Consider the following 115,343-nt stretch of genomic DNA (forward strand, 5'->3'; position numbering starts at 1 on the left):
AGAAATGGAGGGTTAGAGTGTATAAACATAAAGGCATATTAAGGCATAACAATCAGGATAGATATGCTATTGAAGACGGATATTACTTTACAAGTGGTGATCCAATAGAGATTTTTTATGATGGAGAATGGCTAAAAGGAAGAATAGAGTACAGTCATGTGCTAGGGGATTATTACTTTTGTATAGAAGACGAAGGAATATATATTCACAATTTAGAAGGCATAAAAGCAAGAAGTTGGTAGTTGCATAACTTAAGATAAAATAGGGCTTTCAAAGCCTTATAAAAATTTTTCAACAGACTAAAAACACAAACACTTACTAGTATATTCTATGCTGAATATAAAAAAGTAGAACTGGAGGAAATAAAAATGGCAAGCAAAAAAACTAAAATGAGATTTGAAACAATTAGAGAAAGAGACATCCAGTTAAAGGCTTTTAGACCTGGAAGCTACACTATAGATAATAAGAACCCTTTAATAGTTTGGTTAAATTTTTAGGAGGAATGAAACATGGAAAATACAGTACACTTTGAAATCATGAAGATAGTTGATGATGTGCAGGCAGATGAAGCGTTAGAACAGATAAGAGATATAAGAGCAGAAGCCAACAGACTCGAGATGGTAGCAAATGCAAGGATAGAGAATATCACTCAGCAGCTAAAACTTAAGCTCAATGCCTTAGGAAACCAAGAACAGATATTAATAGACCAACTAAGAGCTTACAGTTTAGGAGTGGAATTTAAGGAAACTAAGACACAGAAGAAGTATAAGTTAGTTTCTGGTGAGTTAGTTATAAAGAAACCTACTGTAAAGATAGATGTTGCCGATAGAGATAAACTTATCAAATATGCAGAGAATAGTGCTCAAGACTACATAAAGACTAAAAAAGATGTAGATTGGGCGGGACTTAAAAAGGTTCTGGACCTAAATAGAGATAAGGTTATCAATAAAAAAACTGGTGAAGTGCTAGGAGAGTTAGAAGGTTTGACAGTTAAAGAAGTAGGGGAGATTTTTGAAATCAAATTCTAGGGGGTAAATGATATGTTCCAGGTGCTATTTGAAGGATATGAGGAGCCTGTTAAGGCTCATGGTGGGATAGCTTACCTTACTCAAGATTTTAAGTTTGGAGCAATAAGAACTACTAGAGAACAAGCTAATAAAGATATAGAAAAAGCAGAAAAAACAGGTTGCATTTTTAAGAAAGCGACAGTTATGAAAGTTTTATTTTAGGAGGAAGAACAATGGAAAATCAAATAAGTAATTCACTAACAATAATAGAGGGGATGGAGTTACAGCAAGTACAAAGTACAATGCAAAAGATTAGCCAATTTCAAGGAGTTATTCAAAAAACTTTACATCAAAATCACGATTTTGGGGTGGTTCCTGGCACCAATAAACCTACACTATTAAAACCAGGTGCTGAAAAAATATTGATGCTTATGGGTTTAAGAAGTGAATTTGATGTAGTAGATAGCACAAGAGACTTTGAAAAAGGATTCTTCCAATATCAAGTGAGATGTAAGCTTTATAAAGACACAGTTCTTATAACAGAAGGTTTAGGAGCTTGCAATACTAAGGAAAAAAAGTACATTAAACAAGATCCTTTCACAATGGATAACACAATATTAAAAATGGCAAAGAAAAGAGCATTAGTTGATGCAACATTACTAGTAGCAAGCCTGTCTGATGTATTTACTCAAGACATTGAAGATATGGACCTTAACGGAGAAAAACCTTCACAAACTCCTAAAGTAGCATTTGATAGTACAGCAACTATAAGCGGAGCTCAGGCTAAAAGATTATATGCAGTAAGTGGAGCAAATGCAGATTTGTGCAAGCAGGTTATTGAAAAGCATGGATATAAAAAGAGTGAAGAAATAAAGAAAGTAGACTATGAGAAAATCTGTGATGAAATAGCTAAGGAAAGAGTAAAAGCAATGGCTGAGGTTAGTGGAGTAACATATCAAGACACACCATTTGAAGAAGTGTAGTCATGAAAGAAGAGTTATTACAAGAAGAAAAGGACTTAATGATGGGGTTCTTTGGTGAGATAGTTCCTAGAAAGGATTTAGATGAATACTTAGATTGGCTTGATGAGCAAAGGCAATTGGAAGAAGAAACATTGAGCAGTGTAACACAACCATGTTAGGAGGTGGCAGTATGGATAAAGCCTTTAAAACACTAGTAGAAAGCGTAAATACTCAGTTGATGGTATTGCTCAGAAGTGGATACAAAATACATGATGCAGAAAACTTAGAGCTCTTTATATCTGGAATTAGGTATGACAGCGAAGATGACATGATAAAGTTTGACCTTCTCGAAGAAAAGTAAAATGCATCCTTTGCCGAGGATGCACACGTAAAAAAACATCTTGGATAAGAGCCCGACAGCTCTTGTCCTCTAGTATAACATGAATAAAAGCAAAGCTTCAATATTAGTATATGGACAAAGCTAAATTTTTATACATGGGGGATGGTAAGAAATGAGAAGAATTGACTTGGAAATGGTTAATTGGATAGATGAACAAGGACATAGGAAAGTGGCTTTTACAGGTAAGAATTTTAACAAAGAAGAGGAGACAGAAGATATGGATTATAAGAAGATGTGGTATCAATTAAAGAAAGAGATGCTAAAACCAATGAATAGGCATGTGACTGCAGAGCACCTAGTAAGAACTATGGATTCTATCGAGATCAATGAAGCTGAGAGAGAGTACGAAATTAAGCGTAAAGTGAATCCTAACTTTAGAATTGTAATGCCTGACAACACACCAGTTGAGGTAAGACAAAAAATTGAAAAGATAGCGAGGAATATGTTTAAGGATATTTAAGCTGTTCTAGATACAAAGGGAGATGAAGCAGAAGTTATGGCACAACTAACATGGATTAAATTAAATATAGATATGTTTGATAATAGGAAAATTAAGCAAGTACGAAAGCTTCCAGGTGGAAATGATATAGTTTTATTTTGGGTAATGTTACTTACCTTAACAGGTAAATGTAATGCTCAAGGATACATTATACTCACTGAAAGTTTACCATATACGCCAGAGATGCTTGCAACCGAATTTGACATGGAACTTAATACAGTGAAAATGGCACTAGAAATATTTCAAAAGTTTAACATGTTAGAGACACATAATGGAACTATTAAAATATCTGGATGGGAAGATCATCAAAACCTAGAAGGAATGGATAAGGTAAAAGAGCAAAATAGACTAAGAAAACAAAAACAGAGATCTAAAATTAAAGAATTGCAAGCACCTGCGCAGGATGAATTTTGCGGAACTAGAGATACAAGTCACGTGACGTCACAAGAAAGTCACAGTATGTCACGTGACAGTCACGCTACAGAAGAAGAAGAAGATAAAGAAGAAGAAATAGAAGAAGATAATTATCTTCTTTATATAGAGGATGTTATAGATTACTACTGTTCTAAAGCCGGAATGATGTCAGTTAACTTTAAATCTAATGAATTTGAGAGTGTAAGAGAATTGTTAAGCAAAAGTATACCTGTTGATGTAATAAAGGCAGGTATAGATTCAGCCTTTAAAAACTATAAGCCGAGATTTAAGGGTGAAAAAATAAGTTCATTCAACTACTGCAAACCAGTAATATTGACTTTATGGACCAACATAAATGCTAAAAAGAAAGGAGCTACGAAGGGTGGAAACAATAAACCAAGTGCTGAAGACGAACTTAGAGAGCAGGGAATCGGATTGTAGAATTTGTGAAAAGTGTGGTGATCCAATAGAGAGAGTCACTTTTCTTCCAGGATTTAATAGATACATTAAGGGTCATGTAATGTGTTCATGCAAGAAAGAAGACATTAAAGCAAAAGAGATAGAAGAAGAAAATAAAGAAAAACAATTAAGGCTAAAGCAGATTATTAAAAATTCTCTTATGGATAACAAATTCAAACAATGTAGATTTGAAAACTGGGACCATAAAAGAGGTTCTGGAAAGATATTCAACATTGGAACTAAGTATGCAGCTAATTTCCCAAAAATGAAAAAAGAAGGAATAGGACTTTTAATATATGGAGATCCGGGGAATGGAAAAACGTATGTAAGCAGCTGTATAGCAAATGAGCTCCTAGATAACTTAATTCCAGTAATATGTATGAGCATAAATGGGCTCTTAGACAGAGTTAAGCAGACATTTAATACTTGGGGTAAGGAAGGAGAGGAAACAATCCTCAGAAGCCTTTCTAATGCAGATTTACTAATCATAGATGACTTAGGAACTGAACAAGATACTGATTGGACTAAAACAAAGATATATAACATTCTAGATAGTAGATACAGAAACGGATTACCACTCATAGTTACAACTAATTTTCCACTGGAGGAGCTTAAAGAAAAGTACCATGAAAGAACTTATGACAGGTTGATTGAGATGTGTACACCAGTAAGGAATGACGGAAAAAGCATAAGAGTTGATAAGGCTAAAGAAAAAACCAGGTTACTGAGTGAATTATTAAGGGGGGAATAAACATGGTAGAAGGAATAACGATAGCTGAAATAAATAGTCTGCAGCAAGAGAATGAAGGGCTTAAAAAAGAAGTAATATTCTTTATGAAACAGGCAAGAGCTGCTGAACTTAGAGTAAAAGAAGCGTGTGAGAACTTTTCGGAATTAAAACAAGTAACATTTGAGAGTGACATCTATCTAGAAAAAATTGCAGAAAGGATAAAAAAGTACATTCCGGTAGATGATATCGAAGCTAATGAGTTTATTCTATATCTGTTAGAAGAGATGAAGTTGTAATTTGAATATACGGAATTTGAATAATTTATGAACTAACTAATAATGTTTGTTATACGAACGATGACCTTTGAAAATTGAATAATACGGTGTCAAGTGGTATAATTAGCCATTCATGTTATATGTAATATTATTCCTAAAATGTTATAATGGATATATAAATCAATAATGGGGGAATTGAAATGAGAAATAAATTTATAATGGCGGCTGTTTTTAGTATTTTTTTATTAATAGCACCTAATGTAAAAGCGGCAAACTTTACGGACTATCAAACAGTAGACACTAATAAAACATGGACAATTAAGTTTACCGATGATGTTGGACTTGATGATGGGAAGATACAAGGTATAACTGTTACCGACAGCAAAGGTGCTGCTATATCAGTAGATGTTAAATTAGCACAAGATAGTAAAACAGTTACCGTAACGGCTCCAACAGGTGGATATGCACCAGGAGAAAGTTACATATTGAATATTGATACTAAAGCACATTCAAATAAAGGCAAGGCATTAAAGAATGAATATAAGGTTCACTTTAATATTAAAAGTAGTGATGTAGTAGTAACATTCAAGGATAACATTTTAGATCAAGCAGTAAGAAATGTAATAAATAAGCCAACAGGAGATATTTATAAAAGTGATGTTGAAAAGATAACTGCTTTGGATTTCTGTCCTGATCCAATGTATGATGGATTATATCATGAAGTACATGATCTTAGTGGAATAGAAAACCTAACTAATTTGAAGATCCTTAATTTAGCAGAGACTTCAGTAAGTGATATAACTGTATTAAAAAACTTGGCTAATCTGCAAACTCTTAATTTAAGATGGACTTCAGTAAGTGATATAAGTCCATTGCAAAACTTAATTAAATTACAATCTCTTTCGCTAAAAGGAACTCAAGTAACTGATGTAGGTATATTACAAAATCTGATTAATTTACAACAAATTTGTTTGAGTGATAATAAGATAACTGATATAACTGCATTGAAGAACTTAACTAAGTTACAATCTCTTTCTCTAGATGGAACTCAGATAACTGATATAAATCCATTGCGGAACTTAACTAATTTACAAAGCCTTTATTTGCATAATACTAAAATAAGTGATATAAATGCCTTGAAAAATTTAACTAATTTACAGATACTTTATTTAGAGAATAGTAAAATAAGTGATATAAGTCCATTGAGGAACTTAACTAATCTACAAACGCTTTATTCTTATGGTAATCAAATAAGTGATATAAGTGCTTTGAAAGGATTGGTTGGTTTACGAGATGTTGCGTTAAGTTCTAATCAAATAAGTGATATAAGTCCATTACAGAATTTAAATAATTTAAAAACGATTGATTTAAGTTCTAATCAAATAAGTGATATAAGTACCTTAAAAGGATTAACTAATTTACAACAGCTAGTTTTATATAATAATCCAATAAGTGATGATGATAAAAAGTTATTAAAAAATGCTTTACCAAATTGTAATATTTATTATGAATATTGATGATAAAATTAGTATCATGCTTATAATATTACAATATTGATATAGTTTTGTCTTGAGTTGAAATTCATATAAAAATTGGAATTATGGTGCTAACAGGGGCATAATTATCATAGTGGGAGGGGATAAAAAAGTGAAGAGAATAAAATTATTGGTTATGTTATGTGTTTTAGGAACAAGTTTATTAGCTACTACTAATGTTTTTGCTAAAGCTAGTGCTATAGCAATAAACGGAAAGGATGGTAAATTATACGAATATAATTATACTAGTTTAAAAGCATCAGCTGTAAATTACTTATTAAATGGAGAAAGTGACTCAGGAAGTGAATTATATGTTGACTTCTTAAGAAGAAAAACGGATAAAAACGGTATAAAAGCTTTTTATGATGATGTAAGATATGCTTATGTAGACTTTGATGTAGTGTCTAAAGCGGCAGTCAACGCAGCACTGACAAATCAAAGCTTTAATTTTAATAATTTTTTAGAGGATTCATCTACTCCAACCATAGCCTTAACAGATGTTAATCCTGGTGGTGATAACATAATAGCTAAAAAACCTAACATATATTTGTATCCGGAGAAAACGGAAGAGTTATCAGTAAAGGTTACTCCTATAGGCAATATAACAAAATCAATTCCTGAATATAATCAAGGCTGGAAAGTAACAGTTGACCCAAGCGGAAAGATTGACAATACTTATGATTTTTTATTTTATGAAGCTTCACTTAATTATCAATTTACTTTAGATAAGGGCTGGATTGTAGATAAAGATAACTTTAATGAAGAGATGAATAACATATTGACTTCCATAGGTTTAAATTCAAAAGAGAAAGGGGATTTTATTGAATACTGGTCAAAAGAGTTGAACTGGAAAACCAGTAGATATGTAGCCTATTACCTAGATCCTAAAGAAATAAATGAAGCAATTAAGCTTAATATATCTAAAGAACCGGATTCATTTTTAAGAGCTTTCTTTTACTTTGTACCTCTTAACGATAATGAGAATTTAGAAATTAAAAAACCCGAAATAAAAGAGTTTAAACGTAATAGATTTACTGTTGTAGAATGGGGCGGCATTTATAAATAAACTATATATTATAATTTAATCTATTGTGCTATTTAAAATTTAAATCTAATTTAGAACTTTTTTAACCTTCTATAGAATATATTTTCAATGTTATACATCTTTGATATTTAATGTTATAACTAAAAAACGAACAGTTTACTAAAACACCGTATTATTCATTTGAATTTTGCGGTGTTTTTAGTTCGTAATTCAAAAATATGGTCAAGTATTAAAGATAAATAAAATAGAGAGCTGCAAGTCTGGACAACCACAAGCTCTCTAAAACATCTCATTGAGACACTTGTATTATAGCATAGTTGTCTTGGTGTGGCAAACAAAACAAAAGGAGGAAATTTATGTATAGTACAAGTAGCAAAGATGAAGTAGTTATAAAGTTAGTAGGAAAGTTATCTTTAGAGTTTTCATACCTAGATCAGATTAAAGCAAGAACTGTAATAGAAGAAGTATTGTACAAATATGAAATAACGCCAACTGAGACATCTTTAGTAGCAAGTGATATAGAAGAGAAACTACAGATATACCTTGCAACTAAAAGACTTGACGGATTAAGTGAGAGGACGTTAAAAAACTATAACTATCAGTTATTGATATTTGCAAATCATTTAAGGAAGCCACTATCAGCGATAACTACAATGGATTTAAGGATGTACTTGGCTGCTAGATGTAAGAATATGAAAGCGACAAGCATAAATGGACAAATATCTATTCTAAAAAGCTTTTTCAGTTGGCTTTCTGATGAAGAGTATATACCCAAAAATCCAGCGAGTAAATTAAAACAAACAAAGGAACCAAAGAGGCTAAGACATGCCTTAAATGATGAAGAACTCGAATTATTAAGACAAGCTTGTAAAACTGATAGAGAGAAGGCTTTAATTGAATTTTTAATCAGTACTGGCTGTAGACTTAGTGAAGTAGTGAATATAAATATAGATAGCATTGATTGGCATGAAATGAGTTTAAATGTTATTGGAAAAGGCAATAAAGAGAGAAAAGTTTACTTTAATGTTAAAGCGAAAATTCTCTTACAAAAATATTTAAAGGCACGAAAAGGCGAGAACTCAGCATTATTTACTGCTAGTAAGTTTCCTTATAATCGTATGGGCGGAAGATCCATAGAACGTGAAATTAATAAGATTGCAGAAAAGGCTAAATTTGATAAATCTATATATCCACACTTGTTCCGTCACAGTTTTGCTACTAGTAGAATCAATAATGGTATGCCATTACATGTCATACAGCATTTAATGGGACATGAAAGCCCTCAAACTACTTTAGTTTACAGCGAACTGAGTGAAGAAAATGTAAGGCACGAGTATAGAAGAATATCTTAAGAACAAGTAAATTTGAGAATTAAAGATTGGGGATATGGAAAATGATAAAGGAAACTTTAAAAATACTTCAAGAGTCTGAAAATCAAAGAGTAAGAACAATAGCGGCATTAGCTATAAATGCAGATATAAGTTTTTTAGAAGCAGAGAAAAGGCTTAATGCTATGTTTGATGAGTGTAGACATCCAACTGGCTTACAAACACAGTATGAATCAGCTATGATGGCAGAGTTAAATAAAGTTTTTTATGGTGAGGTGTAAATATGAAAAGGTCTGAATTTATGGATGAAGTAGTAAAAAGGTATTTTTCGGATAGACGCATAACAGTTCCAGAAGCAATAATTAGAACTGGTGAAGCACTAGGAGTAAATGAAAAACAAATTACTGAGTGGTTTGGGAGTGATGTATATGAATCGTTGGACTCAGGCAGAAGAAAAGTTTCTTAGGCTAAATTGGTCAAATATGAGTGCGCGTGAAATAGCTGAGGCTTTAAGTGAAAAGTTTAAAACTAAAAGAACAAAAAGTTCTATTGATGCTAAAGCACATAAATTGAACTTACTCAGGAAAGATGGTTATTGCAGAACTAATAAGGGAAATCTTGAGGTTGAACTTGAGATTCAGGGAAGAATAAAGACATTAGAACTGCTTAGAATTAAATGTTCAATTGGGAATTGTATTAATGTAAAAATTAAAGTTAAAACAAGTGCACCAAATGTACCTGACAAAATTATAAATGGAAAAATAATACAAAAAAATAATAACTTCATAACAGTAAGACTTAATGAATATATAGAGTGCTTTAAATACACAGATTTTTATACTGGGAGGGCGGTGATTATATGATAATTAACTATCTTGATATAGAAGTAAGGTATGCAAGAATAGGTAGAATAAAGCAGTCTATGAAGCTTGGAGAGTGGGCTAAAGTAGAATTTGAAAAAAGAAAGGGGAATAAGTAAATGAAGATTAGAAAATTATTGGACAAGCAGAAGAAACTAGATACTGAAATACTAGAAAGAGCAGGCATAAAGGAATACCCACTACAAAATATTAAACTTGCTTTGTTAGTGGAGCTTGGAGAATTGGCTAATGAGTGGCAAGGTTTTAAGCACTGGAAGAAAAATAAGACTATAAAAAGAGAAAAGTTACTTGAAGAATGGTCAGATTGTTTTCACTTTGCTTTAAGCCTAGAAAATGAATTGAAACAAACTTCAGAGTGGTTATTAGATAACATAGATGAGGTAATAAATACCCTTGATAAACTAGGATTAAGCATGGAGGTAGGAGAAGTATTTGAAGCTGCTTACGCATACGTTGTAACTGAAGAAAACATCTTACTAGGGATTATGGGACTCGGAAGATGTTTAAATATTAGCTTAGATGAAATGGAGCAAGCCTATTTAGATAAAAATAAAGTCAACCATAAACGTCAAACAGAGGGTTATTAAATTTAAGCGAGAGTAGGTCAAATTTAAAATATAAGCATAACAGCAATGAATTGCCTTAAAATTACCTAGTCTTAAAACTTGAATACGAGCGGTTATAAATAATGTGTATTAATGTATTAATTCAATAGTATAGGAGAAAAAATGGATAGGCTAATTTTTGAAAGGAGAAAAACTAGTAGAAATTGGACATATCAACAATTAAAAATAAATATTGGAGGTAGTGAAATGGAATATATAAAGGACGTCATCATCAATGAAGCAATAGTGCATGTGTTAGATAGTGGAGCTGACGAACCTATCTTAAATGAATATAAATTAGATTTAAATGAGGAAACTTATGGTTTTTTATTAAAGCATATAAAAAAGTCTCTAAAGAGCGAGGATTTACAGTATGCAACCTTTAGAGAAGGAGAGAACAAAGTTAAAGATATTTCGCAGAAGTACCTAAATGGTAAGGAAGATATTATTGCAGTATCTAAGGAACTTTCAGAGAATTTTTTTAACCTTATGAAAATAAGTCAAAACATATCATCATGTGATCTAATAATAGTTTCTATATCAACAGAATATGGTCCTATGCTTGGAATTTTAAAGATGGATTATATAAAGAACTATGTCCACAGAATAGATTTTATTAATAACAAAATAGGAGTAAATATAGTTCCAGAGCTTCAAGGACTACCAAAGACAGGGAAAGTAGAGAAATGTGCTTTTATAAAGCTTATAAGGGAAAATCAAGGCTCTAATCTCATGGTAATAGATAAAAGAGGAAAGAGAAACAGCGAGGAATATGGTAGTGAATACTTTATCGATAAATACTTAAACTGTGAAATATTAAAAAATGAAAGGGATATGACTAAAATCTTTATTAATGCTTCAGAGGAATTTATAAGACGTAACTTTAATGAAGATGCAGGTGCGGCAGAGAAATTAAGAACTGATCTAAAGAGAAGATTGAAAAATGAAGAAAGCATAGATATTCAAAATCTTAGTAAGGATCTATTTGTATATGATGCTGAGATGAAAGAGAGTTTTGAGCAACACATACTAAAGCATTTAGATTCTAATGTCTCTGAGGTGTCAGTAGACAAGGAGTATGTGGAGAAAAGATTTAATAGAATAAAGCTAAAAATTGATAAAGATATTGAACTGACTATAAATGAAGATGCCTACAATGACAGAGGTAGATTTGAAATACAAAGGGTTGGAGATGGAAGTATAAATATAATCATAAAAAATGTAGTGAACTATATAGAAAAGTAAACTGAGGGTATTAGCTTAATAAAAGATAGGACAAGTAGTTCAAGCTTGGCTACTTGTCTAGAAATGGGAGTAAATGAAGAAAGCTGTATATGAAGGAGTTACAAAAGATGTATGGGTATCATGATATTTATTTAAAGGGTGATGAAAATTATGCCAAATAGAGCAGATAGGAGAAGAAGAGAAAGGGAAGTTAAGAAAACTCAGAAGGTTACAACGGTAGATAATACGAGAAGTTTATTCAGTAAATTAAATAATCAAGATTTTATGCTTATAGAAAATGTTATAGAGAATAGAGTTTCAAGCATTATTGCAGACAGCTCTTATATTATGGATATGATTTACTCAGCTAAATTAAGTGATTTAGGATTTAGTTGGGAAGAGACAGAAAAATTCAACAATGAAGCAATCCAGATGTTTCAAGAAGATAGGAAACGTCTGAAGAAAATTGCAGAAGAATGGGGAAAGGATTGTGATGAAAAAATGGCAAAGATGGCTGAAAAAGTAGAAGGTAGAGTAAAAGAACTTATAAATACAGGGGTAGCAAGAAAAGATGTTATAGAGACAATATTGTTTGAGTTTCCAAAGCTAACTAAGAGCATGGCAACTAATGCATATTCAAGGGTTAAAGCAGGCTTAAAGGTAGAGGAAAAACAGGAATATGCAAAAGAAGATCAAGAGGTAAATAAAGCAGCAGAACAAATAATGGAGATTATAGGGGGAGAGGATACTATGAAAAAAGAAGAGGTTAAAAAACTTGGAGAAAAAGAGGATAAACAAGAAAAGGAAAATAATTCTCAGTGCATAGAGGCAAAAATAATGGGAGAAACAATTAGAGAGGTTCAAGCAGATGAGAGTATCAAAGCCACTATAGAAAAGGATAATCTTGAAGTGTTATCTATAAACTTAAAAGGAAAAAATGGCATTTATAGAGCATGTTCTCAAGGGATTGAGTTAACAAATATGGGCAGTATAATAAGCTTCCAAAATGAGCAAGAAGTTGATGAATGGGCAAGAGAAGTTAAACGAGTGTTTAGAATGATTAAATAAAGCAAATTAGTTTAAATAGACTATAGTTTGAGAGCAGGGGTAAAACTCTGTTCTCAAATAAAAATTAAGTGAAAGAGAGATTCGAAATGAGTAGACAAACTGTAAAATTAACATTAGTAGAAATGTATGCAATAAAACATGGATTACAGAAGGCACTGCCAGATAAAAGGTTACAATTAGAACTTGCGATTATAAAGAATAATGCAGAAGAAATAGAAAGATTACAAAAAGATATAGTGCACGAGGCGGCTCTTATACAAAGGTTTGAACATGAGATAAGAGACTTTAGGGAAGGAAAAAGAATAATATAAAGTAGGAGGATAAAGTCATGGAACAGCCTAAGAAAATTTCACTAAAGGACTTCTTAGCTGGGACTGAATGCAGATTCGAGTGTATACACAAACCTATATATTACAGATGCTTATTTAAAATCAATGGTAAGAAACACAGAGCAAGAATATGCTTTGAAAATGGAGAGATACTTATTCGCGGACAAGTAGTCAGGAGGTGTAACATATGCTAGAAACAATATTTACGGTTGCACTTATAGCACTTGTTATAGTAGCTCCAGTTGTAGCATTAGCAATATCAAATCCAACAAAAGAGTACGAGAGGGATGAATAAAAGTGAAATTAATCATGTTAGCTGTAATTGTAGCGATAGTTATCGTAACTACTTTAGCATTATGTAGGTCAGCTGGAAAGGCAGATAGAGAGTTAGAACATCCGGATAGAATAAAACTCTTGAAGTAACTAAGCTGCTTAGAAAAGTAAAAAGCTATGGCAAAGGAGGAAGGGTAGTGGCGTATAGTAAGTACTATTATAAAAAAACTGAAGAGATGTTAAAAGAATATAAAACTTTAGAGAGTGAAATAAAAAATATTGAATTAGACATTGAAGAATTGGACAAAGATTATAAAGGTTGCGGATCTATAACATATGAAGAAAGGTCAGGTCCAACAAATGCATTTAACAGTTCCGTTGAGAATGAAATATTAAGTAGAAGAAAAAAATTAGATAACTTAATGGATTTGAAACGAAGTAAAGAAATAAGAGTGGAAAGAATGAATAATGCCTTAGAAGTACTTAATGATAAGGAATTTAAAATAATTGATTTAAAGTTTTTTTCTGAAAAGAAGAAGAGTTGGACAAACGTCTGTAGGAAAATTGATATGTGTGAGGCATGGTGTAGGAAGTTAAAGGATAGAGCAATTGAAAAAATGATACCAGTATTATTTGTATCTGAGTTGAGTAGCGAAAAAATACTGGAAAAATAGCGTTATAAAATATAGAATTGTAGCATTTATTAGAAGTATACTTAAATCATAGAAAAAATGGTTGATACACAGCAGGGATTACAACTGTGTGGCAACAGTAGAGCATTTAGAGAAATCTAGGTGCTCATTTTATTTGCAAAGGAAGTGAGATAGTGAATCAAATTTATAAGAAAGAAAATTTTATAACAATTCCAGTAGGTAAAGGATACATAGTAATAAACATAGATAAACCTTTCAAAAAAGGTCATACATATGTCAAATCAATTGAAATAGGAAGATTACTTGTAGATTTAGCTATCAAGAAAGAACTTCCGAAAAATCCTTACTATGTAGACAATTTAATAAGAATAACTGAGAACAAAGAATATATAGGTAAGCTGAAAGAATATAAAGATGATGCTTATATGGATCATACAGAATTTAAGAAAATGATGGAAGATGCTCCAGTATATCGAAGACATCATGGAGTAATAAAAAGGGCACGATAGTATAAACAGGCTATTAGGCAGGTGATATGATATGGGAAAGAAAAGGCCTGCAAATCCTATAAAGGATAGGGAAAGAGTTTTAGATATTCAGGATTATCTAAAAGAAAAGAATGAGAGAAACTATATACTATTTATCTTAGGGATTACTACTGGATACAGAGCTGGTGATTTAGTAATACAAAGAGTAAGAGATGTAAAAAAAGCTCTTGATGATGGATATTTTGAGATTCTTGAAGGTAAGAAAATAAATAGTCCTAATGTAAGAGAAGAAAATAGAAAGCCTAGACTAGTAAAGATACCATCAAACCTCGAAAAAATATTAAAAATATACATTAAGGGTAAAAAAGATTATGAGTATTTATTTATATCTAGAAAAGGGAAGAATAAGCACATTACAGTTAGTCATGTAAGTAGAATACTTAAAGCAGCTGGTGAAGCATTTGGACTTAAAAATATAACTGCTCATAGTATGAGAAAAACCTACGCTTATTCTATTTACGTTAAAAAGAAGTTTGACATTCTTTTAGTAAAAGAAATGCTCGGACATAGTAGCATAGAGGAGACTAAATGTTACTTAGGATTAGACAGAGAATTGTATGATGAAGTTAGTGAGGAACTCAATGATTTGATAAGAATCTGATGAGGTCTTTTTTATTTTTTTAATATTGAATGCTTAAAAATTGGGTATATGAACATTCAAGGCAAAAAAGAAAATTCTTACTAATATAAGTCATATAAAAAATGAATGTGTGATTCCCTAAGAAAATGAAACATTCAAAAAAAGAGCAAAAAAAGTACTTAAAGCTTTGAATATCAACGACTGTAAGGTAAGCAACACTCTATAAGTGGTAAGTAATAACTCTTACATTACATGAATTTGGAGTTGTTTGCCCAAAAAACAACTCAACGCAGATTCTAAAATAATTGAAATATCTAGAGTGAATTACTATTGTTCATGTTTTAAAATAAACATGAATATTAGGAGGGCAAAATGAGCAAAGAGAGAAGTCCTAATAGAGATAAAGCGTTTGAGATCTATAAAGAAAATAATGGTCAGATTACATCCAGAGAAATAGCAGAGCTGCTTAATGAAAACTGGCATACAGTAAATGACTGGAGAGTTAAAGATAAGTGGAAAAAGAAGTTAAATAAAATTGGTGCTCCATATGGCAATCAAAATGCAGTTGGGAACAAAGGTGGTGCTCCTAAAGGTAATGTAAATAGTTTTAAGTATGGTAAATATACTAGCAGAATTCCTTTTGCAGTTAAAAATATAATGGAAGAACTAGATATAGAGGATCCATTAGAAAAGCTATGGAGAAGCATATGTCTACAAGAAGCTAGAATTATTTATATGCAAGATATTATGCATGTTGAAAACAAGCAGGATATTACGAAAGAACTAAAGAAGACATCAAGTGGAGAGAAGATGGAATCTGAAGAATATGAAATTCAGTTTGCATGGGATAAAGAAGCCAATCTTATAAATACTCAATCTAAAGGGCTTAATACTTTAGCTAAACTAATTAAACAATATGATGAAATGCTTCACGCTAATTGGGATACAGTTACTGAAGAGCAAAAGTTAAGAGTTGAAAGATTAAAAGTACAGATAAATAATCCTGAGTTGCAGCACAGAAAAGAAGCTAATAAAGAGAAGCAGCAATTAGAAAGAGAAAGATTCGAACATCAAAAGAATATGGATGCATCAAAGAATTGGTAGGTGAGTAGTAATGGCTAAGTATGCAATACTACAAACATTCTATGCTTCAAGTAAGTGGAGAAATTTTAGATTAAACTTAATATTAGAAAGAAGTAAAGAGCATGGCGGAGTTATATGTGAGAAGTGTAAGAAGTTGATAATTAATCAAACAGATGTACATGCACATCATAAGACAGAGCTAACGCCTGAGAATGTTACTGATTATAATATAAGTCTTAATCCAGAACTAATAGAACTTATATGTCATAGTTGCCATGATAAGAAACACTATAGGTTTGGATATAAGCCACCAAAGAAAGTATATATGGTTTATGGTTCACCAATGGCAGGGAAGAAAACATTTATCAAAGAGAACATGGAACGTGGCGATATAGTAGTTGATATGGATAGATTATATGAGGCAGTAAGCATGTTGCCTTCTTATGACAAGCCAGACAACTTACTTACTAATGTAATAAACATAAGAACCTTATTGCTTGATAACATTAAGACTAGGTATGGTAAGTGGTACAATGCTTGGGTAATAGGTGGCTATGCAGATAAGTTCAAGAGGGAGAGGCTAGCTGATGAACTTGGAGCTGAACTTGTTTATATAGAAGCAACTAAGGAAGAGTGCTATACTAGGCTTAATGTAGATGAAGAAAGAAAGTATAGAATAGTTGAGTGGCAGAAGTATATTGATGAATGGTTTGATAAGTACTCATAGTCCCCCCACCTTTGGAAAAATACGTTTGCCGTCAAGACCGTATACCGTACACAAAAACGACACACGATAAAAATTTTGAAAATCAGTTGAAAGTTTTTGAAAAAAGCTGAAACAAAATGAGGTATAAAGAGAAGGTGCAAGAATGACTAAAAAAGAAGCCTATGAAAAAGAGTTGAATAAGTTAAATGAAATATTCAAAGATGTAGATGAATCTAACCGGAAGCTGGTCGAGGGATTAATCCAAGATGCAGCTTTTTTATATGCAGAAAATTATGAGTTAAAGAATATCTTAGAGGAAACAGGAATGATTAAAATTCATCCTAGCAACCCAAGCTTACAAAAACCTTTACCAATTGCAAAAGAATATAGGCAAAACTTAAATAGTTATTCAGTAGTTATAAAGACGCTTAGTGGAATATTGCAAAAGAAAATTGATGATGATGGAGATGACATGGAGGAATTTGAATAAAGGAGGTTATTGCTTTTATGAAGATTGATGTAGAAATAGGGTTTGGTCCGAGAGATTGCAAAGTTAGTATAGATGGAAAAGATGTTTCAAATAGATTAAAAGAAATATCAATTAATAAAGCCGGTGGTTGTATTCCAGAGGTAATAATGAAGTTTATTCCAGATGAATGCAGTATAAACATAGATACTCATTTTGTAATTAAAGATAAAGGATTGGAAGAATATTCTTTAGAAGAACTTTCAAAAGAAATTGTAAAAAAGCTAGCAAAGAATGATGTTTCATGTTTAACCTAATAGATTGCACATATAATGGTCAATATTCCTGGCTATTAGAGTATATAAATAAGTGTAAAAATAAAGAAATAATTATTGGCCAAGAGTTAATGCAGCAACTTGATATTTTGATAACTCATTTTGACAATCCAGATGTAACTATAGATTTTGAGGATGGACATAAAAGAATTAAGTTTATTGAAACTAAATGCAAACATTCAGAAGCGCCATTTGCTGGTAAGCCTTTTCTATTGTTGTTGTATCAGAAAGCATTTATTGAAGCAATATATTCATTCAAAATTTATGATGAAGAGATAGGCAGAACAGTAAGACTATATCAAGATATATTGTTTTTAGTAGGTAGAAAAAATGGCAAGACTCCTCTTGTATCAGCAATATGTTTAGCTGAATGGTTTTGTGGTCCTATGGGATTAAAAATACTTTGTTCATCTAATGATTATGAATCAGCAGACTTGATGTTCCAAGCAATAAATTCAATGCGTGAGGATAGTCCATCACTTGAAAAATTAACAAGAAAAAATATTAAAGGTATGTTCTTTGGTAATCCAAAAAAGGTTAAGAAGAAAGGAAAGTTTTCATATCAAAATAAAGGTACTATAAAGAAGATATCTGCAAAAACAGGAGCAAAAGAAGGTCGTAACATTGGAGTAGGTGCAGTAGATGAAGTTCATGAATTAAAAGACAACAGTTCTATAATGCCTATTAGACAAGCATTAAGCACACAAGAAGAACCTTTATACTTTGAGTTAACGACTGAAGGAGTTGTTAATGACGGCTACTTAGATGGTAGGCTAAAAGAGGCTAGGCAAGTACTAGATGGTGAACTTGAAAGACCTCGATGGCTGATATGGTTATATACTCAAGATAATGAGCAGGAAGTATGGCAAGATGAAAACAGCCATTATAAATCCAATCCGTCTTTAGGTGCTGTTAAAAAACGTAGTTTTCTAAGGCAAATGATAGAAGAAGCCAAGACAAGTAAACCAACAAAAGTATTTGTGTTATCTAAGGATTTTAATATTAAACAAAACAATTCAGCAGCTTGGTTGATGGCTGATGATATTAAAAATGAAGAAACATTTAATTTAGAAGAGTTTAGAAACTGTTTTGCCATAGGAGCTTCAGACTTAAGCAAAACTGGTGACTTAACAAGTGCAAGAATAATGCTTATGAAACCTGGAGACGATCATAAATATTTTTATCAGCAGTATTTTATTCCAGAAACTAAGTTAGAAAGTTTATCCAAAGAAGATTTACCAAAGTTTAAAGAATGGATAGGAAAAGGTTACATTACAGTATGCCCAGGAGGGGAAAATGATTTTAGATTAGTTACTGCATGGTTTTATAAATTATATAAAGATTACAACATAAGAGTGTTTAACACCGGATATGATAAATGGTCAGCCATATATTGGGTTAAGGAAATGGAGAGTTATGGTTTTGATTGTACTAGAATAAATCAAGACTTTGGAACTATGAGTGAGCCTATGAGATTAGTTGAAGCTGATTTAAAAAAGAATCTTATAATTTATAATGATAACCCTGTAGATAAGTGGTGCTTAGAAAATACAGCGTTTGTAATAAACAGTAAACAAGATATAATGCCAGTGAAAGTTCAGGGGCAGGATGATAAGAAAATCGATGGAGCTGTAACAATGCTAATTGCTTATAGAATCTATATAGATAATAGACCGACATTCTTAGATTTAGTTAAAAGAGCAGCTTAAGGCGGTGATGTATTGTTGAGAAAAGTGATAAAATATTTAAAGTTTATTGGGAAGATATTATTAAAATGTACTGAGGATATTCTCTTTACTATAGGAATTATTTTATTAGCTATAGGAGTATTTAAAATATTTATCCCAGCAGGATATATTGTATTAGGCATATGCTTTATTGCATTTGCTTTTTTTATTGCCAAGAAAGGAGGATAGCAGATGTTATTACAGAGCTTATTTAACAATAATCAATCAAATAAAAACCTACAGTATGCAAAGATGCTTGATGGAAGTTATCCAGCCTTTAGCCAATTTGGGAAAAATATTTACGTATCTGATATAGTTCAAAATTGCATAGATGTTATAGCTACTGAATGCAGTAAACTGCAACCTAAACATATTTTTACTAATTCAGCAGGGTTACAGCAAATACCTAAAAGCAGTATAAATAGATTATTTAAATTTGCACCCAATGAACTAATGACAACCTCAGAGTTTATCGAAAAGTGCATATGGCTACTATTTATGAATTACAATGTCTTTATTTATCCAACTTATGATACTTATTTAGATTCCAATAGTAATGAGCAAATTTATTATACTGGATTTTATCCTCTAAATCCTATACAAGTTGATTTTCTGCAAGACCCTACTGGAAAGATCTATGTTAAATTTTATTTTAGTAGTGGAAATAATTATACATTGCCTTATTCTGATGTAATTCATATTAGAAAAAAGTTTTCAGTAAATGACATAATGGGTGGTGGATCTAATGGACAACCGGACAATGCAGCATTGTTAAAAGTCCTAGAAATAAACGATACAGCATTGCAAGGAATAGGGAAAGCAGTTAAAACAAGTTTAAACATTAGAGGAATTTTAAAAATAAATACTATGCTAGATGATGATGGACAGAAGAAAGAAAGAAAAAGGTTTGAAGATGCAGTGGCTAGTGGAGAAACAGGAATATTACCTATGGATATAAAAGGAGACTATATACCATTAAATATAGATCCTAAATTAATAGATAAAGATACAATGGAATTTTTAGATAACAAGGTTTTACGTTGGTATCATGTATCAATGGCTATATTAAGTGGAAAATATACCGATGAAGAATATCAAGCTTTCTATGAGCAAGCATTAGAGCCTATTTTAATAAGATTAGGCCAAGCATTCTCTAAGTGTATGTTTAGTCAGAGAGAATTAGATGTTGGTAATGAAATTGTATTTTACCAGAAAGATATGATGTATTTAAGCACTAAATCTAAATTAGATTTATTAAACATAGCAGGTGCTCAGGGATTGCTAACAGATGACCAAAAGTTAGCAGTTTTGGGATATCCACCTCTTAGTGATGGTACAGGTAGCAGAAGGACAATAAGCTTAAATTATGTTGATACAAATATTGCTACACAATATCAGCTTATGACTAGCAATAAAAATAATACGAATGGAGGTAATGACAATGGCTAAAAATAAAAATTTGCCAAGTAAAACTGAACGTGTGAAGCGTAATTTTGCCATGGCAGATTTAAGGACAATAGATCAAACACAGGATAACAATCAAACTATAATAAGTGGGCATGCAGCAGTATTCAATCAAATGACCAATATAGGCAACTGGTTTTATGAAGTTATAGAACCTGGTGCGTTTAGTGAAACTGACTTTAGAGACGTAGTCCTAAGCGTAAATCATGATTTAGATAAAATACCACTTGCGAGAAGTAGGAACAATAATGCAAATTCAACATTGCAATTAGCAGTAGATGCTATAGGCTTAGCTGTTAGAGCTGATTTAGATATTGAAAATAATACTGATGCCAAAAGCTTATACAGTTCCATAAATCGTGGAGATATGGACGGTATGAGTTTTATTTTTTATGTAGCTGAAGAAAGATGGGAAGGTCTGGACACAGATATGCCAACTAGGTATATAGAAAAAGTAAAAAAAGTAGTGGAAGTTTCCGTAGTAAGCTTTCCAGCTTATGACGGTACTGATATAGCTTTATCAAGAGATAAGGAGACACTGGAGAGTGCGAAACTTGTATTGGAGAATGCAAGATCTCAAGGACTGGAGAGTTCAAAAGATGAAGAAAAAAGAAAATTAGACTTAGAAAGATTAAGAACTCAAACATTATTAAAATTTTAGGAGGAAAAATAATGAAAGATAAATTATTAAAAATATTAAAGGTAAAAAATGAAAGAAAGGCAACTTTAGCAACAAAAGCTAATACTACAGAAGATATTGCAGAATTGAGAGGTATTAATGCTGAGTTAGAAGGGTTAAATGCCGAAATAACTGAATTACAAGGAATGATAGCAGAAATAGAAGCAGAGGAAGCAAGAAATAATAATCCACAACAGGGACCAGCTGCAATGCCACCACAACAAACTCCTCAGTCACCACAGCAACAAAGAGGAGTAATGCCTACTGGACAGTTCAATCCATTAGGTACATACTCTAACAATCCAACACCACAACAAAGAACACAAGAACCTGAAGACAGATATGCAACATTAGAATATAGAAATGCATTTATGAAATTCTGTACAACAGGAGCTATTACACCAGAACTTAGAGCAGATACTACAACTACAACAGGGGACATTGCTGCAGTTATACCTTCTACTATCTTAAATGAGGTTATTAAAAAAGTTACTTCTTATGGTCAAATATTTAGTAGAGTAAGAAAGCTAAATGTAAAAGGCGGTTTAACTATTCCAATTCTATCATTAAAACCAACAGCTACATGGATAGGATCAACTCCAAGTGATAGACAAAAATCTAAAGCTGATACAAATATCTCATTCTCTTACTATGGTCTTGAATGCAAAGTTTCTACATCATTACTATCTGATACTGTTATGCTAACAGGGTTTGAAACAGTAATAACAGACCTTATAGTAGAAGCCATGACAAAAGCTCTAGACTTAGCAATATTAAACGGTACTGGAACAGGACAGCCTTTAGGAATAACTAAAGATACAAGAGTTCCATCAAGTCAAATAGTAACCCTTTCAAATTCAGATTTTTCAAGCTGGGAATCTTGGAAGAAAAAAGTATTTGCAAAAATGCCTTTATCATACAAGGGTGGCGCAAACTTTTTCATGGCTAGTGGAACTTTTGAAGGTTATATCGATGGAATGACTGATGCAAATGGCCAGCCAATAGGTAGAGTTAACTATGGTATAACTAGTGGTCCTCAAGAATCATTTGGGGGGAAACCGGTTGTGCAGGTTGAAGATGATATAATATCCCCTTATGATGATGCTGCGGCAGGCGATGTAGTTGCAGTATATTGTAATTTAAGCAACTATGGATTTAACTCAAACATGCAAATGTTAATGTACAGATATTTTGATAATGATAAAAATGAGTATGTTGACAAGGCTATATTGATTGCGGATGGTAAAATAATCGACCCTAATGGTGTAGTTATCATAAAAAAGGGTGCATAAACTACCTAAATTAATACTAAAAGGTACTCTTAATTGAGTATCTTTTACCTTGAAAGGAGAAAGAAATGAACGCATTAAATTATAATATAGGTCAGAAAATCAGAACTGATGTAAAAGGAATGGTTGCAGATTTAGGATTTATAGCTCATTTGCAAATAAGCGGAGCAAATGCAGTAGCAGCAAGTAATAATTCTATATTAGTTGCAACGGCCTTAACAACTGCAACGCAAGTAATTACCAGCGGAATAACTAACCCAGGAACACCAAGAAATATAAGAATAATTGGCAATGCTGCTATGACTGGTAGTGTTACAATAAAAGGCACTAACTATAATAACGAGAGCATAACTGAAACTTTAACTTTAAACGGAACTACTGCAGTCGATGGAGCAAAGGCATTTACTACAGTTACCGAGATTGACTTGCCAGTCCAGACAGCATCAGGAAATACAGTAAGTGTTGGGTTTGCTGAAAAGCTAGGAATACCATATAAATTAGCACATAATACTGTAAGAGATTGTTATTTAAACAATGCAAAAGAAGCTACAGCAGCAACAGTAACTACCAGTGCGACTGCTTTAGAAAACAATACTATAGATCTTGCAAGCGCATTAAATGGAATCGTAGTAGATATTTACATACTAGTATAGAGGTGATAATTTGACAAATACAGAGATATTAGAAAAAGTTAAGGTAGGACTAAATGCGGATGACAATAATGATAATGACGATAATTTATTAATTAAGACTATAGGAGTAAAGCAATATATGATAAATAGTGGAGTATCAGAGGATCAAATAGAAACTGAGTTAGGTATAGCAACACTTACTATAGGCGTAAATGATGTATGGGATATAACAAGTGGTGGTTTAAAGTTTTCTGCATTATTTAATAATTTTGTAGCACAGTTAGCAATAAAAAGCCTACCGACCACTTAGAGGTAAGAATATGAGGAATAGATTAGATAAAAAAATTGATATTTGGGGTAATAGTCAAATTATAAATGAGTTAGAAGAAATTGATAATGCACCAGGATTAATAAGAAGTATTTGGGCCCAAATAATACCTCAGACCGGAAAATTGCAGACACAGCAAGCCAATACAATACTAACTGATGTTACACATAAAATTCAGGTAAGATATGCTGCCGGAAAAAATATAACTGAAGACATGTGGTTCATGTATCGAGGACGTAGATTTGATATCAAGTACATTCTTAACCCTTATTTTAGCAATGAAACTTTAGAGATATTTTGTGCAGAGGTGATTGAGTAATGGCTGATGGATTTGACTTATCAGAATTAATGGAATATACAAAGACATTGGAAAACACCTCTAATAATATGAAACAAGGTACTTTTGCTAAGAAGTTTCTAGCTCAAGAGGGTAATAAACTTAACAAGTTAAATAAGAGCTCTTATAAATCTAAGGGTATAGGTGAAGTTACTGGAAATCTCTTAAAAGGATTCAAGAGAGGTAAAATTTATAAGTTTGAAGGTGCGTGGAGTGTAAGAGCCTTAAATTCGTCTCCACATGCACATTTGCTAGATAAAGGCTGGATTCATAAAGCTAGTAATGGGAATGAGAAATTCATTCCGGGATTTAATTTTATGAATGAAGCAAAACAAGCTTTTGAAAGTGGATATTATAGTGATGCTGAAGAATTTTTAGAAGAGATTATAGAAAAAGGCCTATAGGCGGTGATAAAAATAATTAGATTAAAAGATATTAATAAGGCTGTAGTAACCCAAACAACACAAGAATTGGCTAACACTGTTTTTAAAGATATTGAGTTTAGCTCAACAGATATAACTGAAAATATAAAAAGACCATCTTTTTATATAAACTTTGAAAATAATAAAACAGGCTTAATGAACGGTTTTAATAAAGAAAGAACTGTAGAATTTAAGCTTTTTTATTTTGCTAAAACTAGAGAAAATAACAAGTTGGAATTAATGGATATTCAGGAACAATTAGAAAATATATTTTTAAAATACCTGAAAGTAAATAATGATTTTTACATTCCAATAACAAATATAGAGTTTGACGTAGAAAAAAAAGACGGCTATTTAATAGCTACTATTGAATTATACACATTAGAGTTACTAGAAGAAGATACCACTGGTTCGAGTGGAGAAATGTTAGAAGAATTAGAATTGAAAATTAATTATTAGGAGGTAAGATTATGTCAATTAAGCAACCAAGTATAGATATAGTTTTTAAACAAAAAGCTTATACTTTTGTGGAAAGAAGTACTAGAGGCAATGTTATTATTATGCTTAAAGATGATACAGACAAAACCTTTTCTACTAAAGAGTATAAATTAATTACAGATGTAGAAACAGATAGTACTAAATATACAGCAGATAATTTACAATACATAAAGGATACAATGTTAGGCGGTGCCAGTAAAGTATCTGTAGTTAGGGTAGATGCAACAAAAACTGTAACAGATGCTTTAAATATTGCAGCTACTTTAGGAACGGGGTGGGTTTCTACAGTAGGGCAAAAAACAGACTATGATACAATTTCAACTTGGACTAAACAGATAAGAACGAATAAGAAAACTTTTAAATCTACTGTATGCGATACTACAACAGCACCAAACTGTGAAGGTGTGGTTGACTTATATAAAACTAAGGTTACATTTAAAGATGATAGGGGAGAGCAGGATTCCGAAAAAATAATACCAACTATGCTTGGACTTTTAGCAGGTGCTAATGTAACTAAAGGTACTACATATTTGGAAGTACCTAACTTAAAAAGTGTTGTAGAACCATCTAATGTAGATGCTGAAATTGCTAAAGGGAAAATGGTCCTTATAAATGATGAAGGTGTAGTTAAGATTGCTTTAGGTATAAATTCGTTAACTACATTTGATACTGAAAAGACAGAAGATCTTGCTTATATTGAGATAGTAGAAGCGCAAGATTTAATGTTTGATGATATAAGGTCAACTTTTAAAAATAACTTTATAAGCAAGTATAAAAACAAATATGATAATCAAGTTATTTTTATTAGTGCTGTAAATTCTTATCTAAAAGACCTATCTAAATTAGATATTTTAGATGATGAATATGAAAACAAATCGGATGTAGATATTGAAGCGCAAAGGCAGGCTTGGATTAGTGTAGGACAAACAGATGCTGCAACTTGGACAGATGTAAAAGTTAAAAATATGGCATTTAAAAGACAAATGTCATTAGCTGGTCAAGTTAAGATTTTATTCAGTTTAACAGATCTAAAATTCAATATAAATATGATGTAGGAGGTGTTGATATATGGCAGATGCAAATAAAGGTAATAAGGTATTAAGTGCAAATGAGTGCAGCATATGGGTTAATAATGAATTGTGGAGCGATATAGCAAAGGCTACAGCTAAGGTTAAGGCTAACTTTGAAAAAGTAAACTTTGTAGGAGATCCAAAAACATACCAACGATATCAAGGATACGAGGGAGAAGGTTCACTTACACTAAATAAAACCAATTCAAAAGCTTCAGAATTAGTTTTTGAAGGATTTAAAACAGGGAATTTTCCAGATATAAAAATTATAGCTAAACAAGGTCGTGTAGATGGAAAAGCTGAAAGGTGGGAAGTTACAGGAGTTATTTTTAACGAGTTAACTTTATTCGATATGGAAAGCAGCAAATTAATCCAACAAGAATTACCGTTTACATTCGTGGAAGCAGTTCTTGGCGATAAAATAACAGATTAGGAGGATTATATATGAGTAAGATTACGTTTCAAGATTTCTTAAATAAAGTAAAGCAGAAACAAGAAAGCAAAATAAAAGTAATAGATTTAGAGATTAAAAGTTTAGGATGTTCTCTAACATTCACAAGGCCCTCTGATGATGAATTACTAGATTACACTAATGATATAACTAATAGTGTTACTACAAGCAAAACAGGTGAAATAATAAGCCAGGATATGAAGAAAATGTACAAAGCCAGTAAGTCTTTAGTATATAGTTGTTGTAGCTATTTAAAAGAAAAAGACCTTCAAGAAGAATTAAAATTGTCAGAGCCTTGGGATGTGGTAGATAAAATATTTGAACAAATGGAAGTTATAGAACTTGCCACAGATATTTATAATACTTTTCAAAATGGAGATATTAGAAATGATATAAAAAACTAGTAAGAGGTAGTAATGATGAAGGTGGAGAGCTTTATTGGATTAGTTATTATATCAATAGAACTTCACTTCCTCTTGATTACTACCTCAATCTGTCAGCTACAGAAAAACAATTCTACATAGAAAGTATGATGTTTGAGCAAGAATTAAAAATCAAATATGACAAAATAAAAATTCAAGCTATATTAGGAAATGAAAAGAGGTGTTCATAATATGGCTTCAAAGGTTATTGCAACTATACTCTCATTAAAAGATCAGATGTCCAAGCCGATCGCTAAAGTATCTGGTAATGTTCAAAATATGAGTAAAGAAATGCAAAAAGCTTCAAGACAAGTAGCTACATTTGCGAATAATGCTAAAAAACAATTAGAAAGTATTGGTGATAAAGCTATAAAGGCGGGTGTAGCTGCTGGCGCAGTCGGGATAAGTGCTGGTACAGCTGCTTTAGTTAAACAAACAGATGCTTATACTGGGATACAAGCAAGGTTAAAACTTATAAACGATGGTCAGCAAACAGTGGAACAATTTAATAATAAAATATTTGAAAGTGCTAACAAAGCAAGAGTTAAATATAATGATATGGCAGACGTAGTAGGTAAATTAGGAATAGTTGCGGGCAGTGCTTTTAAAGGTAACGATGAGATTTTAAAGTTTACGGAGTTATTAACCAAAAACTTTAAAATAAGTGGAGCTAGTGCAGAGGAACAAAAATCAGCTATGTATCAACTTACACAGGCAATGGGTGCTGGAAAATTACAAGGTGATGAATTTAGAAGTATTATGGAAAATGCTCCACTTTTAGCACAGGCGATAGCAAAAGAAATGAATGTCCCTATAGGTAAGTTGAAAGATATGGGTTCACAAGGTTTGATAACTTCTGATATTATCAAGAGTGCTATGTTTCATTCAGCGGACGAAATTAATCGAAAGTTTAATGATATGCCTTTGACATTTGACGAAACTGTTACCAAAATTAAAAACAATCTAGAAACAAAATTACAACCTACTTTTCAAAATCTTTCTAAATGGCTAAATAGCAATGAAATTCAAAATAAAATAAACTCTATAATGGACAATATCATAATAAATATACCGAAAATTATAAAAATTGCAAATGATGTGATTGACATAATTACTAAAATAATTAAATTCACTGTAGAACACAAAAAAGCCATAGAAAATATATTAATTGTATTTGGTGGATTTTATGTCGCTATAAAAATAATGTCAATTTTAGAGGGGGTTATTTTTGCGGTAACAGTAGCGATAGGATTATTTAGTGGGGCCTTAGCTCTAACACCTATCGGATGGGCAGTTATAGCAATAGGTGAGTTAATTGCAATAGGAGCTTTGTTATGGAATAATTGGGATTGGTTAAGTAATAAAGCATTTGAATTAAAAACAGCTTTTTATCAAGCATGGACTGGAATAGTAGACAATATTAAAACTTCGGTAAATAGTATTATAGATGAAATAAATAGAGTTATTACTAAGATGAACGGTTTAACAGGGTTAAAGATACCAACTATAGATAAATTTGAAACAAGCACAGAGAGAGAGCAAAGAATTTTAAATGATAGATTCAAAGGTTTTGGTGAAATTCCAGGAGGTAGAAAAGCAACCGGAACAACATTTGCACCAGGGGGAAGAACGCTTGTGGGCGAGTATGGTCCTGAAGTAATCGATTTGCCAACTGGGTCTAAGGTTTATACAGCAAACCAAACAAAAGAAATGTTAAATGGCGGTACTACTATTATTTTAAATAACTATTTTAATGGTAATGTAGGCACGGAAGAATTTTTCGATCAATGTGGAACACATATTTATAACAAAATTAGTTTAGCTATGCAGAGGTAACTTTAACCTCTGCATTTTTTATGGAGGTGATCATTATAGCTGATATATTTATATCGGATAAGGAGAGAACTAAAGTATTTCAATTACCAATTCTGCCAGAAAATTTCCCCGAATTTTCTAAAACAGCAAAAAACGAAGAATTTGAAACTTATGCAGATGGAACTTACAATGTTTTAGGGAATGTTGGTTTAGTTGCTTTTTCTTTAGAATCCTGGTTGCCTAGCATGGAAAAAAACTACTCTTTTGCTAAAAGCAAAATTAATCCTTACGATTTGATAAATTTGTTGCACAATGCTATGAATGAAAAGAAAATACTTAGATACATAGCAAATAGAAATCCGAATTTAAAATTACCGGTCGAAATAGTTAATATATTAGTTAGTGTAGAGAGTTTGAGCTGGTACGAAGATAGATTTGGAGATGTGAAGTACAAAGTAGATTTTAAAGAGTATAGGGAGCTGACTTAATATGTGGCGTTTGTATGCATTATATAAAGATAAATGGATAGACATAATTCCTAAATGCAATGATATACATTGGAGTTATGATAAAGACACTTTTGTATCTGATTTGAATTTTAACAGCACATATGACTTAACTGAAAACACACATATTTCCCTTTACAAAAATAATCGTCCTGTATGGCGTGGACTTATTGTTAAAAAGACTAATAATGCTAATACTTCAAGTTACAACTGCTTGGATTATGGAATGTATTATACTAAAAATAAAATGAGCGTAATACAGTTTAATAGCATAAATACTCATTTAGCAATAAACCAACTATGCGAATATTGGGGGTTAAAACATGATGTAGTAGCCTTTGTGACTAAGATAAGCAAGATATATAAGAATAAAACACTTATAGAAATAATAGATGATTTATTAGATTTTGCAGCACTAGAACTAGGTGTTGAATTTATAAGAGAAATGAGAGGATTATATTTATATGTAAATGCTTTAAAAGATATACCAGTTTTAAAGTGCAACTACAAACTATCAAAGGATTTTTCTATTACTAGAAGTATGGAAAATATGAAAAATAGAGTATTTGTAATGAGAAATAAAGAAGATGATTACAGGATACTAGAAACTTTAGAAAATGCAAATAGCGTAAAGACCTACGGATCATTTACAGATGTTCTAGAGGTAGAAGGCAAGGATGAGAGTCAAGCAAGAAATATGGGCCAAATACTGCTAAATAAAAACTCAGGCACCGAAAGAGAAGCAACTCTTACATTATTAGGGTTAGAAGATGCAGAATTAATAAGATGCAACAGAAAAATACCAGTAAGCATAAAGAAATACGGATTTGACGGAATTTACAAAATAAAATCTTGCAATCATACACTTAGCAATAATAATCATAAAATTAATATTACTATAAACTTTTAGAAGGTGAAAATATGGATTATAGCATTGCTTTTGCACAAGCTTTTAAAGATAGAGATAATATAGAAAGAATAGGCGCTGTAATTGGTCAAGTTATAAGCGAAAATCCTATCAAAGTTTCTCTTTTAGATGGAACTGTTATTTTAGATTCTAGTCATTTATTTGTTTGTAAAAACTCTACTGATTATGATTTGCAAGTAACAACTAATAATGGTATAGGTATAGCTAAACATGAAGGAGTTAAAATAGGTGACAAAGTAATGCTTATGGCTACAGAATCAGGGCAAAGATTTTTTTTAATAGATAAGGTGGTGTAGTATGGATACAATACCTTTATTACCAGATATAGAAGAACAATTTAATACAGAAACCCAAACTTCTACACTAGAGATAGGTAGGAGTTTTTTATTTGATTTTGATAAAAATGAATTTGTATTTAAAGATGGAAAAATGGTTGAAATAACAGGATTGCAAGCTTTAGAGCAATGGATAAAATTATGTCTTAATACTTTTGCTAAAAAATATAAAGTGTATAAAGATACAGAGTTTGGGTGTAAGATAGAAGATTTACTTGGAAGTAGACTTAATGCTTATAACTATGCAGAGTTGCAAAGAGAAATAAGAGAAGCTTTAATAAAAAATACCAACATAAACGATGTAAGGAATATAGTAATAACTCAGGACAAAAGAACTTTTACAGTGGATATGGATATTGAATTGCTAAACAAAGAATTACTTAGAGAAAGTGTGGTGATATAGAGTGTTTGAGGATAAGACGATAGACAATATAAATAAAGAAATGCTTGATAATGTTGACGATACTTATGAGAAAAGTACAGGTTATCCTACAGCAGACATTATAAAGTCTTTTGCTATAGAGTCCAGTAATTTGTGGGGAGGACTACAAGATTTATTTAACAAGCTAGATGTGGATTTATTAACTGATGATGATCTAACTAGGTATGTAAAACAGAGAAAAGGAATTATAAGAAAAGAAGCTACAAAATCAAAAGGTGTAGTTACTGTTACAGGAAACGGTAATGTGAAAATAGGAGACTTGTTTAGCACTTCAAATAATGTGCAGTTTCAAGCTATAGAAAATGTGGCGGTATCTAATAGTGCTAATGTAAATATAGAAGCTTTAGAAGTCGGAATGGTTGGTATGGTAGGAGCAAATAGTATAACTCAGTTTCCAGTAACTTTGCAAGGCATTACAACGGTAAATAATCTTAGTGCTACGACTGATGGATTTGATGCTGAGAGTGACGATAGTTTACGGCAGAGATATTACGAAGTATTACAGATTCCAGCAACAAGCGGGAATAAATATCACTACTTACAATGGGCTAAAGAAGTTACTGGGGTAGGAGATGCTAAAGTGATTTCTTTATGGAATGGCGCAAATACTGTAAAGGTAATAATTATAGATAGTAATAAGCAACCAGCAAGCACAGATTTAGTTGCAAATGTACAAAACTATATAGATCCTGGAATAACTGGAACTGGCACTGGAATTGCTCCAATTGGTGCATATTGTACAGTGGTTAGTGCTACAGTACTAAATATAAATATATCTGTAGATGCACAGGAACTACCGAATTTCACAATATCAGAGATTACAAGTAATATACAACAAAGTGTAACTCAATACTTAAAAGATATAGCATTTCAGCAGGATTTTGTATCTTATGCAAAAATATCTAGTGTAATTTTAAGTACAACAGGAGTTAAGGACTTTACAAATTTAACTATAAATGGTGGTACTTCAAATATTACAATACCTACTAACTCGGTTGCAGTACTGGGGGTTGTTACAGTTGTATAAGGAGGATTTAATTAATAATTTACATAAAGATTATAGACAAGATGAATGGATTCAAGAATTATGTAAATCAGCAGGGTTTAGTTTAGATGATTTAGAAAATGAACTAATAGAATTGGAAAAAAATTATTGGTTTGATAGCATAGATTTAGAATTTTTGCCTTTGTATGAAAGAGTATTAAACATTAAAACTAACCCTACTGATTCTATAGAGGATAGGAGAGCAGCTATTGAAGCAAAATGGAAGTCAGATGGTAAAAGTGATATTAAATTAATACAAGCAGTATGTAACAGTTGGAAAAACGGTGTAATAGAAGTTAGCTTTATAAGTGGTAAGATAACTATAAAGTTTACTGGAATAGGTGGGGTTCCAACGGGAATAGATGCCTTAAAAAGTGCTGTAGATGATGTTAAACCAGCACATTTACCAATAGAGTATATATTTCTATATCTATATTGGAATATGCTTGAAAATTGGAACTTAACTTGGAATAACTTAGAAACACAGAATTTAACCTGGGATGGCTTAGAATCCAAAGTAAACTAGAAAGGTTGTGAGGAAGTGTCAAGTACAAATAAAACACCTAATTATGGTTTAAACCAATGGGTAGGAACTGATCTAGTAAAAAGAGATGATTTTAATTCAGATAACACAATTATAGACACAAAATTGAAAGAAAATGCTACAGCAATAAACACTTTGAATACAACAGTTACGTCGCATTCGGCTGAACAAGCGATACAACAATTTTTAAATGTAAGGGGGTGTAGATATAATGGCTAAAACATATTCAGACCAAGTTTATTCGGGAACTCTAACTACTACTGAAACTACTGTAGCTACAATAACAGCTAGTACAACTTTTGTTATGAAAGGTTTTTGGATAAGTAATGCTAATGCTGCAGACCAAAATGTTACAATGAAAATAGATGATAAACGTTTGATTCCTACTAAAGCTATACCTACTAAAGACACTCTTATTAGAAGTGATTTAAATATAGCTATTACTACTGGAAAAACAATCAAACTTACTGGTGCAGTTGCTTCTGATATGGACTATTATATTTGGGGTGTAAATGAGGTGACAAGTTAATGCAGGGATTATTAAGCAATGAATTACTAAGCAATTCTAGTTTATTTGGAAGTGGACGTAAAGATATTGATTTTATAAAAAGTGGGTTTAACGGGTTGCCTTCTAAACTTATAGCAACAAGAGCATCTACTTCAATTTCAGAAATCGGATTACAGTATGGCAGTAATTACGTAAAAACAGATGGGTCTAGCCTAACAATTTATGATAAAAATTGTAATATATTAAAAACCATTTCGGGTATAGGATTATATAACCCTGTAGGAGTAATAGATGGCGACTATGCGTATTTAGGTGCTAACCACCCTAATTCCTCTTATGCGTTTATAAAGAAAATAAATTTGATAACTGGAATTATTGAAAAATCATTCCCTGTAAACCCATGTTATAACCGTAAAATAATAATCCATAATAATAAAATATATTCTTGTCAAATGCCCTCCTCGGGTGCTTCATATGTATATGTTTATAATATAAATGATGGAAGTCTTATAACACAGTATTACTCTAGTAGTTCAGGTTTTCCTGTTATGGATATAGATAATTTGAACAATGTACTTTATATAAGTGCGGATAATGGAGTAGTAACAGCCTATAATCTTATAACAGGTGCAGGATTATACACAAATAACTATACGAATACATTAAACAAACTTGATTTAGTTTTGTTTAATAATAAAGAGAACTTTTTAATTTTCGCTTCAAGCGGTGTCTATGGATTTAAAAAAGATTGCACTAAAATATTTGAATTAGTTCAAAGCTATAACGCAGCATTACCTATACAAGATTATATATTTATGTTTAATGGCAATACTGGTTGGGTTATAAAAGCAAATGGCAACACACAATCCACTTCGGTTTCTGCGATGGTTACAAATGCATCAGTAGGATTGAATAATATTTTATCTATAGGGGCTATGAATAATGGAAACGTTGGAGTGTTTAATATTATATTTATAAATACAGGAGGGATGGTTTAACGATGATTTTTACAAGAGTGAATAATAATAACGAGGTAAATTTTATACATTATCAGCCATTTGATAGCGTTAATGGGTTAAATAAGACAAAAGAGCAACTAGAGCAGGAAGGGTTGCTTGTTGACAGTATACCAGAGCAAATTGAACAAGTAGGTAAAATGGCTATTTTAAAAGTGAAATCAGATACCCAAGAGCTTTATTATGAATATAAAGATAGGGAACTAACAACAGAAGAATTATTAAGTAAAAAAATTGTATTAATGCAAAAAGCTTTAGATGATTTAGCAATGGGGGTGTAATTTATGGCTGATTATTTAGCACAGAGAATAATAGATGGCCGATTTACTTATATAGAGGTTATTACTAAAAAACCTACTTTAAAAGCAGGCATAGATGCTTATTTAACAGCAGAAAACAGACAGGATTTAATTATAAGTTAAGCCGCGTAGGAAAACTAACATAAATAATTAAAAATGTTTATATTTTCTTCAAATTACCTTATAATTTTAATAGGGGGTAAGATAAAATGAAGAAAATTGAAATTAATTGGAAAATCGTAACAATTATTATATTAGTAGTAATCGCACCAATCATGGTAAATTTTTTAATGATAATTCCATCTCCCAAGAAATTAGCAGTAGGAGATGCTAGTGCTTGGATAGGATTTTTCGGAAATTACTCAGGAGGTTTGCTTGGAGGACTTGTTGCTTTTGGTGTCGCTAAATATCAAATAGAAAAACAAGAAAAAGTTGCTAAAAAAGAGAAGTATAACCTACAATCAAAAGAAAAAAACATTAGGAGATATAATCAATTACCTGCACTGATTAAAGTCAAATTTTTATTGGAACAAATAAAATCAAATTTAACTACAGCTACAGCATTGGCTAAAAAAGGTAATATAGTTTTAGACGAAATTAATAATATTAGTATGAAAATTGAAGAAATGCCATTACAATTACAGTCTATAAATAAAGAATATATATTAGCTATAGAGTCTATTATATCAATTGACTTACAAATAAAACTTATTAAACTTACAAATTTTTATGTAGGATTTGATGAAATAGTTGCAAGTGATATTTCATCAAATCAGCTTCAATTAAATAAGATAAATAATAAATTGAAGTATTTAGGAACAAGAAAGAATCCTAGTGAAAAAGAATTATTTGAAATTGAGGATTTGAAGATAGAAAGTATAAAGTTAGGTTCAAGAATAATGTTTATCTCTGAAAATAAGAAAATATTATGGGGAGAATTGTTAAAAGAAAATTACTTGGTAATGACAGATTCAATTTTAAAAGAAGTAAATGTTGAAATTGATGAAATTAAGAAATTAAATATTTAAGTATAATAAGTATAATAAGAGGATGTAGTAAAAAGTTATATTTAAAAGATATAACTTTTTAGGCGTATTTGAAATATATTGAGATGAAGTTAAATGATTAATTAACTTAAATTTAAAGAAAAATTAAATATTACCCCTTAATATTTAGTATAGCATTACGTATATATTTATATAGGTAATCATGAGTTAGGAGGGGGAAAATTGGATAGACACTACAAAGAAGAATTAGAGTTAAGGTCAAGTGAATATCTAGAGCTTATTAAGAAGATAGAAAGTGCATCAGTAGAAACAGGTATAACATTAGAGGATGGAATAAAATTTTTATATTGTTTGTGTACAGATAAAAACAATTAGTGATAGAAAATATATTTTTAAGAGTTTGGTTAGTCCAAGCTCTTTTACTTTGTCTTAGGAGGTGCAACCTAGCTTATGACGAAAAGCATAATAGCATAGAAGAAATATTATGCGTACTAATTTGTGTAAAATAGGCAATAATAAATAGTTAGAAGTGGATAAAAGAAGATTAGGGAAGCTTTTATATACTTATAATAAGTTGATATGATAAACCAAATAAGATAAAATTTGTAATTTTGACAAGTAATGATATTTGGAATAAAATTATAGTAAATTTAATATTTTAATTGAGATTTAGGAGTGTGTTTATATGAAGTGTACAGTTAAGTTATTTAAGTTTAGTGCATTTGGAAATTTTAGTCACATTGAAAGTACACCAGAAAACGTATATGAATTAATGGAACTTTTTAGAGATGATAAGCTCATACCATCAACCTTTGATGAGATTGGGGGGGTAATTAACTTACAAAATGTTCAACAAGTAATGAATGTTCAACAATTTCCTGGCCAAATTGTTACAAGACCGGTATTAAATTCATTCGATAAAAAGAAATCTGTTGTTTTGGCTTCAGAAAGGCTTGATTTTGTTGTGAATAATGAAACACAATACAGCAGTCTCACATTTAAAACACCATCACAAGGTAAATGCGTACAGGAATTTGCTAAAAAAATATTCAGCAAATATTCAGTAAATAGTAATAGATTAGCACTAAATGTAGAGATACTTGTGGATGATTTGACAGAAGATGAATTTAGTATTTTCTTTAATAAATTATCTAACACAATACCTTTTTATAAAGATTTATCCTTTAGAGAATGGAATCAAAGAATCTCAGCTCGAAAAGCTGTGGTTTTAAATTCTCAAGAAGAAGAATTGAATGTGATAATAAATTTAAGGCAAAATTTGATTCCATTAGACAGTGACTTAAAACAATTAAAAAAGGTTATAGCTATTAATTTTGATATTAATACTATTCAAGAAAAATTTTCAAACAGATTTAAGGATAATAGTATAGAACCTTTTATAAAAGAATCTTCTTGTTTGTACGAGGAAATGTTGAAACAAATAGAGGGTGTTATATATGATAACTAATAATACTGATACAAAGGAGTTTGGTTTTTTAAATTTTCATAATGATAGTAATAATGAATTTTCTACTTATACTAAGTCGATTATAATAGAAAACTTAAGAAAAAAAGTTATTGAGTTCCAAAAAACTAATGCGACATCAGAATTAAATACAGAGAATGAGTCGTTTTTAGACGAAACAGATTCAAATGTTACAATCTCTAGAAGTAGTAATTTTGAAACTTTTTACTCTAATTTTATTAATGTAATTTTAACTACTTCAAGACGTGATATTTTTGAGGCAGGCGTAATATCAGATACATCAGTTGAAATACAATCTTTTTTTAATGAAAGTCCAGAATTTACAAAGAAAAGTGTACAAAAAATATTTCATGACATGTATGATAACTCACATATTTTAATTGGCATATTAGATGGCATATCTACTATTGATTATGATTTAGCTAAGGAAGAATTACCAATTGTGGCTACAGCAGCGCTTAGTCATGAAGATGAGGAAGTTGTAGAATATGGAATACGTTGTTTTGAGAATTGGAGAAATGTTAGCTCTCTGAAAATATTAAAGAAACTAAAGTGTAGAGAAAAATGGATGGACATTTATGTTAAGAAGATTGTAGAAGAACTAGAAAGGGAGTTGAAGTAAGCATTGTCAATGGTTGTTAGAAAGGTTTCACTAAATAAGTGGTCTTTTAATGGTGGAATAGAAGACCTTGAATACATCAAATATCCTTCTAACTCAATAACAAATGATATAAGAATTAGCAAGGATTGTTTATCTATTTGGAAAATAGATTCTATCGATAGTATTGATGAAGTAGCATTGGCATTAGCGTGTACATTGCAGAAACCAGATACTTTAGCTATGTTTTATGTTGATTATGAAGAATTGACCTCATTAGGTTTTCAATTTGATGATAGCCTAGGAGAGACTCCTATTCAAGATGTAAATAACTTACACCATAATATCATTAATTTAAAAACAGTTGAGGATACTTGTAAGTTAGCGAAACATTTTTATCTAGCAAATATTAATGAGAATTATGTTGTTCGCACAAAGAAAGAAATAAAAACATTAATTGAAAAAGCAATTAAAGAAGGCCGATTAGACCCTAATAATTTGAATAAAGATTTAAAGCAACATTTTATTAAGGGACAAGCTTAAAGCGAATTTAATAATATTAAATCTAAAGTAAAACGATAGGTGTTCATCTATCTAAAAATTAAGACAACCTAACTATAAAAATAGAATATAATTATAAATAAGGGTTTGGATAATTAAGTCCAAGCTCTTTCTATTTTATAAAAATGGGGGTGCAGTATGCATGATAAGGACATATTCAATACTATCATTGCCTTAGGAGGTTCTATCTTAACTTATTTATTTGGGTATTGGGATGAGCCTTTAAGAATACTACTAATACTTATGGTTTTGGATTACTTAACAGGATTCATATCAGGAGTGATTCAGAATAAATTAAACAGCCATATAGGCTTCAACGGGATACTTAGAAAATCAACTATCCTGTTGGTGCTTATAGTGGCTGTTTTGCTTGATAGGCTTATTAGTAATGGAACCTGGGTATTTCGTACTGTAGTATGTTACTTCTACATAGGTAATGAAGGTATTTCTATATTAGAAAACTGCGGTAAGTGTGGTGTGCCACTTCCAGCAAAGTTGCTCAATACTTTAGAACAATTAAAGAAGAAAGATGAGGAATGTATATGAAAGGTATAGATGTATCTAATAACAATGGAGCTATTGACTTTAATAAAGTGAAAGACAGTGGAGTAGAGGTAGTTTACATAAAAGCTACGGAAGGAATAGTTTTCACTGATTCTTATTTGAAAACTAACTATAATAAAGCAAAGGCAGCAGGACTTAAAGTAGGTTTTTACCACTTTTTAAGAAAGAACAATCCTGTATCCGAAGCTAAATATTTTCTACAAGCTACATCAGGATTGGAAGCAGATTGCATTTACATTTGCGATGTTGAGGGCAGTAATTGGGAAGTATCGGAGGCTAGTAATACAGTAAGACAATTTGCAGATTATCTATTAAGTCAAAGTAAAGAAGTAGGCATATATACAGGAGATTATTTCTATAGAGATAGTCTGAATAGTACTGTCAAGGAGTTACCTCTATGGGTTGCTAATTACGGTGGTACTCCTATGGCTAAAAACTATATAGGATTGCAATACAGTCAAACTGGAAGAGTACCTGGAATATATACAAATGTAGATCTTAATACATTTACAGAAGGAATTCTAATTAAAAGGGAGGAAAAGGAATTGAAAAATATAGTGGGTTTCAATAATCAAGTAGATAAAAGAGCTGCGGAGTATTTATCGGATTTTTTAAACTGTCCAACAGTAGATTTAACTGCCACAGCAAATGCGATTGATTTTAGTAAAGTAGAGAATATTTATTTTGTAGGTGGAGGAAATTTTCCATCACTGAATAACTCAAAGATTATTAAGGGCAATGACAGATATGATACTGTAATAGAAGTAATGAAAAATATAGGTAAATTAAAATAAGGAGTTGGTTGTATGAAAGAATTCCTACAAATAAAAAAGATTATAGCTCTATTACTTACTATAGTATTTTGCTATCTGGCCATAGTAAATAAAGTGACATCAGAGCAGTATTTAACGGTTTTTAGTTTAGTAATAGCATTTTATTATGGTCAATCTACAGCCCGTTCTGTAATGGCTGAAAAAAATCATAACTAATAATTTGTGATACAATATAAGTAGGGATAGATAAGGAAGTCGCGAGCCTTATTAGCAAGGCATTCTCCCAAGTGCCTTTCCCTTTTATAATTTAAATATTGGGAGAAAGTTAACCTAGGGAGGGGTATTCATTATGCTTTTAAACCAGCAAGTAAAAATAAGATGGAATGGTACAAATAGAAAATGGTATGAAAGCAAAGGATATAAGTTCACAAGTAAAGATAATGAATTTTTCATAGATGTTAAAGATTTACCAACAACTTCAAGTTGCAAAGTAAAAATTAAGTGCGATTGCTGTGGTGAAGGAAAAGAAATTAAATATAGAAGTTATATAGAATATTCAGAATGTGACTATTACCTATGTTATAAATGTAAGGCGGATAGAAGAAATAATATAACTACAAAAATTTGTGTTAAATGTAATAAAGAAAAGCCACTAACTGAATTTCATAAAAAGAAAAATGCTATATGTGGTGTAACTAATATCTGCAAAGAGTGCAGAATTGAAGAGGGTAAAAATAGATATTGTAATAACAAAGAACATATATTAAAAAACTTTCGCATCTACTATAAAAATAATAAAGAGATATATTATTCTGCAAGACAAAAAAGATTAGCAAAATTGAAGAAATTAGAGAATAACCTTTCAACAATCCAATGGAATAAATGTAAAGATTATTTTAGAGACAATGAATCTAATTTACACTGCGCTTATTGTGGTAAAATTATAAAAAAAGCTACGCAAGATCATTTTATACCACTAAGCAAAGGTGGAGAATACACGATAAATAACATCATACCTTGTTGCATATATTGTAATTCAAGTAAAAGTGATAAAGATTTCTTTGAATGGTATATAAAACAAGACTTTTATTCCGTGGAAAGAGAAAATAAAATATTAAAATATTTAGGTTATGAGGATAAAAGGTAACAATTAAAATTTAGTGTTTAATTGGACAATCTACTGCAAGACAGGCTGTAAAGGAAAGTGCAGCTACTACTCCAGAAGTACCAAAGGTTATTGATCCTGTCAATATAACAAATGATATGAAGTAATATTCGACCTAGTTTAGAAAGATAAAATGCTTTATTGGTATTTATACTATTTGACATTTATTTAACATAATGGTAAAATTTACATTGTTAATACAATAAATGTAAAGTGAGGGAGTAGGATGATTAAAAAAAGATTAATTTCAATACTAACTGTTAGTACGATTCTTTTCACAAGTTCTTTATCCTTGGGAGTTCCAGTTAAAGCAGCAACATTAAGTGAGACAACCTATACTGCGACTAATTCGACATTATTACTTAATGCAAATTTGAGTAATTCATATTATTCAGATGGAACTATAAAGAATACCCATGTAACTTGGGATGAACTACCAGGCGCTACAAAATATGAACTTTCAGTTAGTGTGCCAATTAGTGATACAGCTTCTCAGACGCGTAATTACGGTTATGATTTTACAAAGGAGGGAATAGTATATGTTCAAACTCCTAAGGCGAATGGTAGTTGTTTCGTTAAGATAACTGCATATGATTTAAATAGCAATATTATTAGAAGTGAGATGTATCAATATAGAAATAGTGGAACTACTTTAACTTTTGAAGATGCTTGGGTAATAAGTTAAAGTTTAAGTAAAACAAAAATAACTTTCACCCTAGTTTAAAAGACTAGGGTGTTTCTTTTTTTGAAAGAAATTTATTAATAAAATAAGAATATTACTTTTAACGGAATTTTATTATAGTAAGAAAGCCTGTATCTAATTGATGCAGGCTTTTGATATGTTACAAAATTTAAGAAGAATGCGAACTTAATACTATCCAAGATACTTAATTGCTTCTGTTAATATAAATTGTTTTATAAAGTATTCCTTTTACAAACTCTGTTTTTTTGTCACAATAAGTGTCAATGTCAAAGCGATACTCCTGTGCAAGTTTAATTTTCAATGATTTATATTCTTCCATTTCAGACGGATTTGCTCTCAAATAATCTCTAAAAGCTATATGCTCCAAGTACCCCTTCCCATCTTTTGGACAAACATACAAATGGTACTTCATAAATCCATCTTCAAAGGTTCTCTGAAAAGCTTCACGCCCTAATATCCCCAAGTTGCCTTGATATTCATATCCCTCTTTTCCTAAACGTTCTATTATTTTAGGAAGAACATCATAGCTTTCAATAACAACATCTAAATCAATTATAGGCTTTGAAGCTAAGCCCTCAATTGATGTACTACCAACATGTTCAATTTTAAGAATCAAATCGCCTATATACTCATTTATCATTTCCTTTATTTTTTCAAACTCTATTTTCCATTGTGGATTGTATGGAACAATTTCGATTATTTTTGTCTTTTCTGCCATTTTACCCTCCTATTTTACTTATATGGTTCATAATAATTTACAATTTCGTCACTTCATAAGAAATTTTTAAAGTATCATTTAGCAATCTCTCTTAATTTCTCATAATTTCTTTTCGCAATTTCTACCGGACAAATTTCAAACTCTTTATCAGTACGCATTAAACATTTCTCATAGATACATTCTTTACAGTTTTTCATCATTCCACCTACTTAATTCTAATATAATTACTATATAGATTGTACCATTAACTTAGATACATAAAAATAATAGGCATCAAAATTAATTAGTACCTATCACTAAAAACTCCCTTACTTAGTCTCGTCTACAATATGCAAAAAAGCCAGCAACAATGCTAGCTTTTGATGAAAATAATTCCCCACGAATGGGAAGGGTATAAATTATATAAAGAAAGTATCTTATAGGATACTATAGATTATAACCACATAAGTAAAATATAATCACACTAATATATAGATAGTATAATAACTCTAAAAATGCATAAACTACATATCCCTTACTTTTAACTGAATTTTATTATAGCAAAAATCCTGTATCTAATTGATGCAGGATTTCACTATACTATTTAATATTCTCTGATGACAGTACTCTTTCTATTATAACTACATAATATGCTTTTAACATTTTTCTTGGTTCCACAGGGACTTTATTAGATTGATCAAACCTTGGATCACTTAAATTTGTAGTAAGAGTTCCCTCAACGCAAGGGCGATATTCCCATTCAAGTCCTCCCATCCCATTTAGGAATTCCCATCTACTAACAAAAGCATGTGAATAATCATCATTAACATATTTACAACGTGGCATATATTTATGCATCTTTTCTCCTTTATAGATTATAAATATCCCGTCTAATTTTTTTTCTAGATATTTTATTCTTTTATCTAACTTTTCTTCACTATTGCTTTTGTATATTTTATAAGTATCTTCATAAGTTGTTTTCCATCTTCCAAAGTTGTCATAGCCTTCTATCCATATTATTTTTTTATTTGTTTCAACATTTTTGATAGCAAAAGCCGTGCTATTACATAATAACATTAGAACTAGGAACACAATGGAGCTTCGTAATAATCTTTTTTTCATAACACTATACCCTCCCATAGTCTTAGTCTTGATAATCCTAGTTTAATCAGTTTGTTAAATTATATTAGTGGATACATTTTGTTAATATTCCAAGTAATCACGCAAGTTATTGATCCTGAAGTGTATACTCTTAATTGTTATATTAATGATTAGTTTAAGAAGCAATCTAGATAAGTTGAAAGATCTGAAGTATATGAATAAAAAATAATAGGCACTAAAATTAGTTAGCGCCTATCATTAAAAACTCTCTTCCTTATTCTCTTCTACTATATGCTTTATAAAAAATCCAGCCAAGACTGATATGTATACAAATAACATTATAATTGCACTTCCAAACCCGTAACACATTACTTTTATTATATCTAATTCCAATACAATCACCTCTTTTAAATTAAGTTCATACATTCTGCAGCAGTAGTAATAAGTCCAGCAGCATTTTCATCTATTGCATTAGCGGCTTCCAAACCCTTAATTAAATTCTTTATCACAGTTTTATTTTCATTTGTAATTTTTAAAGTAACTGGTATTTCAAAAGTTTCTTCCAAATATATCACCTCATTTTAATTCTTGCCACACAAATAATTTCCTATACTTGTAACAAAAGGGCAATAATACTATAATGTAACTGTAGAAAAATACATACACAAGGGGGATAAAGATGAGTAGAAAATTATCAAATGCTGTAGTGATGTTTGTATTAAGTATTATTTTGCTTTTTACAACACAGGTTAATGCAGCAGAAACTAAAAGATTGTGGGGGAGTAATAGATATCAAACTTGTTCTGCGGTTGTAAGCGAAGGTTGGACAACCTCGGAATATGCAGTATTAGTTAATGGAGAAAACTTCCCGGATGCCCTAAGCGCATCAGTTTTAGCTAAAAAATATAACGCACCTATCCTACTTACAGGAAGTTCTAGTTTAGATGAGAATACAAGTGATCAACTTACTAGACTAGGGGTTAAGAAAGTATTTATAGTTGGTGGGACTGGAGTTATTACTCCTATAGTTCAAAACAGCTTAGACAAGATGGGAATAGCCGTAGAAAGATTTTATGGTGATACTAGATATTCAACTTCCGTAGCTGTAGCAAATCAAATAGGAACAGAAAACGGAATAATCATTACAACAGGAAGTGATTACACAGATGCACTTTCAGTAGCTCCAATAGCAGCTAAACTGCAAATGCCTATTATACTAATGCCTAAAGATTCTGTACCAGATTCAGTGAGTAGTTTTATATCAGGGAAAAATATTTCTAGAACTTATATACTTGGAGATTCTGACTTAATTAGTGATGCTGTTGCTTCACAGCTCCCTAATAGAGAGAGAATACCAGGAAAAGATAAGTATGAAAGAAACATAAATATAATAAATGCTTTTGCTGATAAATTTGATTTCAGTAATGCATATTTAGCATATTCAGAAGGATTTGCAGATGCTCTTAGTGGATCAGCTATTGCGGCACTAAAAGGAAATCCAATAATATTAGTAGGTAATACTACAGCAGCAAATACTAAGGGTTTTATATTGGAAAAGAAACTAAATAAGATTAATGTCCTTGGCGGTACTGCTGGAATTACAGACTCGAATTTGAGTAATTTATTAGATAGCAGTATACCAGCTACTCCAACAGGACAATTAAAAGTACACTTTATTGATGTCGGCCAAGGTGATAGCATATTAATACAAACACCAAACGGAAAGAATATGTTAATAGATGCTGGGACTAACGAATCAACTAGTAAGTTAACATCCTATTTAAGCAACTTAGGAATAACACAGTTAGATATAATAGCAGGTACACATCCACATGAAGATCATATAGGCGGCATGGATGCAGTAATCAATATGTTCAAGATTGGTAAAGTATATATGCCTAAGGCCACTACTACAACAAAAACTTTTGAAGATGTTATTACTGCAATAAAAAACAAAGGAATGACTATAAATACTCCTACACCTGGCACAACTGTAGACTTAGATTCTTCAGTGAAAGTAGAAATACTTGCACCTAATAGCAGTAATTATGAGGATTTAAATAATAATTCTATAGTATTTAAGCTAAGCTATGGAAGTAAATCATTCTTATTTACAGGTGATGCTGAAGACGTTTCAGAAAAGGAAATGTTAGCAAAGGGCTACAACTTAAAAGCAGATGTATTAAAAGTAGGGCATCATGGAAGTAATTCATCTACTACTAGCGAGTTTTTATCAGCAGTAGCTCCACAATATGCTGTAATAAGCGTAGGAAAAGGTAATGATTACGGACATCCAACACAAGCCACTATGGATAAGTTAAAAAAAGCTAATGTAACAGTATATAGAACTGATGAGAATGGAACGGTAGTAGCTACAACTGATGGGAATACAATAACATTTAACACGAACCCAGGCAGCTATAATGGAGAGGGTACTCCGATAACTACACCTACACAACCAACAACGCCATCAACTCCAAGTGTACCTAATACATCAACTGGACATGGCTTAATCAAAGGTAATATAAATAGTAAAGGTGAGAAAATATATCATGTTCCTGGTGGTGCTTACTATAATAGAACAGACGCAGAAGAGTGGTTTAATACAGAAGCAGAGGCACAAGCTGCAGGATACAGAAAATCATCAAGATAAATATAAAGGGCTCTGGTGTACTGCCAGAGTTTTTATTTACATAAAAAGGAGATTATAAATACTCTATAGAATATATACACATAAATTAAAATACTATAGAATGGAGAAAAGTTATGAATTTAAAATTTGGTGGTATTGAAATATTGATGTTATTAGAAGCATTAAGAGATGCACGAAGGGAGTCTATATATTATTATGAAGAGCATAGAGATGAAGAGGAACGAATAGGTATAACATCTCCAGAAGAGTGGGAAGAATTATATAATACAATAATTAAACAGTTGCATGAACAGGGAGAACTTGAAGTTTTAAAGCCTATTAAAACTAAAATAAAAACATCATATAAGGCATAAAAAATTAGTGATACGGGGTGATGTATATGGGGTGAAGAATAGACTATTAGAGATAAGGTTACAAATGGGATATAAGAAACAGAAGGATTTTGCGGAGTTTTTAGAATTAAAACAGGCACAATATAATAAATTTGAAAATAATAAGGACCAGCCAACACTTGAGGGCGCATTTAAAATAAGTGAAAAATTAAATATTGATATAAAGGAAGTATTTTTTCTGGAGGAGCTTAATGAGTAGGTTAGGCTTCTTTTTTTATACTAAATTATTCCTAATTATAAAATTTAATTATTTTAAGAAATATTTTATTCCTAATAGGAAACTTTTATGTAAAGCGTGCATATATTATTAGTAAAGAAGACGAAAAGGAGATGAAAGAGTTGCTAAGAATAACTGTAAGCTTTAAGCAAACTAGTAGAGATATTAAATTATATACAACGGTTAATAATATGGAAGAAAAAAGCGACTTCATTAAGGATGCTATAGAGCATTACTTAAAGTATGTAGAGAAGGGCAAAGAAGAAAATTAAAACTATATACTTACCTCAAAATCACTTCTATAAAGTATATAATCACTTCATATTAATCAAAGCTCTTCCTAGATCTACAACGCTTGGTAATGACATAATGTTAATTTTAAATTAGGGGGTATATTATGAAACATTATAAAGATGAGATTATTAATGTTTATGATGGAGACTTTATAGGATGGACCACTGCAAAACTTATAGAGAAAGTTGGGGAGTGTGGTGAATATGAAAGATGGAGGATGATAACTAAAGAGGGTTCAGAGCTTAGAAGATTGGTTGATTTTGATGAGAAATATAAAAAATAGAGTCTGCCGGAGAAGGGCAGACTTATTCCAAATCACTGCTTGAGATGTATCACCTTTCGAGCCAGTAACCTGTCTTCTCAAGATGCTACACACTAGCAGTGTATGATTTTAATTTTAAAAAGATTCCTGTTTTATTGTAGGATTTAATCGAATGTGTGAAAATTAATAAATTGTTTACAATTTTATTTTACTCTAGCAGCAACCTGAAGTAACTCAAGTGCAACGTAGCTAGATGAACAAATAAATAAGAACCACATATTATTAGTCTCCCTTGTTTTTACTTTAATGGTATTTTTACCAGTAATATAAATTTTATTCTAATTTAGAGGAGGATTTTTTATGATAAATTTATTGATTAGAAAAAAAGTGTTTACTATTCCTGAGTACTTAGAGCATGATAGAGCAAAAGAGAGGAGAAAGCTTATTTGTGAAATGAAAAAACACCTAGAGGACTATGGTATCAATTTAGGAACTAGATGTAAGAGTGCTGATGTATTTGCAGTTGTACTAGGATTAATACTTTATTCAGAAAGAGTATTAGCTACAGGAGATGCAATTGGGATTGAACCGGGATTTTGGAAACTTATCGGAGTGATACAGAAGATAGTAGCTGCATTAGCACTTTTATATAGTTATAAATGTTTAGCAAAGATGGCAGCAAAAGGTGAGGGGACATGGAAGGAAGTTGGATATGGTTTGATGATAGCAGCTGCTGACTATGCACTTCCTGCGGCATTTAGGTATATAACTACACTATTTTAGGGGGTAAAGTAAATGGAAAAGATTATGACCTTAAGTGAGTTTTTAAATGAAGATACAAAGCATTATGCAGTATATCTTCCAGTGGCCTCATTATTAGGTGAAGTTAAAGACTCTGTTGATTCTATAAAACAATTTTGTGACACAACAGGTGAATTTTTTAAAGGTATGACCAAGATTATGCACTATCTATTTAATCCAAAAGAATTAGCATGGATGCTATGGTCAGGAATACTTACAAATAGCCTAGAGATATGTTTGCTGTTATGTCTATTAGCTACTATGGCGTGGCTAATGGGGTGGAATAAAGGTAAGAAAATAGCAACTGGAAGTCTATTAACATATGGAGTTATACAGGCCATAAATGCAGGATTAAAATAGCTAACATAAAGAAGTAAAGTGATAAACCTCCGATATACAAAGATTTTAAGGAGGCGTTTATATAATGATTAATCTTCTAGAAAAATTCTCAAAACCTAAAACTATGTCAATTCCAGAGTTTATTCAATTAGTAAAACCTGAATATGTTACTCTTCAAATATCACCATCAGTTTCTAATAGGAATTATGATACAGAGCTTATTGCTTTGACAATAGCTAATATGTATCGTCTACCATACCAAAGATTGCAGAAGGATATAAAAAAGTCAGGTCTTAAAATTACTTATCAATTACCCGAAAAAACTTCATTTGTTATAAGTATAGAGCCAGATGATTGCAAGTTTTATTTAGTGGTACCTGAAAGATATGCGAGATTATTTACTGAAAAGTGCTGTGAAGTATGGAAGAGAGCTACTGTAAAACAAATTGATTTTATACCTACAGTAGAAGGTAGTAAATACGAGCTATTCTATTCCAAAGAAGATGCTCTAAGCCTTAAGTATAATAAAAAGACTAATGAACCTCTTAGTAATATTTTAAGTGTAAAGGATATAATGGAAAAAGGTGATAAGTTAGATATTCTATACAACTTCATGCCAACATCACAAACTAGATGGAAAGGTATATATAATCAAACCATTAAGAAGATACAATCAGATATACCAGTAGATAAAGAAAAATTGAGCATGTCTTTTTTAGGAAAGTATATCCTTATAGGTTCTATAAAATTGATTGATTTTGCTTTCGATATTTTTAATGATCTATTAGATGATGGAAATAAGACAACACGTAGAGTTCACCAGGAAGTTGCAGCAACATCAATTAATAAGCTGGATAACTTAAGCAAGATTACTCATAAAAAGGAAACTGCTACAGTTATAGATACTCAAATAATAGTATGTAGTAAAAGTGAAGATAGAATAAGAGAGCATAATAATGCTTTATCAGTAGTAGAAAGCTATCAAACTTTAACTCAGGATAATTCACTTAAATATAGAAAACTCAGTGATAACACTCGAGTGAATGTAGTGGATTATAGGTTTAATAAGGTATATACCAATAAGATGAGCACATCTGAATGTAATAACTTTATTCAGGTACCAGGTAGAGATATAATAGAAAAACATAAAATAAAAACTAAAGTTGATGTTTTAGAAAATCAAATACCAGAGGAATTACAACAAGGAAATATAGAGCTTGGAACTTCAACTTATAACAATAAACATTTCAATGCTTATCTACCAACTGATTATAACCCTGCAAATCTTGCATTAATGTTATTAGCACCCCAAGGAGCAGGAAAAACAAACTTCATAGCTAATTTATGCAAATGTGCAAATAAAGCGTGTGAAGCTAATGTAGTTATAGACTATGTTAAAAATTGTGAGCTTAGTAATGCAATAAAAAGAGTAATAAATCCTAAAGATGTTATTGAACTAGATTTAACAAAGAAAGAGTATTTTCAAGCATTTGCATTTAATGAAGTGCAATATGATGGTGAAGATGAATTTAATAGATTTGAAACAGCAAATATGAAAGCTGAACAAACACTAGCTTTAATAAATGCTATGAATAAAGATGGGTTACCTCTAACAGGAAACATGAGAAGAGTTTTAAATGCGGCTGCTAACATAGTGTATCTTCATAATGGTACTGGAGTAGGTGACGTTATTAGGTGTCTTGAAAAGCATATCTATAGACATGAATTAATAGATTATGTTAGTAATACTTTAAGTCAGGATGGTATTAGGTATTTTGAAGATAAGATAGAGGCTTTGCAGGATATAGATAAGGTAGAAGTTGAAACGGATAAAAAGACAAAGGAAGTTATTAGACGAGAAATAGTTGGAACTAAGCGTAATGAGATAGATGGAATATTAGATAGAGTTAATCTATTAAAAGAGAATATTTACTGTAACTATATGTTTAATATGACTGCTGAAAATAATATTGATTTTGTAAAAGCTATGGAGGGAGGAAAAACAATTCTTATTAAAATGCCAGAAAGTAAGTTCAATAATACTATGGTTAAAAATGTACTTACTACATTCTTTACAAGTAAGGTAATGCTTGCTACTAAACTAAGAGGTGGGTTACATGAAAAGCCAAGTAGATGTAATGTAATCTATGATGAGATATATCAAGCTCCAACTGCTATGGGAGTAATTAAAGAAATACTGTCACAGTTACGTAAGTTTGGTACAAAGATTATAATATCCGCGCATCATCTGGACCAGCTAACTTCGGAATTAAAGAAGGAAGTTAAAGGATCTGGTGCGAGTTATATGTTACTCCAAGGTTGTGATAAGAAAGTATTTGATGAATTAGAAGATGAAATGAAGCCATTTGAATTAGATGATTTACTACATCTTAAACAATATCACAGTTTAAATCTAATAAGAACTAAGGAGGGATATCAGAAATTTATAACACATTTGCCTGATGCATTATTTTAAGAAGGTGTTTTATATGGTTATGTATATTATTATGTCCTTTATGATGGGATTTACGGCAAATAAGCTGTTTAATACAAAGAATAGGGGTAATGAAAATTCTGTTAAGTGGGGATGTATAGTTGGAACATTGTGTATTATAGTACGTCAGATTTTATCAAAAATAAAAATTTAAAGGGGCCTAGAAGGCTCTTTTTTAATGTTTAAAAATTTGGATCATTGATTATACTAATATTTGTAAAAAAGATTTTGGAGGTATAAAACGTGAAAAAGCTAAATACACTACTCATGATTACTGGCCTAATTTTATTACTATCTGGTTGTGGAAAGTTAAATTTACAATCTTATACAGAAGTTTCACCCAGTGGCTCAGGCGATTTTAGTTTTCAATTTGTATATGACAATGTTGTAGCAGAACAATGTAAGAATGGATTTTTAAAAGATAAAAGTAATACTTCAAAAGAAGATCTTGTAAAAAGGTATAAAAAAGGAACTGACAAAATTGAAGAGTATAAAGTTCACTTTAATAATATTGGTGAATTAAATAGAAAAACAGCAGCAGAACAAGATGATTTTGCGGTAAGAATAAAAGAAAATAAAGGACTTACTAAGACTACTTATACATATGAAATGAACTTTAAAAAGCCAATCAACTCTGATAATTTCAGAGCTTATTTGACTGGTTCAGATAGTGTTGCGGCTATGAGTCAAAACCAAGACAGCATAGAAACTTTTTTAAAGGAAGTGTCATTCGTAAATGCGGTTAAGTTACCTGGGAAAATAGTTTCTACTAATGCATCGGAAACAAAAGACAACTATGTAGTTTGGAACTATTATTTAAATCAAATTACACCAGAAACGGTTATGACAGCAACTTATGAAATAGAAAATAAAACTAACAAAATGATTATAGAAATACTGGCAGCAACTGTAGCAGCAGGGTTAGTATATGTGTTGTATAAAAGACTTAAACCTAGGGTTAGTTAATCGATAAAAATGATAATTATACAACTGTTGCAAATGAAATGACTAAGTGCAAGATTATTAATTATTCTAGACTTGGTAAGGAATGATAAAAAGCTCTTAAATACCCTAGAGCTTTTTATACACTTAGTTTTTGATTTTAACTTTTAGAATCGTCATATAAATAAGGGGATGGACTGCGTAGTGAAATTGCCATTACCAATTAAGTAATCTAGTAATATCAACACTTTGAAGCATCAAACAAAGATGTTTTATTTATGACATCATTTAAATTGGACAGGAGGTCCACCTATGGCAGTAGCTCCAATAAATGAAGTTAAAAAGGTATTAGATTACGCAGTAAGCGTAATACCTCCTAAGAAGATTATGATGGGAATGCCTTTATATGGATACGACTGGACATTACCATACACTCCTGGTGGAGAATTTGCGGAGAGTATAGGAAATCAAGAGGCTATAACTAGAGCAGGAAAGTATGGTGCTATAATTAAATATGATGAAAAATCACAATCGCCTTTTTATAATTACAATGACGAGAAAGGAAGACAGCACGTGGTGTGGTTTGAAGATGCAAGAAGTGTTGAAGCAAAATATAAGTTAGCTAGTCAATTAGGACTAAGAGGGGTAAGTTATTGGGTGCTTGCACAACCTTTCCCACAAAATTGGCAAGTTCTTGATGATATGTTTAAAATCACGAAGGTTACTAGATAAGAGAGAATTCTAAGATTTAGAGTAAAAGATCAGAGAGGTTGTTGGTAAGATAATGACATCAGATTATTAAAAACTCTACGTTATAGACAATTAGTTTTATTATATCCTGAATTTATTATAGGGTATTAAAAGAAAAGTTTTAATGAAAATACTAAGATTGACAGGATTTTGAAACAGCCGCCAAGATATAATCTAGGGGCTGTTTCTATTTGATTAATTGCTATATTTATCGTTTAACTACATCAAAATTATTCTCGATAAGCAGCCAGTTTTGTGGAAATGAAATTCCTAACTTCCAATAACTTATACCCCTGAGGCCCAGTTCCTTTATAAGGTTAAATTTTGCTTGAATTGATCGGGCGTCTTCGAACCATACTGTATGACGTTTTCCATTTGCGTCAGTATAATCAAAATGTGGAGCTTGTGCAGTAGTATCATAGCTTATTGGCACATTATTATCTGCTGCTAATAAAATGGCATCTTGAGGGCTTACTGCTTTTGCAATACTTCCCTGTACAAAAGGAAGAGTCCAATCATATCCGTATAAGTTTTGTCCCATCATAATTTTAGAAGCAGGCATTTCTGTTAAAGCATATTCAATAACCTGCCTAACTTGAGGTAATGGAGATACAGGCATTGCCGGACCGCCGCTATAGCCCCATTCATAGGTCATTATAACAACAAAATCAGCAATCTGTCCATGGGCTTTATAGTCATGGGCTTCATACCATTCACCTGCTTGAGTTGCACTTATTTTTGGTGCCAAAGCTGTAGACATTAAGAAACCTTGTGCACTCAATCTTGCTTTAGCCTTTCTTAGAAAGGCGTTATAGCTTTCTCTCAATTCGCGAGGCAAATGTTCCATATCAAAGTGTATATCTCTAAAGTTAAGTCGTTTTGCGGTGGCGATAATATTATCGAGTAGAGTATTCTGTAATTGCTCATTTGTTAGAATAAGTCTTCCAAGGTCTGTGCTGAATTGTCCTCCTTCAAGATTTGTAACTGCCATGAGTAGAATTGCACCGCTATTACTTGCAATGCTTCTGAAATTGTTTAGCGGAGGCTCTTTTAAGGTTCCATCCCTTTGAATCTGGAAACTAAAAGGTGCCAGGTAGGTCAAATGTGGTGCTGCACTTCGTGCGGACCTCTCCAATTCAGGTGAAACCCTACCAGCTATTGGTTCCACGTATGCGTTTGTTTCTGCACTTTTTTTCGGTTGAGGAGGAATATACAATCTAAATCCAACGGCGAGCGGCCTGGTAGGTGATATTCCATTTATACTTGCAAGTGTTAAATAGTTTATTCCAAAACTTCTTGCGATACTGTATAAGCTATCTCCTGGTTGAACCCAATAGAAGCTTCCAACAATAGGAATTACCAGTGTCTGGCCTACTACTAGCTTATCAGGATTTGGCACTTCATTTGCTCCCACAATTGCACCAACTGTGGAATTATATATTTGTGCTATGTTAAATATAGACTGTCCTGCTTGAATAACATGAATTTGCATAATAACTCCTTTCACTTACGGAATTCATCCAATATTATTGTATGAATTAAAAGGAGAATTGTACCACTTTTTAGTAATTATTCTATACTAAGTTTTAGATCTTTTATTATTTTGTATTTTACATTATTGAGAGAGCTATATACGCTAATTGAACATGTGCGGAATTTGCCAGTGGGAAATCCACGAGAACTCTCTAAACTCGATTACCACAAATGATGCAGCTTTTTATTTAAACAATTGTTGTTGCTAGGTTAAATAGAGATTTATTATAAGCTGTACCTTAACATAGGATATATTTAAATGATGATATGTTTAAAATAATAAATGACAGTGAAAGCTTTATAGAGCACAAGGGAAAACAGCACTAGATTTTAGTGCTGTTCCACATGCAAAACTTCAATCTTCTCAATATTAGTTATTTTTAGTATGCGCACACTATTTTTTCTTTTTTGCAAATAGGATTGCGTGATCCCAGATAATATCAAATGGGGGTGGACCAAGCTTGGTTTCTTTATCAAGATAAATCCTAAAGCCTATATAGGCGTCCTCATTATTGTCAACTCCGTATGCACTTCCAGAAGAGTTGCCGGTACTATACGGAATAATTACTTCATTACCGTCTTCGCCAGTCTTTCTTGCCATTTTTAATGCATAATAGTATTTCCCGTTTTTATAACCTTCAGGGAAATACTCCTTTGCGGAATATTGCAACTCATCTGTAATGTTGGCTCCGACAACGCCATTCCAAAACTCAGCACCGTAAAAGCTGGTGTTGAAAAAAGTTGCTTTTTCCGTTTGTAGATGATTGACGCCATATATTATAACAAAATCATCATCAGTTGCTAATTGGAAATTATCCGTCTTTAAATAGGCGGCATCTCTGTTATCTATAAAAACTGAAACATCCTGGAATATACCCTCAAAGCCCTCAAGTATCCACAGGTTTGAATTCAGATCCACATGATCATATCCTTTACTTCCGTATTTTTTAATTATCTGATTTCGCAGGTAATCAAGCTCATTCCTTGCATTTTGAACGATCTGGAATTCAGTAGTGCCTGTTTCCCTGATTTTAAGGGTTGGCACCGGCCAAGGATTTTGAGCAGCGTAAGGAGCTTTAGGGGTAATGCGCAAAACCTTCACAAGGTTTTCAAGATTATAAATATAATCCCAGCCAGTATCATAATTTATCCAATTTGATGCCCTCATGACAAAGGAAAAGGTATCCTTACCTTTTTCAAGGCCCAGATTCACCAAACCGCTAGGGATGTTGTCATCATTCATGATATCTGGGCTAAACCCTGCTTCAACCAGTGCATCACGCATTTGCATATTTATGCCCCTGTCTGCAGTGGTAATGATAATTGTGGGGCTGTCAAAAGGATTACCAGCTGCTCCATTAGGTGTATTTTCAGTCCAGATACGATAGTTATTTATTTGCTCACCCATACTGGCACCAATAAAGTGGTAAAGACCAGTATAGTCATTGCCCTCTGTAATGGCATTGCTGTAGTCCTTCTCTGGTTTGTTTTGCACAAATCCCAGGTAACTTCTCAAGCTAAAGTAATATGCTGGGGGAGGAGCCTTTCCAATTAATACAATAGCTTCGTCAGGACGCAGCTTATAGAAAAATCCAGGCGCCGCATACTCTATATTAGCGGGATAGTTATTAGGGTCATCAGGATTATATCCTTTTGGAGGTCTTTGACCAGGAGATGGATTCTGGTTTGGTGCTGGCGGAAGTAGATAGTTTGCATATGGTGCGCCTGCATTGTTAGCGAAGGCAGTGTCGATTTTACCTTCACTGACTAGCTTTAGTACATCTAAATAGCTTAATTTTCCTTCCTGAACAATAAAACCTCTTCTTTCCAATGTTGAAACAAAATCCTCTATATTTCTGTCTTCATCATTTGTATATTCGGTAAACTGTCTCGAAAAATCCGGGTTATACATTGATGTATTAGTGCGGTATGGACATGAGTATATTTTACAAATATTACACATGGGATGAGCGTTACAGTAGTATGGGTATGTTCTGTACATATTGTTCAATCCTTTCATAGGCTTATAACATTATCATTATATCCTCTATGTTTGAGAATTGTTCTTGTCTCTCAATTGCAACCTTAATTGTAAATCGAAATGCGACTCTTCCGATACCAATTAGGTTGTATTAATAATAATAAATATTTATCCGCTAGGTGGTTGAATCTTAGCTTACAAAAGATTGGTTAATTACCAGTCTTTTTGTTTGCTAATTAGTTTTGGTTTATATATCCTATGATTGTTGACGGCAGAACGGAGGATATATATGTCTAAATTTTTTACTTATGAAGAAAGACTTGAATTGCAAAAATACTTAAAAGAGAGTCTTTCCTTTAAAGAAATTAGCCGCAGGCTGGGAAAAAATCCAACCACCATTTCCAGAGAAGCCCGAAAGTATAGTTCCCAAATTGCTACAGGTTACCCTGGATTTCCATTCAATGCTTGTAAGAATCGCATTAACTGTAGAACTAAGAACGTCTGTGGTAAAGAATGCACCAGAAAATCGGCTATCTACTGTAAGCTTTGTACTTCTTGTAATTCAAACTGTCTAGAATTTATTGAAGAAGTTTGCACTGCCAGTTTCAGAGTTCCTCATGTTTGTAACGGTTGTGGAAGCATTTGTAAATGTACACTTTTAAAAAATCTGTATGATGCAGAGCATGCCCACATCAAGGCACATGAATCTATATCACAATCACGAAGTGGCTTGTGTATATCTGAAGATGAAATCGCCAGATTGAATAAGATTATTTCGCCACTTGTTCAAAATGGCCAGTCTGTAAATCAGATTTACATTAATCATCAGGACGAACTTATGTGTAGTGAAAAGACGATTTATAATTACATCGATGCGTGTCTTTTTGATGTTAGGAACATTGATCTTCCGAGAAAAGTCAAGTTCCGTGAGCGTTATAAGAAGCCTGAATTCAAAGTAGATAAAGGCTGTCGCATTGGTCGCAATTATGAAGCTTTTTGTGCGTTTATTGAAAAGACCCCTGATACTGCAGTGGTACAAATGGATTCTGTGATTGGTAGCAAAGGTGGTAAATGCCTCTTGACCATTCACTTCGTGGATTGTAGTTTAATGCTGGCATTCTTAAGAGATGCAAACACCTCAAAGTCTGTAACTGACATTTTTGATCAGCTTGATAAAGGACTGACAAAAGACACTTTCAGTAGACTTTTTCCTGTTATCCTCACGGATAATGGGAGTGAGTTCTCAAATCCTAAAGCAATAGAATATCGGGAATCTGTACCATTTTGTCGTACTAATGTATTTTACTGTGATGCAGGTAGCCCTTATCAAAAAGGAGCTATTGAAGTAAATCATGAACTAATACGAAGAGTGCTTCCGAAAGGAACAAGTTTTAATAACCTTACCCAGGAAGATATCAACCTAATGATGGATCATATTAATTCATACAAAAGAAAAAAGCTGAATAATCGCAGTCCATACGAAACATTCAGCTTTTATCACGGAGAAGAGGTTTTGCATAAACTTGGATGCGCACCGGTTGTCGCCAGTGACATCATGTTAAAGTCTACTCTTCTAAAAAAATAATAAAAATGCGTGCCGCCAACCACTAATCTATCAAGAAATTAAGGGGTGGATTTTCCGATTACAAAAAAATCGAGAGGGAGTCGATCTCCATTTAGCATGCTTATTTTTAATATAATACTTCAATAAATGTGAAAAATCAAACTGCATTTTGATTACAAAAGTTGCATCTCGTTTACAAAACATGCATTTCGAATACAAAAGTGGCGTTTCGTTTACAAATATTTACCTGTCAGTTACAAAGATTGCTTTTCAATTTACAAAGTGGCATCTTGTGTTACTATTGAGTTTCTCTCAATTGCAACACAGAGCAATTCAATAAAAATGTAGCATAAATAAATAAAAATATATTGATAAACGATAAAAAATGTATTACCCTATATATAGAAAATAAAAGTGAAACATAAAGATTAATAATTTTTGTGTACAGTATAAGGAATACAGGAGGGTTTTTTATGAAACAATATTCAACAATTTTCTTAAAAGGGGCTGTTATTCTTATTGGAATTCCAGTTCTTGCTCTGTGTATATTAGGGTTGCCTTGGTTAGCTAATCATCCAGCAAATCCGAATTATACCCATATACTATATCCCATAGTAGTAGGCATATATGTATCAGCTATACCGTTTTTCATTGCTCTTTATCAGGCTTTAAAACTTTTAAGCTATATTGACAAGAACAAAGCTTTTTCTCAAGTTTCTGTAAAGGCTTTAAAAAATATAAAATACTGTGCAAATATAATCAGTACCCTGTATGTGATATTGATGCCATTCGTTTATCTCGTAGCAGAGAAAGACGATGCTCCAGGACTCATAATAATAGGAATGGTACCTATCTTTGCTTCGATGGTAATCTCTGTATTCGCTGCTGTTCTTCAAAGACTTTTACAAGATGCTATTGACATAAAATCAGAAAATGATTTAACAGTATGAGGTGATTAACATGGCTATTATAATTAATATTGATGTGATGCTGGCTAAAAGAAAAATGAGTGTAACAGAACTCACAGAGAAGGTTGGAATAACCATGGCCAATCTATCTATATTGAAAAATGGAAAGGCAAAAGCTATTAGATTTTCAACTCTAGAGGCAATATGCAAAGCTTTGGACTGCCAACCAGGTGATATTTTAGAATACAGAAATGATACATAAATGAGAAGTTGAATACTGCAAGTAGATTATTTAAATGCTTAGTGAAGTTTATTTGAGGAGGCAATAATATGAAGATTAAATTAATTCAACCTGCAATGCTGAAAAGACCTATGGATACAAAGTTAAAAACGAGAATGTCTCCTTCATTAGCATTACTCACAATAGCAAACCTTACGCCGAAAGAACATGAAGTTATTATTGAGAATGAAAATGTTGAAAAGATAGATTTTGATGAACCTGTAGATTTGGTAGCAATAACCGTCACTGTAGATGTTATGAATAGAGCGGTGGAAATATCAAAGGAGTTCCAAAATCGTAACGTTACAGTAATTGCAGGGGGTATACATATTACAGCAGATTCAGAAGGTGCTGTTAATAGTTTTGACGCAATATGTGTGGGAATGGCTGAGAGAGTTTGGGCAAAAATCCTTAAGGATAAAGAAAGTAATTCACTTAAGAAGATATATTATGATATAGAAAATATTGCTGGGAAAGAAATAGTATCACCTAACTATTATATTATTGATAATAAAAAATATTTATATACTAATATAATTAGTACAAGCAGGGGATGTCCTTTTGAATGTGATTTCTGCTATAATAGTTGCAAAAATGTACTTAAAACTTACATTAATAGACCAATAGCCGATGTAATCAAAGATATAAATGCATTAAAAACAAGGCATATAATGTTTATTGATGATAATTTTATTGGAAGTCCTAAATGGACAAAAGAATTACTGAAGGAAATAAAACCTCTTAAACTGAAGTGGAACGCAGCGGTTACTTCTAATATAGTGGGCATGCCTGAGTTATTAGATAAAATGAAGGAGTCTGGGTGTCAAAGTCTATTCATAGGTTTCGAAAGTATAAATAGTAAGTCAATAGATAGTGTTCACAAGGTGCAAAACAGTGTAAAGAGATATGAGAAGCTTGTAGATGAAATTCATAAAAGGGGAATAATGATAAATGCAAGTTTTGTTTTCGGATTAGATGAAGATGATGTCTCTGTATTTAAGAATACATTAGAATGGATAGTTAAAAATAAGATAGAAACGGTAACTTCACATATCCTTACACCATATCCTGGTACAAAGTTATACTCATCCTTAATAGAGGAAAATAGAATTGTAGATTTTAATTTGTCAAATTATAATACTGCACATGTCGTATATAAGCCAAAGAATATGACAGCAAAAGAATTATATAGTGGCTATCTATGGATATATAAAGAAGTATACACGTTTAAAAATATAATGAAAAGACTACCAAAATCTAAAAAGCAGTGGATTCCATTTCTAGCATTTAATTTATTTTATAGGAAGTTTGGAAAGTTGACAGAGGTATTATGCAATATAGTTTCTTTTGAAAATATAGGAAGGTTTTTTAGATGGTTAACTTATTGTATAAAGTAGATGGTGGAACGTACCCAATCTGAGGCAAAGTTAGTGTGGAGCCTTCTTATATTGTTCAGCATCAAGAGCAGAGATAAAGTGCCCCGAGAATGATAGACACATCTAATATTGAAAGTGCACTTCATATTAAAAGTTTTTTATGTAACATTAATTACTCTAGACGGGATGCCCACTTATGATGGTAGCTCCAAGAGATGAGTTAAATAGGAAATCAAGAAACTATGCTAGAGCAGGAAAATATGTATCAGTTATTAAATATGATGACATATTTAAAATAGCAAAGGTTATAAGGTAAAATAAAGAGGTTGTTGGCAAACCAACAACCTCTTGCTTATGTGCAAAATGAATTATAAGATTTTTATTTTTAGTAATCCGAAAAAAATAAAAGGCCAAGTATACTTGAATATTGGCTTTTTGTTTCCTTGAAAGTTATTTAAGGCCTACATTTTAATAGAATGAGAAAACCATCCTGTCAACCCTAAGTGCAACAGGCTTGGACCAAAGCCACTTGTTAGTTGTACTATCATCAAAGTAGTATAATGCACCATTTGTAGGGTCTGCACCATTAATAGCTTCTAATGCTGCTTTTCTGTCTTCTGCAGTTGCAGGTTTATTTATCATTCCATTAGCCACAGGTGAGAATTGGTAGTAACCTGCATCTATTTGGTATATAACGTCAGTAATTGACTTAGGAAAACGAGAGTCTTGAACTCTGTTAACGACTACAGCACCAACAGCAACTTTTGCATTATAAGGCTGACTTTCAGCCTCTGCTTTTATTAATCTTGCAAGTAAGTCTATTTCAGCATCTGTATAAGAAATTACTGAACTTGATGCCTGTCCAACATTTGAAGTTACTTGAGAAGTACTTGATATTGGTATAATCAGTGTTTGACCTATATATAGATTGTTGTCCCATTTATTATTAGATTCCCTTAATGAGGACATTGAAATACCAAATTTCTGTGCAATTAAATAAATGCTATCACCACTTTGAACAGTATAGGTTTTATCAGGAACCTTTAATACTTGTCCTGGATATATAACAGTGCTAGAAAGATTATTATTTTGCATTAAAACACTAGCTGTAGTATTAAAAAGTTTCCCTATTTTGTAAAGTGAATCACCGGATGAAACTGTGTAGCTAGCAGCATGTACAGATTGCATTGATAGAATTGATAATGACATAGTCATTACTAAAGCTTTGAGTTTTTTAGATTTTAACATAATTTTATCCTCCTCTTTTGCCTCCGAGGTTAGTTGACGGGTTCGGGTTGAGGTCCCCTACTTTAAAAAAAGATTCACCCCTATAGTTAAATCCCCCGTACTCCATATGGAGATTCGGCTTGTGTTTGTAAGTGTAATTGTAACAGTCATGATAGGTTAATTCTACACTAGATTTATGGATAATTAGGATAAATTATGGTTTATAGTCATTTTATGTAATATAGTTATGGATTTTTGCGATATATTTTACATTTAATCCGTGAATTTCCATGAGGTAAAATTATTCATGTAAATGTAAGAATTTATGAATAGTTTCATTGATGGAATATATAAAATCATTCATTATATGAATGAATGTTGCTTAAGACTTTTCATAAACAAACAATAACTAAGTCAAATACAAGATAAAATGAATAATTTACATTTGACACTTGCAAATACATTTGGTAGTATAACTTATATAATCTTATATTTATTCATTTTAAATAAGGGGGAAACATATATGAAAAAAACTTTAACAAAATTAATAATTACAGCAATAGTTACTGTAGGATTGGTTGGGTGTGGTAATAGCAGTACCCCTACAAGTACAGATTCCAGCAAAGAGACAAGTAAAAAATACACCATTGCAACGGATGTTACTTTTGCTCCTTTTGAGTTTCAAAAGGACGGAAAATACACTGGAATTGATATTGAATTATTAGAAGCGATTGCAAAAATTGAAGGATTTCAATATGAATTGAAGCCTATGGACTTCAAAGGTATAATACCTGCACTTCAATCTAATCAAATAGATGGTGCAATAGCAGGAATGAGTATAACAAGTGAAAGAAAGCAAGTTTTAGATATGTCAGCAGGATATTTTGAATCAGGAGTATCAGCTGTGGCTAAAAAAGATAATGACAAAATAAAATCAGAAGTAGATTTTAAAGGTAAAACGATAGCTGTTAAAAAGGGAACTAGTGGATCTAAGTACGCAGAAGAGAATAAAGACAAGTTTAGCTTTACAATCAAGTATTTTAATGACTCACCATCCATGATTCAGGAGATTAAAAACGGAAATGCTGATTTAGCTTTTGAAGACTATCCTGTAATTGGATATGCAATTACTGTAGATTCTGATTCTGGTTTAAAAATAGTTGGGGATAAGCTAACTAAGCAAGACTACGGTTTTGCGGTTAAGAAGGGAAGTAATAAAGAACTACTAGATGCTTTTAATAGTGGATTAAAGAAGATTAGGGAAAATGGAGAGTATGATAAGATTATAGGAAAATACATTAAAAAATAATACTGGCTAAAGAATGGGTTACATTCATGGTTAGCTAGTTCTAAGCATCAGATGAAATTAAAACTTTATTTAATGTTAGAAACTCATTTTATAGTAGTAATAGTGGCGGTATATGAAGAATGGATGTAGATGATTTATATACCGCCATTATATATTTAAAGAACAAGTGATATTATTATGAAAAATCAACTATGGTATCGAGTTAAATTATGTGATAGAGATACATTTAGTTACACTCTAAAGTTGAAAAATCGCATAACAGAGATACCTCAGTTATTATATATGAATTTAAGTCAAAGATTTTTAAATTTGTGATGATACTATATAAGCTGTTGAAAGTGGAAGGAGTTGAAATAACTTGGATTTAGTGGGATTATTTAAACAAAGTTTATCAGATCTTTTAACTGGACTTAGTGTTACCTTAGAAATAACTATAGTCTCTTTGATACTTGCAAGTTTACTGGGGCTATTATTTGGAATGATGTCTATAGCGCATAATAAATTTTTGAAGGTTGTAGCTAGAGCTTATGTGGATATAGTAAGAGGAACACCACTTATAGTTCAGGCTTTCTTTATATATTTCGGTATACCAGGAGCCTTTAATATTAAAATACCAGCATTCACGGCAGGGGTAATAGCTATTAGTTTAAATGCAGGTGCCTATATGGTAGAAATATTCAGAGCAGGTATAATGGCTGTGGATAAGGGACAAATGGAGGCAGCTAGGAGCCTAGGTCTTCCTTATAGTAAAACTATGAAGCTAGTGATTTTGCCTCAAGCAGTAAGAAAGATGGTACCAGCCTTTATAAACCAGTTTATTATTTCACTTAAGGACACGTCGCTATTATCAGTAATAGGAATCAGGGAGCTTACACAAAGTGGTGAAATAATTATTGCTTCTAATTATCGTGCTTTTGAAACTTGGGCCTTTGTTGCAGTGTTTTATTTTGTTATAATAATGATATTAACATATGCATCTAGAGGTATAGAGAGGAGATTAAAGATATGATAGAAGTTAAAGGGCTTAAGAAAGTTTTTAATGATCTTACAGTTTTAAAAAGTATAGATTTTACAGTAAATGAAGGTGAAGTTGTTTGTCTTATAGGTCCTTCTGGTTCAGGAAAAAGTACAGTGCTTAGGTGCTTAAATAAGCTTGAAGAGATAGATGGTGGCCATGTTCTTATTGATGGTCAAGATATTAATGAAAAAGGGGCAAATGTAAATAAGCTTAGAGAAAAATTAGGTATGGTTTTTCAATCCTTTAATTTATTTCCACATTTAACAGTGCTTCAAAATATTACTCTAGCACCAGTTGAACTTGGTAAAATGAATAAGAAGGAAGCAGAAGAAAAAGCGTATATGCTTTTAGAAAAAGTTGGTTTGAGCGAGAAAGCACAGGCTTATCCAGATAACTTATCAGGAGGACAAAAACAAAGGGTGGCTATTGCAAGAGCATTGGCAATGGAGCCAGAAATAATGCTATTTGACGAGCCAACATCTGCATTAGACCCTGAAATGGTAGGGGAAGTTCTTCAAGTAATGAAGGATCTCGCAAGAGAAGGAATGACCATGATGGTAGTAACCCATGAAATGGGTTTTGCAAAGGAAGTTGCTAATAGAGTAATCTTTATGGCAGATGGCTACATAGTTGAAGAAGCTGCACCAGAGGAGATTTTTAGTAATCCTAAGAATGAGAGAACGAAGGACTTTTTAAGCAAAGTATTATAAGTATATAAAAAATTTACACTAATTGAGAGTTAGAGTTGCTTGAATGGAAAGCTTACGGTGTCCATTCAGGTAACTCTAAGTTTTTTACGGATAATTGTTGTATAATGTAGATACAATTTTATAAATGTTCTTCGAGAACCAATTACCTATGATAGTTTGCTTTCAATTGTTAATACCATTGCTTATGTCTATAAAAGGAGCAGGCTTACCTAAATAATAACCTTGTCCATAATCTACACCTAACTCCTTAAGCATTCTCCAAATTGACTCGTTTTCAACAAACTCAGCAATTGTTTTCTTTCCTAGGGCGTGAGCAACCATGTTCATTGCTTTTACAAGAGCGAGTTTTGTAGAATCAGAATCTAGATCACGAACAAAAGTACCGTCAATCTTAAGATAGTCTACTGGTAGAATGTTTAAGTATGAAAAAGATGAAAAACCCACGCCAAAATCATCCAATGCAAATTGACAGCCTAAAGCTTTTAATTTACAGATCCATATTCTAGCTTTCTCAAGATCTTTAATTGCTGTTGTTTCAGTTATTTCAAACCCAATTTGGTTTGGATTTATATCGCTATTTTTTAAGGTAAATTCAATCCACTCTAGTAAAGTATCATCACAAAGGCTGATACCTGATAAATTAATAAATATATTTAAATTCTTCTCTTTTGTAAGTAGTTTAATTATGTTTTTAATAACCCATTGATCTATTGAGGGCATTAGTCCATAACGTTCTGCTAACGGTATAAACGAGGATGGTAGTAATATATTATTATTTTTACCAAACATCCTAATTAGTGCTTCGTAATGCAGCGGGTCATCACCAGATTTATAAATAGGCTGGAGATATATTTGAAACTTATCTTTCTTCAAAGCATCTTGAATTAGTGTAAGAATTCTATTGTTATGAACGACCAAGTTTTTATCTCTTCCATTTTTCAAAGTAACTGCTCGATTTTTACCATTTTCTTTGGCTGCATACAAAGCTGCATCTGCATAGGAAAATAATCTCTTTAAATCTATAACGTCATCTATCATTATGATACCAATACTTGCAGTTACATTAATTTGAATATTATCTTCAGTAATAAAGTAAGGTTCATGTTCTAAAGCATTCAATATCTTATGTGCTACTACTTGAGCTCCTTTTAAGTTAGTATTTGAAAGGAATATAGCAAACTCATCTCCTCCAAGTCTTGCGATAAAATCGTTATCTCTAAGCTTTTTATTAATGCAATCGGCTATACAAATCAGCACCTTATCACCGGTAGAATGCCCATAAGAATCATTTATAATTTTAAAGTTATCTAGGTCTATGATTAAAAGAGCATCTTCTCTCTTTTGTATGTTGGTATATATGTTACCAAGAAATTCTTCGAGATAAAAACGGTTTGGAGTGTTGGTTAGATAATCATGTCTTGTTATATATTCAAGTTGTGCCTCCATGCGTTTTTGATAGTGATTTAAGTCAATTTCACTTTTTTTTCTTTCAGTAATATCATTAAATATAAAAACTCTACCGATGTGATTATCAAACTCATCGTATAATTGTCTTGAAAATCGTTTAATTACTCTACCATCTTTAAATAGTATTTCATCTTCTATAGTTATTCTATCATTTTCGTAGTGTAATGATTTATATGTTTCTATAAATTTTGATTGATCTACAACTAACTCTAAACAATATGGTATAATATCACAATTCTTTAGTTTTCCGTTTTTCATTTTATCTGATAAATGTTCAATTCTCCACATTGTACAAAATTTATTGTTAAAGTACATTATTTTATCATTTTTGTTGTCCACAATAAAATAAGCTAAAGAAGATGAATTAAAGGTAGCTTCCAGGAGTAAGTGTTTACAATATGGTTCTTTATTTAATAATTCTGTTTGTGGTTCTTCAATGTTAGCACATAACATATTATCATTTACTAGTTCGATCATAGTTACCTCCTGTTGTTTTTTTGTATTTATATTAAATATAATTAAATTCAAATAAAAAAAACCAGGCCAAAGCCTGGTATATCGTTAAATAACGAGCAACCTGGCAATCATAGAAATGTAAAATCTCCTTAGACCCATAGCTTTGCGCCCTTATCTTTCGATAAGTTTGCCAATTTTAATTATATTGAGTTAAGCTTTAACAAAATAAGATGCTAGCAATAGCATATATGTATATTATACCAAAATAATAAGTCGAAATAAGGGGAATTTTGTGAGTTTAAAAAATAAATTGATTTCATATGTCAAAATGTTGATATATATACAATAATAAGGAATAATAATTAATCTAAACTTAAGTTTATCTAGATATAAATAACTAGTGAGTATTTTTGTATGTAAAATACCAGTGATTTTATAGAATATGTTATTTTATATTGAAGACAATATAAAATAATAATAGTGATGGAATTAGTAAAAGTTTATGAACATTAGTTAAAGGAGAAAAACAATGATAAACATTAGAAAAAACTTATGTTTTATTATTATATTAATATTATTTAGTACAAACATTGTTTATGGAGCTTCGAATTTAAATAAAACTGCTTTAGTAGATGAACCATTTGAAGAAATGGCGATTAAAATTTTAAAAGTAAACAAAGAGAGTCATAGCTTAGGAAACTTCACATCAGCAATCAGTGGCTACGATTCAATTTTAAATAATTCTTTTCCTACATATATTAAAAATGAAGCACTTATATATAAGTTGTTGGCACAACAAAATCAGTGCATATCATCAAAGTATGCTTATAATACTAACTTTCCTGCAATAGCTGAAAATGCTGTTAAAGATTATAAGATTAATAAATATAATGCTTCTGTTAATAAAAAGTATAATCCGTTTGGTAATTATTTTAATCATGAGAAGAAAACTTTTTTGGAATCTGATGATTTAAGCTTTGAGAAGAATGTACCTACACCTAAATATAATGGTAAGTTTTATTACAATCCTGTAACTATAGAACAGTATGCTTTATGCAATTATAGCAGATACCTAAATGGAGAGGATACTAAAAAAATATTCTTAAAAACAACCGATTTTTTAGTTGATTATATGCATGAGAATGGATCTTTTAAGTATGGTTTCACCTATAACCATTATGAGGATTTTAATCCAGGTTGGACATCTAGTATGGCCCAAGGGCAAGCGTTAAGTGTATTTGCAAGAGCTTATCATATAACTGGAGATAAAAAATACATAGAGGCTGGAAATAGAGCTCTAAAGTATTTAAATACTCCTATTTCTAAAGGTGGGGTGTTAGATACATTAGAAACTCTAGATCCAAATTTAAAAGATAAAATATTTTTTCAAGAGTATATAAACACAATAAGTTCTTATACATTAAATGGATATATCTTTACACTAATTGGATTATATGATTGGTCACAAGTAGCCCAAATACGAAATAGAGAGTATGTAAAGATAGCAAAAGATTATTTTGATAAAGGAATTGAAAGTCTTAAATGTGTTTTGCCTTATTATGATATTGGCGGATTTACAACTTATGATTTATATTACATTACAAGCAAGTGCAAGCCAAATAGCGCAGGATATTATCATTCTGTCCATATAGAGCAGTTAGACGCAGTTTATAATATTACAAAGGATGTGTATTTTAAAAATATGAGAGACCTATGGAAAAGCTATGTTGAATAACAAAAGAGAACTTTTAAAACTCAATAACGAAGAACAGTCTAAAATTAAACTGTCAATTAAATCTAAGCACTATCAGTATTGTTAAGTTTCAATAATATTGATAGTGCTTTTTAATAAAGAATTTTAATGTCACTATAATTTTGTTGTTTTAACGATTATATTCAAATGTTGTATCAAGCAGCTAGTTAAATTCATACTATAAGATTGGAGTGTATTATGCTTTGCAATGCTCTTATTACAAGTCAATTAATTTTAAAACTATTTAAATGGAGGGTGGAAAATAGATGTATTACGGTGAACATTTAGGATATCCCAGTCTTTTCTATTATAATACAGGAGTTTCTAAGATGAACATAAATGGGAGAGGCAGCATTATGGCACAACCTGATATTGCGGTAGTTACTTTAGGGGTTCAAACAGAAAATAAAGAATTAAAGATTGCTCAGAATGAAAATGCTATAAAATCAACTCAAGTAATAGGTACACTTATAAGAATGGGAATTCCACAAAAGGATATAAAAACTGAGTCTTACACAATAAATCCTCAATATGACTACATTGAAGGAAAACAAATTTTTAGAGGATATAGGGTTTCGCATATTTTTAAAGTAACAATAAGAAATGTAGAGCAAACTGGCACAATCGTGGATGCAGCAGTAGCCAGTGGAGCAAATATAGTAAATAATATAAACTTTACTTTGTCAAAACCGGAATTGTATTATAATCAAGCGCTTAAACTAGCATTAAATGATGCTATAGGTAAAGCTACAAGTATTGAAGAATCATTAGATGTGATAGTGAATAAAACACCAATTTGTATTACTGAGGAAAGTGAAGGAGAATTACCAATAGTTGAAAAAGCTTTTTTAGCTTCACCAACAGCTACTACACCTATAAGCGGAGGTCAAATTCAGATTAGTGCTAGTGTAAAAGCAGTGTTTATTTACCGAATGAGATAAGCGAAGATAAATGAAAGTCATGATTTGAAATATTAGATTTTTCGAAGGTTTTTTTTAGTAATATGAATCATAATTATGCTATAGGTTTATACTAAGAATAATAATAAAAATACTAAAGAACAGGAGCGATATGTATGGATGAGAATAAATCAAAAATTATAAAAGTAAAGAAGAATCCTGGTGGAGATATTACAGATGTTATGTTAGAAAACGGAAATGTTTATTCTATTGACGAGGCAATAATGATGGCACAAGACCATTTAATACAAGGAGTAAATGTGGGTACAGCAAGAAATGGAAGGCAATATTTAAGAAGCAATCCAAATGACAATGAGGGTGATAATTTAGATAACATTCCAACTTTTTAAAATAGTAGAAATTGTAGACCTTTGGTATATTGATTAAATTACTATACTAAAGGTCTTTTATTTATTTAATGGCAATACTGCTTTAACATGCCTAAATTATAATGTAAGATGGTATCTATATAAAATTAAGATTTTAATTTTATCCGATGACTACCTGCTCTAGTACTCCCATCCTCTCAAGGTGGGAGTAAAGGGCGGCTACGTCCCTGGATAACGATTTCTAAGCATCAGGTGGAGTTAAAACTCCATCTGATGCCAAGAACTCTATTTATACTTTTTAAGAATATACGTTACATAACTACATGACTTCTATTATTTAAACAATATAAGGAGGTTCACTTTGTAAACTGTTTGGTATAGAATATATATAATAGTAAAGAAGTACTTATTATTTTAAAAGAAGGTTGAAGTTATGTTTGATGACAAGAATGATAATTTAGAGAAACTAATAGTTTTAGTCAAAGAAGAACTGTTAAAAAAAATCGTAATTAAAAGTATAAACCCATATAATTCAGTAAAAGTTAATTCAATTCCAAAGCCATGGATTTTATTAGGCACTGGTAACTATGCTGCTGTTGTGTGCCATCCAGGTTTTGAAAGTTTTGCAGTAAAAATATATGCTGAAGGTAGACCTGGAATCGAAGAAGAGGTAAAGGTATATGAGAAGTTAGGTAATCATGCTGCCTATTCAAAGTGTTATTATTACGAAGAGAATTTTCTTATACTAAAGCGGTTAAAAGGAATAAATCTTTATGATTGTTTACGAAAAGGAATTAAAATTGACAAGCAGGTTATTATAGATATTGATGAGGCGCTAGATTATGCTAGAAAACAGGGGCTTTATCCTCACGATGTTCATGCTAAAAATGTTATGATGTTGAATGGAAGAGGAATTGTAGCAGATGTATCAGATTTTAATAAAAAGGAATATTGTTTTATGTGGGAGCACTTTAGAAAAGTTTATTATAAAATATATGCAAAATACTTTCACAAATTAGCTATACCTATTCCACAAATTTTATTAGAAACAGTAAGGAAGATTTATAGAGTGTATAGAAATAGTCGTAAGTGTAGAAAATTAGACCAAATGAACTGTTAGTTAAAAACGTGAGGTGAAAGAAAGATTATGGAAGACGAAAAATATAACAAATTACCTAAAGAAAAATTACTAAAAATACTTACCCCACTACAGTATAAAGTAACTCAAGAAAATGCTACTGAAGGACCTTTTGAGAATGAGTTTTGGAATCATGGAGAACCTGGGATTTATGTTGATATAGTATCTGGTGAACCACTCTTTAGCTCTCTTGATAAATTTGATTCAGATTGTGGATGGCCTAGCTTTACCAGGCCGTTGGAACGAAAAAATATAAAGGAAAAAGCGGACTTTAGTTTTAATATGCATAGAATTGAAGTAAGAAGTAAAAATGGAGACTCCCACTTAGGTCATGTATTTACAGATGGTCCTATAGAAATGGGGGGACTTAGATATTGCATAAACAGTGCATCTCTTAAATTTATTCCGGAAGATAAGTTAAAAGAAGAGGGCTATGGTGAATATTGCAAATTGTTTAAATAGCTTATATACTACCAAAACTTATTGGTAGTATATTATTTTCATGCTAAAATTAATGATGATATTTCATTTCTTAAAGGGAATAAAATTATATAAACTGAATTCTTTTAGTACTATGAATTAGTTAGATATTCATATAACAAAAGTATTGCTACAAAATTTAACAAGTCATTGAGGTGAGCCGAAAAATGATAACTTATAAGAGATGTTCAGAAGTAGGTATGAAATCAGTTTTTCATGCTTTTGAAATAGGGTTTTCTGATTATATTATAAAAATACAAATACCTGAGGAAGCTTTTGTTAGTAGGTTTTTTGGGCCGGAAGGAAACAGTATTAGAAAGTCTTTTATTGCATTAGATGAAGATAAACCAATTGGAGTAGTACTTAGTGGCGTCAAGAACTACGAAGGTACAAGGACTATACGATGTGGAACATTGGCAGTAGCGCCAGGGTATAGAGGAGTGGGAGTAAGTCAAAAACTGATGGAACTTCATAAAATTGAGGCAAAACAACAAGGATGTAAGCAGTTGTTTTTAGAGGTTATAGCTAATAATGACAGGGCTATAAACTTTTATAAAAAGCTTGGATATAGAAAAGTCTATGATTTAAGTTACTTTTCCCTTAATGATAGTAGTACATTAAAAGAAAATAATAAGATAGAAGTGAATATAAAAAAAACTGGTTTTGATGAGTTAAGGTTGGTTAGAGATAAAATAAAAGACATCCATATAAATTGGCAAAATGATATTGAGTATATCGAAAAATCAAAGGGTCAGATAGTTTTGGGGGCATACATAAAAGACAAAATAGCTGGAATTGTAAGTATGAACGAAAATAGTAAGCTAAACTTTATTTGGGTGGAGAATGGCTTAAGACATAATGGAATAGGAACAAGTTTAATTATAAATTCATTACTGGAGTTAAAGATTAACAAGGTATCTGTAGGTTTTCCAAATAACGCTTCTGTTGAAGGATTTATTACCCACTTAGGGTTTAAACGGGAGGAAATATCGCAATATGAAATGTATCATACTTTGTGATTTGAAAAATATTTAAAGTTATAGAACAGTTTGTTTATAGAGAATGGTGACATATTTTAAGGGGGAGTCTCTTGAAATGAGTTGCCTTTTTGTATAGCAGCTTAAAAACGCAAAAGTCTTAGGTTTCAACTTACTACTTGCTAGATCGGCATTATCTATGATATATTTAGTGTTTAGAAGAAAAGTACAACTTTATAATAGGAGGTTAAATATGAATGTTTTAAAAAAGTTTGCAGGATACTATAAACCTTATAAAAATATGTTTTTCATGGACATGTTTTGTGCTTTGACACTATCGGGAATAGATCTAGCCTTTCCTTTAATAGTGAAATATCTCTTAAATGATGTTTATATAATTAATGATAGTAATTTAATACTTAGGTATGTTATTTATATAGGAATAGCACTACTCTTAATGTATATAGTGAGATACTTTTGTCAGTTTTATATTACATCTTGGGGACATGTTATGGGGGCAAAGATGGAAGCGGATATGAGAAGTGATATATTTAGTCATCTTCAAAAACAGTCTTTCTCATATTATGATAATACAAATACAGGAAAGCTTATGTCAAGAATAGTAACAGACCTTTTTGATATATCAGAGCTTGCTCATCACGGACCAGAAGATTTATTTATTTCTGTAATAAAGATACTTGGATCTTTTATTATATTAATGAATATAAATGTTAAAATTACAGGAATACTATTTTTCTTAACTCTAGTAATGATTTACTTCTCTTACTTTTATAATAAAAAGATGAAGTTTATTTATAAGAAGAATAGAGAAAAAATAGCTAATGTAAATGCACAAATTCAAGATAGTCTTTCTGGAATAAGAGTCGTAAAGTCTTTTTCAAATGAAGAAATAGAAAACAGGAAATTTCATGAAGGTAACATGGAGTTTTTAAAAACTAAAGAAATAAGTTACTTTATTATGGGTAAATTTTTTAGCGGAAATGGATTCTTCCAAGGAATACTATACCTTTCTGTAATACTATCGGGAGGTATTTTTATAAGCCTTGGACAAACATCTATTTCAGACCTCGTAGTGTATATCTTGTATATTAATATATTTTTAAATCCTATAGACAAGCTTGTTAACTTTACAGAACAGTTTCAAAAGGGAATAACAGGTTTTGAAAGATTTCTTGAGGTGCTAAATACTAAGCCTAACATAGAAGATAAGCCTAATGCTATTGATATTAAAAATCCCAAAGGGGAAATTGAGTTTAAAAATGTTTCTTTTAGCTATGATGATAATAATACAATATTAGATAATATAAATTTGAAAATCCAAGCAGGGAAGAATATTGCATTAGTAGGCCCTTCAGGTGGAGGAAAGACAACATTTTGTAGCTTGATTCCGAGATTTTATGAAATAGATAAAGGATCAATAGAAGTAGATGGTGTTGATATTAGAGATGTAAAGTTAAAGTCTCTAAGAAATGTTATAGGAATAGTTCAGCAGGATGTATATATGTTCGCAGGGACAATAAAGGAAAACATAGCTTATGGTAGGCCAGGCGCTTCAGATGAAGAGATAATGGAAGCAGCAAAAATGGCAAATGCACATGAATTTATATTGGGACTTGAAGAAGGTTATAGTACTTATGTAGGTGAAAGAGGAGTTAAACTCTCAGGTGGCCAAAAACAGAGGATATCAATAGCTAGAGTATTTTTAAAAAATCCTCAGATACTAATTTTGGATGAGGCGACGTCTGCACTTGACAATGAGAGTGAGAGATTAATACAGAAATCACTAGAGCTTCTTTCAAAAAACCGTACAACTATTGTAATCGCTCATAGATTAAGCACTATAAGAAATGCGGATGAAATAATTTTGCTTACTAATGAAGGAATAAAGGAAAGAGGAAATCACAATGAACTTATGAATAGTAAAGGTGGATATATGCGTCTTTACAATATGCAATTTGAGCAAGTTTCATTATTGAATGCATAAGGAGCATAAAATATTTGCTTGTATAAGAATTATTTGTAAGTTTTTGAAACTTTGATAGATTATACTTGAATTTTAAATATTCAATTAATCACACTATATATAATAGCGTGAAAATATAGAGGTAGTAAATTAAACGTTCGTTTATATTTTACTACCTCTATATTTTTTTATTTGAAATGAAGAATTCAAAAAATTTTATTACTAAATTAAAATTACGTAAATAATTTATTAATTTTAGAACTTTAGCCTATTGAAGTTTTGGGAAAATTAATGTATAATGACTTTATTAGCTAATGATAATAATTTTCAATTTCAAATGATATACAATTTCATTCGTTTTAAATCGAAAATTATTACCGATAAAAATGATAGAGGGGGTAGCTAAAGTTGAAAAGGATATTTACATTCTTATTAATTGCTGTGCTTACCGTAACTATCTTACCCAATATAGTTTTTGCAGCTAGTGCTGGGGAAGATTTAAGCAAAGCAAACCAAGCTGTTTTAAAGACGATTGAACTTGTACAATCCGGTAATATGGAAAAAGCTAAGGAGTCTTACAATAACTTTCAGGAAGGGTGGAGAGATTTTGAGGATGGAGTAAAGGCTGAATCAAAAGAAGCTTATGGAAGTATTGAAGATAAGATGGGAATGGTTACATTTCTATTTTCTCAAAATCCGGTTCAAAAGGATAAACTAGTACAAGCGCTTAAAGACTTAGATGCTGTAGACAAGGATTTTGTTTCAGGAAAATTTAAAAATAGTGAAAATAATGAAAAAGATTTGAAAGATAGAAAGCAGAGCAATACTACAATTGGTGATTTAGTAGTGCTTTTAGAAAAAGCAAAATCCCAAATAGATAGTGGGGATACAGCAGCAGCTTTAAAAACCATGAATAACTTTAGCTCTTCATGGTTAGATGTTGAAGGAGTTGTTCTTACTAAATCTAAAAAAATATACGATGATTCAGAAAAGGACATGGTTAGTGTTAAGGCATATCTTTCAACCAGCCCAGTTCAAACTGATAATGCTTTAAAAACAATTAATAAAATGCATACATATTTATCACCACTTGTAGGTGGAAACTCTTATTCGATATTAGATGTTATCACGATAATACTTCGTGAAGGATTAGAGGCACTACTCGTAGTAATAGCACTGCTTGGTTACTTAAATAGAGCGGGACATGAGGACAAGAAAAGTTGGATATATGGAGGCGTTGGCATAGGCTTTGCTGTAAGTATAGCATTAGCGGTGATTGTAAAAGTTCTATTCTCGTCCGGCACTTTTGGAAATAACAATTTTCTAATTGGGGGCTGGACAGGCGTATTTGCGGCAATAATGCTTATGTATGTTAGTTACTGGTTACATAGTAAATCTAGCGTCAAAGCATGGCAAAGTTACGTTAATAATAAAGGGTCTCAAGCTATAGCTACCGGTAGTTTATTCTCATTAGGCTTACTAGCCTTTTTAGCAGTATTTAGAGAGGGAACTGAAACAGTTTTATTTTACATAGGTATGGCTTCATCAATTAAGTTATCAGACTTACTTATTGGTATTGCAATAGGTATGACCATATTAATAATAATAGCTTTACTTATTTTAAAGGTTGGTTTGCGTATTCCAATGAGACCATTTTTCATGGTATCAAGTTTACTAGTTTTCTATCTGGGATTAAAGTTCACTGGTATGGGAGTAAATGGACTACAACTAGCAGGAGTATTACCTGCAACCTCTAACGATTCACTTCCAAGTATAGCATGGATAGGAATGTATCCAACTTGGGAAGGCTTTATTCCACAATTGATTCTAATTATAGCAGCGGTTGTAATGATCATACTAAGTCATATAAATTCAAAAGATTTAAGAGTTAATTAAGACAAAAATAGATTTTTAATATTTAGGAGGAGAATGTACAATGATGAATTTTAAAAAAATATTTATTATAAGTTCTTTAGGTATAGTATTAACTTTTTCAGGATGCAGCACACAAAAAGCTGAGCAGGCTGCTAGTGCAGTACAAAATGAAACTAAGCAAGAAGCACCTGCACAAAAGGAAAAAACTCTTACTATTCAAGAGGGAAGTAATAACATGAAAGAGGTTATTAAGCAAATGAAAACAGAGCTTAATAATAAAGAAGAGGACAAAGTTATAAAAACTTCTGAGGGTCTAGAAGGAAACTGGAAGATATTTGAGGATAATGTTAAGGAAAAGCACTTTACTTTATATGAAAAAGTAGAGGACCCACTACATACTATAACTGCAGCAGTAAAGGTGAAACCACTTGACGTAAATGTGATGAACGCAGCAATGGATAACTTAAGCAAGCAGCTAGAACAAGTACAGGTAGCAGACTTAACTACAACTGGTGTTCAAAATATGAGGGATATTTCAAAAAAAATGAAAGAGCAACTTTCTAGCAAGGATGAAGACAACGCTATAAAAACTTCTGAAGGCTTAGAAGGAAACTGGAAGCAGTTCGAGGATAACATTAAAGTAAAATCTCCAGTTTTGTATGAAAAAATAGAAGAGCCTCTACATACTATAACTGCTGCAGTGAAAGTGAAGCCACTTGATACTAAAGTATTAAATGCTGCTATTGATAATTTAGACAAGCAGTTAGAACAGTTGCAAAAATTACAGTTTTAATTGATAGGGCTATACTAAAAAGGGAGATATAGAATTTTAATTTAATAATACGAATCTAATTTAATATAGTAAAGGCACTATCAATTGTTAAGATTTAATAGTTGATAGTGCCTTTACTATATTTATCCGATGACTACCCGCTCTAATACTCCCCCTTCTCCAAGGGGGAGTATTAGAGCGGCTACGCCCCTGGATAACGACTTCTAAGCATCAGTTGGAGTTAAAACTCCATCTGATGCCAAGAATTCTGTTTATTAAAACTTAAGGCATGGGCCATGACCAGTCGCAGCAAATTTAGGGTTTAATTTGCCCAAGGTCTGCTGTAATTGGGTTCTTCGCTCAAAATCTGATACTTGCTCTGGACTTATGCCAGCTACTTCTGCCTGCCAATCGCCTTCTATTACTGAACCAAATTCTTTTCCAAAGCGGAACAATAAATCACTGCTAAAGAATATTCCACGAGTATTTTCCATGAGTAATAGACCTTCCCATAGATGCATCTCAGATGGATAACTAATAAATTCAAGTTCATACCCACTAGAAATCAGCTTTTCTCCTGGTTTTTTTATTATTATGTCATTTGTAATTCCAAAGCCACTTAGCTGTCTCGCTGTAACCTCGGAACAGATTGGTTTCGCTTCAGGAAAATGCTTTAATATTAGTGACAGTCCACCACATTCATCTGATTCAAAGTGTGAAATAAAAATATATTTTAGTGTATTGTCACCAAGAATATCTTTCAGTTTGGGTAATAAAGCTTCTGCCTGCTGCATGCTACCTGTATGAATCAACAGAGGTTCATTAGTTAACAGAAGGTATTGATGAAATGTAAGATCTATAGGTGGAATATAAGAGCTAAATTGGTATAAATCTTTATAAATATTTGACATGTGGGTACCTCCTTTTATAATTAGAATATAAGATTAAAATTCATTATGATTCTTTATAAATAATAAATATGTAAAGTTTTATTCTTCAACAACAGGAATTAAAAAAGAGCTAACATATAAATTACTGTCTGATCGTAGAGCATGCATTTCTCCTGCAGGAACAATAAAAGCTTTTCCTACTGTTAATTCGACTTCTTTATTTTCCAGTACGCCAAAGCCTTCACCTTTAATACAGTAGAAAATTTCATCATGCTTTGGATGTTTATGTAAGGGCACCTTCTTATCTGCAGGAATGTGATATACATTAGTTACAATTGATTCCTTAATGTTTTCCAAGTTCATTCTTATTCCTCCTTTTATAAAAAATATATAATCTAAGCCCATAAATGACTTATAGATTCTGTTTATTAGTTATATCAGTTTTATTATATGCATTTATGTTTCCTACTATTTCATTTATTATTTTCTCCAATAAAGCCTTTTTTTCTTTAGATACACCCTTTAGCGCTATATTCATAATTTCAATCTCCACAGGTATTAGTTTCTCATTTATTTCTTTTCCTTTATAAGTTAAATATATAAGAAATGATCTTCTATCTTCTTTGTTAGGTCCTCTTTTTATCAATCCTTTTTTCTGCAATTGATCCAATAACCTTGTTATATTTGTCTGATCCTTAGCCATTCGTATAGATAATTCTTTTTGGTTTATGCCTTCTTGTTCTCCTAATCTTCTAATAATTCCAGCCTGTTCTGGTGTAAGATCATAGGGTTTAAAAAAGTCCACAGCAAACTGATTCAGTTTTCTAGAAGCATTGTTAAAAATAAATCCAATATAGTCATCAAGCTGCATTCGAACGCTTCCTCCTTAATATACTTGCTATAACAATTATATGTATTGCATATTTGTCTGTCAAGTATTGGTTACACTTAAATAATTAAGTTGGAATATATAATATAATCTAGTGCGAAAACTTAAGTTTAATTATATGAAAATTAAAAATTAGATGATAGGAGTTCATAATATATCAAGTAGTTTAAGATGATACATTATTTACAGAATCTTATAACAAATAAAGAAAATGGAAACATATATGGTAGAATAATATTGTATATTTTTAAAGCACAATACTATTTACATTTAAGCTAGTGTGGAGGAGAAAAATGGATAGCAAGAGGAGTTCAATCAAAATTAAGTTAACACTAATATTTTCAGTATTACTTTGTATTACAATAGTCCTGTCTGAAACATTTATAGTAACTAATTTTAAAAATACTATGAAAAAAGAAGTAGAGGCTAATAGTCTTGATGTAGCTAAAAGCATAGCACTATCCCTGGAAAGTGGAAACAAGTTTTCCAAGGCAATTGAGAAACAGTTAGAAGAACAAATATTTACTGCTGGTCAGGCTGTGCTTAACATGAAAGAGGTAAATAATGATACTTTAACTGAATTTGCTAAAAGAGTAGGTATTACAGAAGTAGCTACTTCAAATAAAGATGGAGTAGTTGAATATGCAAACTTAAAAGAAGATATAGGTTTCAGGTACAAGGATACTTCAGCTTCTAGAAAATTATTGACTACTGATGCTTTAAGGATTGATGAACCTATAAAGAAAAGTGACACTGATGGAAAGTACTACAAATATGGTTCAACAACTTTAGATCATAATGGATTTGTACAGGTAGGTATTGAGGCTAGTAAAGCTATGGAACTTATAAATCAAAACTCTGCACAAACCATTTTGGACAAAATTGACAAATCTAGACTTAACCGAGCTGATTTTTTAGATAAGGATTTAAATGTTATTGCGCATACAGATAAAAGTAAAGTCGGTAAAAAAGTTGAAGACAGCTTGGCAAAGGCTTCTCTAAGTGATGGACAAGTGAAAGTTCAGGAGGAAAAAGATTCTTATTTAGTTGTTATGCCTTACAAGGAAAACAATTCCATTTTTGGAGTAATCGAGGTTGCTGTATCTACTAAGGATGTAGTTAAAAAACAACAAAATGTAATTTTATACTCAATATTAATTGCAATTATTTTAATATTAATTACTATAACTATTACGTATAGAATTATAAATAAAATAGTATCACCACTAATAAACTTAGCAGAAACCTCAGAATGTATTTCAAGCGGAGATTTAACACAAGGGTTCACAGTGGTAAAAGGAAATGATGAACTTGGTATACTATCCAGAAGTTTTGAACAAATGCTTGTTAATTTAAAATCTGTAATTACAGATATTCAAGAGTTTTCAGATAACATTATAAATTCCTCTCATGAATTAGCATCATTTTCAGAAGAGGTTAGTTCTACTTCAGATGAAATAAGTAGCACTATAAATAATGTTAAAAAAGCTTCTATAATTCAGGTACAAGAGGTAGATGTTGTAAGTAACAATATGGGAACTTTATCTGATAGGCTTCAAACTATGAATGAAATGATAAATATTTTACAAAATACTTCTAATGTAACTAGTGATTTAAGTTCTTCAGGAAAGGAATACCTTGTTTCATTAAACAATAGTATAAATGATATTGGAAGCTCATCTAAAAATATAAGCACTAAAATTCAAATGCTAAATAAAAAGTCATCTGAGATATCAACAATACTTCAAGTTATTAACTCTATATCAGAACAGACAAATCTTTTAGCATTAAATGCAGCAATCGAAGCAGCAAGAGTTGGAGATGCTGGTAAAGGGTTTGCGGTAGTAGCGGATGAAATAAGAAAGCTTGCAGAACAGTCACAAGGTGCGGCAATGAAGATATCAGATTTAATAAAGGATATATTAAATGAATCACAGGAAACTGTTAAAGTTGCAGAAGAATCAGAGAAGATTATTTCTGATGGTATACATACTGCTAAAAATACGGAAGATTGCTTTAATAACATAATACAAAATGTTCAAGCTATGATTCCACAAATACAAAAAACAGCAGAATTTATACAGTCTATAAATGAAAATAAGGATAAAGTTTTAGATTCTGTAAATAAGACTCTAGAGGTTACTAGTGAAATTAGCTCTTCATTTCAAGAGATTGCAGCAGCGTCAGAAGGACAAAGTAAATCTACTGATGAATTGGCTGGTATTGCGACTAACTTAAATAACCTAGCATTAAACTTAAAAGAGCATACAGATAAATTTAGAATTTAATGGAATGGGGGGAAAACCCCATTCCATTTTTTATAAATAATTTCTATCTGTATAAAAGTCGTTTTGTAGTGTATTCAGAGAGAGCATAGCTTTCAATAGTTGTTTTTATATCATGTAAATTTCCATATCCAGCCACATAACCATTTATGCGGGCAGCTAAGGTAGAGTTTACAAATTCTTTTGCAGAATCAAATTTATTTCTAATTTCCATCATTATTTTAGGATCCTGCTGAAGATAATATTTTTGATGATACATTTCTGCATAGTAAAAGGTGTTCAAAGGCAAAATTTCGGTATATACTTTTGTGTTTAATGAATTCTCTACAGCTATCTTACTTTCTATAGCAACTTGTTTTTGTTTTTCATCATTATAAAAAATTATAGACATATATTGTCTTGAATAAGGTTTATAGTTTGGTTCATGGCTGTCCCAGAAAATATCTAAAAGTTGTTTATAGGAAATTTTTTCAGTATCATAATCAATCTGAATTGTTTCTGAGTGATTCCCTAAATCACGATAAGTTGGATTTGTTTTTTCACCGCCGCAGTACCCAACTCGTGTGGAAACTACTCCATTTAGATGACCAAACTTGGCATCAGGACCCCAAAATCAACCTAAGGCAAATGTGGCTGTTTCTATCTTACTCACCTGTTATCACATACCTTTCGTATTTTAAAATATCTTATTTAATTGCTAAAATAATATAATTTTATTGTAGCTATGTTGTTTATAAGTTATATTTGCTACAAATATTTTGTGGTTAGATTTATTATATTCTTTTTAATGGTAAGTATACAAGCAAGTAAATTTAATAATCGAATTGATAAGTTTTAATGTAAACAGTAGTGGATAAATAAATGATGACACACATATATTATAAAATATATGTAATTTATTAAACCTGGGGGGATAAAATGAAAAAAGAACTACTAATTTCAATTATTGTATTCATATGTCTAATAATTGCTTTTGTATTTAGTGTAAAACTTACAGAGAATCAGAATAATATGTATATAAAGCAAAATTACATTGAAGAAACACGAATGAGAGGGGATAAAAACCTAACAATTGCACCTCCTTCAGAAAGGGCTATAGAATACCAACAGAAGAAAGTAGCTGTATGGGTAACTGGAATAGTCCTAAGCTTTTTCATACCAGCTTTATTTTTATTTAGTGGGTTATCTGCAGGAATTAGAAATTGGGCACAAGGAAAAAGTAGATTTGCAATTGTAGTTATAGTGCTTTACTTTATTATTTATTATTTTATAAACGCCCTAATTAGTTTACCACTGGATTATTATAGCGGCTTTGTACTTAAACATGCTTATAATCTTTCAAATCAAAGCCTTGGGAAATGGCTAGGAGACATACTAAAAGGTTTTGCAATATCAATTGTATCAGGTTCTATCTTTATTTGTGTGCCTTACTTTTTAATAAAGAAATCTCCCAATTATTGGTGGCTTCATATGGGAGTCCTTTTAATCCCAGTAATATTTTTCATGACCTTTATTTCACCTGTATACATTGATCCTATTTTCAGCAAATACGAAAAGGTCCAAGATACAAAGCTTGAAGCTAAGATTTACGATCTAATTGATAGGACAGGGATTCAAGATGTCAAAGTATATCAGGTAAATAAGAGCGTTGATACTAAAGAGATGAACGCATATATGACCGGGGTTTTAAATACCAAAAGAGTTGTACTTTGGGATACTACTATAAAGAACTTAACTGATAGAGAAACACTTGCAGTCGTAGCTCATGAAATGGGACATTACCTAATGGGACATGTTTGGAAAGCGATACTAATTGCAGGAGTATCAAGTATATTTATTCTTTATCTCATTAATAAAAGTGCCCTTTGGATATTAAGTAAATCTGGAGGAGTTTTCGGATTCACAAAACTCCATGATATAGCTTCTTTACCGCTAATTATGTTGCTTTTAACCATATTTACCTTTGTAGGTTCACCTTTTTCCAATGCATATTCTAGGTACACAGAAACTGAAGCAGATAGATTTGAACTTGAACTTACAAAAGATAATGAAGCAACTTTATCATCAACAATAAAATTACATCAAAACAGTTTGATTTTACCGACTACCGGAGTTGTATATAAGCTTTGGAACTACGACCATCCAACCTTTGAAGATAGAGTTAAGTTTGCAGAGAGTTATAAACCATGGGAAGATAACAAGCCTATTAAATATGACAAATATATAAAGGGAAAATAAGGAATGGGATTAAGCCCATTCCTTTTTATTATTTACTATAGAATTTCTTTATAGTCTCACACACAAAATCTACTTCTTCTTCTGTTATTTCAGGATATATTGGAAGGGCAAGGATTTTCTCTGAAATTCTTTCAGATACAGGGAAATCTCCTTTTTTGTATCCTAAATAACTAAAGCAATTTTGTAAATGCAATGGAATCGGATAGTATATACTAGTGCCAACTTCATTTTCTTTTAAGAAGGCTGCAAGGTCATCTCTTCTTTCTGCTAGTATATTAAATACATAGTATACAGGTTTCTGATCTCCTTTTATGCCAGGTATTTTTACAAACTCACAATCTGATAATCTTTCTTTATACCAGCTTGCTACGATATCTCTTTTCTTTATTGACTCATCCATATATTTTAACTTAACTAATAATACAGCTGCTTGCATTGTATCAAGTCTAGAATTGTAACCTATATATTCATAATGATATTTTTTAGCTGCGCCATGAACTCTAAACATTCTTGTTCTTTCAGCTAATGTATCATCATTTGTAATAATCATTCCAGCATCACCGTAAGCACCTAAGGTTTTAGTTGGGAAGAATGAGAAGATACCCATATCTCCAATAGAACCTGAATGTCTATATGAGGAACTATTTCCTTTCCATTTCATACCGAAGGATTCAGCAGCATCTTCTAAAACTTTCAGATTGTGCTTTGACGCTACTTCCATAACCTTATCCATATCTGCCATTTGAGAGAATAGGTGAATTGGTATTATACCGGCAGTGTTTGCAGTAATCTTTTCTTCAATTCTATTTGCATCTATATTAAATGTTTCTTCATCAATGTCAACAAATACTGGTTTTGCATTATGTTTAGCTATACAAGAAGTAGATGCTAAAAAGGTAAATGGAGAAGTTATTACTTCCTTGCCATTTTTAAATCCTAGTATATCTGAAGTCATAACTAAAGCATCTGTACCAGAAGCAACAGCTATTGCATGTTTGGCACCAGTAAACTCTTTAATTTTCTCTTCAAGTTCTTTAACCTCAGGTCCTAAAATAAAGCTGCCCTTAGCCATAACATCTAAGACAGCTTTATCAAATTCAGCCTTCTTTTCATTATATTCTCTAGTTGAAGTATAAAAATTAACTTTCATTTGGTTTTCCTCACTTATTTCATAGTTTTTTCTACTGCTTTTATAAGTTCTTTAGCTACATATTCAGCATCTTCTAGTGTAAGAAGAGAGTATAGAGGTACTGAAATCTCATTTGCATATTGTGCAAAAGCATTTGGATAATCTTCTATTTTATATCCAAGATTTTTGTAAAGGCTAAACATTGGTAGTGGAATAAAGTGAACATTTGTAGCTATATCTTTATCCGCTAATGTTTGAATGACTTCATTTCTTTGTTCTTCGTTAAAGCCTTTAATACGCAAAGGATATAGGTGATATGAAGTTACAGTCTCACCTTCTCTTTCGAAAGGTAGTATAGCCCAATCTTTTTCACCGAAAAGGCTAGAGTAAACATCAAATATAGCCTTACGTTTTTGAAGCATTTCTTCATATCTAGTCAACTGTACAAGTCCTATAGCAGAAGCCATATCAGTAAGATTACACTTATAACCATCTGTAACTATATCATATTTCCAAGCTCCAGCTTTCATTTTTGAAAGAGCATCCTTTGATTGACCATGTAGAGATGCTAATTTAAAGTCTTTATATAAATCTTCTCTGCCTTTAAAGTTATTGTTCCCGAAACTTAGGCATCCACCTTCAGCTGTAGTAAAGTTCTTTACTGCATGGAAGGAGAAAATATGGAAATCTGCTTGACCTCCAACTCTTTTTCCTTTGTATTTTGCACCAAAAGAGTGAGAGGAATCAGATACAAAAATTATATCTTCGCGGTTTTTAGATCTTAGTACCTCACGAATTCCATCATAATCCACAGGTATTCCAGCAAAATCTACAGTGTAAATAGCTTTTGTTTTAGGAGTTATAGCATCAGCTATTTTATTTATATCTATAATGAAGCTATCCTTTTCGACATCAACAAAAATTGGTTTAATACCTCTATGTAAACATACGCTAGAAGTAGCTGTGTAAGTATAAGGAGTTGATATAACTTCGTCTCCCTCTTTTATATCAAAAACCTTTAGAACAAGTTCTAATCCTGCAGTAGCACTATTTAATGCTACTACCTTACTAGTTTCTAAGTATTCAGCAAGTTTAACTTCAAATTCAGCAGTTTTGGGACCAGAAGTAATCCAGCCTGATTTCAAAACCTCAACGACTGCATCTATTTCAGATTGAGTAATATCTGGTGGTGAAAATGGAATTTTTTTATTCATTAAAATCAATCCTTCCTATATTAAATAAAATCACTTTTTCCCTTGAAAAAAGCCTGTATCTTTAGTTATATAAATTTCTCCAGTTTTACCAATTTCAACTTCTAAAAAACTCATAAGATTTTGCAGTTTTTCTTCATCAAGAACTCCTTTGGTATTACCAGGCATAGAAAATATATAATCTACAAGCGGCATTGGGTTTGTAACTTTTAAGCTATCATTATACCTTTTTAGTTTGACCTCTTTAAACCATTTTGAAACCTGTTCAAAACCATTTTCTATTTGAAAACTTTCTGTTTCACTCCAGCTTTCTGAAGTTATATTTTCAGAGTTAAACTTTGTAATAATTTCTCTCATTTCTTTCATATGGTTTTTGCCTATAGTAGAAGCATAAAAATGTCCGTTAGGTTTCAAAACTCTTTTTATTTCTGAAAAGGCTTTTTCCTTATCCGAAACATGATAGAGCATATGGTTAGCAACCACTATATCAAAGCTACAATCCTCAAAGGGAATGTTTTGAACGTCTACCTGCTCAAATTTAAACCTTTTAGCTTTACTGCCTAAGTTTTTTTTAGCATCTCTAATCATTCCTTGAGAAAAGTCAGTTAAAGTGATAGCTGAGTCTTCTGGTATCTTATTGAAGTTTTTCTTCCATAGAGTTCCGTCGCCACATCCTAATTCAAGTATAGAGGCTTTCTCGAGAATATCCATTTGTTCAAAGAACCAATTCATCCATCCTTGTTTATTGATACTAAAAAGCTCGTGAATTCTTATTCTAGCTCTTAAATTTGAAGCATTTTCGTATTGTTCTGACCATTTCTTATCTATATTAATTACATTAATTATATTTATAAACTTATCCCAATTTAGAACATGGTCGTTATCTAACATATGTACTGCTTCATCAATAGCTTTTATTACCATCTGAATATGGTGAATTTTCTCTTCCATTATTGATTTTTGTATCTCAAGAGGTTTTTTAAAATCGTTATCGCTTAAGTCATATTTCATAATGCTAGCTATATCATCTAGTGAAAGGCCTATAAATTTTAGTGTTAAAATCTTTTGAAGTTTACCAAAATCTTGTTTACTGTATAACCTGTGCCCGAACGCATTATAGGAACAAGGTGTCAGTAAACCTATTTTATCATAATATCTTAGGGTTCGGAGTGTAACTCCTGCTTTTTCAGCAAATTCTCCAATAGTATACAAAACTTCCTTTTTTTCAGACATGGAATCACCTCTACATAAAACATTTTACCACATGACGTTAGGTAAGGCGCAAGAGTTTTTTTCCAAAAGGATGCAAATTTTATATTTAATTTAGTCACAGATACGATTTTGCTAAGTACAATGAACTATGAGGTTATAATACTTAGGATGATAAGGAGGAATTTTATGAGCCGTAGGAAAGGCTGTAGGTATTGTAGGTATAGGTATTTTGGATGCTGTGATTACTGTAATATGTTGGGATTTGCACCAAATTCTCATTTTATATTGTTGATATTGTTAGCAAAGTTTTGGTTTAAGTACAGGGGTATTAGGGGGATTTTATAGGGAAAAAGTGACACATCTTAGACTTCTTAAAAAGCTATTACTGAAGTTTCAGAAATAGCTTTTTAAGAGGTCATTGTAAATTTTTTGAAAGCTTATTTAGGAGTTTAACTATACGCTTGAAACTTAATAAATTGTATGATAATATAAAATAAAAAACTGTATAGTCGGTTTTTTAAAATGTGGAGGATGTTATGTCACCAAAAATAACTGAAGAAGCTAGGAATTTAAGAAAAAGCTTAATAATACAACATGCTATGAGCCTGTTTTCTAGAAAAGGCTTCATGGAAACTTCTATAGATGATATTGTGGAAGCTTCAGGTATAAGCAAGGGAGGAATATACAATTACTTTAAGAGTAAAGATGAAATATTTTTAGCTATTGCAGAAGAGCGTTTTAATAAGAGACATGAGCTTATTAAAGGTTTCACTAAGGAGATGTCGAACAAAGATAAAATAATTAGTTATGTTGAGTGGACACTATATGGACAATTCGACGGAGAGGCGAAACTTAATGCAAGATTTACTTTTGAATTTTGGTCTGTATTATCAAGGAATAAGGATACATCAGATAAAGCAAAGGAAAGATATAAATTATTTTACAACGATCTTTCAGCAATATTGAAAGAAGGAATAAAAAGTGGAGAATTTGATGAAAGATTAGACATAGATTCAATGGTATATATAATCCTGTCAACCATGGATGGAATAGTATTTTGTAATAGTGTTATGGGTATCCAAATTGATGAGGCCATAGTAAAGGAGTATATAGACACAATACTAAATAAAATTATAAGCAAAAGTTATTAAAATATTATAAATGGGGGAAGTATGATGATAGTTTACAAAAAATGTTCAGAGGTAGATGAAGATCTTATTTATGAGGCATTTAGAATTGGATTTTCAGATTACATAATAAAAATGGAAATATCTAAAGATTTATTTTTTAAAAGATTTTTCGGACCAGAAGGAAACCAGTTAGAAACCTCTTTTTTAGCTTTAGATGAAGACAAACCTATCGGAGTTATATTAGGAGCAATTAAAAACTATGAGAGTATTAAAACAATGAGATGTGGAGCATTGGCAATACATCCTAAGTATAGAGGAAAAGGAATTAGTAAAAAACTTCATGACTTACATAGAGAAATAGGGATTAAAGCAGGCTGTAAGCAATTATTTTTAGAGGTTATATTAGGAAATGATAGAGCAATTAAATTTTATAAAAAAAATGGTTATGAGAAGACCTATGATTTAAGTTATTTTTCACTAAATGACCTAAGCAAGCTATGCTTTAAAGAGAGTAAAGATACTCTTATCAAAAAAATCAACTCTGAAGAACTAAGGAAAGTATTTGAAAATCTTAAAGACACACATGTAAGTTGGCAGAATGATATGGAGTATATTGAAAAATCTGAGGGGCAGGTAACCTTTGGTGCCTATAAAGATGATATTCTAATTGGTGCTGCTAGCTTAAATAAAAGTGCGAAAATAAACTTTTTGTGGGTGAATTCTGAGTTTAGAAATAAAGGTATAGCAACAAATTTAATAATAAAATGTATTAATGAATTGCAGCTTGAAAGATTAAGCATAGGATTTGCTAATAATTCTTCCTTGCAAAGCTATGTGAAAAATAAAGGATTTACAAGGGATAATATAGGTCAATATGAGATGTACTGTTCAATCTAACTATTTTTATGGTATTATCAATGAAGCGAAACTTGAATCAGATGAGATTAAACTCTACTTGATTTTCAGTTGAATGAATTCAGAGATGTAGATGCTTGTAACGCATAGTTTGAGAAAAGTGCTGATTTGAAAGGTTGGATACTTAATGAACGGATTTTATGGTCTAATAGGTGAAAAGTTAGGACATAGTTTTTCTCCTAAAATACATAATATTATCTTAAATAAGTTAAATCTAAAAGGAGAATATAGTTTATTTGAAATACAAAGAGATAATCTTAAAGCGGATATAGATGAGTTAAAGGGTAATGGCTTCAAGGGATTAAATGTAACTGTCCCTTATAAAATAGAGGTAATGAAATATCTTAATAATTTATCTCCTGAAGCAGAGAAGATGGGCGCAGTGAATACCATTCTCTTTAATGAGAATGTTCTTACAGGATATAATACAGATTATTTTGGTTTTGGTGCTTCATTGAGAAAAGAAAACATTGAAGTGAATAAAAGAAGAACTTTGATATTAGGGACTGGGGGAGCGGCTAAGGCCGTGGCACATTATTTAATTGATAATGGCATTAATGATGTCGTTTTTGTAAGCAGAGACCCTAAGGGGATGAAGGAAAAGTTAGCTAATGGCAGCTTTTTTATAGATAATACTAGAAATAAAGAAAATAGTATAAATATGTTTAAAATTATATCCTATGAAGAAATCTGTAATATAAAGAATTTTGACATAATCATAAATTGTACTCCTTGTGGAATGTATCCAAATGTAGAATATAGTCCAGTAGAAGATAAAGGCATGTTGATGGAGTTTTCTACTGCCATAGATTTAATCTATAACCCAGAAGAGACTCTTTTTTTAAGGCAGGCGAAAAAGATGGGACTTAAAGCCTTTAATGGACTTTATATGCTGGTTGCACAAGCAGTAGCGTCGCAGGAAGTTTGGCAGGGAATAAAAATTGAAGATAAATTAGTAGAGGAAATATACGAAGATATTAGGGTGATTATGTATGGTAAAGCTAAATAAAAATATAGTATTAATTGGTATGCCTGGATGTGGAAAAAGCACAATAGCTAAAATTTTGGCTAAAAATATTAATGTTAGACGAATTGATATAGATAAGTCAATAGAGAGAGAGACTGGAAAGAGTATAGCCGAAATATTTGAAGAAGGAGAAGAAAAGTTTAGAAAGCTTGAAAGAGAAGCTGTTCAAAAATATAGTAGGGAAAGAGGTATTATTATTTCTACAGGTGGGGGAGTAATTAAAAATTATTCAAATATTGAAGTATTAAAGCAAAATGGAATAATAATCTTTATAGATAGACCACTTGAAAATATTGCTCACAATTCAAGTATTTCTAAAAGGCCTCTTTTAAAGGATGGAATGCATAAGTTATATGAGCTCTATGATGAAAGATATGAACTTTATAAGAAGTGTTCAGATTATAGGATAGTTAATGATGGAACTCTTTATGATGCTGTTGAGAAAGTAATAAAAATTATAAACAAATAGATGTGAATTTTATACATTATTAATAATATAGTAAAAAGGATTGTATTTCCAAAATTATCCATTTATAATTATACTATACTATAGTATAAAAGGGTGGTACAAATGGAGATAACAAATAAGAGACAAAGGCGTGCTAAGAGAAAAAGAAACAAAGAAAGAAAACAAATACTTTTAGCAGCAACAGTTGGTGTTGTAGTAATTGCAGTAGGAGTTATATTTAAGCTAGCAATATAAGAAACAGCCTATTTTAGGGCTGTTTTTTTCATATTTAAAATATCCTATGGATTTGTAAAATTGAAAGTCTAATATAGTTAGGAGTATTGGATATATTAAAAATAGAGTTGAAAAACAGTACATTAGAAAAAACATTTCTAAGCATTAGTTGAAGTTAAGATTTCAACTGATGCCAAGAATTCTGTTTATCATTATAGAAAGAAGTTAAGTATGACTGAGGTGGAAAATAATTGATTCGAATAATAACTGTAAATAAGAACTTAGAATTAAATAACTACACATCAATTGATAGCTTATCAAATCCAAATATAGATTGGTATTGGGTGGATATAGAAGATCCAAATGAAGGCGAGGAAAAGCTTCTTAGATACCATTTTGGATTTCATCCTTTAGCAATAGAAGACTGCATGCAGATATCTCATAGGCCAAAACTTGACTACTATGGAGGTTATGATTTTTTTGTTATAAATGCATTGAATGAAGAAACACTATGTCCCGAAGATGTAGGGCTGTTTGTTGGTGAGAACTACATAGTATCAGTACATAAAACTCACCAAGATGAGTTAGATTATGCCTGGGAAAGAATTTCAAGTAATAAACATGCCTGGGAAAAAGGGCCTACCTATGTTGCTTATGCAATATTAGATAAAGTTGTTGATCAGTTTTTTCCAGCAATATATCAAGTAGAAGACAGTTTGGAGAAAATTGATAATAACATGAATCGGCTACCTGTGCATAAATTAGTTGATCAAGTATTTGATATTAGAGGAGATTTATTACAACTAAGAAGGATTGTAAATTCAATGAGAGATTTACTATATCGTATAGTAAATTCAGAAAGATTAAATTGGTTTAAGGAAAATAAATTTTATTTTGCAGATATACATGATCACTTGCTTAAATTATCGGAAATGATAGAGGCAAACAGGGATGTAACAGCTGATATGAGAGACAGTTATATGTCAATAAACTCAAATAGAATGAATACAAATATGATGGTTTTAACAGTTATTTCTACGATATTTATACCACTTACATTTATTGCAGGGGTTTACGGGATGAATTTTGACTATATGCCAGAACTTAGATGGAAGTATGGATATTTTGCAGCTTTAGGATTTATGGGAACGCTAGCTGTATTTATGTTTTTATGGTTTAAGAGAAAAGGATGGTTTGATGTTTATAAATAAAAATTCCACTCATCTGGCAATTAATAAGGTGAAATAACCTTTCATAGTCATATTAAAAATTTTATATAATGAATCTATTTCTTCTAGCATATATTTATTCTGTTAGGCTATTTTTGTTGTTTAAAAAGTAACCTAGAAGGAGGCGTATATTATGCTGTCAAGAAATCTAGATAAGGCAAGGGATGCTTATCAAAAGAAGAGTGTTGAAGATACCATAGAAGCACATAATCAAAATAAAACTAGTGCACAGGAAAACCATAATCAAGAGCAAGGTCAATATATTAAAAGTCTAATTTATGGAGGCTTAGATGGTATTATTACAACCTTCGCAGTAGTTGCTGGAGTAGCAGGTGCAGCACTAGAGCCAAGTGTAGTACTTATCCTAGGTTTTGCTAATCTTGTGGGAGATGGTCTATCCATGGCTATTGGAGATTATTTAAGTACTAAAGCAGAAATGGAATATAAGGAACAGGAACGGAAGAGAGAAGCCTGGGAGGTAGAACATTATCCAGAAGGTGAAAAACAGGAATTAAAGGAATTATATATGACTAAAGGAATGAGCGAAGAGGATGCTGAAACCGTAACAAATATTATTGCTAAAAACAAAGAAGCTTGGGTAGATATTATGATGGTTGAGGAGCTAGGTATAATTGAAGAAAATGAATCCCCAGTTAAGAACGCCTTAGTAACATTTTTTTCTTTTGCGGTATTTGGATTAATCCCTTTAGTAGCATATGTCTTTTCTAAATTTATTCCAGGTTTGAACGTTGGAGAAAATACGTTCTCCGTTTCTTGTATGCTAACGGCCTTAACTTTATTTACACTTGGTTCACTAAAGGTTAAAATAACTGGTAAAAATTGGTTTAAGTCTGGTTTAGAGATGCTTATAGTAGGAGGGCTAGCGGCTGGAGCTGCTTATTTAATCGGAGTTTTACTATCGGGACTTGCTTAGAATAAATTTGTGTGAATTTTACAAAAAATTATTGAAATTTTCGTTTCCTTAATTTAACATTAATATATGTAAACATTGTTTAGTTGACAGTGGACTTTTGAGCAGCCCACTGTTAACTCAAAACTATTAATTTTAAGGGGGCTTTAGAAATGAGTGTAACTGAAATATCCGTTAAAAGGCCTGCGGCAATAGCGATGGTTATTGCACTTCTCATTGGTCTTGGGATAATAGGTTATAGAAGTATGGGGGCAGACTTATTACCCTCGATGAATATTCCTGTCATTACAGTATCGACAGTATATAGTGGAGCTGGGGCAGATGACATAAAAAAAGACATAGTAAAGCCATTAGAAGATGCTGTTTCGGGAATAAGCGGTGTTGACAAGATTCGTTCAACTTCTAGGGAAGGAATAGGAACAGTCATTATTACATTTAAGATGAGTGCAGATTTAAATTCTGCAATGATGGATGTTCAAAAATCTGTAGATAATGCTGTAGGAAAGCTGCCTAAGGATGCAAGTAAGCCTGTTTTATATAAGGTAGATACGAATGACATGCCAGTGCTAATCCTTGCCTTATCAGGAAATGGCGCTTTCGATGAGCTATATAATCAGGCAGATAAAGTAAAACAGTCTATTGAAAAGATACCAGGAGTAGGACAAGTTTCGCTTTTAGGGGCTGACAAAAGAGAGCTGATGGTAAAGCTTGATAAGACTGCATTAGAATACTATGGAATTAATCTTAATTCTGTATTTAATAAACTTAAAGCTGATAACGTAAATATGCCATCAGGTCAAATTAAACAAGACAAGGTAGAAGAATCCATTAGAGTTGTTGGTGAGTTTCAAAACATTGATGAAGTAAAAAATATACTTATCCCAACAATGAGCGGTGGAACTGTTCGACTAGCTGATGTTGCTGAAGTAAAGCTTGAATATCCAGAGGAGAGTCAAATCTTAAAGTTAAGTGGTAAAAAAACCATAGGTATCATGATTCAAAAGCAAAGCGATGCTAATGTAGTTGAGGCTGTAAATAGCGTGAAAAAAGATTTGGAAATAATTAAAAAGACAATGTCAAAGGATATGAATTTAGTAGTAGCCAATGATACAACTACTTTTATAACTTCTTCATTGTCGGAGATTAAACGTAATCTAATAGAAGGAATAATAACTACAGCAATTGTGCTATTCTTCTTTCTTAAAAGTTGGCGTTCTTCTTTGATAGTTTTAGTGGCGATACCAACTTCACTAATTGCAACTTTTTTTATGATGTATGAATTTAAATTCACCTTAAATATGATGTCTTTAATGGGTTTATCTCTTTGTATAGGTATACTTGTAGATGACTCTATAGTTGTCCTTGAGAATATTCAAAGACATTTGGGTATGGGGAAAAATCCTATCCAGGCAGCTATAGAAGGACGTAAAGAAATTGGAATGGCAGCTGTGGCAATAACACTCTGTGATGTTGTTGTATTTGCACCTGTTGCATTTATGTCTGGTATAACAGGACAAGTCTTTAAGGAGTTTGGTTTAACAATAGTTTTTGCAACATTATTTTCTCTTTTTGTTTCTTTTACAGTAACTCCAATGCTTGCATCACGTTTACTTAATAAAAGTGGTACAAAAATAGGTAAAGTTAGAAATAATATAATATCTAAGATACTTAACAGAGGCTCAGGATTATTTGAAAAAGCTACTAAGGTTTATAGAAGATTTCTTCTTTGGTCACTTGAAAATAGAGCAAAAGTGCTAATTTCAGTTAGTTTATGTGTTATTTTAAGTATAGCTTTGATTCCAATGAAAGTTATAACAACTGAGTTTATGCCTCAAACTGACGAGAGTTTCATTTCAATTGACTTGGCACTTTCACCAGGGTCTACTTTAAAACAAACAGATGCAAAGGTAGCAGTGGTTGAAAATTATTTACGGTCATTGAAAGAGGTAAAACAGTATTTTACAGTAGTGGGAAATAACAATGATAAAGCTTCAGCAATGATGTATGTTGAGATGGTTCCAAAAGATGAGAGAAAGAAGAGTCAAAGTGAATTTGCAGCAGAAGTCCGTTCTTGGGGTAAGAAAATGGCAGGAGTTGACTTCACCGTAAGTGAATCTCAAATGGGAGGCGGAGGAGGAAGCAATAAGCCTATATCCATAAACATATCAGGTAATGATGCTCAAACCTTAAAAGAACTGTCGAATGAAGTTGAGAGTATGGTTAAATCGGTAGCAGGCATTACGGATGTAAGCAACTCTTCAAGGACAAATAGCAGTGAAATAAGACTAAAAATAGATAGACTTGCAGCATCTGAGTACGGAGTATCAACATCAGATATTGCATCTATTTTAAGAACAGGAATACAAGGATCAACTGCGGGAGTATACAGGGATAACAGTAACGAGTATGATATCACTGTAAAGTTTATGGACGGCCAGATAAAAACTGCGGAAGATATTGCCTCAGTAAAAATTCAAAACTCATCTGGAAACTTGATTCAGTTAAACCAAGTAGCTTCAATTTCACAAGCAGATGGTCCTCAATCAATATCTAGAGAGGATAGACAGGATGTAGTTACAATTTCAGCTAATATGTATGGAAGACCACTAGGAAGCATTAATGAAGATATTAGAGCAAAGTTAAGTGCCATATCACTCCCTATAGGCTATAGTATAAATTATGGTGGAAGTCAGGAGCAGATGGGAGATGCTTTTGGAGCATTAATAAAGGCATTAGCTGCATCAATAATTCTCGTTTATATGATTTTAGTAGTTTTGTATGAGTCTTTCCTAACTCCATTTATAAGAATGCTATCGCTACCTTGTGCTATAATAGGTGCACTTTTAATACTAGCTATAACAGGGAAGTCATTAAACCTAATGTCTATGATTGGGTTAATAATGCTTGATGGACTTGCATCTAAAAATGGTACTTTATTGATAGACTATACTAATACACTTATGAAGAAGGGAATGAGCTTAAAGGAAGCACTGATAAGCGCTGGAACAACTAGATTAAGACCTATTATTATGACATCTATGACCATGATTGTGGGAATGTTGCCTTCAGCACTGTCTCTATCAGAGGGAAGTGAAACTAAATCTAGTATGTCCTGGGTAATAATAGGAGGTATGATTGCTTCAACTATACTTACACCTATTGTACTTCCTGTAGTTTATACTTTGATGGATGATTTAAAAGAGAAGGTGATTAGGAAACGTAATAAGATTTCAATTGTTCCAGAAATAGATGGGTAAGAAGGTTATTATGCCTTAAAGGAGAAAACCGTACGCAAAGGTAAAGTGTGCGGTTTTTTTATATTAATAGAAATTTAGTATGGTCTTTTTTTCTATTAACTGCTAGAATTATTAGAGGCTGTTATAAGTTAGTGAATTTATTTAGTTGACAATTGACAACTGTTTTGAGTTTACTACAATTTAGAATACAAGGTAACATACTATAAAATGGTGAAATACTTGACACATAATCAAAACAATAAAGGAAGGATACTTGAAATATGGGAAAAATATTAGTACTCGCAGAAAAGCCAAGCGTAGGTAGAGATTTAGCAAAGGTTTTGAAATGCAATACAAACGGACATGGATATATAGAAGGAAGTAAGTACATCGTAACATGGGCTCTAGGTCACTTAATTACACTAGCTGATCCAGAAGCTTATGATGAAAAGTATAAAAAATGGAGTATGGAAACACTACCTATGCTTCCAAACAGAATGAAGCTTACTGTTATAGGGAAGACTGCAAAGCATTTTAGTGATGTTAAAAAGGTTATGAATAGAAACGATATAGATGAGCTTGTTATAGCTACAGATGCTGGTAGAGAAGGAGAGCTTGTTGCAAGATGGATTATAGAGAAAGTAGGGTTTAAAAAGCCAATAAAACGTCTATGGATTTCTTCTCAAACAGATAAAGCTATACAAGATGGGTTTAGAAATTTAAAACCAGGTAGAGATTATGAAAATCTATATCAATCTGCTGTGTGTAGATCAGAAGCAGATTGGATTGTAGGTCTTAACGTTACAAGAGCTTTGACTTGTAAATATAATGCTCAACTTTCGGCAGGAAGAGTACAGACTCCAACAGTTGCTATGATTGTTGCAAGAGAAGAAGAGATAAAAAATTTCAAGCCAAGAGATTATTATAGTATTATGGGAAATGCTAAGGGGTTTTCTCTTCAATGGCAGGACAAAAACGGAAACATAAGAACCTTTGATGAAAATAAAGCAAAGGAAGTTTCTGCAAAAGTTACAGGTAAAAGTGGAGTCATTGTAGATGTAACTGAAAGCGATAAAAAGAAACATGCTCCTAATCTTTACGACTTAACAGAACTTCAAAGAGATGCCAACAGAATATTTGGTTACTCTGCAAAGCAAACTCTTTCTATAATGCAGAGATTATATGAAAATTATAAGATTTTAACTTATCCAAGAACAGATTCAAGATATATTTCTAGTGATATTGTGGATACTCTAACGGATAGACTAAAAGCAGTATCAGTAGGGAATTACACTAAATTTGTAAGTGAAATACTAAAAAATAAGATTAAGGCTCATAAGGGTTTTGTAGATGACAGCAAGGTTTCAGATCACCATGCAATTATACCTACTGAGCAAAAGGTTATCTTAGCATACTTAAGCAGTGAAGAAAAAAATGTTTATGATTTAGTAGTTAAGAGATTCTTAAGCGTTATGCTTCCTCCTTTTGAGTATTTGCAGACTAACGTTAAGGCGGAAGTAAACGGAGAAACTTTCATTGCTAGTGGAAAGATAGTTAAATCTAAGGGCTGGAAGGCTGTTTATGATAGGGATAGCGATCTTGACAGCAGTGACGATGCAAATGAGAATGAAGTTAAAGAACAACTTCTACCAATGGTTAAAAAGGGCGATAATATATCATTTACTAAAGTTAGCGTTAACAAATCACAAACAAAACCGCCTGCAAGATTTAATGAAGCAACATTATTATCCGCAATGGAAAACCCTCAAAAATATGTTCAACTGGATAGGGAAGCTTCTAAAACTTTAGGAGAAACAGGTGGACTTGGTACTGTTGCAACAAGAGCAGATATTATAGAAAAGTTATTTAACTCTTTTTATATAGAAAAGAAGGGTAAGGAAATAGTGCCAACTTCAAAAGGAAAGCAACTTATAGAACTAGTACCATCAGATTTGAAATCTCCTCTTTTGACTGCTAAATGGGAAAGTGAGCTTGACTTAATTAGTAAGGGAAAACTAAGAGGTCAAACTTTCGTAGATAATATGAGAGGGTATGCTACAAAGCTTGTAGAAGATGTAAAGGAAAGCAAAGATAAGTTTAAGCATGACAATCTAAGTGGACAGAAGTGTCCTAATTGTGGTAAATATATGCTTGAGGTTAATGGTAAAAACGGAAGAATGCTTGTTTGCCAAGATAGAGAGTGTGGTCACAGAGAGAATCTTGCTAGGCTTACAAATGCAAGATGTCCGAACTGCCACAAGAAGCTTGAGCTTAGAGGACAGGGGGAAGGACAAATCTACGTTTGTACAACTTGTACCTTCAGGGAAAAAGCAGCCTCTTTCAATAAGAGATTTGATAATAAGGAAGGCAAGAACAGTAAAAGAGATGTAGCAAATTATATGAAGAAGATGAAACAGGAAAGTGAAGCTCCGATGAATTCTGCACTTGCAGAGGCATTGGCTAAACTAAAACTATAGTAATACTGAAAGTGAAAAATAAACATAAATGTTTTTTATGGGATTAGTTCAACTAAAATAGGGCGAGAATAATATTCCAATTTAGAAGACAAAAGTTGAAAATATAGAAAAAACAGCCCCCTAAAGCCTTTAAGGTCAGGGGGCTTTTAATTACTATATGTTTTCCTGTAGATAATTACCGGTATTCATCCTTAAGTTGATAATTCTGGTCATAATGTGTGCTATGATGATATAAGATAGGTGGAATTTCCGAAGTGAATATCAACCGGCTTTAGTAAAAAAAAGAAGGTGACAAAGTATTATGGAATTAGATAAGAAAACAACTCGTACAATTGCAATTTTGATAGCTTTTACAATTGTACTTTACCTGGGGTTAAATAATTGGCATGTTGTTACTGGGATACTGGTATATGGATATCAACTGGTATTTCCTTTCGTTTTAGGAGGATGTATTGCATTCATACTGAATATTCCCATGATATTATTTGCGAAAAAGCTATCAAGTGTGAAAGATAAGAAAATCGAGATATTTATTCAAAAATACAGCGTAGTTATTAGTTTGATATTATCTTTCCTCTTGGTAGCAGGAATTATAGTTTTAGTTTTGTCTATTGTTATACCTCAACTTGTAGCTACTGCTAAATTATTGCCGGAAGCAGCTAAGAATGCATCGGTGGTAATGCAGAAATGGGTAGAAAATAGGGAATGGCTATCAAGAGGTATGGTTAGCTGGATCAATAGTATGCAAATAGATTGGGACAGTGTATTGAATAAATTGAAATCAGCGGCATTCAGCGGAGCTGGCTCAGTGATGCTATCAACTATGGGATTGGCAAGCTCTTTAGCGAACGGTATTGTAAACCTTACATTAGGTTTTATATTTGCTATCTACATATTGCTTCAAAAGCAAAAACTTGGAATTCAGTGTAAAAAAATATTATACGCATTCCTATCAGTAGAAAAAGCAGATTCTATTTTAGAGATAACAGCACTCACTAGCCGTATTTTTTCTAATTTTATTACTGGTCAATGCATGGAGGCAGCAATCCTAGGCATGATGTTCTTTGTGACAATGATTATCTTTAGATTTCCCTATGCATTGGTTGTAAGTATATTAATTGCTTGTACGTCACTTATTCCGATTTTGGGTTCATTCATAGGATGCGTGGTAGGAGTATTTTTGATTGTGATGGTTAATCCAATGAAAGCAGGTTTATTTCTATTAGTTTTTTTAGTACTTCAGCAGATTGAAGGCAATGTGGTTTATCCAAGAGTTGTAGGCAATTCTGTTGGACTGCCATCCATTTGGGTGCTGGTTGCAATTACAATCGGTGGTAATATGATGGGAGTAGCAGGGATGATTATCTTTATACCGTTATTTTCCGTGGCCTATGTACTGTTTAGGAAAGAGGTAAATAGAAGGTTAATAAAAAAGAATTTGACAGTATCGTAAAATCCTATGAACAATAGTAATAAGAGGTAATACATTTAGGGATTAGCACCAAAAATGTGTTGCCTCTTTCTTATTTTACGAACAAAAGCAACCTCAATAATGGTTTCTATTAATAATGTTATAGTATCTATACCATTCTTAAATAGCATTCGAGATACTTTTCAGAATCTAATCCAACAAGTCTATTACTAAAACTAACATATGTTTCAATATAGCAAGAAAGCCTGGAAAAAATTTCAAGAAAAGATATTAACAGAACAATAATAATTTAGTGGCATAACGAGAATAATTAATATAGTTAGGAGGGAATAAAAATGAAAAAATACTTATGTTTGGTTTGCGGGTATATTTATGATCCAGCGGAAGGAGATCCTGATAATGGGGTGGCTCCAGGAACTGCTTTTGAGGATACTCCTGATGATTGGGTGTGCCCAGTCTGTGGAGCGGGAAAAGAAGAGTTTGAAGTAGTAAATGAATAAGATAAAATTAGCTTAGATTGTAATTCATATGATGAATTACAATCTAAACCCTTATATGTCTGCACTACTTAATAGTTCTCTTAAAATGGCCGCAGAAGTTTTTAATGAATTTAATTCATCTAAACTTAATGGAACTTCTAAAACTTTCTTAACACCAGATAACCCAACGATTGAAGGAATTCTAAGATATATATCCTGTAGCCCATACTCTCCATTCACTAGAGTTGAAACAGTCAAAATAGAATTTTCATCTCTTAAAATTGCTTCTACAATTCGCTTTATAGCTAAAGCAACAGCATAATAGGTAGCACCCTTCCTTGTTAATCACTCCGTATGCAGCATTTATAACACCTCCAAGATATATATCTATATGCTACTTTTCAGTTAAAAATTTAGTTATCATATTTTTAATTATAAGACTGTAATAATAGTGCTACTGTGATTTAAATCAAATAATAATTCTTATTGTAAGGTTATTATTAGATGATAGTTAAAATGCCAGCATAATAGGAATGGAATCTCTTGTAATGACATCTGTTATAAGCATATTAATTATAGGACAATATATAGAAAGAGTCGCAGCAACAGTTCTATTTACCAAATTGGGTTTCTTAGAAGCAAAAGTGCATAGAAGAGGTCTAATAAAACTACCATATAGTCATAAAATAATTATTATAGATGAATAAAAATTATATAGTTCCTATAATAAGTTAACATTAATATATATTTGGGGGTAATAACATGGATTTACAAACTAAAAAAGATATTAGGAGGTTTATAATAGAAAGGAGAGAAACAGTTAGCTTTGATATAAGAAAAGAGTGGGATAGTAGCATATTTACCAAGCTAGTGAATAGTGAGTTTTACAAAAATGCCAAGGTCATATTTGCTTTCGTAAGTTTTAAAAGTGAAGTAGACACTCATCAAATTATTAATCGAGCTATCATGGACAAAAAAACTGTGTGTGTACCAAGAATTAAAACAAAGGAAAAAGGAATTGAAATTTTTAAAATAAATGGCTTATCAGAGTTAAAAATAGGATATCATAGTATTTTGGAACCTTTAGAGAATTGTCCTCCAGTTAATAGTAAAGATGTAGATCTAATACTTATGCCTGGAGTAGCTTTCGATAGGCAAGGTGGCAGAGTGGGGTATGGCTTAGGTTTTTATGATAGATTTTTAAATGATATAAACAGGAAAGTTGACAAAATAGCACTTGCATATCACTTTCAGGTATTGGATCGAGTTCCGATGGATAAGACCGATGTAAAGATTGATGGAATTATTACTGATAAGGAAATCATATTAGCGGAAAATCAACTAGGTATTTAGTCTTTATTGTTTTTTTCTGTTTATTAATTTTGATTTGAATCACAGTAATTTTATTAAAATACTCTTATAATTAAGTCCATAAAGGTAAAAATTAACTCAAAAACTAAATACATACTTAATTCTTCTATATTAAAGAGCTCAATAGAAAAGGAAACAATACTTGCTGAATTAGATTTGTTTAGTATGTTTATGAGTTATTTACTAAGTAATTTAAAAAAATTATTATAAATTTGGAGGGAATATAAGATGATAGAAGTAAAGTTTTGTGAAAATAATTTCAGTTATGGAACTGATAAGTTAGTAAAAGAGATAGAAGAAAATTTTAAAAATGCAGAAGTATTTGTTGAGCCATGCCTTGGATACTGTGGAGATTGTGCAGTTGGGCCATATGCCTTAGTAAATGACGAGTTGGTTAAAGCTGATACAGTAGAAGAGCTTTATGAAAAAATAAAGGAATATCTTAAATAAAACTCTGCAATAATACAAATGCTAATTATAACTAATGTTTAATAAAACTTATCAGACTGACATGAATGAAGAAGTGTTTGAGAAGGATTTTAGATAATAATATCCCCATGATTTAAGAAACTTTCCGTAAATCATGGGGATATGTCATCTATATACAGTGATAGTGAAAAAGAATATTTTTCCACTGGTGCGTGGGTAGCATCATTCTCCTAAAAATGACTTGAGACTGTGCATGCGGTTCTCTTCAGTATATCTATATACGCCTCTATTTCCATTACCAACGTATAGAACAGGATCTAACTTAGAATACATTAACTGATTTTCATTTCCTAAAAGATCAGATGAAATATATCTCCCCTTTACCTCAGCTAGGACAAGAGTATAAGCTTCAAAGTAGTTCTTTTCAATTGTATCCTTTAATGTGCATTCTATTGAGATAGGCATTTCCTTAATGTGTGGTGCATTTATTATATTCGATTTTACCGGGGTTAAGCCAGTAGAATCAAATTTGCTAAAATCAGTTCCAGAATTATGACCACAAAGATCTATTTCTTTCATAAAAGTTTTGTCTGGTATATTAATAACGAAATCTTTAATTTTCTTAATTTGATTTATAGCGTAGATTTCTTTTTGAAATCCTAAACATATCATATCTCTCAATGAAAATGATGATGATATTGTAGTAATGTTTGGGACACCATTTTCATCGTAGAAGCTTACCAAAACGATTGGATAGCCATAATATAGCTTTTTATAATTAACCTTTATTTTTTCCATAGTAAATTCCTCCTATTTATTAAACTTGATAACATTCAAATATATATCAGTAAAAATAACCAATTAAGATATTTATTTAAATTAAAGCATCGATGAGAGACCAATTTGGCTTCCAATTCTATTAATCCTTGCAAGCTCAATTATAAAATTATCATTATAAAATTAAAATGATTCAAATCACATTTACTAATTACTTCTTTATTAATGTGATTTTAAAATTCACAATTATAACTTTAAATTTCAACATTTTATGTAAAAAGCTAACTTTGCATAATATTTTCAAGAGATTTAGTAATGATTATTATAATTAAAAATATGTGAGTTGAATCACATATTCCTAACATACATATGGCCTATAATATAAACATATCCAATATCCATCCATAATACTTAAGTGAAAGGAATGATATGTTTGAAATAAAGAACATATCGTTTCTTTTATTGAACAAACAAATTAACATAAAGGGTTATTTGTAAAGTTATTATTAATTTTGTAATAGCCTAAATTAACCTGAAAATAGATAACTTTAAATATCTATATTAGATTGTTTTACAAAAATAAAAATGGTGGTGAATTAAATTGAGTAATAAAGTGATTATAATTGGCGGTGGTATTGCATCTATAAATGCAATAAAGGCAATTAGGGAAGTTGATAATGAAACAGAAATATATCTATTTCAAAACGAAAGGTTTTACCCATATAACAGAATAAGATTGACAAAGAGTTTGTTCGATAATCTTGAAGAAGAAAAGATACTGCTTCAGAAAAAAGAATGGTATAAATTAAATAATGTAAATTTACATTTGAACAAGAATGTTGTTGAAATTGACATGAATAAGCAAGAAATTATTTTAGAGGATGGAAGCAGATTTGAGTATGACAAGTTATTGCTAACAAACGGGTCAAGTAATTTTACCCCACCTATAGATGGCATAAATAAAAGTGATGTTTATACAATAAGAAAATTAAATGATATTCAAAATATAAAACATAGAATTGATGATAAGAAAGTTATACTAAACATCGGAGGGGGGATACAGGGATTAGAAACTGCATGGATTCTTAGCCAACACGGTAAAGATGTTATTATTGCAGAGGTTCAACAAAGGTTGATGCCTCGTCAGTTAGATGAAAAGGCCTCAAAGATTCTTCAGAAGGCAATTGAGAGTTTTAAAATTAAGTTGCTTTTAAATACTCAAGTTAAAGAAATTATTGGAGATGAATTAGTAGAAGGGATTATAACAAAGGAAGATAAAAAAGTTGATTGTGATATGGTTGTTTACGCAGTTGGTATTAAACCTAATATAGAATTATTTAAGAATACTCCTATAAAGACTAATCGTGGAGTTATAGTTAATGATAAGATGCAAACAAATATAGAAAATATATATGCTGCTGGCGATGTGTCTGAATTCAATGAAAGAGTAAATGGACTCTGGAATACGGCAATAGAGCAAGGGAAAACAGCAGGCTATAATATTGCTGGTAAAGATAAAATATATCCTAAAGTAGTACCTGTAACAACATTGAGTGCTTTTAATATTTCACTATTTTCTATGGGAAATGTAGATGAGCAATATTGTACTCAAACATTATTAGAAGAATCATCAGACAGTTCATCTTATAAGAGAATATTTATTCGAGATAATAGGATAGTAGGAGCAATTGTGATAGGAGATATTAAATATTCTCCTATATTAAAAAATGCAATTGAAAAAGAGAGGGAACTTAAAGATTTAGATTTATCTAATATTTCAGTGAGTGATTTACTGGGAAGTTTAAAAAATAATTAATTATACTAAAGAACCCGATATACTCAGGAATTTGAGTGTGCCGGGTTCTTATTGCTTGTTAATTGTCATTAATTATTCATACCTTAGTGCCTCAATAGGATCCAGTTTTGCTGCCTTATCTGCAGGATATAGTCCAAAGAATATACCAACTGCTGATGAGAAACCAAACGCTAATAGTATTACTTTTATTGAAATCGCAATATCTACATGTATCATTGAGCTTGCAATTTTACCTAAGGATATACCTAGGATTGTTCCTATAGTTCCTCCAATTAAACATAATATTACAGATTCCATTAGGAACTGAATCTTAATATCGTTTGTCTTAGCCCCTATAGCTTTTCTAATTCCTATTTCTCTAGTTCTTTCAGTTACAGATACAAGCATTATGTTCATAACCCCTATTCCTCCAACTACTAGAGATATTGCTGCAATTGCACCAAGTACTAATGTTAAAGTGCTTAGCACCTTATTTATTGTATCTAGTTCCTTAAATCCTTGTTGAACAGAATACTTGTTACTATTTTGGTGTTTATTTTCAACAAGTCTTACAATTTTAGAACTTATTGAATCAGCATTTGTCATATCAGAAAGCTTTACAGATACAAAGCTTATATCTGTATTTTTTAAAATTTTATCTCCTATTGTTATTGGTATTACCATCATTCCTGGCATATTCTCTCCAAAAGCTGAACCTAAGCTTGCATTTGGATCTTCACAGATTCCTACTATATTTACTTCTATATTTTTATCACCTATATTTAGTTTTGCTCTTTCACCAACCACATCTGTACTATTAAAAAGCTGTTTAGCAGTGGCGTCATCTATCACCGCTACATTTTTTCTAGTATCTAGATCATGGTCATTAATATATCTTCCGCTAATCATCTTTATCTTATCTAGTTTAGCCGAATCAGCATTTGATGCAGATACACGTACACGCTTAGATTTATTTTCTGTTTTTAATGAACCCATTCCACCTAAGCTTGGAACTATTTCTGTAACCTCAGGTATCTTGTCTCTTATTAATTGTATATCATCAAGTGTGTAATAATCTCTCTTTTCAATATCATCAGTAGAAGAGTTCATTTGAAGGTTTATAACGTTAGTTCCTATATCGGCAAATTGTGCTGTCATATACGCTTTTGCACCATCTCCTATAGAAACTATGGTGATTACAGAGGATATACCTATTATTATACCAAGCATTGTAAGAAAAGACCTTAATTTATTTGATTTTACACTTTGTAAGGCAGATTCAAAGCTTTCTCTAACATTCATAAAACTTACCCCCTTACTATAGTTCTTTCTATAACAGGATTGTCTGAGATTATATTTCCATCTTTAAATACAATTGCCCTTTTGGTATGATTAGCTATATCTGGCTCATGTGTAACCATAACTATTGTCACACCTTCCTCATTTAATTCTTGAAATATACCCATTATTTCTTCACTGGATGCACTGTCTAGGTTTCCTGTTGGCTCGTCTGCTAGCAAAATAGCTGGATCATTTACAAGGGCTCTTGCTATGGCAACTCTTTGCTTTTGTCCGCCTGATAATTCATTAGGTTTATGATGAATCCTATCTAGAAGACCAACTCTTCCAAGTGCCCATTTTGCTTTTTTCTCTCTCTCAGCTTTAGATATTCCAGCATACATCATTGGTAATTCTACATTTGCCATAGCTGTAAGTTTTGGTAGAAGATTAAATGCCTGGAATACAAAGCCTATTTTTTTATTCCTTATAGAAGCTAAACTGTTATCATCTAAAGTAGCTATATCTACACCATCTAAATAATACTTACCATCTGTGATTCTATCAAGACATCCGAGTATATTCATTAATGTAGATTTTCCTGAACCAGAGGCTCCCATAATAGCTACATACTCTTTCTCTGCTATCTCTAAATTAATCCCCTTTAGGGCTTTTAATTGTATAGCTCCTGTATCATACACTTTAATTAAATTGTCCAATTTAATTATCACTTTTTCTTACCTCCAACTTTACTCGCTGTGTTATCAGCAACTATGTCTCCTTCTCGAAGACTTTCAGGAGGATTTATTATATACTTGTCTCCTTCTTTTAATCCATCCATTAATTCAACATCATAATCTGTTTCAAGCCCAGTTTTAACATACTTCTTCGATACTTTCTGTTTATCATCTACTACATAGATATATTTCTTACCAGAGGATTTTTCATCTTTAATTCCATCAAAACCTACAGTAAGTGCTTTTGACTTTTCATTTAATATGATTTCAACATCAGCTTCATATCCTGCTTTTATATTTTCATCTGCATTGTCTAAAGTTACTTTAACATTTACCTTATATTCTTGATCTGTACCGTTAATCTTTGTCTGAGCCATTTGTCCAATTTCCGTAACTGTCCCAGTATAGTTTTTACTTGAACCCTTTACCTTGATTGTTGCCTTCTGACCTTTTACAACCTTAACTGCGTCATACTGATTCATATCAACGGTAACTCTATATTGTGAATCATCATCTACAATTACCATATCTCCTGTTTTAGGTAATTGACCTTCTTTAGCATCCATTCTGATTACTTTTCCATCAGTAGTCGCTCTAACATTACAATCCTCTATTTTTTTATTTAAATTGTCAATATCAGCTTGTACAGATGATGCCTGATTTCTTTGGTTAGTAACTTTATCACCGCTTGTTGAGTTTATGTTGTTTAATGAGTTTTGTGAATTAGATAATTGGATTTCAGCAGTTTTAACTGCATTTGAAGCATCTTCTGCTGTCTTCTGTGCTGCATCAAATTCACTTTGTGATATTGCTCCGGAGTCAAAAAGTGATTTGCTTTGCTGTAGTTTCTTAGTCGCATCATTATAATTACGCTCAGCGTTATTTAAAGTTATTTCTGCTTGAGCTACTGCATTCTTTGCACTAGTCCTATCATTTGCAATGCCTGTACCAGTAAGTTGATTTAAGGTAGATTGAGCATTAGCTAAGCTTAACTTTTGCTTTGCAAGTTGATTTTCAAATTCTGAAGCATCTAATTGAATTAGTATGTCCCCTTTTTTTACTTGCTGTCCTTCTGAAACTAAAACTTTAACTACTTTTTGAGTTGGGCTTAGGGTTATATCATTTCTAAGTCTTGCCTCTATGTTTCCTGTTGCAGAAACAGTTTGAGTGATATCTTTTTTTACAATCTTGCTTATGCTAACTTGTTTTACTTTAGATTTTTGGGCTTTTGCATAGGAAGATGCTCCTATTCCAACAACTGCAAGAACTATTACAGATATAACTATTACTTTTTTCTTTAACTTGATAGATTTTATAAATTTCATGTTTATACCTATCTCCTTATAATTTTATTGATGTCTAGAGTTACACAAACAATTATACACTATATATATTGTTGTTTAATATCACATTTTTCTAAACTATTTCTAAACTTTTTATAAACAATTGAGGATACTAGTTGAAATATTATAATTAGAGGAGAAGGTTATAGCTTGTTCCTAGGAATTACAGTTACTTATTGTAAGACTTTATATTGTATTCCTTCTTTTTCTTTTTTAGTATTTGCAGTTGTTTTCGATAAATAATATCATGGTATAACGTAAAATTGTAAAAGGAGGAATCCTAATGGGGAAGAAGATTAATTTGAGAAGCATACGTAGTAAATTGATAATCAGCTTGATGGCAATATGGTTACTTCCCCTATACACTTTAGGAACTGTGGCATATTTTCAAGCTAAATCAATTATGACTAAAAAGTTTGAGGTTACAAGTAAGCAAACTTTAGGGAAGTTAACAGGGGATTAGATAATTATTTTCAAGCTTTTGCTTCTCAGATTACAATGCTATCAAACAATATAAATCTCGTGGAAGCACAAGTTGTAGCAGAGAGAATAGGTTTTGCAGAGTCTCTCTTAAAAGATGTTAAAGAAAGTAATGAGGATATATTTAGCACCTATTTTGGTACCGAGGATGGAAAATTTATAATATATCCTCAAGGTGAAATGCCAAAGGACTTTAATCATAAAGAAAGACCATGGTATAAAAATGCTATAGAAAATAGAGGAAAAATTACTGTCTCAGAACCTTTTAGAGATTCTAGAACTCAAAAGACTGTGGTTTCTATTTCTAAAACTGTAGAGTATAACGGAAAATAGTAGGAGTTGTGTCAGAAAACGTAAATTTAGAAGTGCTATCAAAAAAAATATGAGCAAAATAAAAATCGGTAATAGCGGATATGTATATATTACTGATAAACATGGAGTAATGCTGGCTCACCCAAAAAATGAAAATATAGGAACAGGCGTGGCAACTAAGCAAAGTTTTTGGAATGCAGTGAAATCAAATAATAGTGGTATAGAAAAGTATATATATCAAGGATCTAATAAATATGCAAGCTTTATTACAAACGAAAAAACAGGTTGGAAACTAATTGCAGCTATGGATGAAAGTGAAATAAAAAATGATACTAGTTCTTTTCTAAGATTCCTTAAAATAATACAGAACATAGTTACTGTTGTTGCTATACTTATAAGCAAAGGAATAGCTAAAAATGTTAAAAAGCTTGATGCAGCCTTTAATAGTGCAGCAGAAGGAGATTTGACTACAAGAGTTAACATTAAATCTAAGGATGAGTTTGGAATTCTTGGTGTTAATTTTAGTAAGATGATGGATAATATGTCGAGGCTTATGCAGGAGGTTGAAACTTCGGCTAATACTGTTATGAAGGCTTCAGTAAATTTAGCAAGTGCATCAGAGGAAACATCCGCTTCTATTGAACAAGTATCTCATGCTATAAATGAGATAGCTGAAGGAGCTTCAGAAACCGCCCAAAGCGCTCAACAGGGAGCAGAAGAAACCAATGATTTATCTCAAGGTATACATAAGATAACAGTATCTGCAGGGGAAATGGATTTAATATCTAAGGATACTCAGAAACTTGGAGGAAAAGGATTAGAGTTAATTGAGATATTAGGTGAAAAATCTAATAAAACGAGAACTTCGGCTATTCAGGTAGGAACCATTGGTGCAGATGAGATAAGGAAACTTGCTGAACAATCTAGAAACTCAGCAGAGGATATTAAGAAGATTATAGAAAATATACAAGCTAAATCATATACGGCTGTAAAAGCAATGCAAGAAACAGAACTAGCTGTCAGTGGTCAAGATCAGGTAGTAAGAGAAACTCAAGAGATTTTTGACGAAATAATAGAGTCAGTGAATCTTTTAGTAGAAAAGACTAAAGAAGTGAAAAATGATTCTTTTAAAATTGATACTCAAAAGGAAAAAGTTGTTGCTCAGATAGAAAATATATCATCTATATCAGAAGAGACAGCCTCAGCAACTGAGGAAGTTTCAGCTTCAGCACAGCAGATAAATATTACAATGGAAGATGTAACAAGACATATGGAACAATTGCAGGAGCTTTCAGGCAAACTACAGGAGGGGATTAATAAATTTAAGATTAAAGATTAAGTAAAAAATTTTTAGCTAAAAAAGAGAAAAGTTCTTTGATTTCTATAAGTTTAAGAGTGTAAAATAATCTGTGCAAACTTCAATGTAGATATAATAAAAAATTAATATCCTAAGGAACACAGAATATTACACTCTATTTTTGCTAACTATATAAATAGAAAGCTATTTAGAAATCCATCTAATTAATTCATTAACAGGTTTTCTTGGGGTTGGATTTTTTCAATATCAGCATAATCCAAATATATAAATGCAAGTACTTCATCCTTTTCCTTTAATCCGAAATCATCCATCACCACTTATTACAAAAAATCTCCAAGGTTCTGTAAGATATCTATTTGGAGCCCAGGTTCCTGTTCAAATTATTTTTTCTATAAGCTCCTTAGGAACATCTTGTTCTTTTACTTTGCCTATTGATCTTCTTAATTTAATTGCTTCTATAACATCCATAGTTAATCTTCATTCCGTTATATTTAAAGTTTTTATAATTTAAAATATTGATTATATTATGTGCTTAATTCTTATTTCTAATAGCAATATGAGTTATTGTATTATGCCTCGGAAGATCTAGAAGAGGAAGATCAGAAAATAAGAAATTTGATTAACGTTACTGACTTACTTATTGATGGTCCTTTTATAAAGGAGCAGTTTAATTTAAGCCGTCCTTGGGTAGGTTTATCTAATCAAAGATATCATTTTTTAACTGATAGATATAAGGAAATTGAAATGGAATTGTCTAGAATAAAAAATAAGTTGGAGCTAAGAGTTGATAGAAACGGAAAACTTTTTGTAAATGGCATGGGAGATTTCGAATTGATAAAAGAAATGATTGTGAAAGTTTAATGTTGAGAATAACGGTTAATGATGGTAGTAAACTGATTGTCAGTTTATTTAATAAATCTGAAATATAGCACGAAGTCGAATAAATTTTCCGAGTTAATAAGTTGTACATAACAACAATATGAAAACAGAGATTTGTCAGGGTATAAATCTTCATTTTCATAAGCAACTAAAGTACTCAGATGAATCAAATGAACGGATTCTTAAATTTAGGATGAATCCTATCATGTATCAAGCATTGGCAGACGAACTTGATGAGATGCCTAAGTGCGCCGAAAGAATGAAAGAGTATGGTGAATTATCAAATATTTCATTGGTTGTTATTGGCCGTGATCCAGAGCATTCTATTCAGATGATCAATCAAGGAATGCCCGAACAGCAAGCAACAAAGGTAGAAGATGTTTGGTAGCATTTGATTAAAAATCAATTAAATTTATCACTAAATAGTCACTACATTTTGGCAGATTATTCAGGTCACGGTGTTTATGTGGACAATCCTTGTATTATTGTAACAACAATTATTTCATTATTAGATTAAATATAATCCATCCTAGAATTTCTACAACATTACCGAATGTCAATATAATGAAGTAAGTAATTGTAAGCACTTTGAGACTTATAGAATAGGATTCTATGATTAGCTTGAACACTAAAAATAATAGAATATTATTCAGCTCCTTTGGATATTCTCAGTTATGAGTACAAAAACATCACGAAAAATATCCATAGGGGCTGAGTAGTATCCTGCACAAAGCCAAAGAAGAAGATCAATAAAATGAAAAGTCATGCCATAGAATAAGTCGTGCCTAATTCTAAGTCTCTAGTATCACAATAGTTGATTTATGGAGCGAAAGTGTCATAGTGGTAGCAGAGCGAGTATTTGACTAGGATTTATAAAATAAGGATAAGGTTCTAATCAGCTTTTAGTCCAGCTCCACATAGAGGTATTATAACTTTTCTCTCGAAACTAAGATTATTTTCCTTAATGTAATCGAAGAAACCAGCAAAAGTTGCATCCGTAGTTGGCTCTACATAAAATCCTTTTTAAGATAGATACTTTCTTGTTTCAATTATCTTATCTTCTGGAGCGATAATGATTTCGCCGTCTGTATCTCTTATTGCCTCAAGTATTTGTTTGCCTCTCATTGGAGCTGCAATAGCAATTCCTTCAGCTAAAGTTCCTAAATTAGTCGTTTCTTTAACTGAATTCTTTTCTTCTTTGAAAGTAGTGTATATAGGAGAACAACCTTGAGCTTGAACAGCAAGGATTCTTGGCATTCTATCAATAAGTTTGAGTTCAAATAACTCTTTAAATCCGTAATAACAACCTAAAACTAAAGTGCCGTTTCCTACGGGAATTACCAATGCTTCTGGTACTTCGCCATTTAACTGCTCATAGATTTCATAGGCATGGGTTTTTGTGCCCTGGTAGAAGAATGGGTTGTATACATGTCTAGCATAAAAACCATCTCCTCTTTGAACAGCCTCTAAAGCAGCCTTTGCAGTATCCTCTCTAGTACCCTGAATAACAGGAATTTTCGCTCCATGAGAAGAAATTATCTTAATTTTTTAGTTGATGTATCTTCATGAACATATATGTCACATTCAATACCTGCTCCATTTGCATAGGCTGCTATCGAGTTACCTGCATTTCCACTGATATCTTGTATAACTTTTTTGACTCCAAGTTCTTTAGCCTTTGCGATAAGTACTGCAGCTCCTCAATCTTTAAAGGATAATGTAGGCACCATATAGTCCATTTTTACTAACAAGTTCGGATTATCAAAGAGAAGTTAACCCTTCACCCATTGAAATGTCTTTCCATAAGGTAAAGTTTTCATCGAAGGGAAGTGCCTTTAGGTATCTAAACAGGCTTCATTCAGTATTAAAAATATCTTCTTTCGTAAATCTAAGATCAAATTTTTCAAGGCCTAACATGCCACCGCAATGACACCTAAAAACAAGTGTTTAGGATCATGTTTTTTTCCACATTCAGTACAAACGTAATTAATCGACATATACTCATCCTCCATTAATTGAAAATTTTACTTAGGACTTTACTTAACTAGTATTTAGAAACTGCTGCAATAACTTCTGTTTCAACTTTAAATTCAAAATGTAAGTCTCTTGTAGGAACAACTAAACTGAAATAAACACTAAATCATTATGTAGGATTGCCTCAGTATAATGACCAGCAGGTTTTAAGGCATTGTTTGTAGATATATAGTTCACTAAGATTCCCCCTCAATTTTTTTAATCTCATGTAAATAACTATAAACAGTTACCTTAGATATATTTAGTTTCTCGGCTACTTTTTTAATTGCTCCTTTAATAAGAAATATTCCTTTTTTGTCCATAAATTTTGTTGAATCTATTTTATCTTTTCTTTTTAAATTATCAATATCACTGGTACCAATAATTTTATCTATTAAATCATCCACTATTTCCATTACATTATCAAAGGGCTCTACATCTTCTTGAATTTTTTCCTGCTTAATATTCATAAAATCATCTGAAAAATCCTTCATATTCTTCATGGTTTCTAAATCATAATTTACGCATAGAGCGCCGATAACTTTTCCTTTAGAATTTCGAATAAGAGCAGTAGAGGATTTTATCTCTTTACCTTTTTCAGTAATAAACTTATAGTTTGCAGTATAATCTCCATGAAACTCTTTTGATAACAAAATATGTTTAACTAAATGGTCAAATGATTGGCCAATCTCTCTTCCTATTACATGGTTATTAACTACATAAACTACTCAGTTTTGAGGAGCTGATAGATCATGAATTATAACCTCATAGTTCTTGCCAAAGGTCTCGGCTATTAAGTTAGCAGTTGGTATAAATCTTTCTAATTCTTTATTTAATTGAACCAATAGAATCTGCTCCGATCACATAAAATTTTATTTTAAAATATATATTTATATAAATTATTATATATTAAATCAATATTTATATACACCATTTTACAGGAAAATCGACTAACTTCATCTAAAGAAATGAAGGAATTAATTGCTTCTAAAGTATCTTGATGAATTTCGCTATTTTGTGTCTTTTGCACGAAAGTGCTTAATATTAATTCTTTTAATATTTGGTAAGAGATAGCATTTTTAATTTCTTGAGGACTCTGAAATTTATATTTAGAGAAAGATTTATGTATAAAAGGCAACATGACTACAAAGCTGTAGGCGATAGCCAGTAAGTTAGTATAGTTTTCTAGTGCTTCTTTATTTCTTACCATATAGTTACCAAATGACCAAAAGAATTTATGTTGATAGAAAAACACCTCAATGTTCCATCTAAACTTATAAGCGAAAAATGTAATAAAATTTGGTTTTTCTTTATCAGCTGCACAATCATCTACAGTGTAATTCTTAAAAGCATAGATTTCTGATGGTTCTATTGAACAAATATATATTCTGACAGATAAAAATTTATTAGTATCAGTAGTTGTTACTGCCACTAAAATAGGATTATCAAGCAAGTTTGGTAAGACTTTTCTTGTTGCAATAAAATAATCTCCCTCTTTGTGATAGTCAAAATCTTTATAGTTTAATTTTATACCTCTTTTTCTTGGGCGACCTCTTTTACCTGTAGGTTCTGGACATAAATCATATAGGACTGTATCAGAACGGACTGCCACTATGATATGTAGATTACTATAGTTTTTCAACATATTAAGAAAAGGCTTTTTAGTATATCAACTATCGCATAAAACTATAACCTGGTAATCAGTAAGCGGTGGCATTATATTTTTTATCATTTTGCTTGCAATTTTAAGCTTAGTTTCATTCTTGTCATAAAGCTTATACCCTACGGGTAAAGTAAGATACTTAATTTTTCCAGAGAAAAGTATAGGAATACTTATGACAAGAGATACAAAACAGTGACCGTTTAAGAATGAGGTACCATTATGTTTTGTATGGTCAAAAAGTTTACCATAGCAATCAAACTTATTTCCAAATTTAGCTTGAAGAGTATTGTCTGTAATTAGAAATATAGTTATAGCCGATCTTAATTCTTCTGGAATAAATGTTAAAGCTACCTTTACTGTTGATAGCATTAAACTCTCTACCGAGAATTTGGTGTAGGATAAAAAATAGTAGAAACTGTTAAGAGATTTCTTCCAATACTTGCTGATAAAATTGGCATATAAAAATTTTACTGAATGAACCTCTTGAATAGAGAGTATAGCTGTAATAAGCAAAACAAATATATGAAAGCTACGCTTATAAAAGCAGGGGCGATATTTACTTAAGTAATTTTCAGTTGTTTTAATTATTGATTTTTTGTCAATACTAATCATAGTACCAGATACTTCCTATCAATGTTGGTTTCGTTCAAGATTAGTATTGATATTAAAGAGGTATTTGGTACGTTGTATTTTTTGGTATTTTTAAATTACTTGTAAAGTGGTGTATTTATATATAAATATTGATTTAATATATAAATTTTTATCTGTATGGCAAATCAACATATGTATTCTAGGACTACATCACATCAGGACAAACGCATGAGTTAACAAAATGTGAATATCCACTTTTTATTAAAAATATGCTGTATAATCAATAAAGAAAGATTAGCAGCATATTTAATTTATAGACATGTGCCTTAAAATCTTTTAGCCGCTGGGCTTCTAAAGTTAAGTGTATTAATGTTTTAAGATATTTGTTTTAAATTTATATAGAATTTTCCACAAAAAATAGAGTTAAAATCATATCCTATTCTATCGGCTTTTGTTTGACTCAGTATAAATCAAAAATATACATTTCTAATAAATTTATTCTATACTCTTTTGCAGCCTACCGGCTATGCTATCGCATTTAGAGGAATAGAAAAAAACAGAATAATTGTCCCCAAAATAGGAGGCAAATACATTCTTTGTTTTTTGAATTTGTATTAAACAGTGTATACTCAAGTTTATATACAAATTCAAATTCAAGAAAAGAGGGTTTGCTAATGGATAATAAGGACTCATTATTTATTAATTATTTTGGAATTATTAAAGATATAAGGCAACAAACAAAAGTTAGACATAAACTTATAGGCATTCTATTTATATCTGTTGTAGCAACAATTGCTAATGCAAGTGATTGGAAAGATATTGAGATATTTGCAAGAAAAAGAGAAGAATGGTTTAGGAAATTTCTTGAGCTTCCCAACGGAATTCCTTCACATGATACATTTGAAAGA

General features: G+C 31.5%; 133 protein-coding genes, 5 pseudogenes and 2 riboswitches (1 of these 140 only partly in view). Of the genes and pseudogenes, 114 read left to right on the plus strand and 24 right to left on the minus strand.

The window, feature by feature from the left end; genetic code table 11:
- Positions 1 to 17: 17 nt before the first annotated feature.
- From AC0N0V_RS08180 to AC0N0V_RS08495, 64 genes are all read left to right on the plus strand, one after another.
- Positions 18 to 242: a DUF5348 domain-containing protein gene (locus AC0N0V_RS08180; RefSeq protein WP_474463428.1), complete on the plus strand. Its 225-nt coding sequence runs from the start codon at positions 18 to 20 to the stop codon at positions 240 to 242.
- Positions 243 to 368: 126 nt separating this feature from the next.
- Positions 369 to 497 carry a hypothetical protein gene (locus AC0N0V_RS08185; RefSeq protein ID WP_474459128.1) on the plus strand — a complete coding sequence of 43 codons (129 nt, stop codon included), beginning with the start codon at positions 369 to 371 and terminating at the stop codon, positions 495 to 497.
- Positions 498 to 509: 12 nt separating this feature from the next.
- Positions 510 to 1,028: a host-nuclease inhibitor Gam family protein gene (locus AC0N0V_RS08190; protein ID WP_474463429.1), complete on the plus strand. Its 519-nt coding sequence runs from the start codon at positions 510 to 512 to the stop codon at positions 1,026 to 1,028.
- A 12-nt stretch (positions 1,029 to 1,040) separates the two neighbouring features.
- Positions 1,041 to 1,229: a hypothetical protein gene (locus AC0N0V_RS08195; RefSeq protein WP_474459124.1), complete on the plus strand. Its 189-nt coding sequence runs from the start codon at positions 1,041 to 1,043 to the stop codon at positions 1,227 to 1,229.
- Positions 1,230 to 1,240: 11 nt separating this feature from the next.
- Positions 1,241 to 1,990, plus strand: coding sequence for a hypothetical protein (locus tag AC0N0V_RS08200; protein ID WP_474463430.1), 750 nt, complete (start codon positions 1,241 to 1,243; stop codon positions 1,988 to 1,990).
- Positions 1,991 to 1,992: 2 nt separating this feature from the next.
- Entirely contained in the window at positions 1,993 to 2,148 is a 156-nt protein-coding gene (locus AC0N0V_RS08205) for a hypothetical protein (protein WP_474463431.1), read from the plus strand.
- A gap of 11 nt (positions 2,149 to 2,159) precedes the next feature.
- Entirely contained in the window at positions 2,160 to 2,330 is a 171-nt protein-coding gene (locus tag AC0N0V_RS08210) for a hypothetical protein (protein ID WP_474463432.1), read from the plus strand.
- Between the two features lie 151 nt (positions 2,331 to 2,481).
- Complete coding sequence (locus tag AC0N0V_RS08215; RefSeq protein WP_474463434.1) at positions 2,482 to 2,829, plus strand: hypothetical protein; 348 nt, start codon at positions 2,482 to 2,484, stop codon at positions 2,827 to 2,829.
- A gap of 36 nt (positions 2,830 to 2,865) precedes the next feature.
- The gene (locus AC0N0V_RS08220) at positions 2,866 to 3,723 is read left to right on the plus strand and encodes a phage replisome organizer N-terminal domain-containing protein (RefSeq protein WP_474463436.1); all 858 of its coding nucleotides are present in this window, start codon (positions 2,866 to 2,868) and stop codon (positions 3,721 to 3,723) included.
- Entirely contained in the window at positions 3,686 to 4,492 is an 807-nt protein-coding gene (locus AC0N0V_RS08225) for an ATP-binding protein (RefSeq protein ID WP_474464490.1), read from the plus strand. Before AC0N0V_RS08220 ends, AC0N0V_RS08225 begins: the two co-directional genes overlap by 38 nt.
- A 2-nt stretch (positions 4,493 to 4,494) precedes the next feature.
- A complete protein-coding gene (locus AC0N0V_RS08230; protein WP_474463437.1) occupies positions 4,495 to 4,767 on the plus strand; it encodes a hypothetical protein in 273 nt (90 codons plus the stop codon).
- A 179-nt stretch (positions 4,768 to 4,946) separates the two neighbouring features.
- Positions 4,947 to 6,263, plus strand: coding sequence for a leucine-rich repeat domain-containing protein (locus AC0N0V_RS08235; protein ID WP_474463439.1), 1,317 nt, complete (start codon positions 4,947 to 4,949; stop codon positions 6,261 to 6,263).
- Positions 6,264 to 6,393: 130 nt separating this feature from the next.
- Entirely contained in the window at positions 6,394 to 7,347 is a 954-nt protein-coding gene (locus tag AC0N0V_RS08240) for a hypothetical protein (protein WP_474463440.1), read from the plus strand.
- Between the two features lie 335 nt (positions 7,348 to 7,682).
- Positions 7,683 to 8,678, plus strand: a complete 996-nt coding sequence (xerA, locus tag AC0N0V_RS08245; RefSeq protein ID WP_474463441.1) for a site-specific tyrosine recombinase/integron integrase — start codon at positions 7,683 to 7,685, stop codon at positions 8,676 to 8,678.
- A 41-nt stretch (positions 8,679 to 8,719) separates the two neighbouring features.
- On the plus strand, positions 8,720 to 8,935 hold the full coding sequence (locus tag AC0N0V_RS08250) for a hypothetical protein (RefSeq protein ID WP_474463443.1): 216 nt from the start codon (positions 8,720 to 8,722) through the stop codon (positions 8,933 to 8,935).
- A 2-nt stretch (positions 8,936 to 8,937) separates the two neighbouring features.
- Positions 8,938 to 9,120 carry a hypothetical protein gene (locus AC0N0V_RS08255; RefSeq protein WP_474463445.1) on the plus strand — a complete coding sequence of 61 codons (183 nt, stop codon included), beginning with the start codon at positions 8,938 to 8,940 and terminating at the stop codon, positions 9,118 to 9,120.
- Complete coding sequence (locus tag AC0N0V_RS08260) at positions 9,083 to 9,517, plus strand: hypothetical protein (RefSeq protein WP_474463446.1); 435 nt, start codon at positions 9,083 to 9,085, stop codon at positions 9,515 to 9,517. Before AC0N0V_RS08255 ends, AC0N0V_RS08260 begins: the two co-directional genes overlap by 38 nt.
- A 116-nt stretch (positions 9,518 to 9,633) precedes the next feature.
- Positions 9,634 to 10,122, plus strand: a complete 489-nt coding sequence (locus AC0N0V_RS08265) for a dUTP diphosphatase (protein ID WP_474463447.1) — start codon at positions 9,634 to 9,636, stop codon at positions 10,120 to 10,122.
- Between the two features lie 225 nt (positions 10,123 to 10,347).
- Positions 10,348 to 11,385, plus strand: a complete 1,038-nt coding sequence (locus AC0N0V_RS08270) for a nucleoid-associated protein (protein ID WP_474463448.1) — start codon at positions 10,348 to 10,350, stop codon at positions 11,383 to 11,385.
- Between the two features lie 150 nt (positions 11,386 to 11,535).
- Positions 11,536 to 12,432: a hypothetical protein gene (locus tag AC0N0V_RS08275; RefSeq protein ID WP_474463449.1), complete on the plus strand. Its 897-nt coding sequence runs from the start codon at positions 11,536 to 11,538 to the stop codon at positions 12,430 to 12,432.
- 68 nt (positions 12,433 to 12,500) lie between these two features.
- A complete protein-coding gene (locus AC0N0V_RS08280) occupies positions 12,501 to 12,743 on the plus strand; it encodes a hypothetical protein (RefSeq protein ID WP_474463450.1) in 243 nt (80 codons plus the stop codon).
- Positions 12,744 to 13,058: 315 nt separating this feature from the next.
- The gene (locus tag AC0N0V_RS08285) at positions 13,059 to 13,184 is read left to right on the plus strand and encodes a hypothetical protein (RefSeq protein WP_474463452.1); all 126 of its coding nucleotides are present in this window, start codon (positions 13,059 to 13,061) and stop codon (positions 13,182 to 13,184) included.
- 47 nt (positions 13,185 to 13,231) lie between these two features.
- Positions 13,232 to 13,708 (plus strand): RNA polymerase subunit sigma, encoded by a 477-nt coding sequence (locus AC0N0V_RS08290; RefSeq protein ID WP_474463454.1) that lies wholly within the window; start codon positions 13,232 to 13,234, stop codon positions 13,706 to 13,708.
- 152 nt (positions 13,709 to 13,860) lie between these two features.
- A complete protein-coding gene (locus AC0N0V_RS08295) occupies positions 13,861 to 14,196 on the plus strand; it encodes a hypothetical protein (protein ID WP_474463456.1) in 336 nt (111 codons plus the stop codon).
- Between the two features lie 31 nt (positions 14,197 to 14,227).
- Positions 14,228 to 14,836 carry a tyrosine-type recombinase/integrase gene (locus AC0N0V_RS08300; RefSeq protein ID WP_474463457.1) on the plus strand — a complete coding sequence of 203 codons (609 nt, stop codon included), beginning with the start codon at positions 14,228 to 14,230 and terminating at the stop codon, positions 14,834 to 14,836.
- Positions 14,837 to 15,187: 351 nt separating this feature from the next.
- A complete protein-coding gene (gene terS, locus AC0N0V_RS08305; RefSeq protein ID WP_474463459.1) occupies positions 15,188 to 15,919 on the plus strand; it encodes a phage terminase small subunit in 732 nt (243 codons plus the stop codon).
- 10 nt (positions 15,920 to 15,929) lie between these two features.
- Positions 15,930 to 16,625, plus strand: coding sequence for an HNH endonuclease family protein (locus AC0N0V_RS08310; protein ID WP_474463461.1), 696 nt, complete (start codon positions 15,930 to 15,932; stop codon positions 16,623 to 16,625).
- A gap of 142 nt (positions 16,626 to 16,767) precedes the next feature.
- Positions 16,768 to 17,094, plus strand: coding sequence for a hypothetical protein (locus tag AC0N0V_RS08315; protein ID WP_474463463.1), 327 nt, complete (start codon positions 16,768 to 16,770; stop codon positions 17,092 to 17,094).
- 17 nt (positions 17,095 to 17,111) lie between these two features.
- Complete coding sequence (locus tag AC0N0V_RS08320) at positions 17,112 to 17,387, plus strand: hypothetical protein (RefSeq protein WP_474463465.1); 276 nt, start codon at positions 17,112 to 17,114, stop codon at positions 17,385 to 17,387.
- Entirely contained in the window at positions 17,375 to 19,114 is a 1,740-nt protein-coding gene (locus tag AC0N0V_RS08325; RefSeq protein ID WP_474463467.1) for a terminase large subunit, read from the plus strand. Before AC0N0V_RS08320 ends, AC0N0V_RS08325 begins: the two co-directional genes overlap by 13 nt.
- A 15-nt stretch (positions 19,115 to 19,129) precedes the next feature.
- Entirely contained in the window at positions 19,130 to 19,321 is a 192-nt protein-coding gene (locus AC0N0V_RS08330; RefSeq protein WP_474463469.1) for a hypothetical protein, read from the plus strand.
- Positions 19,322 to 19,324: 3 nt separating this feature from the next.
- Positions 19,325 to 20,581, plus strand: coding sequence for a phage portal protein (locus AC0N0V_RS08335; protein WP_474463472.1), 1,257 nt, complete (start codon positions 19,325 to 19,327; stop codon positions 20,579 to 20,581).
- The gene (locus AC0N0V_RS08340) at positions 20,574 to 21,257 is read left to right on the plus strand and encodes an HK97 family phage prohead protease (protein WP_474463473.1); all 684 of its coding nucleotides are present in this window, start codon (positions 20,574 to 20,576) and stop codon (positions 21,255 to 21,257) included. Before AC0N0V_RS08335 ends, AC0N0V_RS08340 begins: the two co-directional genes overlap by 8 nt.
- A gap of 11 nt (positions 21,258 to 21,268) precedes the next feature.
- Positions 21,269 to 22,567, plus strand: a complete 1,299-nt coding sequence (locus AC0N0V_RS08345) for a phage major capsid protein (RefSeq protein ID WP_474463474.1) — start codon at positions 21,269 to 21,271, stop codon at positions 22,565 to 22,567.
- Between the two features lie 65 nt (positions 22,568 to 22,632).
- Positions 22,633 to 23,217 carry a hypothetical protein gene (locus AC0N0V_RS08350; protein WP_474463476.1) on the plus strand — a complete coding sequence of 195 codons (585 nt, stop codon included), beginning with the start codon at positions 22,633 to 22,635 and terminating at the stop codon, positions 23,215 to 23,217.
- 10 nt (positions 23,218 to 23,227) lie between these two features.
- Positions 23,228 to 23,506 carry a phage gp6-like head-tail connector protein gene (locus tag AC0N0V_RS08355; protein ID WP_474463477.1) on the plus strand — a complete coding sequence of 93 codons (279 nt, stop codon included), beginning with the start codon at positions 23,228 to 23,230 and terminating at the stop codon, positions 23,504 to 23,506.
- A gap of 10 nt (positions 23,507 to 23,516) precedes the next feature.
- Entirely contained in the window at positions 23,517 to 23,843 is a 327-nt protein-coding gene (locus tag AC0N0V_RS08360) for a phage head closure protein (protein ID WP_474463478.1), read from the plus strand.
- Positions 23,843 to 24,265, plus strand: coding sequence for an HK97 gp10 family phage protein (locus tag AC0N0V_RS08365; protein ID WP_474463480.1), 423 nt, complete (start codon positions 23,843 to 23,845; stop codon positions 24,263 to 24,265). The genes AC0N0V_RS08360 and AC0N0V_RS08365 overlap by 1 nt, the downstream gene beginning before the upstream one ends.
- Positions 24,266 to 24,268: 3 nt before the next feature.
- On the plus strand, positions 24,269 to 24,742 hold the full coding sequence (locus tag AC0N0V_RS08370) for a phage tail terminator family protein (RefSeq protein ID WP_474463482.1): 474 nt from the start codon (positions 24,269 to 24,271) through the stop codon (positions 24,740 to 24,742).
- Between the two features lie 11 nt (positions 24,743 to 24,753).
- The gene (locus tag AC0N0V_RS08375; protein ID WP_474463483.1) at positions 24,754 to 25,836 is read left to right on the plus strand and encodes a phage tail sheath C-terminal domain-containing protein; all 1,083 of its coding nucleotides are present in this window, start codon (positions 24,754 to 24,756) and stop codon (positions 25,834 to 25,836) included.
- Between the two features lie 13 nt (positions 25,837 to 25,849).
- Positions 25,850 to 26,284 carry a phage tail tube protein gene (locus tag AC0N0V_RS08380; RefSeq protein ID WP_474463485.1) on the plus strand — a complete coding sequence of 145 codons (435 nt, stop codon included), beginning with the start codon at positions 25,850 to 25,852 and terminating at the stop codon, positions 26,282 to 26,284.
- Between the two features lie 11 nt (positions 26,285 to 26,295).
- The gene (locus AC0N0V_RS08385) at positions 26,296 to 26,706 is read left to right on the plus strand and encodes a hypothetical protein (RefSeq protein WP_474463487.1); all 411 of its coding nucleotides are present in this window, start codon (positions 26,296 to 26,298) and stop codon (positions 26,704 to 26,706) included.
- A gap of 210 nt (positions 26,707 to 26,916) precedes the next feature.
- Positions 26,917 to 28,560, plus strand: coding sequence for a tape measure protein (locus AC0N0V_RS08390; protein WP_474463488.1), 1,644 nt, complete (start codon positions 26,917 to 26,919; stop codon positions 28,558 to 28,560).
- 20 nt (positions 28,561 to 28,580) lie between these two features.
- Positions 28,581 to 29,027, plus strand: a complete 447-nt coding sequence (locus tag AC0N0V_RS08395) for a hypothetical protein (protein WP_474463489.1) — start codon at positions 28,581 to 28,583, stop codon at positions 29,025 to 29,027.
- A gap of 1 nt (position 29,028) precedes the next feature.
- Positions 29,029 to 29,955 carry an XkdQ/YqbQ family protein gene (locus AC0N0V_RS08400; protein WP_474463491.1) on the plus strand — a complete coding sequence of 309 codons (927 nt, stop codon included), beginning with the start codon at positions 29,029 to 29,031 and terminating at the stop codon, positions 29,953 to 29,955.
- Between the two features lie 11 nt (positions 29,956 to 29,966).
- On the plus strand, positions 29,967 to 30,269 hold the full coding sequence (locus AC0N0V_RS08405) for a DUF2577 family protein (protein ID WP_474463493.1): 303 nt from the start codon (positions 29,967 to 29,969) through the stop codon (positions 30,267 to 30,269).
- A 1-nt stretch (position 30,270) separates the two neighbouring features.
- A complete protein-coding gene (locus AC0N0V_RS08410) occupies positions 30,271 to 30,711 on the plus strand; it encodes a DUF2634 domain-containing protein (protein ID WP_474463495.1) in 441 nt (146 codons plus the stop codon).
- 1 nt (position 30,712) lies between these two features.
- Positions 30,713 to 31,777, plus strand: coding sequence for a baseplate J/gp47 family protein (locus AC0N0V_RS08415; protein WP_474463498.1), 1,065 nt, complete (start codon positions 30,713 to 30,715; stop codon positions 31,775 to 31,777).
- Positions 31,770 to 32,321, plus strand: a complete 552-nt coding sequence (locus AC0N0V_RS08420) for a putative phage tail protein (protein WP_474463499.1) — start codon at positions 31,770 to 31,772, stop codon at positions 32,319 to 32,321. The genes AC0N0V_RS08415 and AC0N0V_RS08420 overlap by 8 nt, the downstream gene beginning before the upstream one ends.
- Positions 32,322 to 32,336: 15 nt before the next feature.
- Positions 32,337 to 32,558 carry a hypothetical protein gene (locus AC0N0V_RS08425; RefSeq protein WP_474463501.1) on the plus strand — a complete coding sequence of 74 codons (222 nt, stop codon included), beginning with the start codon at positions 32,337 to 32,339 and terminating at the stop codon, positions 32,556 to 32,558.
- A complete protein-coding gene (locus AC0N0V_RS08430) occupies positions 32,551 to 32,868 on the plus strand; it encodes a hypothetical protein (protein WP_474460565.1) in 318 nt (105 codons plus the stop codon). The genes AC0N0V_RS08425 and AC0N0V_RS08430 overlap by 8 nt, the downstream gene beginning before the upstream one ends.
- Positions 32,868 to 33,845, plus strand: a complete 978-nt coding sequence (locus tag AC0N0V_RS08435; RefSeq protein ID WP_474460564.1) for a hypothetical protein — start codon at positions 32,868 to 32,870, stop codon at positions 33,843 to 33,845. The genes AC0N0V_RS08430 and AC0N0V_RS08435 overlap by 1 nt, the downstream gene beginning before the upstream one ends.
- 2 nt (positions 33,846 to 33,847) lie before the next feature.
- Positions 33,848 to 34,144 (plus strand): hypothetical protein, encoded by a 297-nt coding sequence (locus AC0N0V_RS08440; RefSeq protein WP_474460562.1) that lies wholly within the window; start codon positions 33,848 to 33,850, stop codon positions 34,142 to 34,144.
- Between the two features lie 3 nt (positions 34,145 to 34,147).
- Positions 34,148 to 34,285 carry a hypothetical protein gene (locus AC0N0V_RS08445; protein WP_474460561.1) on the plus strand — a complete coding sequence of 46 codons (138 nt, stop codon included), beginning with the start codon at positions 34,148 to 34,150 and terminating at the stop codon, positions 34,283 to 34,285.
- 86 nt (positions 34,286 to 34,371) lie between these two features.
- Entirely contained in the window at positions 34,372 to 35,190 is an 819-nt protein-coding gene (locus AC0N0V_RS08450) for a hypothetical protein (protein ID WP_474460560.1), read from the plus strand.
- A gap of 201 nt (positions 35,191 to 35,391) precedes the next feature.
- Positions 35,392 to 35,544, plus strand: a complete 153-nt coding sequence (locus AC0N0V_RS08455) for a hypothetical protein (protein WP_474463503.1) — start codon at positions 35,392 to 35,394, stop codon at positions 35,542 to 35,544.
- 310 nt (positions 35,545 to 35,854) lie between these two features.
- The gene (locus AC0N0V_RS08460; protein ID WP_474463505.1) at positions 35,855 to 36,637 is read left to right on the plus strand and encodes a hypothetical protein; all 783 of its coding nucleotides are present in this window, start codon (positions 35,855 to 35,857) and stop codon (positions 36,635 to 36,637) included.
- Entirely contained in the window at positions 36,627 to 37,277 is a 651-nt protein-coding gene (locus AC0N0V_RS08465) for a hypothetical protein (RefSeq protein WP_474463507.1), read from the plus strand. Before AC0N0V_RS08460 ends, AC0N0V_RS08465 begins: the two co-directional genes overlap by 11 nt.
- Positions 37,278 to 37,280: 3 nt before the next feature.
- Positions 37,281 to 37,796 (plus strand): hypothetical protein, encoded by a 516-nt coding sequence (locus AC0N0V_RS08470; protein WP_474463509.1) that lies wholly within the window; start codon positions 37,281 to 37,283, stop codon positions 37,794 to 37,796.
- A 156-nt stretch (positions 37,797 to 37,952) separates the two neighbouring features.
- The gene (locus AC0N0V_RS08475; protein ID WP_474463512.1) at positions 37,953 to 38,360 is read left to right on the plus strand and encodes a phage holin family protein; all 408 of its coding nucleotides are present in this window, start codon (positions 37,953 to 37,955) and stop codon (positions 38,358 to 38,360) included.
- Positions 38,357 to 39,172, plus strand: coding sequence for a GH25 family lysozyme (locus tag AC0N0V_RS08480; RefSeq protein WP_474463514.1), 816 nt, complete (start codon positions 38,357 to 38,359; stop codon positions 39,170 to 39,172). Before AC0N0V_RS08475 ends, AC0N0V_RS08480 begins: the two co-directional genes overlap by 4 nt.
- A gap of 12 nt (positions 39,173 to 39,184) precedes the next feature.
- Positions 39,185 to 39,367, plus strand: coding sequence for a hypothetical protein (locus AC0N0V_RS08485; RefSeq protein WP_474463516.1), 183 nt, complete (start codon positions 39,185 to 39,187; stop codon positions 39,365 to 39,367).
- Between the two features lie 133 nt (positions 39,368 to 39,500).
- Positions 39,501 to 40,298, plus strand: a complete 798-nt coding sequence (locus AC0N0V_RS08490) for an HNH endonuclease (RefSeq protein WP_474463518.1) — start codon at positions 39,501 to 39,503, stop codon at positions 40,296 to 40,298.
- Positions 40,299 to 40,542: 244 nt separating this feature from the next.
- Positions 40,543 to 41,001, plus strand: a complete 459-nt coding sequence (locus AC0N0V_RS08495) for a hypothetical protein (RefSeq protein ID WP_474463520.1) — start codon at positions 40,543 to 40,545, stop codon at positions 40,999 to 41,001.
- Positions 41,002 to 41,203: 202 nt separating this feature from the next.
- Here the strand turns inward: AC0N0V_RS08495 and AC0N0V_RS08500 are convergent, their stop codons facing one another.
- From AC0N0V_RS08500 to AC0N0V_RS08515, 4 genes are all read right to left on the minus strand, one after another.
- Positions 41,204 to 41,737 carry a GrpB family protein gene (locus AC0N0V_RS08500; protein ID WP_474463522.1) on the minus strand — a complete coding sequence of 178 codons (534 nt, stop codon included), beginning with the start codon at positions 41,735 to 41,737 and terminating at the stop codon, positions 41,204 to 41,206.
- 579 nt (positions 41,738 to 42,316) lie between these two features.
- Positions 42,317 to 42,838 carry a hypothetical protein gene (locus AC0N0V_RS08505; protein ID WP_474463523.1) on the minus strand — a complete coding sequence of 174 codons (522 nt, stop codon included), beginning with the start codon at positions 42,836 to 42,838 and terminating at the stop codon, positions 42,317 to 42,319.
- 237 nt (positions 42,839 to 43,075) lie between these two features.
- Entirely contained in the window at positions 43,076 to 43,243 is a 168-nt protein-coding gene (locus tag AC0N0V_RS08510; protein ID WP_474463524.1) for a hypothetical protein, read from the minus strand.
- Positions 43,225 to 43,383 carry a hypothetical protein gene (locus AC0N0V_RS08515; RefSeq protein ID WP_474463525.1) on the minus strand — a complete coding sequence of 53 codons (159 nt, stop codon included), beginning with the start codon at positions 43,381 to 43,383 and terminating at the stop codon, positions 43,225 to 43,227. Before AC0N0V_RS08515 ends, AC0N0V_RS08510 begins: the two co-directional genes overlap by 19 nt.
- 113 nt (positions 43,384 to 43,496) lie before the next feature.
- On the opposite strand from AC0N0V_RS08515, the gene AC0N0V_RS08520 reads away from it, so the two are divergent.
- The 11 genes from AC0N0V_RS08520 to AC0N0V_RS08570 all read left to right on the plus strand — a co-directional run bounded on the left by AC0N0V_RS08520 (position 43,497) and on the right by AC0N0V_RS08570 (position 51,943).
- Entirely contained in the window at positions 43,497 to 45,470 is a 1,974-nt protein-coding gene (locus tag AC0N0V_RS08520; RefSeq protein ID WP_474463526.1) for a cell wall-binding repeat-containing protein, read from the plus strand.
- Positions 45,471 to 45,583: 113 nt separating this feature from the next.
- On the plus strand, positions 45,584 to 45,823 hold the full coding sequence (locus tag AC0N0V_RS08525; RefSeq protein WP_474463527.1) for a hypothetical protein: 240 nt from the start codon (positions 45,584 to 45,586) through the stop codon (positions 45,821 to 45,823).
- Positions 45,824 to 45,854: 31 nt separating this feature from the next.
- Positions 45,855 to 46,061: a helix-turn-helix transcriptional regulator gene (locus AC0N0V_RS08530; protein ID WP_474463528.1), complete on the plus strand. Its 207-nt coding sequence runs from the start codon at positions 45,855 to 45,857 to the stop codon at positions 46,059 to 46,061.
- Positions 46,062 to 46,192: 131 nt separating this feature from the next.
- On the plus strand, positions 46,193 to 46,351 hold the full coding sequence (locus tag AC0N0V_RS08535) for a hypothetical protein (RefSeq protein WP_474463529.1): 159 nt from the start codon (positions 46,193 to 46,195) through the stop codon (positions 46,349 to 46,351).
- Positions 46,352 to 46,476: 125 nt separating this feature from the next.
- Entirely contained in the window at positions 46,477 to 46,656 is a 180-nt protein-coding gene (locus AC0N0V_RS08540; protein WP_474463530.1) for a hypothetical protein, read from the plus strand.
- A 339-nt stretch (positions 46,657 to 46,995) separates the two neighbouring features.
- Positions 46,996 to 47,418 carry a hypothetical protein gene (locus AC0N0V_RS08545; RefSeq protein WP_474463531.1) on the plus strand — a complete coding sequence of 141 codons (423 nt, stop codon included), beginning with the start codon at positions 46,996 to 46,998 and terminating at the stop codon, positions 47,416 to 47,418.
- Positions 47,419 to 47,430: 12 nt separating this feature from the next.
- On the plus strand, positions 47,431 to 47,796 hold the full coding sequence (locus AC0N0V_RS08550) for a hypothetical protein (RefSeq protein WP_474463532.1): 366 nt from the start codon (positions 47,431 to 47,433) through the stop codon (positions 47,794 to 47,796).
- A 64-nt stretch (positions 47,797 to 47,860) separates the two neighbouring features.
- Complete coding sequence (locus AC0N0V_RS08555) at positions 47,861 to 50,251, plus strand: hypothetical protein (protein WP_474463534.1); 2,391 nt, start codon at positions 47,861 to 47,863, stop codon at positions 50,249 to 50,251.
- 13 nt (positions 50,252 to 50,264) lie between these two features.
- Complete coding sequence (locus tag AC0N0V_RS08560; RefSeq protein WP_474463536.1) at positions 50,265 to 50,423, plus strand: hypothetical protein; 159 nt, start codon at positions 50,265 to 50,267, stop codon at positions 50,421 to 50,423.
- Positions 50,424 to 50,512: 89 nt separating this feature from the next.
- The gene (locus AC0N0V_RS08565; RefSeq protein ID WP_474463537.1) at positions 50,513 to 51,235 is read left to right on the plus strand and encodes a hypothetical protein; all 723 of its coding nucleotides are present in this window, start codon (positions 50,513 to 50,515) and stop codon (positions 51,233 to 51,235) included.
- A 288-nt stretch (positions 51,236 to 51,523) separates the two neighbouring features.
- The gene (locus AC0N0V_RS08570; RefSeq protein ID WP_474463538.1) at positions 51,524 to 51,943 is read left to right on the plus strand and encodes a glycosyl hydrolase family 18 protein; all 420 of its coding nucleotides are present in this window, start codon (positions 51,524 to 51,526) and stop codon (positions 51,941 to 51,943) included.
- A 226-nt stretch (positions 51,944 to 52,169) separates the two neighbouring features.
- Here the strand turns inward: AC0N0V_RS08570 and AC0N0V_RS08575 are convergent, their stop codons facing one another.
- Positions 52,170 to 53,468, minus strand: a complete 1,299-nt coding sequence (locus AC0N0V_RS08575) for a glycosyl hydrolase family 18 protein (RefSeq protein WP_474463539.1) — start codon at positions 53,466 to 53,468, stop codon at positions 52,170 to 52,172.
- Positions 53,469 to 53,888: 420 nt separating this feature from the next.
- Positions 53,889 to 55,514, minus strand: coding sequence for a hypothetical protein (locus AC0N0V_RS08580; protein WP_474463540.1), 1,626 nt, complete (start codon positions 55,512 to 55,514; stop codon positions 53,889 to 53,891).
- A gap of 250 nt (positions 55,515 to 55,764) precedes the next feature.
- On the opposite strand from AC0N0V_RS08580, the gene AC0N0V_RS08585 reads away from it, so the two are divergent.
- The 4 genes from AC0N0V_RS08585 to AC0N0V_RS08600 all read left to right on the plus strand — a co-directional run bounded on the left by AC0N0V_RS08585 (position 55,765) and on the right by AC0N0V_RS08600 (position 59,624).
- Positions 55,765 to 57,060: an IS30 family transposase gene (locus AC0N0V_RS08585; RefSeq protein ID WP_474463541.1), complete on the plus strand. Its 1,296-nt coding sequence runs from the start codon at positions 55,765 to 55,767 to the stop codon at positions 57,058 to 57,060.
- Positions 57,061 to 57,512: 452 nt separating this feature from the next.
- Positions 57,513 to 57,989, plus strand: coding sequence for a DUF2975 domain-containing protein (locus AC0N0V_RS08590; protein WP_474463542.1), 477 nt, complete (start codon positions 57,513 to 57,515; stop codon positions 57,987 to 57,989).
- A gap of 10 nt (positions 57,990 to 57,999) precedes the next feature.
- Positions 58,000 to 58,209 (plus strand): helix-turn-helix domain-containing protein, encoded by a 210-nt coding sequence (locus AC0N0V_RS08595; protein ID WP_017413346.1) that lies wholly within the window; start codon positions 58,000 to 58,002, stop codon positions 58,207 to 58,209.
- Between the two features lie 68 nt (positions 58,210 to 58,277).
- A complete protein-coding gene (locus AC0N0V_RS08600) occupies positions 58,278 to 59,624 on the plus strand; it encodes a B12-binding domain-containing radical SAM protein (RefSeq protein WP_474463543.1) in 1,347 nt (448 codons plus the stop codon).
- Positions 59,625 to 60,071: 447 nt separating this feature from the next.
- Here AC0N0V_RS08600 and AC0N0V_RS08605 read toward each other — a convergent pair whose 3' ends face one another.
- Entirely contained in the window at positions 60,072 to 60,851 is a 780-nt protein-coding gene (locus AC0N0V_RS08605) for a LysM peptidoglycan-binding domain-containing protein (RefSeq protein WP_474463544.1), read from the minus strand.
- 3 nt (positions 60,852 to 60,854) lie between these two features.
- Positions 60,855 to 60,981, minus strand: a riboswitch (cyclic di-AMP (ydaO/yuaA leader).
- A 372-nt stretch (positions 60,982 to 61,353) separates the two neighbouring features.
- Between AC0N0V_RS08605 and AC0N0V_RS08610 the strand changes: the two genes are divergently transcribed.
- The 3 genes from AC0N0V_RS08610 to AC0N0V_RS08620 all read left to right on the plus strand — a co-directional run bounded on the left by AC0N0V_RS08610 (position 61,354) and on the right by AC0N0V_RS08620 (position 63,867).
- Positions 61,354 to 62,139, plus strand: coding sequence for a transporter substrate-binding domain-containing protein (locus AC0N0V_RS08610; protein WP_474463545.1), 786 nt, complete (start codon positions 61,354 to 61,356; stop codon positions 62,137 to 62,139).
- Between the two features lie 358 nt (positions 62,140 to 62,497).
- A complete protein-coding gene (locus tag AC0N0V_RS08615; protein WP_474463546.1) occupies positions 62,498 to 63,148 on the plus strand; it encodes an amino acid ABC transporter permease in 651 nt (216 codons plus the stop codon).
- Complete coding sequence (locus AC0N0V_RS08620; RefSeq protein ID WP_474463547.1) at positions 63,145 to 63,867, plus strand: amino acid ABC transporter ATP-binding protein; 723 nt, start codon at positions 63,145 to 63,147, stop codon at positions 63,865 to 63,867. Before AC0N0V_RS08615 ends, AC0N0V_RS08620 begins: the two co-directional genes overlap by 4 nt.
- Before the next feature lie 162 nt (positions 63,868 to 64,029).
- On the opposite strand, the gene AC0N0V_RS08625 is transcribed toward AC0N0V_RS08620, so the two are convergent.
- Positions 64,030 to 65,811 carry a putative bifunctional diguanylate cyclase/phosphodiesterase gene (locus AC0N0V_RS08625; protein ID WP_474463549.1) on the minus strand — a complete coding sequence of 594 codons (1,782 nt, stop codon included), beginning with the start codon at positions 65,809 to 65,811 and terminating at the stop codon, positions 64,030 to 64,032.
- 91 nt (positions 65,812 to 65,902) lie between these two features.
- Positions 65,903 to 65,992: riboswitch (cyclic di-GMP riboswitch) on the minus strand.
- Positions 65,993 to 66,319: 327 nt separating this feature from the next.
- Between AC0N0V_RS08625 and AC0N0V_RS08630 the strand changes: the two genes are divergently transcribed.
- The 9 genes from AC0N0V_RS08630 to AC0N0V_RS08670 all read left to right on the plus strand — a co-directional run bounded on the left by AC0N0V_RS08630 (position 66,320) and on the right by AC0N0V_RS08670 (position 76,078).
- Positions 66,320 to 67,525 (plus strand): D-glucuronyl C5-epimerase family protein, encoded by a 1,206-nt coding sequence (locus tag AC0N0V_RS08630; protein ID WP_474463550.1) that lies wholly within the window; start codon positions 66,320 to 66,322, stop codon positions 67,523 to 67,525.
- Between the two features lie 284 nt (positions 67,526 to 67,809).
- Complete coding sequence (locus AC0N0V_RS08635; RefSeq protein WP_474463552.1) at positions 67,810 to 68,484, plus strand: SIMPL domain-containing protein; 675 nt, start codon at positions 67,810 to 67,812, stop codon at positions 68,482 to 68,484.
- 134 nt (positions 68,485 to 68,618) lie between these two features.
- Positions 68,619 to 68,852 carry a DUF3892 domain-containing protein gene (locus tag AC0N0V_RS08640; RefSeq protein WP_474463553.1) on the plus strand — a complete coding sequence of 78 codons (234 nt, stop codon included), beginning with the start codon at positions 68,619 to 68,621 and terminating at the stop codon, positions 68,850 to 68,852.
- A gap of 412 nt (positions 68,853 to 69,264) precedes the next feature.
- Positions 69,265 to 69,951, plus strand: a complete 687-nt coding sequence (locus tag AC0N0V_RS08645) for a serine/threonine protein kinase (protein WP_474463554.1) — start codon at positions 69,265 to 69,267, stop codon at positions 69,949 to 69,951.
- Positions 69,952 to 69,978: 27 nt separating this feature from the next.
- Positions 69,979 to 70,431: a peptide-methionine (R)-S-oxide reductase MsrB gene (msrB, locus tag AC0N0V_RS08650; RefSeq protein WP_474463555.1), complete on the plus strand. Its 453-nt coding sequence runs from the start codon at positions 69,979 to 69,981 to the stop codon at positions 70,429 to 70,431.
- A 185-nt stretch (positions 70,432 to 70,616) separates the two neighbouring features.
- Positions 70,617 to 71,468, plus strand: coding sequence for a GNAT family N-acetyltransferase (locus AC0N0V_RS08655; RefSeq protein WP_474463556.1), 852 nt, complete (start codon positions 70,617 to 70,619; stop codon positions 71,466 to 71,468).
- 211 nt (positions 71,469 to 71,679) lie between these two features.
- Positions 71,680 to 73,431 (plus strand): ABC transporter ATP-binding protein, encoded by a 1,752-nt coding sequence (locus AC0N0V_RS08660; RefSeq protein WP_474463558.1) that lies wholly within the window; start codon positions 71,680 to 71,682, stop codon positions 73,429 to 73,431.
- A gap of 387 nt (positions 73,432 to 73,818) precedes the next feature.
- A complete protein-coding gene (locus AC0N0V_RS08665; protein WP_474463559.1) occupies positions 73,819 to 75,306 on the plus strand; it encodes an FTR1 family iron permease in 1,488 nt (495 codons plus the stop codon).
- A gap of 40 nt (positions 75,307 to 75,346) precedes the next feature.
- Entirely contained in the window at positions 75,347 to 76,078 is a 732-nt protein-coding gene (locus AC0N0V_RS08670; protein WP_474463560.1) for a hypothetical protein, read from the plus strand.
- 254 nt (positions 76,079 to 76,332) lie between these two features.
- Here the strand turns inward: AC0N0V_RS08670 and AC0N0V_RS08675 are convergent, their stop codons facing one another.
- The 3 genes from AC0N0V_RS08675 to AC0N0V_RS08685 all read right to left on the minus strand — a co-directional run bounded on the left by AC0N0V_RS08675 (position 76,333) and on the right by AC0N0V_RS08685 (position 77,818).
- Positions 76,333 to 76,968 (minus strand): oxygen-binding di-iron domain-containing protein, encoded by a 636-nt coding sequence (locus AC0N0V_RS08675; RefSeq protein WP_474463562.1) that lies wholly within the window; start codon positions 76,966 to 76,968, stop codon positions 76,333 to 76,335.
- Positions 76,969 to 77,046: 78 nt separating this feature from the next.
- The gene (locus AC0N0V_RS08680; RefSeq protein ID WP_474463563.1) at positions 77,047 to 77,310 is read right to left on the minus strand and encodes a cupin domain-containing protein; all 264 of its coding nucleotides are present in this window, start codon (positions 77,308 to 77,310) and stop codon (positions 77,047 to 77,049) included.
- A gap of 49 nt (positions 77,311 to 77,359) precedes the next feature.
- Positions 77,360 to 77,818 carry a MarR family winged helix-turn-helix transcriptional regulator gene (locus AC0N0V_RS08685; protein WP_474463564.1) on the minus strand — a complete coding sequence of 153 codons (459 nt, stop codon included), beginning with the start codon at positions 77,816 to 77,818 and terminating at the stop codon, positions 77,360 to 77,362.
- A gap of 311 nt (positions 77,819 to 78,129) precedes the next feature.
- Here AC0N0V_RS08685 and AC0N0V_RS08690 point away from each other — a divergent pair, with 311 nt between their 5' ends.
- Positions 78,130 to 80,124 (plus strand): methyl-accepting chemotaxis protein, encoded by a 1,995-nt coding sequence (locus tag AC0N0V_RS08690; protein ID WP_474463565.1) that lies wholly within the window; start codon positions 78,130 to 78,132, stop codon positions 80,122 to 80,124.
- A 43-nt stretch (positions 80,125 to 80,167) separates the two neighbouring features.
- On the opposite strand, the pseudogene AC0N0V_RS08695 reads toward AC0N0V_RS08690, so the two are convergent.
- A pseudogene (locus AC0N0V_RS08695) lies at positions 80,168 to 80,722 on the minus strand (peptide-methionine (S)-S-oxide reductase); the annotation flags it as partial.
- Positions 80,723 to 81,039: 317 nt separating this feature from the next.
- Between AC0N0V_RS08695 and AC0N0V_RS08700 the strand changes: the two are divergent.
- Positions 81,040 to 82,359, plus strand: coding sequence for a M48 family metallopeptidase (locus AC0N0V_RS08700; RefSeq protein ID WP_474463566.1), 1,320 nt, complete (start codon positions 81,040 to 81,042; stop codon positions 82,357 to 82,359).
- A gap of 28 nt (positions 82,360 to 82,387) precedes the next feature.
- Here AC0N0V_RS08700 and AC0N0V_RS08705 read toward each other — a convergent pair whose 3' ends face one another.
- Genes AC0N0V_RS08705 through AC0N0V_RS08715 form a run of 3 tightly spaced genes read right to left on the minus strand, consistent with a single transcriptional unit; the run spans position 82,388 to position 85,932 of the window.
- Positions 82,388 to 83,509, minus strand: coding sequence for a DegT/DnrJ/EryC1/StrS family aminotransferase (locus tag AC0N0V_RS08705; RefSeq protein ID WP_474463567.1), 1,122 nt, complete (start codon positions 83,507 to 83,509; stop codon positions 82,388 to 82,390).
- Positions 83,510 to 83,523: 14 nt separating this feature from the next.
- Positions 83,524 to 84,702, minus strand: coding sequence for a DegT/DnrJ/EryC1/StrS family aminotransferase (locus tag AC0N0V_RS08710; protein WP_474463568.1), 1,179 nt, complete (start codon positions 84,700 to 84,702; stop codon positions 83,524 to 83,526).
- Positions 84,703 to 84,732: 30 nt separating this feature from the next.
- Positions 84,733 to 85,932, minus strand: coding sequence for a MerR family transcriptional regulator (locus tag AC0N0V_RS08715; protein ID WP_474463569.1), 1,200 nt, complete (start codon positions 85,930 to 85,932; stop codon positions 84,733 to 84,735).
- Positions 85,933 to 86,447: 515 nt separating this feature from the next.
- Here AC0N0V_RS08715 and AC0N0V_RS08720 point away from each other — a divergent pair.
- The 11 genes from AC0N0V_RS08720 (at position 86,448) to rd (ending at position 99,470) form a co-directional block, all read left to right on the plus strand.
- Positions 86,448 to 87,062: a TetR/AcrR family transcriptional regulator gene (locus AC0N0V_RS08720; protein WP_474463570.1), complete on the plus strand. Its 615-nt coding sequence runs from the start codon at positions 86,448 to 86,450 to the stop codon at positions 87,060 to 87,062.
- Positions 87,063 to 87,086: 24 nt separating this feature from the next.
- Positions 87,087 to 87,938, plus strand: a complete 852-nt coding sequence (locus AC0N0V_RS08725) for a GNAT family N-acetyltransferase (RefSeq protein ID WP_474463571.1) — start codon at positions 87,087 to 87,089, stop codon at positions 87,936 to 87,938.
- Positions 87,939 to 88,083: 145 nt separating this feature from the next.
- Positions 88,084 to 88,965, plus strand: a complete 882-nt coding sequence (gene aroE / locus AC0N0V_RS08730; protein ID WP_474463572.1) for a shikimate dehydrogenase — start codon at positions 88,084 to 88,086, stop codon at positions 88,963 to 88,965.
- Positions 88,949 to 89,452, plus strand: a complete 504-nt coding sequence (locus AC0N0V_RS08735; protein ID WP_474463573.1) for a shikimate kinase — start codon at positions 88,949 to 88,951, stop codon at positions 89,450 to 89,452. Before aroE ends, AC0N0V_RS08735 begins: the two co-directional genes overlap by 17 nt.
- Before the next feature lie 102 nt (positions 89,453 to 89,554).
- On the plus strand, positions 89,555 to 89,686 hold the full coding sequence (locus AC0N0V_RS08740) for a hypothetical protein (RefSeq protein WP_474463574.1): 132 nt from the start codon (positions 89,555 to 89,557) through the stop codon (positions 89,684 to 89,686).
- 230 nt (positions 89,687 to 89,916) lie between these two features.
- Positions 89,917 to 90,876, plus strand: a complete 960-nt coding sequence (gene corA / locus AC0N0V_RS08745) for a magnesium/cobalt transporter CorA (RefSeq protein ID WP_474463575.1) — start codon at positions 89,917 to 89,919, stop codon at positions 90,874 to 90,876.
- A 151-nt stretch (positions 90,877 to 91,027) separates the two neighbouring features.
- Positions 91,028 to 91,828, plus strand: a complete 801-nt coding sequence (locus tag AC0N0V_RS08750; protein ID WP_474463576.1) for a VIT1/CCC1 transporter family protein — start codon at positions 91,028 to 91,030, stop codon at positions 91,826 to 91,828.
- Between the two features lie 149 nt (positions 91,829 to 91,977).
- Positions 91,978 to 95,082, plus strand: a complete 3,105-nt coding sequence (locus AC0N0V_RS08755) for an efflux RND transporter permease subunit (RefSeq protein ID WP_474463577.1) — start codon at positions 91,978 to 91,980, stop codon at positions 95,080 to 95,082.
- Between the two features lie 260 nt (positions 95,083 to 95,342).
- Positions 95,343 to 97,538, plus strand: a complete 2,196-nt coding sequence (locus AC0N0V_RS08760; protein WP_474463578.1) for a DNA topoisomerase III — start codon at positions 95,343 to 95,345, stop codon at positions 97,536 to 97,538.
- Positions 97,539 to 97,839: 301 nt separating this feature from the next.
- Positions 97,840 to 98,991, plus strand: coding sequence for an AI-2E family transporter (locus tag AC0N0V_RS08765; protein WP_474463579.1), 1,152 nt, complete (start codon positions 97,840 to 97,842; stop codon positions 98,989 to 98,991).
- A gap of 314 nt (positions 98,992 to 99,305) precedes the next feature.
- Positions 99,306 to 99,470 (plus strand): rubredoxin, encoded by a 165-nt coding sequence (gene rd, locus AC0N0V_RS08770; RefSeq protein WP_474463580.1) that lies wholly within the window; start codon positions 99,306 to 99,308, stop codon positions 99,468 to 99,470.
- A gap of 51 nt (positions 99,471 to 99,521) precedes the next feature.
- Here rd and AC0N0V_RS08775 read toward each other — a convergent pair.
- Positions 99,522 to 99,819, minus strand: a pseudogene (locus tag AC0N0V_RS08775) (L-lactate dehydrogenase); the annotation flags it as partial.
- A gap of 163 nt (positions 99,820 to 99,982) precedes the next feature.
- Between AC0N0V_RS08775 and AC0N0V_RS08780 the strand changes: the two are divergent.
- The 3 genes from AC0N0V_RS08780 (at position 99,983) to AC0N0V_RS08790 (ending at position 101,270) form a co-directional block, all read left to right on the plus strand.
- Positions 99,983 to 100,156 (plus strand): hypothetical protein, encoded by a 174-nt coding sequence (locus AC0N0V_RS08780; RefSeq protein ID WP_474463581.1) that lies wholly within the window; start codon positions 99,983 to 99,985, stop codon positions 100,154 to 100,156.
- Between the two features lie 55 nt (positions 100,157 to 100,211).
- Complete coding sequence (locus AC0N0V_RS08785) at positions 100,212 to 100,802, plus strand: 5-formyltetrahydrofolate cyclo-ligase (protein WP_474463582.1); 591 nt, start codon at positions 100,212 to 100,214, stop codon at positions 100,800 to 100,802.
- 246 nt (positions 100,803 to 101,048) lie between these two features.
- A complete protein-coding gene (locus AC0N0V_RS08790) occupies positions 101,049 to 101,270 on the plus strand; it encodes a YuzB family protein (protein ID WP_474463583.1) in 222 nt (73 codons plus the stop codon).
- Positions 101,271 to 101,471: 201 nt separating this feature from the next.
- Here the strand turns inward: AC0N0V_RS08790 and AC0N0V_RS08795 are convergent, their stop codons facing one another.
- A complete protein-coding gene (locus AC0N0V_RS08795) occupies positions 101,472 to 102,047 on the minus strand; it encodes a flavin reductase family protein (RefSeq protein WP_474463584.1) in 576 nt (191 codons plus the stop codon).
- 580 nt (positions 102,048 to 102,627) lie between these two features.
- Between AC0N0V_RS08795 and AC0N0V_RS08800 the strand changes: the two genes are divergently transcribed.
- On the plus strand, positions 102,628 to 103,842 hold the full coding sequence (locus tag AC0N0V_RS08800) for an NAD(P)/FAD-dependent oxidoreductase (protein WP_474463586.1): 1,215 nt from the start codon (positions 102,628 to 102,630) through the stop codon (positions 103,840 to 103,842).
- A 72-nt stretch (positions 103,843 to 103,914) separates the two neighbouring features.
- Here AC0N0V_RS08800 and AC0N0V_RS08805 read toward each other — a convergent pair whose 3' ends face one another.
- Genes AC0N0V_RS08805 through AC0N0V_RS08815 form a run of 3 tightly spaced genes read right to left on the minus strand, consistent with a single transcriptional unit; the run spans position 103,915 to position 107,161 of the window.
- Positions 103,915 to 105,123 carry an ABC transporter permease gene (locus tag AC0N0V_RS08805; protein WP_474463588.1) on the minus strand — a complete coding sequence of 403 codons (1,209 nt, stop codon included), beginning with the start codon at positions 105,121 to 105,123 and terminating at the stop codon, positions 103,915 to 103,917.
- A 5-nt stretch (positions 105,124 to 105,128) separates the two neighbouring features.
- Positions 105,129 to 105,830: an ABC transporter ATP-binding protein gene (locus AC0N0V_RS08810; protein ID WP_474463590.1), complete on the minus strand. Its 702-nt coding sequence runs from the start codon at positions 105,828 to 105,830 to the stop codon at positions 105,129 to 105,131.
- Positions 105,827 to 107,161, minus strand: a complete 1,335-nt coding sequence (locus AC0N0V_RS08815) for an efflux RND transporter periplasmic adaptor subunit (protein ID WP_474463592.1) — start codon at positions 107,159 to 107,161, stop codon at positions 105,827 to 105,829. The genes AC0N0V_RS08810 and AC0N0V_RS08815 overlap by 4 nt, the downstream gene beginning before the upstream one ends.
- A 301-nt stretch (positions 107,162 to 107,462) precedes the next feature.
- Between AC0N0V_RS08815 and AC0N0V_RS08820 the strand changes: the two genes are divergently transcribed.
- The 5 genes from AC0N0V_RS08820 (at position 107,463) to AC0N0V_RS08840 (ending at position 110,556) form a co-directional block, all read left to right on the plus strand.
- Entirely contained in the window at positions 107,463 to 107,642 is a 180-nt protein-coding gene (locus tag AC0N0V_RS08820) for a hypothetical protein (protein ID WP_474463594.1), read from the plus strand.
- Positions 107,643 to 107,677: 35 nt separating this feature from the next.
- The gene (locus AC0N0V_RS08825; protein ID WP_474463596.1) at positions 107,678 to 107,992 is read left to right on the plus strand and encodes a cache domain-containing protein; all 315 of its coding nucleotides are present in this window, start codon (positions 107,678 to 107,680) and stop codon (positions 107,990 to 107,992) included.
- The gene (locus AC0N0V_RS08830; RefSeq protein ID WP_474464491.1) at positions 107,979 to 109,310 is read left to right on the plus strand and encodes a methyl-accepting chemotaxis protein; all 1,332 of its coding nucleotides are present in this window, start codon (positions 107,979 to 107,981) and stop codon (positions 109,308 to 109,310) included. Before AC0N0V_RS08825 ends, AC0N0V_RS08830 begins: the two co-directional genes overlap by 14 nt.
- A 543-nt stretch (positions 109,311 to 109,853) precedes the next feature.
- Complete coding sequence (locus tag AC0N0V_RS08835) at positions 109,854 to 110,150, plus strand: 4Fe-4S cluster-binding domain-containing protein (RefSeq protein WP_474463598.1); 297 nt, start codon at positions 109,854 to 109,856, stop codon at positions 110,148 to 110,150.
- A 118-nt stretch (positions 110,151 to 110,268) separates the two neighbouring features.
- Positions 110,269 to 110,556, plus strand: coding sequence for a hypothetical protein (locus tag AC0N0V_RS08840; protein ID WP_474463600.1), 288 nt, complete (start codon positions 110,269 to 110,271; stop codon positions 110,554 to 110,556).
- Between the two features lie 635 nt (positions 110,557 to 111,191).
- Here the strand turns inward: AC0N0V_RS08840 and AC0N0V_RS08845 are convergent.
- The 4 genes and pseudogenes from AC0N0V_RS08845 to AC0N0V_RS08860 all read right to left on the minus strand — a co-directional run.
- Positions 111,192 to 111,853: pseudogene (locus tag AC0N0V_RS08845) on the minus strand (pyridoxal-phosphate dependent enzyme).
- Between the two features lie 525 nt (positions 111,854 to 112,378).
- Positions 112,379 to 112,684, minus strand: a complete 306-nt coding sequence (locus tag AC0N0V_RS08850; RefSeq protein WP_474464492.1) for a helix-turn-helix domain-containing protein — start codon at positions 112,682 to 112,684, stop codon at positions 112,379 to 112,381.
- Positions 112,679 to 113,026, minus strand: a pseudogene (locus tag AC0N0V_RS08855) (PAS domain-containing protein); the annotation flags it as partial. The pseudogene AC0N0V_RS08855 and the gene AC0N0V_RS08850, both read right to left, overlap by 6 nt.
- Positions 113,027 to 113,130: 104 nt before the next feature.
- Positions 113,131 to 114,456: pseudogene (locus AC0N0V_RS08860) on the minus strand (IS701 family transposase); the annotation flags it as partial.
- Positions 114,457 to 115,109: 653 nt separating this feature from the next.
- On the opposite strand from AC0N0V_RS08860, the gene AC0N0V_RS08865 reads away from it, so the two are divergent.
- Positions 115,110 to 115,343, plus strand: the 5' portion of a protein-coding gene (locus tag AC0N0V_RS08865; RefSeq protein ID WP_474463602.1) for an ISAs1 family transposase. It continues 630 nt past the right edge of the window; only the first 234 of its 864 coding nucleotides appear in the window; its start codon is at positions 115,110 to 115,112; the stop codon falls past the right edge of the window.

This window comes from Clostridium sp. CS1-1 (assembly GCF_056135525.1).

Excerpts from the sequence above, each read along its gene's own strand:
- AC0N0V_RS08185 (WP_474459128.1), top strand. The coding sequence starts at position 369 with ATGGCAAGCAAAAAAACTAAAATGAGATTTGAAACAATTAGAGAAAGA.
- AC0N0V_RS08190 (WP_474463429.1), top strand. The coding sequence starts at position 510 with ATGGAAAATACAGTACACTTTGAAATCATGAAGATAGTTGATGATGTG.
- AC0N0V_RS08195 (WP_474459124.1), top strand. The coding sequence starts at position 1,041 with ATGTTCCAGGTGCTATTTGAAGGATATGAGGAGCCTGTTAAGGCTCAT.
- AC0N0V_RS08200 (WP_474463430.1), top strand. The coding sequence starts at position 1,241 with ATGGAAAATCAAATAAGTAATTCACTAACAATAATAGAGGGGATGGAG.
- AC0N0V_RS08205 (WP_474463431.1), top strand. The coding sequence starts at position 1,993 with ATGAAAGAAGAGTTATTACAAGAAGAAAAGGACTTAATGATGGGGTTC.
- AC0N0V_RS08210 (WP_474463432.1), top strand. The coding sequence starts at position 2,160 with ATGGATAAAGCCTTTAAAACACTAGTAGAAAGCGTAAATACTCAGTTG.
- AC0N0V_RS08215 (WP_474463434.1), top strand. The coding sequence starts at position 2,482 with ATGAGAAGAATTGACTTGGAAATGGTTAATTGGATAGATGAACAAGGA.
- AC0N0V_RS08220 (WP_474463436.1), top strand. The coding sequence starts at position 2,866 with ATGGCACAACTAACATGGATTAAATTAAATATAGATATGTTTGATAAT.
- AC0N0V_RS08230 (WP_474463437.1), top strand. The coding sequence starts at position 4,495 with ATGGTAGAAGGAATAACGATAGCTGAAATAAATAGTCTGCAGCAAGAG.
- AC0N0V_RS08235 (WP_474463439.1), top strand. The coding sequence starts at position 4,947 with ATGAGAAATAAATTTATAATGGCGGCTGTTTTTAGTATTTTTTTATTA.
- xerA (WP_474463441.1), top strand. The coding sequence starts at position 7,683 with ATGTATAGTACAAGTAGCAAAGATGAAGTAGTTATAAAGTTAGTAGGA.
- AC0N0V_RS08250 (WP_474463443.1), top strand. The coding sequence starts at position 8,720 with ATGATAAAGGAAACTTTAAAAATACTTCAAGAGTCTGAAAATCAAAGA.
- AC0N0V_RS08255 (WP_474463445.1), top strand. The coding sequence starts at position 8,938 with ATGAAAAGGTCTGAATTTATGGATGAAGTAGTAAAAAGGTATTTTTCG.
- AC0N0V_RS08260 (WP_474463446.1), top strand. The coding sequence starts at position 9,083 with ATGAATCGTTGGACTCAGGCAGAAGAAAAGTTTCTTAGGCTAAATTGG.
- AC0N0V_RS08265 (WP_474463447.1), top strand. The coding sequence starts at position 9,634 with ATGAAGATTAGAAAATTATTGGACAAGCAGAAGAAACTAGATACTGAA.
- AC0N0V_RS08270 (WP_474463448.1), top strand. The coding sequence starts at position 10,348 with ATGGAATATATAAAGGACGTCATCATCAATGAAGCAATAGTGCATGTG.
- AC0N0V_RS08275 (WP_474463449.1), top strand. The coding sequence starts at position 11,536 with ATGCCAAATAGAGCAGATAGGAGAAGAAGAGAAAGGGAAGTTAAGAAA.
- AC0N0V_RS08300 (WP_474463457.1), top strand. The coding sequence starts at position 14,228 with ATGGGAAAGAAAAGGCCTGCAAATCCTATAAAGGATAGGGAAAGAGTT.
- terS (WP_474463459.1), top strand. The coding sequence starts at position 15,188 with ATGAGCAAAGAGAGAAGTCCTAATAGAGATAAAGCGTTTGAGATCTAT.
- AC0N0V_RS08310 (WP_474463461.1), top strand. The coding sequence starts at position 15,930 with ATGGCTAAGTATGCAATACTACAAACATTCTATGCTTCAAGTAAGTGG.
- AC0N0V_RS08315 (WP_474463463.1), top strand. The coding sequence starts at position 16,768 with ATGACTAAAAAAGAAGCCTATGAAAAAGAGTTGAATAAGTTAAATGAA.
- AC0N0V_RS08320 (WP_474463465.1), top strand. The coding sequence starts at position 17,112 with ATGAAGATTGATGTAGAAATAGGGTTTGGTCCGAGAGATTGCAAAGTT.
- AC0N0V_RS08325 (WP_474463467.1), top strand. The coding sequence starts at position 17,375 with ATGTTTAACCTAATAGATTGCACATATAATGGTCAATATTCCTGGCTA.
- AC0N0V_RS08335 (WP_474463472.1), top strand. The coding sequence starts at position 19,325 with ATGTTATTACAGAGCTTATTTAACAATAATCAATCAAATAAAAACCTA.
- AC0N0V_RS08340 (WP_474463473.1), top strand. The coding sequence starts at position 20,574 with ATGGCTAAAAATAAAAATTTGCCAAGTAAAACTGAACGTGTGAAGCGT.
- AC0N0V_RS08345 (WP_474463474.1), top strand. The coding sequence starts at position 21,269 with ATGAAAGATAAATTATTAAAAATATTAAAGGTAAAAAATGAAAGAAAG.
- AC0N0V_RS08350 (WP_474463476.1), top strand. The coding sequence starts at position 22,633 with ATGAACGCATTAAATTATAATATAGGTCAGAAAATCAGAACTGATGTA.
- AC0N0V_RS08360 (WP_474463478.1), top strand. The coding sequence starts at position 23,517 with ATGAGGAATAGATTAGATAAAAAAATTGATATTTGGGGTAATAGTCAA.
- AC0N0V_RS08365 (WP_474463480.1), top strand. The coding sequence starts at position 23,843 with ATGGCTGATGGATTTGACTTATCAGAATTAATGGAATATACAAAGACA.
- AC0N0V_RS08375 (WP_474463483.1), top strand. The coding sequence starts at position 24,754 with ATGTCAATTAAGCAACCAAGTATAGATATAGTTTTTAAACAAAAAGCT.
- AC0N0V_RS08380 (WP_474463485.1), top strand. The coding sequence starts at position 25,850 with ATGGCAGATGCAAATAAAGGTAATAAGGTATTAAGTGCAAATGAGTGC.
- AC0N0V_RS08385 (WP_474463487.1), top strand. The coding sequence starts at position 26,296 with ATGAGTAAGATTACGTTTCAAGATTTCTTAAATAAAGTAAAGCAGAAA.
- AC0N0V_RS08390 (WP_474463488.1), top strand. The coding sequence starts at position 26,917 with ATGGCTTCAAAGGTTATTGCAACTATACTCTCATTAAAAGATCAGATG.
- AC0N0V_RS08395 (WP_474463489.1), top strand. The coding sequence starts at position 28,581 with ATGGAGGTGATCATTATAGCTGATATATTTATATCGGATAAGGAGAGA.
- AC0N0V_RS08400 (WP_474463491.1), top strand. The coding sequence starts at position 29,029 with ATGTGGCGTTTGTATGCATTATATAAAGATAAATGGATAGACATAATT.
- AC0N0V_RS08405 (WP_474463493.1), top strand. The coding sequence starts at position 29,967 with ATGGATTATAGCATTGCTTTTGCACAAGCTTTTAAAGATAGAGATAAT.
- AC0N0V_RS08410 (WP_474463495.1), top strand. The coding sequence starts at position 30,271 with ATGGATACAATACCTTTATTACCAGATATAGAAGAACAATTTAATACA.
- AC0N0V_RS08430 (WP_474460565.1), top strand. The coding sequence starts at position 32,551 with ATGGCTAAAACATATTCAGACCAAGTTTATTCGGGAACTCTAACTACT.
- AC0N0V_RS08435 (WP_474460564.1), top strand. The coding sequence starts at position 32,868 with ATGCAGGGATTATTAAGCAATGAATTACTAAGCAATTCTAGTTTATTT.
- AC0N0V_RS08440 (WP_474460562.1), top strand. The coding sequence starts at position 33,848 with ATGATTTTTACAAGAGTGAATAATAATAACGAGGTAAATTTTATACAT.
- AC0N0V_RS08445 (WP_474460561.1), top strand. The coding sequence starts at position 34,148 with ATGGCTGATTATTTAGCACAGAGAATAATAGATGGCCGATTTACTTAT.
- AC0N0V_RS08450 (WP_474460560.1), top strand. The coding sequence starts at position 34,372 with ATGAAGAAAATTGAAATTAATTGGAAAATCGTAACAATTATTATATTA.
- AC0N0V_RS08460 (WP_474463505.1), top strand. The coding sequence starts at position 35,855 with ATGAAGTGTACAGTTAAGTTATTTAAGTTTAGTGCATTTGGAAATTTT.
- AC0N0V_RS08465 (WP_474463507.1), top strand. The coding sequence starts at position 36,627 with ATGATAACTAATAATACTGATACAAAGGAGTTTGGTTTTTTAAATTTT.
- AC0N0V_RS08475 (WP_474463512.1), top strand. The coding sequence starts at position 37,953 with ATGCATGATAAGGACATATTCAATACTATCATTGCCTTAGGAGGTTCT.
- AC0N0V_RS08480 (WP_474463514.1), top strand. The coding sequence starts at position 38,357 with ATGAAAGGTATAGATGTATCTAATAACAATGGAGCTATTGACTTTAAT.
- AC0N0V_RS08485 (WP_474463516.1), top strand. The coding sequence starts at position 39,185 with ATGAAAGAATTCCTACAAATAAAAAAGATTATAGCTCTATTACTTACT.
- AC0N0V_RS08490 (WP_474463518.1), top strand. The coding sequence starts at position 39,501 with ATGCTTTTAAACCAGCAAGTAAAAATAAGATGGAATGGTACAAATAGA.
- AC0N0V_RS08495 (WP_474463520.1), top strand. The coding sequence starts at position 40,543 with ATGATTAAAAAAAGATTAATTTCAATACTAACTGTTAGTACGATTCTT.
- AC0N0V_RS08500 (WP_474463522.1), bottom strand. The coding sequence starts at position 41,737 with ATGGCAGAAAAGACAAAAATAATCGAAATTGTTCCATACAATCCACAA.
- AC0N0V_RS08505 (WP_474463523.1), bottom strand. The coding sequence starts at position 42,838 with ATGAAAAAAAGATTATTACGAAGCTCCATTGTGTTCCTAGTTCTAATG.
- AC0N0V_RS08510 (WP_474463524.1), bottom strand. The coding sequence starts at position 43,243 with ATGTATGAACTTAATTTAAAAGAGGTGATTGTATTGGAATTAGATATA.
- AC0N0V_RS08520 (WP_474463526.1), top strand. The coding sequence starts at position 43,497 with ATGAGTAGAAAATTATCAAATGCTGTAGTGATGTTTGTATTAAGTATT.
- AC0N0V_RS08525 (WP_474463527.1), top strand. The coding sequence starts at position 45,584 with ATGAATTTAAAATTTGGTGGTATTGAAATATTGATGTTATTAGAAGCA.
- AC0N0V_RS08535 (WP_474463529.1), top strand. The coding sequence starts at position 46,193 with ATGAAAGAGTTGCTAAGAATAACTGTAAGCTTTAAGCAAACTAGTAGA.
- AC0N0V_RS08540 (WP_474463530.1), top strand. The coding sequence starts at position 46,477 with ATGAAACATTATAAAGATGAGATTATTAATGTTTATGATGGAGACTTT.
- AC0N0V_RS08545 (WP_474463531.1), top strand. The coding sequence starts at position 46,996 with ATGATAAATTTATTGATTAGAAAAAAAGTGTTTACTATTCCTGAGTAC.
- AC0N0V_RS08550 (WP_474463532.1), top strand. The coding sequence starts at position 47,431 with ATGGAAAAGATTATGACCTTAAGTGAGTTTTTAAATGAAGATACAAAG.
- AC0N0V_RS08555 (WP_474463534.1), top strand. The coding sequence starts at position 47,861 with ATGATTAATCTTCTAGAAAAATTCTCAAAACCTAAAACTATGTCAATT.
- AC0N0V_RS08560 (WP_474463536.1), top strand. The coding sequence starts at position 50,265 with ATGGTTATGTATATTATTATGTCCTTTATGATGGGATTTACGGCAAAT.
- AC0N0V_RS08570 (WP_474463538.1), top strand. The coding sequence starts at position 51,524 with ATGGCAGTAGCTCCAATAAATGAAGTTAAAAAGGTATTAGATTACGCA.
- AC0N0V_RS08580 (WP_474463540.1), bottom strand. The coding sequence starts at position 55,514 with ATGAAAGGATTGAACAATATGTACAGAACATACCCATACTACTGTAAC.
- AC0N0V_RS08585 (WP_474463541.1), top strand. The coding sequence starts at position 55,765 with ATGTCTAAATTTTTTACTTATGAAGAAAGACTTGAATTGCAAAAATAC.
- AC0N0V_RS08590 (WP_474463542.1), top strand. The coding sequence starts at position 57,513 with ATGAAACAATATTCAACAATTTTCTTAAAAGGGGCTGTTATTCTTATT.
- AC0N0V_RS08595 (WP_017413346.1), top strand. The coding sequence starts at position 58,000 with ATGGCTATTATAATTAATATTGATGTGATGCTGGCTAAAAGAAAAATG.
- AC0N0V_RS08600 (WP_474463543.1), top strand. The coding sequence starts at position 58,278 with ATGAAGATTAAATTAATTCAACCTGCAATGCTGAAAAGACCTATGGAT.
- AC0N0V_RS08605 (WP_474463544.1), bottom strand. The coding sequence starts at position 60,851 with ATGTTAAAATCTAAAAAACTCAAAGCTTTAGTAATGACTATGTCATTA.
- AC0N0V_RS08610 (WP_474463545.1), top strand. The coding sequence starts at position 61,354 with ATGAAAAAAACTTTAACAAAATTAATAATTACAGCAATAGTTACTGTA.
- AC0N0V_RS08620 (WP_474463547.1), top strand. The coding sequence starts at position 63,145 with ATGATAGAAGTTAAAGGGCTTAAGAAAGTTTTTAATGATCTTACAGTT.
- AC0N0V_RS08625 (WP_474463549.1), bottom strand. The coding sequence starts at position 65,811 with ATGATCGAACTAGTAAATGATAATATGTTATGTGCTAACATTGAAGAA.
- AC0N0V_RS08630 (WP_474463550.1), top strand. The coding sequence starts at position 66,320 with ATGATAAACATTAGAAAAAACTTATGTTTTATTATTATATTAATATTA.
- AC0N0V_RS08635 (WP_474463552.1), top strand. The coding sequence starts at position 67,810 with ATGTATTACGGTGAACATTTAGGATATCCCAGTCTTTTCTATTATAAT.
- AC0N0V_RS08640 (WP_474463553.1), top strand. The coding sequence starts at position 68,619 with ATGGATGAGAATAAATCAAAAATTATAAAAGTAAAGAAGAATCCTGGT.
- AC0N0V_RS08645 (WP_474463554.1), top strand. The coding sequence starts at position 69,265 with ATGTTTGATGACAAGAATGATAATTTAGAGAAACTAATAGTTTTAGTC.
- msrB (WP_474463555.1), top strand. The coding sequence starts at position 69,979 with ATGGAAGACGAAAAATATAACAAATTACCTAAAGAAAAATTACTAAAA.
- AC0N0V_RS08655 (WP_474463556.1), top strand. The coding sequence starts at position 70,617 with ATGATAACTTATAAGAGATGTTCAGAAGTAGGTATGAAATCAGTTTTT.
- AC0N0V_RS08660 (WP_474463558.1), top strand. The coding sequence starts at position 71,680 with ATGAATGTTTTAAAAAAGTTTGCAGGATACTATAAACCTTATAAAAAT.
- AC0N0V_RS08670 (WP_474463560.1), top strand. The coding sequence starts at position 75,347 with ATGATGAATTTTAAAAAAATATTTATTATAAGTTCTTTAGGTATAGTA.
- AC0N0V_RS08675 (WP_474463562.1), bottom strand. The coding sequence starts at position 76,968 with ATGTCAAATATTTATAAAGATTTATACCAATTTAGCTCTTATATTCCA.
- AC0N0V_RS08680 (WP_474463563.1), bottom strand. The coding sequence starts at position 77,310 with ATGAACTTGGAAAACATTAAGGAATCAATTGTAACTAATGTATATCAC.
- AC0N0V_RS08685 (WP_474463564.1), bottom strand. The coding sequence starts at position 77,818 with ATGCAGCTTGATGACTATATTGGATTTATTTTTAACAATGCTTCTAGA.
- AC0N0V_RS08690 (WP_474463565.1), top strand. The coding sequence starts at position 78,130 with ATGGATAGCAAGAGGAGTTCAATCAAAATTAAGTTAACACTAATATTT.
- AC0N0V_RS08700 (WP_474463566.1), top strand. The coding sequence starts at position 81,040 with ATGAAAAAAGAACTACTAATTTCAATTATTGTATTCATATGTCTAATA.
- AC0N0V_RS08705 (WP_474463567.1), bottom strand. The coding sequence starts at position 83,509 with ATGAAAGTTAATTTTTATACTTCAACTAGAGAATATAATGAAAAGAAG.
- AC0N0V_RS08710 (WP_474463568.1), bottom strand. The coding sequence starts at position 84,702 with ATGAATAAAAAAATTCCATTTTCACCACCAGATATTACTCAATCTGAA.
- AC0N0V_RS08715 (WP_474463569.1), bottom strand. The coding sequence starts at position 85,932 with ATGTCTGAAAAAAAGGAAGTTTTGTATACTATTGGAGAATTTGCTGAA.
- AC0N0V_RS08720 (WP_474463570.1), top strand. The coding sequence starts at position 86,448 with ATGTCACCAAAAATAACTGAAGAAGCTAGGAATTTAAGAAAAAGCTTA.
- AC0N0V_RS08725 (WP_474463571.1), top strand. The coding sequence starts at position 87,087 with ATGATAGTTTACAAAAAATGTTCAGAGGTAGATGAAGATCTTATTTAT.
- aroE (WP_474463572.1), top strand. The coding sequence starts at position 88,084 with ATGAACGGATTTTATGGTCTAATAGGTGAAAAGTTAGGACATAGTTTT.
- AC0N0V_RS08735 (WP_474463573.1), top strand. The coding sequence starts at position 88,949 with ATGGTAAAGCTAAATAAAAATATAGTATTAATTGGTATGCCTGGATGT.
- AC0N0V_RS08740 (WP_474463574.1), top strand. The coding sequence starts at position 89,555 with ATGGAGATAACAAATAAGAGACAAAGGCGTGCTAAGAGAAAAAGAAAC.
- AC0N0V_RS08750 (WP_474463576.1), top strand. The coding sequence starts at position 91,028 with ATGCTGTCAAGAAATCTAGATAAGGCAAGGGATGCTTATCAAAAGAAG.
- AC0N0V_RS08755 (WP_474463577.1), top strand. The coding sequence starts at position 91,978 with ATGAGTGTAACTGAAATATCCGTTAAAAGGCCTGCGGCAATAGCGATG.
- AC0N0V_RS08760 (WP_474463578.1), top strand. The coding sequence starts at position 95,343 with ATGGGAAAAATATTAGTACTCGCAGAAAAGCCAAGCGTAGGTAGAGAT.
- AC0N0V_RS08765 (WP_474463579.1), top strand. The coding sequence starts at position 97,840 with ATGGAATTAGATAAGAAAACAACTCGTACAATTGCAATTTTGATAGCT.
- rd (WP_474463580.1), top strand. The coding sequence starts at position 99,306 with ATGAAAAAATACTTATGTTTGGTTTGCGGGTATATTTATGATCCAGCG.
- AC0N0V_RS08780 (WP_474463581.1), top strand. The coding sequence starts at position 99,983 with ATGGAATCTCTTGTAATGACATCTGTTATAAGCATATTAATTATAGGA.
- AC0N0V_RS08785 (WP_474463582.1), top strand. The coding sequence starts at position 100,212 with ATGGATTTACAAACTAAAAAAGATATTAGGAGGTTTATAATAGAAAGG.
- AC0N0V_RS08790 (WP_474463583.1), top strand. The coding sequence starts at position 101,049 with ATGATAGAAGTAAAGTTTTGTGAAAATAATTTCAGTTATGGAACTGAT.
- AC0N0V_RS08795 (WP_474463584.1), bottom strand. The coding sequence starts at position 102,047 with ATGGAAAAAATAAAGGTTAATTATAAAAAGCTATATTATGGCTATCCA.
- AC0N0V_RS08805 (WP_474463588.1), bottom strand. The coding sequence starts at position 105,123 with ATGAATGTTAGAGAAAGCTTTGAATCTGCCTTACAAAGTGTAAAATCA.
- AC0N0V_RS08815 (WP_474463592.1), bottom strand. The coding sequence starts at position 107,161 with ATGAAATTTATAAAATCTATCAAGTTAAAGAAAAAAGTAATAGTTATA.
- AC0N0V_RS08820 (WP_474463594.1), top strand. The coding sequence starts at position 107,463 with ATGGGGAAGAAGATTAATTTGAGAAGCATACGTAGTAAATTGATAATC.
- AC0N0V_RS08825 (WP_474463596.1), top strand. The coding sequence starts at position 107,678 with ATGCTATCAAACAATATAAATCTCGTGGAAGCACAAGTTGTAGCAGAG.
- AC0N0V_RS08840 (WP_474463600.1), top strand. The coding sequence starts at position 110,269 with ATGAAAACAGAGATTTGTCAGGGTATAAATCTTCATTTTCATAAGCAA.
- AC0N0V_RS08850 (WP_474464492.1), bottom strand. The coding sequence starts at position 112,684 with ATGAAGAATATGAAGGATTTTTCAGATGATTTTATGAATATTAAGCAG.